We start from the raw sequence: 114,975 nt of genomic DNA, 5'->3' as shown, positions 1-114,975 counted from the left end.
GTCTTTGCGGAAGCATTGAAGATGGCGAAATCCACCACGGACGCCAATCTCGCCCGTTCGGACTATGGTTCGGCGGTGCGCGACGGAGCGGCCGTTCTGACGCTCGCGGCGGAAAGCCGTCCGCAGGCCTCCATCATTCCCGAAATGGCCAGCCTGACGGCGCGCCAATGGGAGGCCCAGACCTGGACCAGCACCCAGGAGCAGAGCTGGATGCTGCTTGCGGCCCGCGCGGTGAAGGAAAGCGACAAGGACCTCTCGCTCGAGGTCAATGGAGAGGCGACCTCCGGCGGCTATTCGTCCCGTATGACGGGCGACGATCTGTCGGCCAACCCGGTCACCATCACCAATCGCTCCGGCGAGAAGGTGACGGCCATGGTTACGACCATTGCGGCGCCGGCAACCCCCTTGCCGGCGGGTGGCGATGGGTTCACCATCGAGCGCTACACCTACAACATGGATGGCGAGGAAATCAGCCTCAACGAAGCCACGCAGAACGAGCGCTATGTCATCGTGCTGCAGGCCACGCCGACCAATGATTGGGCCGCGCGCATCGTCATGACCGACATGCTGCCGGCTGGCTTCGCCATCGACAATCCGAGCCTCGTCTCCAGCGCCCAGCTGACCAACTTCGATTGGCTGGGTGAGGTAACGGCGGCCCATACGGAGTTCCGGAGCGACCGTTTCGTGGCGGCTTTCGACAAGCAGGCCGGTGACGTCAATCCGATCACCGTCGCCTATGTCGTTCGCGCCGTCACGCCGGGTAAATATGACTATCCGGCCGCGGTCGTCGAGGACATGTATCGTCCGCAGTTCCAGGCCCGTACGGCGACGGGTATGCTGGAGGTCACCGAGGCGGAGTAAGCATGGGTCTCGCGCGCAAGATAGGGATCGGCCTTGGCGGGTCGGTCCTTCTGGCCGTCGCAGCGGTGTTTGCGCTGGACTGGGCGGACCGAGCCTATCCGCCGCCCTTGGACGGCCGCATGGCTGTTTCCGTGGAGGTGCGCGACGCGGACGACCGCCTGCTGCGTGCCTTCGCCACCCCGGAGGGGACATGGCGACTGAAAACAACGGCAAAAGACGTCGACCCGCAATTTCTGCGAATGCTGATCGCCTATGAAGATCAACGCTTCTACGATCATGGAGGCGTCGATCCTCTCGCGCTCTTGCGCGCGGCTGGGCAGCTTCTGACCCATGGCCGTATCGTCTCGGGCGGGTCCACCTTGACCATGCAGGTCGCGCGGCTGCTGGAGCCGCGGGGAGAACGCTCCTTGCTTGCCAAGGTTCGCCAGCTTGCCCGCGCAATCCAGATCGAGCGGCGATTGAGCAAGGCGGAAATCGTCGATCTCTATCTCCAGCTGGCGCCCTATGGCGGAAATCTCGAAGGGGTGCGTGCTGCAAGCCTCGCCTATTTCGGCAAGGAACCGCATCATCTGTCCGTCGGCGAAAGTGCGCTTCTCGTCGCATTGCCCCAGCTGCCGGAAGCCCGCCGGCCCGACCGGCATCCGGACAATGCACGGCGCGCCCGTGACCGCGTTCTGAACCGGCTTGCGGTTTCGGAAGTGATTGGCGACGGCGAATTCGATCGCGCCCAGTTGCAATCCATGCCGACGGGACGTCTGCAGCTTCCCGCCTTTGCTGCGCATCTGGCCGAAACGGCGCGGAAAAAGAAGCCGGGCGAGCTGGTCATCAAGACGACCCTGCGCCGCGAGGTGCAGAAGGGGCTCGAGACGGTCGCCGCAGAAGAATCGAAAAAGCTCGGTCCGCGCATTTCCATCGCCATGGTCATGGCGGATGCCCGCACCGGCGAAATTCTCGGCGAGGTCGGCTCAGCCAATTATTTCGAATCCGGCCGATCCGGCTGGATCGACATGACACGTGTGCTGCGTTCGCCGGGCTCCACGCTGAAGCCTTTCATTTACGGCCTTGCCTTCGAGCAGGGAATGGTCGCACAGGAAACGATCGTCGAGGATAGGCCCGCCGATTTTTCCGGCTACAGGCCGCGCAATTTTGACATGAGCTACATGGGTGACGTGAGCGTGCGGCAGGCCTTGCAGATGTCGCTGAACGTTCCCGCCGTTCGCCTCCTGTCGGCGGTGGGGCCATCCCGGCTGATGGTCCGCCTGCGCCGGTCCGAAGTGCGGCTGAAACTCCCGGAGAACGATACGCCGGGGCTGTCCATAGCGCTTGGTGGGGCGGGCATAACCCTGCGGGAACTCGTGCAGCTTTACGCCGGTCTGGCCAATCGCGGCCATCCGGTCCGGCTGGGCGACGGGGTGAATGGCGAACCCGCGCAGATCGAGGGAGACATGTTGCTCGATCCCGTGGCCGCCTGGAATGTGACCGATACGCTCTCTGCGGTGCTTCCCCCGGTCGGTGCCAAGAAGATCGGCATCGCTTACAAGACCGGCACGAGCTACGGCTATCGCGATGCCTGGTCCGTCGGCTATGACGGGCGGCACGTGCTGGGTGTCTGGGTCGGACGCGCCGACAATGGAGCGGTTCCCGGCATTGCAGGCTACAAGACCGCAGCCCCCATCCTGTTCGAAGCTTTCCAGCGCTCCGGCGTCGGTATTGAGGCCTTTCCCCCCGCTCCGGCGGGCGCCGTTCGTCTGGCCGCGGCGGAACTTCCGCCGAGCCTGAAACGGTTCTCGCTGACGGAAACTGGTCTCGTCACCGCGGGAGCACGCGAGGCACCCCCGCAGATCGTCTATCCGCCGGAAGGCGCGCGGGTCGATCTGGGCTTCGGTGGCGACGGTCCATCCTCCCCGCTGGTCCTGAAAATGCAGGGTGGCCGTGCGCCGTTTCGATGGCTTGCCAACGGCAAGCCGCTGCCCGAGCTGACCCGCCGGCGCACCAGCCAATGGATGCCGGACGGGAGCGGATTTTCCACGCTCACCGTCATCGATGCCGCAGGGAAAGCCGCCTCCGTTCGGGTTTTTGTCGATTAAGCCCGGGTTGGAGCTCCATTTTTCTTCATTCGTCCCGTTCGCTGTGCCATAGACACGCGCAACGATGAGGGATTGACCGGGGCAGGTAGGCATGAAGGACGTGGAACAGGCCGCAGAGGCCATGCGGGAACTTTTCCCGGAAACGCCGCTGCAGTACAACGATCACCTGAGCCAGCGCTATGGTGCCGATATCTGGTTGAAGCGCGAGGACCTGTCACCGGTTCGCTCCTACAAGATTCGCGGCGCCTTCAATTTCTTCCGCAAGGTTCTGGCGTCGGGACGAAAGGATCAGACCTTCGTCTGCGCATCGGCCGGCAACCACGCCCAGGGGTTTGCCTATGTCTGCCGGCATTTTGGCGTCCGGGGTACCGTTTTCATGCCGGTCACCACGCCGCAGCAGAAAATCGACAAGACCCGGATGTTCGGTGGCCCGTTCATCACGATCAGGCTGTTCGGCGATTTCTTCGACCAGTGCTATCGTGCCTCCCAGGACTATGCGGTGGAAACGGATGCGGTGATGGTGCCCCCATTCGATCACGCCGACATCATCGAAGGTCAGGCGACCGTTACAGTGGAATTCACGCGCCAGCTGGAAGGCAAAAAGCCGGATCTCGTCATTCTTCCCGTCGGCGGTGGCGGCCTTTCGGCCGGCATTACCTCCTATCTCAAGGATAGTCTGTCACCGGAAAGCTTCCTCTTCACGGAGCCCTCTGGCGCGCCAAGCCTGAAAAGAAGTCTTGAAGCCGGTCATCCCGTCACGCTGCAGAAAGTCGACAATTTCGTGGACGGCGCCGCCGTCGCCCGGGTTGGCGAACTGAACTTCCAGGCGCTCAGGAGCTTCGAACCCGAGCAGGTTCTGTTGATCCGGGAGAACGCCATCTGCGTGACGATGATCGAGATGCTGAACGTGGAAGGCGTGGTTCTGGAGCCCGCCGGCGCCCTGTCGATCGCCGCGCTGGAAGACGTCGGCAAGGCCCGTTTGAAAGGCAAGACCGTTGTCGCCGTGGTTTCCGGCGGCAATTTCGATTTCGAGCGGCTGCCCGATGTCAAGGAAAGAGCCATGCGCCATGCGGGGCTCAAGAAATACTTCATCCTGCGCCTGGCCCAGAGACCGGGCGCATTGAAGGACTTTCTCAATCTCCTCGGACCCGAGGACGATATTGCCCGCTTTGAATATCTGAAAAAATCAGCCCGAAATTTCGGTTCCATCCTGATCGGGATTGAAACCAGATCCCGGGAGAATTTCGATGCGCTCACGGCTCGCTTCGAGGCTGCGGGCATGGGATACGAAGATATTACCGACAACGAAATCATCGCCAACCTGATCATCTGACGGCTGGTGGCCTCGGAGAAATCTCCGTATGGTGGCGTCATTCCCCGCAAGCGAGTACCGGATCATGAGCAATATTCTTTCCCGTCTTTTCTCCTTTCTCGGCGGAAAGCCCGCCGAAGGCAGCCCGGCTGGTTCTGCGGAAACCCGGGAGGCCTATGGGGATGTAACGCTCGTCGCCAAGCCCATGCGGGATGGAAACCAGTTCCGCATCGCTGGCTTTATCGAGAAGCGCGCCGCAGACCAGATCATGCAGCGTCACTTCATCCGGGCGGATGTCTTCAGCGGGGAAAAGGAAGCGGTCGAATTTACCCTGCGCAAGGCAAAGCAGATCGTCGATCAGCATGGGGCATCGCTCTTTGCCGATGGGGCTGCCGAAGGTCGGGTCTGACGGCTTTTCGATCCCTCACAGGCCGACATTCGGCCTGTCGATGATCTCGCGCAGCGCAAAGCTGGAATTGATCTTGACCACGTGGGGCAGGGCGGAAAGCCAGTCCCTGTGAATGCGCTCATAGTCGGCCAGATCCTTCGCCGCGACGCGCAGAATATAATCATACTCGCCCGACATCAGATAGCAGACGAGCACGTTCGGACATTTCTTCACCGCCGCCTCGAATTCTGCAAGCGTCTTGGCAAACTGGCCAGACAGCGAAATATGGACGATCACCATCATCTTGTAGTCGAGCGCGGCATTGGACAGACGCGCGTGATAGCCGCTGATGATGCCGCTTTTTTCCAGATGATCCAGCCGCCTCGAACAGGCCGAGGGGCTTAGCCCGACCTTGGCCGCCAGGTCGGCATTTGACATTCGTCCGTTCTGCTGAAGTGCCCGCAGAATGGAAACATCCATCTTGTCCAAGTCAGACATTCGAATTTCCTTCGAAATATTTCGAAAACTTGCAATATTCTGCGAAAGACATCCCTTATCCGGCGTCTCTTTGCAAGGACATTTCCCGATTCCTTTGCTTGGATAACCGCCATTCGCCGGCTCGCTGGGAGAGCCGCAAGAGGAGAGAGAAAACATCCATGCGCGTAGGTTGCCCCAAGGAAATCAAGAACCATGAATATCGCGTCGGCCTGACGCCCGGTGCCGTCCGCGAATATGTAGCGCATGGCCACTCCGTTCTCGTGGAAACCAATGCCGGTGCCGGCATCGGCGCCGATGATGCGGCCTATGTGGCTGCCGGCGCCAAGATTGCGGCAACCGCAAAGGAAGTCTTCGACAATTCCGACATGATCGTGAAGGTCAAGGAACCGCAGCCCTCCGAATGGGTGCAGCTGCGGGAAGGCCAGATCCTGTACACCTACCTGCATCTCGCTCCGGATCCGGAGCAGACAAAGGGTCTGATCGCGTCCGGCGTCACCGCCGTCGCCTATGAAACCGTCACCGACGAGCGTGGCGGCCTCCCGCTGCTCGCCCCGATGTCCGAAGTGGCCGGGCGTCTGTCCATCCAGGCTGGTGCTTATTCGCTCCAGAAGGCCAATGGCGGCCGTGGCATTCTGCTGGGCGGCGTACCGGGTGTAACCCCGGCCAAGGTCGCCGTTATCGGCGGCGGTGTCGTGGGTCTGCACGCGGCGAAGATGGCGGTTGGCCTTGGCGCCGACGTGACCATTCTCGATCGCTCGCTGCCGCGTCTGCGTCAGCTGGACGACATCTTCAACGGTCGCGTTCACACCCTCTTCTCGACGATCGACGCGCTGGAGCAGGAGGTCTTTGCTGCCGATCTCGTGATCGGCGCGGTGCTCATCCCCGGTGCAGCGGCTCCGAAGCTGGTGACGAAGAAAATGCTCGGCGGCATGAAGAAGGGCGCGGTCATCGTGGACGTCGCCATCGACCAGGGCGGCTGCTTCGAAACCTCGCACGCCACCACCCATTCCGATCCGACCTATGAAGTTGACGGCATCATTCACTATTGCGTTGCCAACATGCCGGGCGCAGTTCCGATCACCTCTGCGCATGCCCTCAACAATGCGACGCTGGCGCATGGTCTGGCGCTCGCCGACCACGGGCTGGAGGCCATCCGCAAGGACAAGCACCTGCAGAACGGTCTGAACGTGCACAAGGGCAAGATCACCAACAAGCCCGTAGCCGACAGCCTCGGCTATGACATGCACGAGCCGGTCTCGGTTCTGTAATTCCATTCGACCAAATCAGGTCCAATCGACAAGGCCCGAACGAAAGTTCGGGCCTTTTTTCGCGTAAGTGATAATGGTGACATAAAGCACGCTTCGTTGACCGGGGTCTACGGACGCGGAGAAAACAATCACATCGGAGGATTCATGCGCAAGCGGATTGGGGCGCTTCTACTTGCGGCGGCGATGCTGGGCCAGCCAGCCAAGGCACAGGAAGATTACGTACCGAAGGAAGTGGCCGGCCTGGACGAGGAAGGGCTGAACAATGCCCTGACATTCATGTCCGGCAATGTCATCTACATTCTCTTTCACGAAGCCGGGCACATGCTCATTTCCGAGCTGAACTTGCCGGTCCTGGGGCGCGAGGAAGATGCCGTCGACACCCTGTCTTCCGTTCTTTTGCTGGAAGCCAAGGACGAGATGCTGGATCAGGCCCTGCGGGACAGCGTCGAAAGCTGGTATACGCTCGGCAACCAGTATGAGGTATCCGAGGAAGATTTCATGGATACGCACGGGCTTTCGAAGCAGCGCGCCTACAACATCGCCTGCATGATGATCGGTCAGGACCAGAAGCGGTTCAAGGATATGGCCGACAGCCTGGAAATACCGCACGAACGGCGCGACGAGTGCGAAGTGGAATACCAGAAAGCCCGCGACAGCTGGTTTTCGGTGCTGGGTCCGCATCTCGCCGACGACAATGACAAGATCAAGTTCAAGATCGCCTACTACAAGACGAAGAACAAGGATCTGAACTTCTATCGCCAGCAGGTGAAGGATTTCGGCGCCCTGGAACTGATCCGGGATACGTTTTCCGGTCTCGTGAAGCTGGATGACGGCATCAAGTTGACGGCCAATGTCTGCGGCGAGGCCAACGCCTACTGGGACGCGGACGCGCGCGAATTGACCTATTGCTACGAGGACGCGCAGAGCTACGTGCAAATGTACGCCGAAAACAACGGGGCTTCGGATGAGCAGAGTTCGGACGAGAGCGCCGACTCGAACGAAAGTTCAGACGAAGAGCAATGAACGAGCCCTGGGCCGCCCCGGTGTCGAGGGCGGACAGGTGAGCGACTTCCCGTTGGGAAGTCTGAACAGGCGGCCGGCGCCGATGAGGAGGGGTTTGAGCCCCTCCTTCTTTTTTGAGGATCAGCGCTTGTTGGGCCAAGTGTCGGAAAGCTTGTAACCGGATGGCCAGGGATCGGATGGATCCAGCATGTCCTGACGGATTCCGGTGATCCAGGCCCTGCCGGAAATCGAGGGGATTATGGCCGGCATGCCACCCACATCCGTCGTGTCCTCTATGCGGCAGAAGAAGCGCGAGCCGATGATCGATTCGCCGACGAAACGGTCGCCGACCCGCAATTGCCCGCGCGCATGCAGCACGGCCATGCGGGCCGAGCATCCTGTACCGGTCGGCGACCGATCGATTTTCCCGGGCTGGATGGCCACCGCATTGGCGCCCGTCATCACCCCGTCCACCTGCCGGACCGGCGCCGCGATCTGGCAGAAGGAGATATGGGCCCAGTCGGGATTTGCAGGGTGATGGAAGCCGAGTTGCTCGTTGGCTGCATTGGTGATGCGAATGCCGGTTTCGGCCAGGTCCCTTGCTTCATCGGGAGCGATCCGGAAGCCCAGCGCCTCGGCGTCCACGATCACGAAACTGTCCCCGCCATAGGCCGTATCGACCGTCAGCGTGCCAAGCCCTTCCACTTCGAGTGGAACGCCGAGCTTGCCCGCAAAGCTCGGCACGTTCCGGACCGTGATTCGCTCCGCCTTGCCGTTGGCACATTCGGCATGGACTTCTACGAGGCCGCCCGGCGCTTCCATATAGAAATGGGTCACCGGCTCCGTCATCGGGACGATTCCGGTATCCAGCACCACGGTGGCCACGCAGATCGAATTCGAGCCCGACATGGGCGGCGTATCTTCAGGCTCCATGATGATCCAGCCGACGGAAGCCTTGGGGTTCTTGGGCGGTACCAGGAGGTTGATGTGCCGGAATACGCCACCCCGGGGTTCGCGCAGCACGAAGTTTCTCAGGCTTTCATCCCGGGCGATAAAGCGGGATTGTTCCCAAAGCGTTTCACCGGGCGGCGGCGCAACACCGCCGACGATCACATCGCCGACTTCGCCTTCCGCATGACAGCCCACGATATGGACGGTTTTCGTCGTACGCATCTCTTCCTCCTCAATGGCTCCCTGACAGATATATCAGCATGCCCTCCGGTTTTTCCTGCGGTTTTTTAGACCTTCCACGCTGGAAACTCCGGTAAAGACGGCTGATGTCCGGCACTCTTTCCGCATCGGCCTGAGGCCGTTAGTTCTGCGAAATTGTTGTTTTCTGAAGCCAAGCGTGCTTGTGTAAACCGAGAAAACCTTTGGGGCGAAGGGAAGTATGATGCTGGAACGCTGGGGGAAGGGATTGCTTGCGGCCGTGGTCGTGCTGGCAGGTATGACACTGACGGCACGGGCAGAGGATCAGCCTGCGGAACTGACCGAAGACGAAGTCAAGGAGGCTGTACAGTTTGTGTATGGCAATGCCTTGTTCGTTCTTCTCCATGAAACGGGACACATGTTCATCTCGGAACTGCAGCTGCCGGTTCTCGGTCGTGAGGAGGATGCTGTCGATGCGCTCTCCTCCGTGCTTCTGCTGGAGGCGAGGGACGAGACGCTCGACACGGCGATCACCGATTCTGCCGACGGCTGGTTTCTTTCCGATGAGCAGCGGCAGAGTGCCGGCGGGGAAGAAGCCTTTTGGGATGCCCATGCACTCGACAAGCAGCGCGCCTACCAGATGGTGTGCATGATGGTCGGGCAGGATCCGGAAGGGTTCAAGCAATTTGCCGATTCGCTGGATTTTCCGGAGAACCGCCGCGAAGAGTGCAAGTATGAATACGAAAAGACCCGGGACAGCTGGAGCAACCTGCTCGCCCCGCATGCCCAGCCGGACGGGGCAAAAAACAACTTCACCATCACCTATGAGGATGCAGGCCCCGAGCTGGAAGCCTATGCAAACATGCTCAAGGAAACCAATCTGCTGGAAACGGTGGCTGGCACCTTTGCCAATCTATACAAACTGCAGGACGGAATTCATTTCGTCGGCACGAGCTGCGGGCAACCGAATGCCTTCTGGATGCCGGGCGAACGCAAGCTGGTTTACTGCTATGAACTTGCGGCCTACCACGACCAACTGATCAGCAAATGGCTGGTCGATAACCGGGATTCCGACAATCAGGAACAGGCCGAAGGGCAGCAGTGATGCTGCCCGCCTGTGACCGCTGACTAGCGCGTCCCTCCCGTCGCCACATCGCGACGGGCGCATTCCAGCAGTTCGGCATCCGAAAGCGGGCGGATCACGTCCTCGCGCGTGGAATAGGGCTGAAAGCCCATCCTCTGGTAAAGGGCCAGTGCCCGTGGGTGGTCCATCGAATTGGTTTCCACGATCACCTTCTGGGGCATGGTCGCCCAGGCCGCCTGAAGCGCCTGTGACAGAAACCACTTGCCGATCCCGAGGCCGAGCGCGTGCTCCATGAGCCCGAAATATTCGAGTTCCACCACGTCGATCTCGCGGCTGTTGAGTTCGAAGAATCCGGCCGGCGCTCCCTGTACATAAAGCACGGTGACATTGGTTTTCGGATCGTGGAGGCGCGCCGCCAGGGCTTCGTCATCCATGCGCATCCGGTCGCCCCATCCCCAGCGATAGCCCACCTGCCGATATATATAGCGGTAGAAGGGAAGGGGAATGTCATGGGCACGCATGAGTGCGGTGGTGATGTTCACCGGCACCGGAAAGAACGTCTTCGAATAGGCTGTCATTTCCAGAGAGGTGATGCGAACGGGTACGCTGGGTACCGCCTTTTCCTTCTTCGCCATTGTGCTCACCGACCCGATGTTTCGACCGGGGTGTCCGCGAGGCCGCCCCATTCAGACCAGGATCCGTCGAAGAGCGAATTTTCCTCGTGGCCGAGCGAATGCAAGGCGAACGTAATCGCGGCGGCCGTTACGCCCGAACCACAGGTGGTGACCACCGGCTTTGCAAGATCGATGCCGGCCTGATCGAAGAGGGCACGCAGGCTCGCAAGATCCTTCAGTCTTCCATTTTCAGACAGCGTCGTGACCGGTACATTCCGCGCGCCGGGCATGTGGCCGCCGCGGAGGCCTGCACGGGGTTCCGGATCGGTGCCTGCGAAGCGGCCAGGGCTGCGGGCATCGGCAATCTGTATACGGCCTTCGGCAACGATGCCGCGCATCCCTTCGATAACGGTAACCCGCTCAGCGGCATAGCGCGGGATGAATGTTGCTGGTGCAGGTTCGGGCAGATCCGTTTCCAGCGGTCTCCCCTCTTTCTTCCAGCCATCGATGCCGCCATCCATCACATAGACCTTTTCTGCGCCCATGACCCGGAAGAGCCACCAGACCCGAGGCGCGGTGAAAAAGCCCGGGCCGTCATAGACGACAATGGTGTCCGTGTCCCGGATACCGAGCTTTCCGACCGCTTCGGCAAAGGCTTCCGGGGAGGGGATGGTGTGAGGCAGGCCCGTCGAATGGTCTGCAATGGCATCCTGATCGAAGAAAACCGCGCCGGGAACATGCCCCTCGCTATATTCGAGGGCACCGTTACGCCCCTGGGCCGGCAGGTACCAGGACGCATCCACGATGCGGAATTCGGGCGCATGAAGTTGCTTCTCGACCCAATCGGGCGTGACAGTGTAACGGCTTCTCTCGGTCATGACTTCATTCCTCGCTCGGCAGGAAACGCCCCTCAGGCCGACGCCGCACCGAAGCGGATCCTCAGCCGGCGATTCTCCTTGCCCTTCTTCTCGATCTTCGAGATGTGGATCATACCCACTTCCTGCGTTTCGGAAACATGCGTTCCGCCGCAGGGCTGGCTGTCGATGCTTGCATTCTCACCGATGGCAACCAGGCTCACCCGTCCAAGGCCCATGGGCGGCCTGACATTCTTGGACTTGACGATGCCGGGATTGGCCTGCAGTTCCTCGTCCGTGATCCACTGCACGTAGATCGGATGGTTCTCCTGCACGAGTGCCATCATCCGCGCGGTCACGTCTTCCTTTTCGACCTGTTCGGGCAGGTCGAAATCCACCCGCGATTCCTCTTCGCCAACGGCTGCTCCCGTAATGGGATAGGGCAGGACCACGGACAGGAGGTGGCAGGCGGTGTGCATGCGCATCAGCCGATAGCGACGGGACCAGTCTATGTGAAGGACCAGTTTCTCGCCCACGTCCGGACTGGCTTCGCCTTCAAGCGGCTTGTGAAGGATAATGTCCTTGGTCGCGCCGTGGCGGGTTTCGCCAAGTGCAATCTTCGAGCCGTCGGCCCGCTCCAGAAAGCCGGTATCGCCCGGCTGCCCGCCGGATGCGGCATAGAAGCATGTCTGGTCAAGCTCGATGCTGCCATCCTCGTGAACGGCAATCACCGTGCCCTCTGCTGTGGAAAGATAAAAATCGTCACGGTAAAGGGCACGGGTGTTCATGGGAAAGGGATCTCAGACAGGTTCGAAAGGTGGGGCGATGGCCGGCTTGTCCAGCAGCCATTCAGGAATCGGCAGGTTCTTCGAGCGCAGGAATTCCGGATTGAACAGCTTGGACTGATAGCGGTTGCCGTAGTCGCACAGGATGGTCACGATCGTATGGCCCGGCCCGAGATCGCGCGCAAGCCGGATGGCGCCCGCAATATTGATGCCTGACGAGCCGCCAAGGCACAAACCCTCTTCACGCACCAGATCGAAGACGATCGGCAGCGCTTCGCTGTCGGGGATCTGGTAGGCGTAGTCCGGCCGGAAACCTTCAAGATTGGCGGTGATGCGCCCCTGGCCGATCCCCTCGGTGATCGAACCGCCGGAGGATTTCAGTTCGCCATGGGCGTAATATTCATAGAGTGCGGCCCCTTCAGGATCGGCCAGACCGATCTTGATCCCGGGGTTCCGGGCCCGCAGGCCTTCCGCTACGCCGGCAAGCGTCCCGCCGGAGCCGACTGCACAGATGAAGCCGTCGACCTTTCCATCCGTGTCGCGCCAGATCTCCGGGGCGGTCGTATCGATATGGGCCTGTCGATTGGCCACATTGTCGAACTGATTGGCCCAGATGGCGCCGTTCGGCTCCTTGCGGGCGAACTCTTCCGCCAGCCGGCCGGAAAGGCGCACGTAGTTGTTGGGGTTCTTGTAGGGAGCCGCAGGCACTTCGACCAGTTCTGCGCCGAGGAGACGCAGTGCGTCTTTCTTTTCCTGGCTCTGGGTTTCCGGGATCACGATCACGGTCCGGTAGCCGAGGGCATTGGCGACAAGCGCGAGACCGATGCCGGTATTGCCGGCAGTCCCTTCCACAATGACGCCGCCCGGCTTCAAGGCTCCGGTCTTTTCCGCATGGCGGATGATCGAGAGAGCGGCGCGGTCCTTCACCGACTGGCCGGGATTGAGAAACTCCGCCTTGCCGAGAATCGTGCATCCCGTGGCCTCCGAGGGCCCTTTCAGGCGGATCAGGGGCGTATTGCCGATGGCATCCAGGACAGACTGACGAACGGACATGGAATCTCTCTTTTGCTGGTCTGAGAATAGGAAACGACTTTTCCGATCACAAGCCGCGCAACACAAGAAAATATCTTCCAACTCCGCCGGGAGGCGTGCAAAATTTAAGCAGTTTCAGCAACTTTTGCCGCCGGGTTCCCGTCCTGCACCGGGAGAAATCAAACCTCTTGCCCTCAAAAAACCCGCTGTTGCCGCCAAGCTCCGCTGTGGAGAGGCCAACCTCGATCGGGAAAAAAGGATGGTCCACATGAAAAAGGGAATGATAGCCCCGGAAGACGGAATCGTCTGGATCACCGGGGCCAGTTCGGGGATCGGACGCGCCCTGGCCTTGCGTTTGGCGGGCTATGGTTATCGGGTCGCCGTGACGGCACGCTCGCATGAGGCGCTCTATGCTCTTCAGAGGGAGGCGGGCGGCCTGTCCGGAAGCATTATTGTCCTTGAGGGAGACGTGAGTTCCGCCGAAGACATGGCGAGAGTGCTGACCTCCATCGAATATGACCACGGGCCGTTGGCCACCGCGATTCTCAATGCGGGGATCTATGTGCCGGTGCGCGGCTTCGATTTGCATCTCAAGGATTTCGAACGAACATTTGCGGTCAATCTGTCCGGCGTGGTCCATTGCCTTTTGCCAGCAATCCGCTCGATGAAGAGCCGCGGCCGCGGCCACATCGCCATTGTCTCCTCCGTGACGGGATATGGCGGATTGCCCACAAGCGCAGCCTACGGGGCAACGAAGGCGGCGCTGATCAACATGGCGGAAAGCCTGAAGTTCGATCTCGACCGGATGAACATCAAGATCCAGATCGTCAACCCTGGTTTCGTCGAAACGGCTGCCACGGCGGGAAACCGGTTTCACATGCCAGCGCTTCAGACCCCGGAGGAAGCCGCAGCCGCCATTCACCGGGGTCTCGCAAGCAGCTCCTTTGAAATCACTTTTCCGAAGCGCTTTACCTGGTTTCTGAAACTGCTGAAGCTCTTGCCTTACAGCCTGTATTTTGCTGTCGTCAGAAAAGTCACCCGATGGTGACTTTGTCGTCCCGGAGAAAACCCGGCTGCGGGGGCAGCCGGTGCAGGGGCCTCTGTCCAAAGCCCTATTTCTTGAGCACGATCTGCCGAACATCGATGTTGCCATCGCGGAAGCCTGCTTCGCAGTAAAAGAAGTAGAATTCCCAGAGGCGCTTGAAGCGTTCATCGAAGCCAAGCGGCTTCACCTTCTCCCAGACCGCCCAGAACCGCACGCGCCACTCTTCCAGGGTGCGGGCATAGTCGCGCCCAAATCCGAAATTGGAGGTCTGCGAGAGGCCTACTGATGCCGCAAGCTCTTTCAGATGCTCCTCCGTGGGCAGCATGCCGCCCGGGAATACGTATTTCTGGATAAAGTCCGGATTGGAGCGGTATTCGAGATAGGATTCCGGCTTGATCGTGATGATCTGCAATCCTGCACTCCCACCCGGCTTGAGGCATTCGGCGAGCTTGCCGAAATACACGGGCCAATATTGTTCGCCAACGGCCTCGAACATTTCGATCGAAACAATCTTGTCGTACTGGCCCTGCTCGTCCCGGTAATCCTGGAACTTGAAGTCGACCTTGTCACTGAGCCCGGCCTTGGCGATCCGGTCCCGGGCAAAGCCAAGCTGTTCCTTGCTGATGGTCAGTCCGGTAACGCGGCAGCCGATCTCCCGGGCGGCAAATTCTGCAAAACCGCCCCAACCGCAGCCAATTTCCAGCACATGATCACCAGGCTTGATGTCAGCGGCCCGGGCCAGAGCCCGATACTTCGCTGTCTGCGCCGCGGCCAGATCCGTAACGCCTTCTTCGTACAGCGCCGAAGAATAGGTCATCGTCGAGTCGAGCCATTCCCGATAGAAGGCGTTCCCCAGGTCGTAATGGGCCGAGATATTGCGCTTCGACCCCTCTTTCGTGTTCCGGTTCAGCCAATGGCGGAACCGTTCGATCAGACGGAAAAGCCCTCGGGCACCGTTCGAAAAGCGATCGCCGATATGACGGTTGGCCAGGAAAAGTTCGAGAAAGGCACCGACATCAGGGCTATCCCAGTCCCCGTCCATGTAGCTCTCGGCCACAGCGATCGTTCCGCCGGTGATGGCGCGCTGGGGAAGGTTCCAGTTATGCAGGGTCACGGCGGCGGCGGGCCCGGCTTCCCGCCCCTTGATGAACAGGCGTCGGCCATCGGGGATGGTCAGTTCCAGCGTGCCCTTGTCCATCTGGACGAGGCTTTTCAGAACCATCTGGGCTTTCGCCGGCAAACCTTTGAGAATACGCGATATGTTTTCGACCGAGACGTGTTCGACGCCCTTGCCAGTCGACCCATTCCAAACATGCGAGTTCGACATAGAACAATTCTCCAGCAATCATCGCTTGAGCTGCAGATGCAGTTCGCTCCCGCCGTCCGATGCCGGTCTGGAACCTGCCACATCCTCCTTAAGTCTAGGATGGAATGCGGCATTCGGCAATTGTGACGAATCGGGGGCAGAGTTGAATTTTCTTGATTCAGGTATGAATTTTGCGCCCTTGATCCAGAGTTTGAGCGCTTCCCAGTGGATTCCGCCAAGAATTGTTATGGGAAGAACCGAAATTTTTCCGCATAGGGCGATCAGCGTAGCTGTGGTCAGGGGTTTCATCCGGCCGCTGAAGGTGGCGGATAAGAGCGGGCCGTCCGGATCGGTTTCGAGAATCCGCCAGCGGATTTCCTTCCCCGGCGGAAGCATGCGGAAATGATATCGCATGTTCATCTCGACGAAGGGAGACACCCGGAAGATCTTTTTGGCCTGCTGGCGCAGACCGGCTTCGCTGATCATGCCATCCTCAACGGGACAGACATAGCGATGCAGACCGCCAAACGTGTTGCGAACCTCGTAGGTGAGGCCAAGCAGCCGGCCGCTGGCATCATAACCGTAGTAGACGGCAAGGGGATTGAACACCTTTCCGAAGATCCGGGGATAGCAGACAAGCAGGATGCGGGCGAGGGGCGCAGCCACCCCTCCCTTGCGGAAACGGGCTCGCGCCACCTCCAGAAGATCGGATTCGCCCGCGTCCAGATGGTCCTTTTCATGGAAGGATACCCAGTTGAAACGATTGACCGAGAACAGGGGTGAGAGCTTCGCGGCCTCCGCCAGACGTCCAAGATCGATCATGACCGACGACACGCCGTAGGAAAAGCGATGGCCGAAAGGCTTCAAGCGTTGATGCATGACGGTGCCGTCAAAGAGGCAAGCGGCGACATCCGGCGGAGCGCCATTGGCCTGGAGATCCGTGCCGCTGGACCGGATTTGCCTCATGCTGCTTCCCCGATCGCCGGCAGGGCGGCGTTCACGGCGGGCATCCAGGGCACGGTACCGCCCAGTGCGAGGGCCGCCTTGAGGCCAGATCGCAGTCCGTCCTCATGGAAACCGTAACCGGTCCATGCGCCCGCGAAATAACAACCCTGCTGACCCTGCAATTGCTCGAGAGCGGCCTGCGCCTTCATCGCTCGCGCATCGAACAGCGGGTGTTCATAGGTAAATTCGGCAAAGACCTTGGCTGGATCGGGCTCCCGGTCCGGATTGAGCGTCACGAAGAGCGGATAGTCCCTGTCGATACCCTGAAGCCTGTTCATCCAGTAGGTAACCGTCGCCGCGCCCGTATCGCTCTTGCTGGAGCGCAGATAGTTCCAGGACGCCCACACCTTGTCTCGCACCGGCATCAGGCTGCTATCGGAATGCAGCACAACCCGGTTGGGCTGATAGGGGATGGCCGAGAGCACATGCCGTTCCTCTTCCGTGGCGTCGGACAGCATGGACAATGTCTGGTCGCTGTGGCTGGCGAAGATCACCTTGTCGAAAACGGTCTCGGTTCCGGCCGTATCGGTGAGATGGACCTGCCCGTTCCGACGGCGGACATTGACGATTCCGCAATCAAGGCGCAGCCGGGACCCCAGTGGCGCGAGAAGCTTGTCGAGGTAGTTACGGCTTCCGCCCGTGACAGTACGCCACTCATGCGGCTTGGAATAGATCAGGCGGTGATTGTCGAAGAAGTTGACGAAATGCTCGGCGGGAAAATCGAGAAGCCGTGCGGCCGGGCTCGACCAGATCGCCGCCGCCATCGGAACGAGGTAATTATTGGTGAAGCCGGGCGAAAAGCCGCGCCAGTTCAGATAATCCCCGATGGAAAGACGGGTCAGGTGCCCCTCCTTCCGGTCGTGCAGGCATTGCCGGTTGAACCGCAGGATCTCCCGGATCATCAGGAGGAACGAGGGGCGAAGCAGATTCCTCTTCTGGGCGAACAGCGTTCCCAGATTGTCGCCGGACCATTCCAGCCGGCCCTGATCGAGCGAAAGCGCGAAACTCATGTTGCTCGCATGGGTCTTCACGTCGAGTTCGGCAAACAGGGCGGTTAGGTGCGGATAGGTGGCCTCGTTATAGACGATGAAGCCGGTATCGACGGAAATGGCCTTGCCGCGGTAATCAATATCCACGGTCGCCGTATGGCCCCCCGCGATCGCGTTCTTTTCGTAAAGGATGACATCGTGATGCGGATGAAGCGCCCAGGCTGCGGAGGCCCCGGATATGCCCGAACCGATCACCGCGATCTTTTGACGATGCGGCGCGGCCGGCTGTCCCCGGGAAAAGCTCTGAAAGCTGGCGTTCATGGTACCCCCTGATAACGTCTCTGCCCAAAGCGGGCTGTCTGATCGTAACCACAGACGGATGCCAATCCAGCGAAGTTTCAGTCCTGCCTCGTTTTTTTTATCGGCGCACCGTTTTCTCCCTTGATCTTCGAGAGAGCGGCGAGCGCCCGGTCCCGCGCCATGCGATGGTCGACAATGGCGTGCGGATAGGTTTTCCCGAGGGAAATTCCAGCTGCCTTCAGCTCGATCAGCGACGCTTCGAAAGGGCGGTGTATGCGGCTGTTCGGCAGACCGGCCAGCTCCGGAACGAAGCGGCGGATGTAAGCGCCGTCCGGATCGAACTTCTCCCCCTGCAGGATCGGGTTGAAGATACGGAAAAACGGAGATGCATCCGCCCCCGACCCAGCCACCCACTGCCAGCTGGCGGCATTGGAGGCAGGATCGGCATCCACGAGGGTATCGCGAAACCAGGCCTCACCGGCACGCCAATCGATCAGGAGGTCCTTGATCAGGAAGGACGCGACGATCATGCGGACGCGGTTGTGCATCCATCCATGCTGCCACAGTTGCCGCATGCCTGCATCGACGATCGGATATCCTGTCTGCCCCTTCTTCCACGCTTCCAGTCCCGCCTTATCCCGCCGCCACTCGAAGGCATCGAAAGCCGCCGTCCAGTTGCGACGGGGCAGCTCCGGGAAATGGTGGAGAAGATGGTAGGAAAACTCCCGCCAGACGATCTCTTTCAAATAACGACTGATATCCTCGCCGTCGGGCCCGTTCCTCTCGCCCTGCTGCCGTTCTTCGACCGCCGCCCAGATGCGCCGCGGCGATATCTCTCCGAGCGCAAGATGGGGAGACAGTCCAGACGTTCCATCCATACCCGGAAGATCTCTATTGACCGCGTAGCCCTTGAGCCCTCCTTCGACGAACCGGTGGATCCGTTCAAGCGCCCCGCTTTCGCCCGGAGTCCACTGGCTGGAGAAGCCGACGGCCCAGTCCGGATGTGTTGGCAGAAGATCGAACGTGGCGAGCGTTTCGCCTTGCGGCCAATGCGCGGGGTGCGTCCAGACATCGGGCGCGGCTCGAGGCGGCGAGGGTGGTGCCTGCTGGTTCAGGGCACGCCAGAAGGGCGTATAGACCCGGAACCCGCCCCCCTGACCGGTGCGCAGGGTCGCCGGGTCATGCAGGAGCGCCCCTGCGAAACGGTGGAGCGCAAGTCCTCTGTCTGAAAGCGTGGCCGCAACCCGGTCGTCCTCTGATTGGCCGGACGGGTCTGGCAGTGCCGTCACGGCCACCACATCCGCTCCGGTTTCGTCCGCAAGGCCGCACAGCACGGCTTCCGGATTGCCCCGCCTCAGAATCAGCCTGCTGCCCTTCTCCTGCAGTGCCTTGTCCAGCGCTTCGAGCGAAAAGTGGAGCCACCACCGTTGCGCGGACCCGAGCGGCGCATAAGGCGAACCCTCTTCTGCGAGAATGAAGAGCGGAATGACAGGCCTGCCGCTCTTCGCAGCCTTGATCAGCGCGATGTGGTCGTCCAGCCGGAGGTCCTTTCGGAACCAGAGAATGAGGGGGGAGGAGGATGCCAAGACAAGGCCCTTTCTGAATGCACTTCATGCGAGCCATCCGCCCGCAAGGCGAACGACGGAACCGGTACGGGGAAAGTTTCAGGCTTGGGGGTCTCGGGAGCGACGGACTAGTCCGTTTAAATATTAGAGTTAACGAATAATTCATTCTACCCTGACGGCCTGCCTAGCCAAGAGAGGTGCCCGTGCATGGATATATTTGTCAACACCGAAAAGCAGCCGGTGGTATCGTCCAATCAGGTTCCGGTGGGAACCGCCGATTACTTCACCGTTCCGCCGGGCAACAAGCTGGTCGTCTCCGCCGCCGCCGGCCTCCTTGCCAACGATACCGACGCCGAAAAGGACAGTCTTGTCGTGACCGACGTGGCGATCAAGTCGGGCCTCGGCACGATTGAGTGGATGCCGGACGGTTCCTTCACTTTCGTCGCGGAGGACGGCTATCGCGGGCCGGTAGAGCTCGAATACACGGTTTCCGACAAGCAGGTGCATGTCGTCGAGGTGGCAACCGACGAGTTTCTCGTCAATACGGAAACCGAGTTGACACAGGGAACGCCTGCCCTGACGGAGCTCGACGACGGCGGATTCCTCGTCGTGTGGACGGACTACAGCGGCAAGGGCGGCGATGCCAGCAACACCAGCATCAAGGGCCAGTATTTCGACGCGACCGGCCAGAAGAATGGCGGCGAGTTCCTGATCAACACGCTGACCAGCGGGAACCAGGTTTTGCCATCCGTCACCCGTCTGGCCAACGGGAACCTGATCGTCGTCTGGACGGATTATAGCGGTCAGAACGGCAGCACCGATATTGCCGGCCAGTTGCTGGACGGGAAGGGAAACAAGATCGGCAGCCAGTTCACGATCAATTCCTATCTCCCGAATTCGCAGTGGGCGCCCAATGTGATCGCGCTCCTCGACGGTGGATATATGGTCACCTGGCACACCCGGAACATTACCGACGCCTGGGGCGACATCAACAGCACCAGCATCAGCGGCCGGGTTTTCGATGCCGCCGGAAAGCCTGTCGGGAACGAGTTCCTGGTCAATACCCAGTGGGCGGGCAATCAGGAATATGCGTCGCTGGGCCGCCTCGCGGACGGCAAACTGGTCGCCGTCTGGATGGATCAGCAAGGAGATGACAGCGGGGAAGGCATCAAGGCGCAGCTGTTCACAGACAAGGGTGTCAAGCTGGGCGGAGAATTCCTCATCAACACCACGACTGCTGGACGGCAAGACGGCGCCGACGTTGCCGGTCTTTCCAATGGCAATTTTGTCGTGACGTGGTCCGATGTCAGCGGAAGCAAAGGGGAAGTGGCGGGGAGCGGTATCCGGGCGCAGATATTCAACGCCAAGGGCGAAAAGGTCGGCGAGGAATTCCTGGTAAACAGTGTGGTGGCCGGAAATCAGTTTTCCGTCTCGGTTGCCGCTCTGAAATTCGGTTACTTCGTTGCCGCCTGGACCAGCGAGATCGGAGACCTGAACTCCGACTACAATACCCTGAGCGTCAAGGCACAGATCTTCGATGCGTCCGGACGAAAGGTGGGCAAGGAGTTCCTCGTCAACACCAACACCACCAAGAACCAGACCGCCCCCGATATCACGGTGCTGAAGAACGGCGATTTCGTCATAACCTGGGACGACCAGAGCGGTACGCTGGGCGATACCAGCTTGAGCAGCGTGAAGGCAAAGACCTTCCACGTCAATTACGAGGCCAAAAGCACCGCGCACATAACCGTGACCAACAGTGCGCCTGCGGTCACGGGAACCCAGTCGCCGCTTCCGCGCGGAACCGAAGACACGGTTCTGATCCTGACAAAGGAAAAACTGCTGGAAGGCATCACCGATGCCGATGGCGACAAGCTTTCGATCAGCTCGCTTACCGTCCAGAACGCAAGCGTGGTGGAGGACTCGAACGGAAACTACCGCATCACCTTCACCGAGAATGTCAACGGAACACTGGCGCTCCGATACTTCGTCAGTGATGGTTTCGCCTTTCTGACCGTCAATCGGAGCATGATGGTAGACGCCGTCAACGATGCACCGATCCTGAAAGGAACGCGAACGCCACTGCCGGAGGCGAACGAGGACAGTGTCTACACAGTGCGCGCCTCGGATCTACTTGCCGGCTTTTCGGATGCCGACGGCGACGCACTCTCGCTCACGAACGTTCGCGCCGATCATGGACTGGTCCAGCAGAACAGGGACGGGAGCTTCACGGTCACGCCGGAGCCGGATTTCACCGGAACGATGACGCTTTCCTTCGTGGTGACGGATGGCCGGGGCGGGCAACTGAATGCGACTGCGACCTACACCGTGACCGGCGTCAACGATGCGCCTGTCGTGACCGGCCAGAGGCCGGGCGTCTATCGACTGGCCAACGGTGAGAGCCTCAAGATACCGCTCGCCGATCTGCTGGCCGGGATCACCGACGCGGACGGCGACGCGCTGGCGATAAAGGACATGCAGGCCGATCACGCCGGGCTCCAGTTCAATAACGATGGCAGCGTGACCGTCACGCCCGATGCCGGTTATGTCGGCAGTCTCAACCTCACCTATACGGTGGCGGACCGTAACGGCGGGCAGATACGCGCATTGCTCACGGCCGATGTTGCTGCCGCCAACCGCGCCCCCGTCGTCACGGGCACGAGGGCGGTTCTGCCGACGCTGGAACCGGGGAAGAGCGTCACCGTTTCGGCGACCGACCTGCTGGCGGGGATAACCGATCCGGACCGGGACCAACTCACCGTCAACGGTTTGAAGGCGGACCACGCGACGGTGACGAAAAACATCAATGGCACCTATAGTCTGACCGCAGATGGTGGATACATCGGCCCTTTGGTGCTCACCTACACGGTCTCCGACGGGAAAGGCGGTGACCTGCCGGCCAGCCTCTCGACCTCCGTGAAAGCGAACCCCAATCCGCCGACCGACATCCGCCTTTCGGCACAGGTCGTTCAGGAGAATGCGAAGCCGGGGACGGTTGTGGCGATGCTGACCGGCATCGATGCGGATGGGGTGGGGGGACTGACCTACAGCCTCGTGAAGGATGCCTCCCGTTCCTTCGAGATCGTGGGCAACAGGCTGCTCTTGAAGACGGGGGCGAGCCTCGATTACGAGCGGGCGGCGGTGGTGCCCATCACGATCCGGGTCACCGATTCCACCGGCCTGAGCTTCGACAAGAATGTGAGCCTGCGGATAACGGATGTCAGCCCCATCATAAGGGGCACGCCGAAGCCGGACACGCTCTCGGGAACGGCGGAAAACGATTCCCTCTTCGGAGGCGGGGGCAACGACCGCCTGAACGGAGGCGCTGGCGCAGACCGGCTGATCGGCGAGGACGGAAACGACATCCTGACGGGCGGGCAGGGGCAGGATGTCTTCCGGTTCTCGGCGCCAAAACAGAATGGCCGCGACACGATCACCGATTTCGCGTCCCGGATCGACAAGCTGGAATTTATCGGCCGCGATTACGGTCTGAAAGCCGGCGCGACTCTCAAGGCAGGCCAGTTTCATCCGGGCAAGGGCGCCGTGGGAAAAGAAGCGCAATTCTTCTTCGATTCCGTAAGCCATACACTCTTCCACGATGCCGACGGCACCGGCAAGGCGGCCGCTTTTGCCATAGCCACGCTTCAGAACGTCAAGTCCCTCTGGGCGGGGGATTTCTTCTTCATCTGAGGGACGACAGAGCGGGAATGAAAAAGGGGTCGCTGCGTTTCCGCGCGACCCCTTCCAAATCTGGCTCCCCGGGCCGGATTCGAACCGGCGACCTATCGATTAACAGTCGAGTGCTCTACCGCTGAGCTACCAGGGAACACCGCTCGTCGCGGCGTGAGCGGGGTAATACAAATGCTTTTCCGATTTGCCAAGCGCTTTTTTCAAAAAAAATCGAAAGGACCTGTTTCATGGTTCATAAGTCCCCATATGAAGAGCAGGAGAGGGCCGCAGAATAGGGAATTTTGCAGGATGCGGTCCGGTCGAAACGAAAAAGAGGTGCCGCCTGTGGATAAGCAGATGAAGCTTGGAAACTGGACGATCCGCCTGCCGCGTGCGCGCTGGGCACGCATCGGCATGGGGGCGGGGCTGGTCTTCGGCGGACTTCTCGGATTCTTGCCCATTCTCGGTTTCTGGATGGTACCGGTCGGTATCGTCGTGCTTTCCAAGGACGTGCCAAGCGTGAGGCGATTCCGCCGCAGGGCAGAACTGTGGTGGCTGCGCCGGCGCAGAGCCAAGATGAACGGCAACAGCTGAAACGCGTCTTTATCGCAGTTTCGACGAAAAAATCCGGTTCAAATCAAAAAACGGACAGGGTTCTGTATGACCCTCTTGCAAAGCTGAATCGATTCCTCTAACACCCCGCTACCACACGCAAATACCTCCCGGATGGCCTCGTGGCGGAGTGGTGACGCAGAGGACTGCAAATCCTTGCACCCGAGTTCGATTCTCGGCGAGGCCTCCATTTTCACCGCAAGCTTTCTTGAATAGACACGCCTGGAAGAAGACTATTCCCTTCTGGCGTTTACGCGCTTTGACCTCGAAGCCGGGCTCTGAAATCCCGAAAGCCTGCTGGGGGCACCGGAAGCGCTGATAGGGAAATCATGCCGCACAAGGACGTGCCGGATTCCGGTCGCGCGGCATTCTTCGGCCATGACCGCGTCGTCAGCGTCGTCGCGCAGCCGTGTTCATACCGCTTCCCGCCTGAAGGCTTTATCCATCGAGTTGCCGGCGACGGCGCGTTGAAAGAATGGTGTCCACGACCTTTGCCATGAAGCGAAGGTTTTTAGAGTGTGGATGGGAGCGCTGGTCTTGGCGTATCGGACAGTTGTGATGTCTATATAGAGAGACAACAGCTGCAAAGGTCGTCGAAACCGGTCACTCTCTCTGGATCGACACGTGCCATTTTTTGCCGCATGGCTGCCAATTGAGATGGTTTCTGTTTACACCCGTCCCGGAACCCTTGAAAGCTGGGTCCGTCACGGTTAATACGTGTCATCGAACTGATGGGTTCAATCTGGATGCGGGCCGCCTTTTGATGCGGAGCGAAGAAATGGGGAAATCGATGGACTATGAAGCCCAACGCGTGAAGATGGTCGATAATCAGGTGCGTACGACCGATGTCACCTCGCATTCGGTGCTGTCTGCCTTCCTGAGCGTTCCGCGCGAAAATTACGTTCCAGAAGCCGTCAAGCCTCTCGCCTATGTGGATAAGGATCTTGAGATCGCTCCCGGACGGTACCTCATGCACGCGTCGCCCGTTGCAAAGCTGCTGCAGCTTGCCGCAATAGCGCAGCAGGACAGTGTTCTCGAGATCGGCTCGGGCACCGGTTATGTCACCGCATTGCTTTCGCTGCTCGCCGGCAAGGTCGTGGGTGTCGAAAGCGATCCGTCTCTGGCGGAAGCGGCGCGCGCCAACCTGGCCGGCGCAACCCATGTCAAGATACTGACCGGCGATATGGAAAAGGGCGCTGCGGGGGATGGTCCCTACGACGTCATTTTCCTCAATGGTGCCGTCGAGGAAGTGCCGGACGCCCTCTTTCAACAATTGAAGGACGGCGGACGCCTGATCGCGGTAATCGGCTATGGCAATGCCTCCCGGGCGCATGTCTTCGTGCGGGAGAAAGGCGTCATTGGCGGAACGGCGGAATTCAATACGGCTGTAAAGCCGCTGCCCGGCTTCCGGAAGGTGGCCGAATTCCAGTTCTGAGCAAGGTTGGTGCCCTATTCATGAGTCACAGCGAATATTGAATTTGTTGCACCTCCGCAACACACTTCAATTCCTGGTTTTTATGTTCGCTGTGATTATTGAAGACAACATTGTGGTGGCTGGCAGAACCTCCCATTTTGGGCGGGAATAAGTCGCAAGCCTGGCTCGCATCGCGGTGCGGGTAAGAAAGCAAATTTCAGTCTGGAGAGTGAACGTGTCTTTTCGTAAAGCATTGCTTGCTGCGGCCGTATTCCCGCTGCTGATTGCTGCCGCCTCGCCGGCGGGTGCTGAGTCGCTCAAAGGCGCACTCGCCAAGGCCTATGCGAACAATCCCGATCTCAATGCCGCCCGAGCGGCTCTCAGGGCAACGGATGAAAATGTCACCATTGCCAAGGCGGGCTACCGGCCTCAGGTCGGTGCCTCCATTTCCGGCTCGGTGACCCATCTGAACGAATTCAGTGTCGATCCCGGGCTTTCCGATACATCCCGGACGGGCCAGATCGGTGTATCCGTAACGCAGGTCATCTTCGACGGATTCCAGACGCTCAGCCGCATCCGTTCGGCCGAAGCCGGCGTCTATGCGGGGCAGGAGAACGTGAGGTCGAATGAGATCCAGATTCTGCTCTCCGCTGTCCAGGCTTATGCCGACATCGCGCGGGATCAGCAGATCGTCTCCATCCGCAAGCAGAACCTGGCCTTCCTCAATGAGCAGCTGAGCGCTTCCAAGACCCGGCTGGATGTGGGTGAGGGCACCCGGACCGACGTCAGCCAGGCAGAGGCGCAGCTCGCAGCCGGGAAAGCCCTGCTTGCCGCAGCCGTAGCGCAGCTCAAGATCAGCCGCGCCACCTACATGCAGATCGTGGGTGAGCAGCCCTCCAACATCAGCCAGCCGGCCCCGGCAACGGCGGGATTGCCCCGGAACCTCGATAGCGCCGTTCAGGTTGCCATTACCGAGCATCCTTCGGTGAAGGCTGCTCTGCACGCCGTCGATGCAGCGGGGTATCAGGTCGATGAAGCGCAAGGTACGCTTCTTCCCGGTGTTTCCCTCAAGGGAACGTTCGGGCGCAGCGGCTCCGACCAGACCGGCTCTTCCGGCTATGATTATAACGCAGCAACCCTCTCTGCCCAGGTGACGATACCGATCTATCAGGGCGGTGCGGAATATGGCCGGATCCGCCAGGCCAAGGAAAACCTTGGTGCGCAGGAGATCCGGGTGGATTCCGCCCGTGCTCAGATCCAGCAGATGGTTGTTGCAGCCTATGCCCAGCTTGAAGCCGCCCAGGCAGCGATCAGCGCCAATCAGCAGCAGCTGAAGGCGGCGAAACTGGCACTGGAAGGTGTCATCGAAGAGCGCAATGTGGGACAGGCCACCACGCTGGATGTGCTGAATGCCCAGCAGCAGGTTCTGAATGCCAAGGAAAGCCTCGCCCAGTCCGGCCGCAATGCCGTGATTTCGAGCTATTCGGCCCTTGCCGCCATGGGGCGCCTGACGGTTGCCGACCAGGGACTTCAGGTGGCGGAGTATCGGGCCAACGATCATTATGAAGCGGTCAAGGACAAGTGGTTCGGGCTGCGTACGGTCGACGGCAAGTAACCCAATTTCCTCGGGGCCGCCGCGGGGCGGCCACAAATCCTGTGCATCATCCTTAATTGTTGATTCACACTGTTTTTTTCCGCCGCTCTTTCACCTATCCTTGATGAAAGGCGAGCGGCGAAACTTGCAGTCGGCTTGCAGCGGGTCGGTATAGGAGAGCGTCTCATCGCCATTCCTGTATATCGATGGCAAAGAGGATTTTAACGGGGATTGATATGGCTCAGCCAAGCGTAGCGCGTGAACCCTCCATGGAAGAGATCCTGGCCTCCATCCGCCGGATCATCGAGAGCAACGAGCCTGAAACGGCCAATGATGAACTGGCGCGTCTGGCCGCAATGGAAATTGCAGAGCCGGAAGTGCCTGGCGCAGACCCGGAAGACATTCACCTCACCATCGAGGATGAGCTCGCCGCCTTTGTCCCGCCGCGCCCCGTCATTCAGGCCGCTCCCCAGCAAAACCAGCCTGTCGAGCGGCCCGCCGTGGTCGCGCAGCCACGCCCTCAGCCGCAGCCGGTCGCCTCTGTGGCTCCGCCTGTCGCCGCCAATGCTGCTGCAGAAAACCCCGTTGCCTCTCGTTTGCCGGAGGAGCCGCGCTCGATTTCGCTAGCCGACGTGGCGGCACGGGTTCGCGCCGCTTCGGAACGGGCCGATACCACCCGCCCGATTCAGCCTGCAGCGGAAGCCCCGCGTCCGGTTGAAATGAAATCCCAGCCGATCATCCGCACCGTGGAGCCCGCGCCGCGCGTCGAGGTCGCTCCCGCGCCGGAGCTGGACGACCATATGGCCGCGCTGGCAGACGTTTCGTTCGACGAACCTTTGCATCAAGAGCCGTCCGAGCCGGAGATGGCCACTTTTGCCGAGCCGGAAATCGATCCGGCGCCGGAGTTTCCGCAGTCGAGAGGCTCTCTGGTTTCGCGCGAAACCGGCGATCATGTTGCTCGCTCGTTCCACGAACTGGCGGAAATGGTGCACATGAGCGCACAGCGTTCGCTGGATGACATCGCCGGAGAAATGCTGCGGCCGATGTTGCAGGAATGGCTCGACGACAATCTGCCGACGCTGGTGGAGCGCTTGGTCCGCGAGGAAATCGAGCGGGTCGCGCGCGGTCCCCGTCGTTGAGATTGCCGCATTCGCAAATAGGATTACAGGGGCCTTGAAGGCCCCTTTTTCGTGGGTGAAAGGGGAACCGAAGCCTTTGCAACGGGTGCAAGTCTGCCCTTCGGGACAGGCTTTCCAGTTGACTTGGACAAAGCCATCCTATTTACCGGAAACCATATTTCCTCCTGATGCATGGTCCGTCAAATGCTCGACAAGACTTACGATTCCGCCGCTGTTGAACCCAGAATTGCCAAGGCCTGGGATGATAATGACGCATTCCGCGCGGGGGCGAATGCCAAGCCCGGCGCCGAAACCTTCTGCGTTGTCATCCCTCCGCCGAATGTCACAGGCTCCCTGCACATGGGGCATGCGCTGAACAATACGCTGCAGGACATCATGGTTCGCTTCGAGCGTATGCGCGGCAAGGACGTTCTCTGGCAGCCGGGAATGGATCATGCCGGCATCGCCACCCAAATGGTGGTCGAACGGAAATTGATGGAACAGCAGCTGCACCGCCGGGATATGGGCCGCGATGCGTTCATCGAGAAGGTCTGGGAATGGAAGGCTGAATCAGGCGGCCTGATCTTCAATCAGCTGAAGCGTCTGGGTGCGTCCTGCGACTGGTCGCGCGAGCGCTTCACCATGGACGAGGGCCTCTCCAAAGCCGTGCTTGATGTCTTCGTTCAGCTCTACAAGGAAGGCCTCATTTACAAGGACAAGCGCCTGGTAAACTGGGATCCGAAGTTGCTGACGGCCATTTCTGACCTGGAAGTCGAGCAGATCGAGATCAACGGACATCTCTGGCACCTGCGTTACCCGCTTGAACCGGGCGTTACCTATGACCATCCGGTTGCCTTCGATGCCGAAGGAAATCCGACCGAATGGGAGACACGCGATTACCTCGTGGTCGCCACCACGCGCCCAGAGACCATGCTGGGAGATACCGGTGTGGCGGTTCATCCGGACGACAAGCGCTACCAGAATATCGTCGGCAAGCATGTGATCCTGCCGCTGACCGGTCGCCGTATCCCCATCGTCGCGGACGACTATCCCGATCCGACGGCCGGGACGGGCGCCGTGAAAATGACGCCGGCCCATGATTTCAATGATTTCGAGGTCGGCAAGCGCTCAGGCCTGCGGCAGATCAACATCCTGAGCATCGATGGCCACATCGCCATTCTCGGCGATGAGGATTTTCTGGAGGGACTTGAGGCCAGCGAGGAACATGCCCGCATCTGGAACGAGCTGGATGGCATGGACCGGTTCGCCGCGCGCAAGCGGATTGTCGAACTTCTGGAAGAACGGGATCTGGTGGACCGGATCGAACCTCACAAGCACATGGTTCCCCATGGAGATCGCGGTGGCGTTCCGATCGAGCCGCGGCTGACCGAGCAGTGGTACGTGGATGCCAAGACGCTGGCACAGCCCGCGATCGCTTCCGTTCGGGAAGGGCGAACCAAGTTCGTCCCGAAGAACTGGGAAAAGACCTATTACGAATGGATGGAAAACATCCAGCCCTGGTGCGTATCGCGGCAGCTCTGGTGGGGCCACCAGATTCCGGCCTGGTATGGCCCCGACGGGCAGGTATTCGTCGAGAAGACGGAAGAGGAAGCGCTGGACGCCGCCGTGCAGCATTATCTTGCCCACGAAGGACCTTGGAAAGCCTGGGTTCAGGAGAAACTCGAGAACTTCCAGCCCGGTGAAATCTTGACGCGCGACGAAGACGTGCTCGACACCTGGTTTTCTTCCGCGCTCTGGCCTTTCTCGACGCTGGGCTGGCCGGACCAGACACCGGAGCTGGACAAATATTACCAGACGGACGTGCTGGTCACGGGGTTCGATATCATCTTCTTCTGGGTCGCCCGTATGATGATGATGGCACTTCATTTCATGAAGGATGAAGACGGCAATCCGATCGAGCCGTTCCATACCGTCTATGTTCATGCGCTCGTGCGGGACAAGAACGGTCAGAAGATGTCGAAATCCAAGGGGAACGTCATCGATCCGCTTGAGCTGATCGACGAATACGGCGCCGATGCCCTTCGCTTCACTCTGGCCATCATGGCGGCGCAGGGGCGCGACGTGAAGCTCGATCCCGCCCGCATCGCCGGATACCGCAATTTCGGTACCAAGCTGTGGAATGCGACGCGCTTTGCCGAAATGAACGGCGTAAAGCGTGACCCGCATTTCAATCCGGAAAGCGCAGTCCTGACGATCAACCGCTGGATCCTCACCGAGCTTGCCCGTACGGAGCGTGACGTAACGGAAGCCATCGAGTCCCATCGCTTCAACGATGCGGCCGGCAGCCTCTACCGCTTCGTCTGGAACCAGTTCTGTGATTGGTATCTGGAGCTTCTGAAGCCGGTCTTCGGCGGGGAAGATGTCGCAGCCAAGGCGGAAGCCCAGGCTTGCGCCGCTTACGTTCTTGAAGAAACCTACAAGCTGCTCCATCCCTTCATGCCCTTCATGACCGAAGAGCTCTGGGCGCATACGGCAGGCGAGGGGGCTATGCGCCCGACGCTGCTGTGCCATGCAGAATGGCCGGCGCCCTCCTTCGCAGACGATGCGGCGGCAGAGGAAATCAACTGGCTGATTGATCTGGTGACCGGCATCCGTTCGGCTCGTGCCGAAATGAACGTACCGCCGTCTGCGATATCGCCGCTCGTCATGGTCGGTGCCCACGGCGTCGTTCGTGAAAGACTGGATCGTCATGAGGCTGCCATCAAGCGGCTTGCCCGTATCGATGGCGTGAGTTTCGCGGATCACGCGCCCAAAGGCTCAGCCCAGATTGTCATCGGCGAGGCCACTGCCTGCCTGCCCCTCGGTGCACTCATCGATGTCGCCGCAGAAAAGGGCCGCCTGGAAAAGGCGCTCGGCAAGGTGGACCAGGAAATGGGCCGCATTGCTGCCAAGCTCTCGAATGAGAAATTCGTAGCCAATGCAAACCCGGACATTGTGGCGGCAGAACGGGAACGGCACGAAGAGCTCTTGACACAGAAGAACAACCTCTTGACGGCGCTTGAGCGGGTAAAGGAAGCCGAATAAATCTAAAGGTTGTGTATTAGTCTTTCGAATCACCCTCCCCAATGGAGGGTGATTTTTTGTTTGGAATCAAATTGTTATAGGACGTGCCTGGTTTAACGAAGCGGGCAGGAATGTGATGCCCGGGGAAAAGACGGCGAAAATGTATTCCAATATGGCAAACGCCGCGCCGCACTGTCAGAAACTGTCGCTGTCACACTGTTGCAACACACTCTGTAATGTGTGGAATATTCATATCGATTTTTGATGTACGGACGGCAGGTATCGGAATTTTTTTCCAACGGCGATTTTTTCGAAAAGGTTTGTCGTTAACTTACGTAAAATTTTCGGGCTCCGCCGGATCTGCGGCACGTATGGGCTGCATTGCGCAAAAAAAACGCCTGCATACACTCTCCGCATGGGTAGATCCTTTTTGGGGGGAATTTGAACGTGTCTCAGGCTGTAACCAAGGGAATTTTGGCAATCGCGATTCTGTCCGGTCTCGCCGGCACCGCATTTGCCGGTGGTTTTTCACGGGGAGATGCGGATACCGACCTGATCTATGAAGATGGTGCCTTCGACATGCGTTTTGGTGCAACCATGGTCGCTCCCAAGCGTGGCTTCGACACGATCAACGGTGCCGCTGCAACGGATGATGTCTATACGAACAACTACATCATCCCCAATTTCGGCGCCAAGCTGAAGATCTCCGACCGCTTCTCCTGCGTCGGCACCTATACACAGCCGTTCGGCGCTTCGTCCGACTACGGCCCGCAGTCGCAGCTCGCTGACATCATGGGTGATATCGCAGCTGGTCGTCCCCGGAACGCGGTAAAGCACGCCGATTTCGAAACCAACGAATATGGCGCGACCTGCGGCGTCAACATGGAAGCCGGCAGCGGCAAGGCTTGGCTGCTCGGCGGCGTCTTCGTCCAGGATTTCGATTACACCGAAGTCAAGACACTGGGCACGCTGAACCTGCGGGACAAGGGCGCGCTTGGCTATCGTTTGGGCGCAGCATACGAGATCACCGAATATGCGCTCCGCGCAGAATTGATGTATCGCTCGCAGATCGACATCGATGCCGATGGCACCTTCCGCAATGCGGTTCCGCTTCCGACGCCCATTCCGGGCGTGACCGTTCCGGTCGGGACACCATTCTCCTCCACCGGCACGGGCTCGTTGCCTCAGTCCGTTGAGTTGAATGTCCAGAGCGGTATCGCGCCCGGCTGGTTGGCCTACGGCTCGGTGAAGTGGACCGACTGGAGCGTTCTGCAGACGCTGAACTACAACATCCGTGGCCTCGGCCCCAACACCAAGGATTTCTTCTGGCAGGACGGCTGGACGGTGCAGGGCGGTATTGCCCATGCCTTTACGGATGATATCTCCGGCACGGTCAACGTCACCTGGGATCGTGGCGTGGGTACGGGCGCCGACATCATGACGGATACCTGGACCTTCGGTGCCGGTACGCAGATCAAGGCTGGCCCGGGTGCGCTTCGTCTCGGTGGCGCCGTGTCTTACCTGACCTCCGGCAGCCAGTCGATTTCCGATGGCGCGTCCTTCAATGCAACGGCAAACGGCGACTGGGCCTACGCGGTCGGCGGTTCTTATACCGTCAAGTTCTGAGCCTGACACAGGTGTATCTTCAAAAGCCCCGGACATTGTTCGGGGCTTTTTGATATTCGGCGTTCATTCGAATGTGACGATTCGGCAACATCTAAAAAACTTGAAACTGCGGCGTGGCGGCGAGGCAAATTGTGTCCATTTCCTGCCACAAACAGGGAGCAGCGTCTCGCTATGGGATGCGGAACCAGAAGGTTTCCCGCATATGAGAAAAGAATGAGCGAACGGGTTTTGGGTTTGATGGCCTTCGAACGGGTTGCCCCTCGGGCAGCGGATCTGCAAGACCGCCTTGGCGGCCTTTTGAGCGGATATTCGAAGGCTCGGTGCCTGCGGGAGAGGCATCTGGAAAAAACACTGCCCTCTAATCGCCATCAACAGAGAATAGAAACAAGGTCTAACGTCCTTGCCGACCTGAGCGCTCGATTTGCGGCTCGGTGGCACAGGTCAGGGAAACCGTGCAAGATGGTAAATGTCGAGTATCTCTCTGTGAAGGCGATCGCGTTGGGTTTCGGCCTGGCCATTTCCGCATGCGGCGCCGCGCAGGCTTTTGACATCAACGCGGGCGTCACGAAAGAATCCGGCCCATTCGACCTCTTCAAGTTTGGCTTCAAGGCCTACAAGAGCGGCCAGAAACAGGACGCGGTGGAAGCCTACCGCTACGCGGCCGAAAAGGGGCACACCGGCTCCCGTTGGGCGCTTGCAAACATGTATGCTTATGGCGACGGCGTGGCGCAAAGCGACTTCGAAGCCTTCAAGATCTATAACGAAATTGCGGGGCAGGGCATCGAGCCCGGTTCGGAAGATACCGGATTTTTCGTCAATGCCCTGATGTCCCTGGCCGAGTATTATCGCCACGGGATCCAGAACAGCCCCGTGAAGGCCGATCTGGGACAGGCGCGTCAGCTATATTTTCAGGCCGCTTCCGCTTTCGGCGTGCCCGAGGCGCAATATCAGCTTGCCCGCATGATGCTGCGCGGCGAGGGCGGTTCGCGCAATGTGGAACAGGCCAAGAAATGGCTGAACCGGGCGCGAAAGAACGGGCATGTCGGCGCCATGGGCATCTTCGGCAGCCTTCTCTTCCAGGAGGGGCAGACCGCGCGCGGGCTCGGCTATATGACTGCTGCGCTGGATCACTGTTCGCCGCAGGACCGTCCCTGGATACAGGATCTCCAGGAGCAGGCCTTCTCGGTCGCGACGGAGGACGATCGTCGGGCTGCCATCCAGATGGCTCAGGAAATTGAAGCAAATCTTCCCGGTGCTGCCCTTTCCGCCGCAGGTTCCGTGCCTGTGCCCCCCGCCGCGGTGGGTGGCGGTGTCAGCGCATCCTTCAGTGGCGAGAGCGATGGACCCGAGGGCGGGAATATCGCAACCGATGTGCCTTCGCCCCCGGAAACCGGCACGCTTGAAGGTCCGGTAGAATAAGGCAAGACGCCGTCAGGCGAAGTCGAATGTTCCTATGACGGGAACATGATCGGATGGCTTCTCCCAAGCCCTGACATGCTTGTCGACGGTGACCGAGTGCAACCTGTCGGTGGCCTCCGCCGAGAGAAGCAGGTGGTCGATGCGTATGCCATTGTTTTTTGGCCAGGCGCCGGCCTGATAATCCCAGAACGTATAGATCTTCGATGCGCCGGATGTTGCGCGCAATGCATCGGTCAGCCCCAGATTCTGGAGCGATCGGAACGCCGAGCGCGTCTCTGGCAGGAAGAGCGCGTCATTTGCCCAAACCGCCGGATCATGGCAATCGATTGCTTCGGGGATCACGTTGTAATCTCCGGCGAGGATCAGGGGCTCTTCGAATGCGAGGCGATCGGCGGCAAAGCGATTCAGGCGGTCCATCCAGCGCAGCTTGTACGGATATTTTTCCGTGTCCACCGGGTTCCCATTCGGCAAATAGAGGGAACAGACGCGAATGGCCCTGGAGCCGACGGTGAAAACGCCCTCGATAAAGCGTGCCTGTTCGTCCGTGTCTTCGCCCGGCAGCCCCCGGTTGACTTCATCCGGCTGCAGCTTCGACAGAAGGGCAACGCCGTTGAAGCCCTTTTGCCCATGGGTTTCCACATGATAGCCCAGGGCTTCGATCTCGGAGCGGGGAAAGGCTTCGTCGACCGACTTTATTTCCTGGAGGCAAGCAATGTCCGGGCTGGAATCCTTGAGCCACTGGCACAGATTTTCGATGCGCGCCTTCACGCCATTGATGTTCCAGGTGGCAATCTGCATCATGTACCGGCCTTTCCTCAACCATGGGCCCGGGTGACCGGGCGTCGGGTAGAAGTGTTAGCGGCTTGCCGGCGGGGACGCCACCGCCAAACGCCCTCTCCCCTAGAAACTTCCTCTCAGATGGAAAAGCTGGTGCCGCAACCGCAGCTCGCCACTGCGTTCGGGTTGTGAATTTGAAAGGACTGCCCGAGGAGATTGTCGACGAAATCGATTTCGGATCCCGCCATGTAAATCAGGGACATCTGGTCGACCAGAACCTTTGCATTGTCTCTGGCGATCACCACATCCTCTGTGGGATTGAGGGCATCCTCACCGACAAGGTCAAACTTGTAGGAAAAACCCGAGCACCCCCCGCCTTCGACGGAGACGCGCATGGCGCTCTTTCCGGGTTCGGTTGCGAGGATTTCCGCGATTCGCTTCGCGGCGCTTTCGGAAAGGCTGACTGTCTGTTCGCTCATTCTTTGCCTCCTGCCGGGTTCAAGGCCCGGAGAGCCGTTTATCACACTCGCCGTTATTCCGGCGCAAGTTTCTGATATTACACGATAGTGTGAGCCGCAGCCCTCCCATGCGCCGATCCGGCGACTTGGAACAGATTGCGGTCCACGGCACTATAGGTATGAACGGGTTTCAACGGCGTCAATGAGGATACGCCCAAAGGAATGCGAATGACGATCGACAGAGTGGCACTTGGTTTCGGCAGCGGGGAGCGGGCAATCTATGCCGCAGACCCTTGGACCAGCCGCGGCCGGTTCTATCCGGAACCCTCAAGTCTCACCCGGTCCGAGTTCCAGCGCGATCGCGATCGCATCGTTCACACGACCGCCTTTCGGCGCCTGAAGCACAAGACACAGGTCTTCATCGGCACGGATAGCGATCATTATCGCACCCGCCTCACACACACGATCGAGGTCGCGCAGATCGCCCGTGCCCTGGCCCGTGCCCTCAAGCTCGATGAGGATCTCGCAGAAGGCGTGGCGCTTGTGCATGATTTCGGGCACACGCCCTTCGGACACACCGGCGAAGACGCCCTGCATGAGATGCTGGCGCCCTTCGGCGGCTTCGATCACAACGCCCAATCGCTGCGTATCGTCACCAAGCTCGAGCGCCGTTATGCCGAATTCGACGGGCTGAACCTGACCTGGGAAACGCTCGAAGGCCTGGTCAAGCACAATGGTCCCTTGATGGACCCGTCCGGGGCGGGAACGCGCGGCCCGGTCCCTCAACCCATTCTCGATTATTGCGAGCTGCACGATCTGGAACTGGCGAGCTTTGCCAGCCTCGAGGCGCAAGTTGCAGCGATTGCCGATGATATCGCCTATAACACGCATGACATCGATGACGGCTTGCGCTCCGGCTATCTGACGTTCGACATGCTGGAGGATATTCCGTTCCTGGCCGGATTGATGGCCGAGGTGCGCGGCAAATATGCCCATCTGGAAGCAGACCGCTTCACCCATGAAATCATGCGGCGGCAGATTACCCGCATGGTCGAGGACGTGATAGCCGTTGCCCAGCAGCGCTTGCAGCGCCTGAAGCCCCAATGTGCTCAGGACATCCGCGATGCACCTGAAGTGACCGCCACCTTCTCCGAAGGCATGGCCGAGACGGATCGGCAGATCAAGGGCATGCTCTTCAAGCGCATCTATCGCCATCCCGATATCATGCGTGTGCGGGCAGGGGCCGCGCAGATCGTTACCGACCTGTTCAAGGCCTACATGAACGACCCCGCCCTGATGGAAAGCCATTACTGGGTCGATCATATCGCCGGGCTGAACGACAATGGCCGAGCGCGCCATGTCGGCGATTTTCTCGCGGGAATGACCGATACCTACGCCATTCGCGCGCACAAGCGCCTGTTTGACCACACTCCCGATTTGCGATAGGCAGCGGCCAGAACCGGCTCTTCACGCTTCGAAGAGCCCTTCCTTTTGCCTGGATGGTAGCGATGAATCTCTTCACGGACTTCGAAGACAGAATTAAGAACGCTTTGGAAAGCCTTGATATCGTTAAGGAAAAGCGATCCGAAATTGACTTCGCCCGCGTCAATGCGGAGCCGCCGCGCGATAGCGCGCATGGCGATGTCGCCACCAATGCTGCCATGGTTCTGGCAAAGCCGCTGGGAACCAATCCCCGTGCGCTTGCCGATCTCTTGTGCGCCAAGCTGAGGGAAGATGCTGATATTGCCGATGTCTCGGTCGCCGGACCGGGCTTCATCAATGTGCGGCTGTCGACGGCTTACTGGCAAAGGCTCCTGGCGAAGATGGTTGTGCAGGGCACCGATTTCGGTCGCTCCGGTCTCGGCGCCGGCCGCAAGGTGAATGTCGAATATGTTTCCGCCAATCCGACGGGGCCCATGCATGTCGGTCATTGCCGCGGCGCCGTGGTGGGCGATGCGCTTGCGAACTTGCTGGCCTTTGCGGGCTATGGCGTGACCAAGGAATATTACATCAACGATGCGGGATCGCAGATCGATGTTCTCGCGCGCTCGGTGTTTCTGCGTTACCGGGAAGCCCTGGGCGAAACGGTCGGAGACATTCCGGCTGGCCTCTATCCGGGCGACTATCTGGTCCCGGTCGGGCAGGCTCTCAAGCAGGAATTCGGAACCAGGCTGCGCGGCATGCCGGAAGATCAGTGGCTTCCGATCGTGAAAGACCGGGCGATCGACGCCATGATGGCGATGATCCGGGAGGATCTTTCCGCACTCAACGTCACGCATGACGTGTTCTATTCGGAGCGTAGCCTGCATGCGGACGGCGCGACGGCGATCCGCACGGCCATCAATGATCTGACCTACAAAGGCCATGTGTACAAGGGCACCTTGCCCCCGCCGAAGGGCCAGCTTCCCGAGGACTGGGAGGATCGCGAACAGGTTCTTTTCCGCTCTACCGAGGTGGGGGACGATATCGACAGGCCGCTGATCAAGTCGGACGGAAGCTATACCTATTTTGCCGCGGACGTCGCCTACTTCAAGGACAAGTATGATCGCGGCTTTAACGAGATGATCTACGTGCTCGGCGCCGATCACGGCGGCTACGTAAAGCGCCTGGAGGCCGTCGCGCGCGCCGTGTCAGGCGGCGAAGCGAAGCTCACCGTGCTGCTCTGCCAGCTGGTAAAGCTGTTCCGGAATGGCGAGCCGGTGAAAATGTCCAAGCGTTCGGGCGATTTCGTCACGCTCCGTGAAGTGGTCGAAGAGGTCGGGCGCGACCCTGTCCGCTTCATGATGCTTTATCGAAAGAATTCCGAGCCGCTGGATTTCGATTTTGCCAAGGTGACGGAACAGTCGAAGGATAATCCCGTTTTCTACGTGCAGTATGCCCATGCCCGCTGCATGTCCGTCTTCCGGCAGGCCAAGGAAGCCTTCCCCGACCTGGTGACTGATTCGGAAATCATGTCCGCAGCGGTGCAGAAATCCATCGACGATCCGAATGAATTGCAGCTCGTAGCAAAGGTTGCAGAATATCCGCGGGTTATCGAGCAGGCAGCGCAGGCGCAGGAGCCCCACAGACTGGCATTTTATCTGTATGATCTGGCCAGCGCCTTCCATGCCCACTGGAATAAGGGTAAGGATCAGCCTGAGTTACGCTTTGTTAACGATAAAAACCGAGAATTGAGCATTGCCAGACTCGGGCTGGTGTACGCTGTCGCTTCGGTGCTGAAGTCCGGTCTCCAGATTGTTGGGGCGGAAGCCAAGGAAGAAATGCGGTAGCGCCACCAATTACCCACATTGCACTGGCAATTTCACGTTGACAGTAGTGAGTGGGAAAGTAATGGCAGAAAAACAGTTCGCCCTTGGCGGTACCCGGAGCGTCGGCTTTCACGAGGATGATGATCCTCTCGCCGAGCTGGCCCGGATCGTGGGTTTCCAGGAACCGTCTGCAAACCGCTCCGAGCGCGTCGAGACGCGTCGCGAGCCCGTCATTACTGAATTTCCGGTTGCGCCTGCTCCGGGCTCAGCCCAATCTCCGTCCGGACCCAATCCGGTTGCAGATCTCGAGGATGAACTTCTGCGCGCGTTCGAGACCTATGATGGTCCCCGGGCGGAAGATGTTGCGCCTGTCGCGCAGTCCCCGAGGATGGAGCCGTCCGCGCTTCCCGTAACGGCGCCCGATGAAGACGATGATCCCTTTGCAGCGCTGGCGGCCGTTGTGGCGCAGTCCGAATCCGTATCGAGGGCTGCACCGGTTCGCGCCGCGCCCGCCCAACCCGTAGAGCCGACATTCGCGGAGGCGCCGGCTTCTGCGCCGGAGCCGCAGGTCGATTTCTCCGTGGATCTGTTGGAAGCCGAGCTTTTGCAGTCGCTGGACGAAGCGGAGCTGGATTGGAAGGGCAGTGGGCAGGTAGAGTCTGCGGCGCCAGCCATGGCGTCGCCCACCGCTCCATCCGCGCCCGCCGTGACCGCCCGCGCCGACTTCAGAATGCCGCTGGCGAACTTCCATGCCGTCGCCCCGGTTGCGCAGGGCAGCGTCGCGCCGAAGACCGACATGCCGCCGCCGCGTATCGAGCCTGTCGCATGGGATCGCCCCGGCACCGAAGAGTCGGCTTTTGCCGACCGCGACGCACACCTGCGTGACATCGCCCCGTCCGTGGTCAGCGTGGAAGCCGACCGCCTCTCTGCACCCGCCGCATCGGTCGATACGCAGAGACCGGCAGCCTATCGCCCTGATCCCGTTTTCGGTGCCTCTCTCGCGGCGATTTCCAATGTCGCCGCCGAGGTGGCTCCCCCGGTTGCCGCCGAACCGGTTTATGATTTTTCCGCAAACGCGTCTCAAGCGGCAGATGAGCCTGACTTCGACGATCTGTTTGTCGCGGGAGAATTCGAGCTCGATCTGGACGATTTCGAGCAGCAGCTTTCGGACATCTCGCGCGATGCCCGTGACTCCGAGTTGCAGTCTCCGACCCTCGACAGCGCGCGCAAGGCCTTTGCCGAATTCGTTCCGGAGAAGGCGGCTGTCGTCGAACAGCCCTTTGTCGCTCGTCCGCGCGATGCGGATTTCTCCGCAGAGCCCTATGGGCAGCCTTCGCAGCCGGTCTCCCGTCCGGTCGAAAGACCTGCACCGGCATCCGTCGTGCCTCAGGCCGTATCCGCACCCATCCCGTCCACGCCCTTCTCGGCGGGAGCGTCCAACGACCGGATGGACTTCGACAACGAACTGTTCGACCCGACCCTTCTTTCGGAATCCGATGATCCGGTAGAAGCGGTTGCCGATTTCGACGTCCCGGAAATCAAGATGCCGGAACCGGAGGAGCCTGCGGTTGTCGTACCGGATTACGATCTTGATATCGACGCCGAGATGGCCAACCTGTTCAGCAGCCTTCCTCCCTTGGGGGCGGCCGCTTCCGAAACCAAAGCCGTCAAAGAAGTGCCGGCTGCTCGTGCCTACAATGCGCCGCTTGGCGCGCCTGCGGCCCAGCCCGCTTCCGTGATCGACAGCTTCGATGATTTCGAGAAGGCGCTGGAAGAGGATTTCCGCTCGATGCTGAGCCAGCCGCTCGGGCAGACGTTCGACCCGGCTCCGCGCTACGAACCGCAGGTCCTGCCGGTTGCCCCTCAGAGATTGAACAATTTCCGATCCATTCTCCTGGCAGCCTGTGCGACCGGCGCCGTCGCCCTGGTCGGTCTCGGTGGTTACTTTATGCTGTCCGGCAAGGCAGGTGTCATGGCCTCCGGCGAGCCGAAGGTCATTCTGGCAGACAAGGGGCCGGTGAAGGTCGTTCCGGAAAACAAGGGCGGGGTCACCGTCCCCAATCAGGACAAGGCCGTCTATGATCGTGTCGCCGGCAATGGCGACGAACCGGTCAAGCAGACCGCACTGATCACGTCGGAAGAAGAGCCGGTCGACGTGGTTCAGAAAACGTTGATGCCCGAAAACATGGACGACACGGCGGGCGATACGCCAGCCGTTGCGACGCCAGTCGAAGACACCAAGGATGCCCGTCTGTTGCCGGCTGCTGAAAAGCCTGACAATTCGGAAGCGGCCAACACGCCGGGCGGCGTTCAGGTGCGGAAGGTTCGCACCATGATCGTAAAGGCCGATGGCACGCTGGTCCCGCGCGAGGAGGAGCCCGCACCGGCTGCCGCTCAGGCGGAGGCTCCGAAGTCGGACGTGGCGGCTCCGGCCGCTGAAACCACCGCTGCCGTACCGCAGGATCGTGTCACGCCTGAAACCGGTGCGGCTCAGGCCTCGCCCGACGCGCTTGCGGCCGTTGCCAACACCGATGTCCCGAATGAGGCGGCTCCGGTTCCGGCCAAGCCCGTCAAGACCAGCAAGCTTGCCGATACGGCGCCGGTTCCGACGTCCCGCCCGGCCGACCAGCCGGTCAACGTCGTCGGTACCGTGACGGAAAATGGCAAGGTCAAGACAGACGCGCCGCAGGAAACGGCGGCACTGGATCCGGCCGCAGCCAAGCCCGCCACAGCCCCGGCGTCCGGCAGCTATGGAATCCAGATTGCCTCTCTCCCCAGCGAAGCGGATGCGAAGGCATCGATCGGCAAGATGTCGGCCAAGTTCGGTTCCGTTCTCGGCGGACGCCCGATCGGCATCCGTCAGGCGAACATTCCCAACAAGGGAACCTATTATCGTCTGCGGGTGGATGTCGGCTCGAAGGATGACGCCATCGCCTTGTGCAGCAAGCTGAAGGCCGCCGGCGGGAGCTGCCTTGTCTCGAAATAACGGGACGCTCGGATCGCAATTCGGAACGGCGGGCTCGGCCCGCCGTTTTGCATTGCGCCGAAAGCTGTGAAAAACCGGTGGGAAAATACCCTTTCGGCGGATTGGTTGTATGATTCTCGAATGACCGAATCAAAAGCACTCATTCTTGGCTGTAGCGGCCTTTCCCTGACCCCCGACGAGAAGGCGTTCTACCGGGAGCATCGCCCCTGGGGGTTCATCCTGTTCGGCCGCAATATCGGTGATGCAGCACAGATCACCGATCTTGTTGCCTCCATGCGCGACAGCGTGGGGTGGCATGCTCCGGTTCTCATCGATCAGGAAGGAGGGCGGGTACAACGCATCAAGCCGCCGATTCTCCAGTCCTATCCTTCGGCCCAGGTGCTGGGCGACATATATCGGCAGGACCGGGAGAGGGGCTTGCGCGCGGCATGGCTGATGTCGCGGCTTCATGCCTTCGACCTGACGCGCTTCGGCTTCACGATGGACTGTCTGCCGGTGCTGGATGTGCCCGTCGAGGGGGCGAGCAACGTGATCGGCAACCGCGCCTATGGCTTCGATCCGGCGATGGTCACCGAAATGGGCATGGCCGCTTCCGAAGGCCTGAAGGCCGGCGGAATGCTTTCCTGTATGAAGCACATGCCCGGACACGGACGCGGTATGGCAGATTCCCATCATGAGCTGCCGGTCGTTCACGCCAGTCGTGAAGAGCTCGAAGCCCATGATTTTGCACCGTTCCGCGCAATGAGGGACGAGCCCTGTGGTATGAGCTGCCACGTGGTGTTTTCCGCCTATGATCGCGACAACCCTGCCACGACCTCGCCTCGCGTGATCGACGAAGTCATCAGGGGCTATATCGGCTTCGACGGTCTTCTGATTTCGGACGACAGTTCCATGAACGCGCTGAAGGGCACTCTGGGGGACCGCGCCCGGGCTATCGCAGCCAGCGGCATCGACATCGTCCTGCATTGCAACGGCGTCATGGACGAAATGAAGCAGGTCGTCGCCGAAGCGAGGCCCCTGGCCGGCAAGTCCGCCGAACGGGCGGCCCGGGCGCTTTCCTCGATCCGGCCGGCCGACGGCGGCTCGGAGGAGGCCCTGCGGGCCGAGTTCAACGCCCTTCTTCCGACTGTCTGATTGGAAAGGGTGAGCCATGGCCACCACGCGGGGGAGGATCGATCCGACATCCACAGGCGCGCCTCTGGAGCGGCTGTGGAGCGAGGTCGAGGATGACCGCGCATCCACCGACCCGGCATTGATCATCGATGTCGCCGGATTTGAAGGTCCGCTGGATCTTTTGCTGCATCTGGCCCGCAGTCAGAAAGTCGATCTTGCCCGGATTTCCGTGCTGGCCCTTGCAGAACAATATCTGACCTTTGTCGAGACAGCACGAAAGGTGCGGATCGAGCTGGCGGCCGACTATCTCGTCATGGCCGCCTGGCTTGCTTTCCTGAAGTCACGCCTTTTGATCCCCCAGCAGGCCAAGGATGAAGGTCCGAGCGGCGAGGAAATGGCGGCAACGCTCGCCTTTCGCCTGAAGCGGCTCGAGGCCATGCGCCTTGCCGCCGAACGTCTGATCAATCGGGATCGCCTGGGCCGCGAGGTGTTCGCCAGAGGCGCTCCGGAGCATATCGCCGAGATACGGCGATCCGCCTATGATGCCTCGCTCTATGATCTGCTGACCGCCTACGCGGCTCTTCGTCAGCGTCAGGCCATCACACAGGTCACGATCGAGAAGCGGCGCGTCTGGTCGCTGGCCGATGCGCGCGGCATCCTGAACCGCCTGATCGGAGAATTGCCGGAATGGACCGCTCTCGACCGGTACCTGCTCAACTATCTGACGGAGCCATCGGATCGGGTGACAGCCTTGGCGAGTGCCTTTGCCGCTTCCCTTGAAATGGTGCGGGAAGGCAGTCTGGAGATCCGGCAGGAAGGGGCATTTCAGCCTATTTTCATGCGGCGCGGACCGGGGCGCGTGACGTCCCGGCCGGAAGGGGGATCCGATGACCAGTGACAATCCATCCCCCCAGGACGATCAGCAGGAGCCACAGGCGTCACCGGAACCCCGCTTGCATCCGGTGCTGGCAGAAGCCAAACGCATCGCTGAAGCCCTGGTCTTCGCTTCTGCCGCGCCCGTGAGTGAAACCTATCTGGAAGCACGGCTGCCGCGCGGCATGTCGCCGCGGGTGGTCATGCAATCGCTCAAGGCCGATTATGCGGGCAGGGGCGTCAATCTGGTGCAGGTCGGCGACAGTTGGGCCTTTCGCACCGCCGGCGACCTTTCGTTCTACATCCGGTCGGATCAGGAGGAGGTCAAGAAACTCTCCCGCGCGGCCTTGGAAGTCCTTGCCATTATCGCATATCACCAGCCGGTGACGCGGGCCGAGATCGAAGAAATACGCGGTGTCGCCACATCGCGCGGCACGCTGGATGTTCTGCTTGAGTCCGGCTGGATCCGCTTCCGGGGCCGGCGGCGAACGCCGGGACGGCCTGTCACGCTGGGCACCACCGTTGAATTTCTCGATCACTTCGGCCTCGAGGAACTGCGCGATCTGCCCGGTCTTGAGGAATTGCGCGGCGCGGGGCTGCTTTCCAGCCGCATTCCCGCAAACTTCCAGGTGCCGCTGCCGCTGATGCAGGAGGAACTGGCAGAGGACGAGGATCCCATCACCCAGCTCGACCTTGAAGAGCTGGGCCTCTTGACACCGGGTGGAGAACCGGACCAATAAAATCATGTTTTCTTTGAGCCGCTTTTTCGAAGAGACAAGCGAGGAGCGGCGCTTGTAAGTGAGTGTTCGGGAATGACCCCAGACGGACTGTCAGCGCAAGGCGCCCATTCGAAGCGCACGGCAGGTGTCACGTTTGCGGCCCGGCTGACCTTCGATAACATACGCCACAGCTATCACGGCAAGGAAACCATCAAGGGCGTGTCGCTGACCGCCGAACCCGGAGAGGTTCTGTGTCTGCTCGGACCGTCCGGCTCCGGAAAGACCACCTTGCTTCGCATCGCCGCAGGCATAGAAGCGCAGACGCATGGACGGCTTTTGCTCAACGAGCAGGAAATTGCCGGTCCCTCCCAGTTCGTGCCTCCGGAAAAGCGGGGCATCGGATTGATGTTCCAGGACTTCGCCCTGTTCCCGCATATGACCATTCTTGACAATGTCCGTTTCGGGCTGACGGCGCTGCCCGGCCGGGAAGCGGCCGCTGAAGCCATGGCGGCACTGGAGCGGGTAGGGCTTTCCCGGTATGCCGACAGCTACCCCCATGTGCTCTCGGGCGGCGAACAGCAGCGCGTTGCCCTGGCCCGCGCTCTTGCGCCGCGCCCGAGCGTTCTTCTGATGGATGAGCCATTCTCCGGTCTCGACTCCCGCCTGAAGGATACGATCCGGGCGGATACGCTCGCCATTTTGCGTGAAACAAGGGCCACCGCCATCGTCGTGACCCATGATGCCGAAGAAGCCATGCGGATGGGTGACCGCATCGCTTTGCTGAAGGATGGACGACTGGTCCAGGCAGGCACCGCAGACGATCTTTATCGCCGTCCGCGCAACCTCTTCACTGCGGCCTTCTTTTCTGAGATCAACGAGTTTGAAACCCGCGTGATCGACGGATTGGCAGAAACCCCCCTCGGGCAGGCGCCCGCTTCGCATCTCAAGGATGGCGCGGCGGTCTCGGTCGCCGTCCGCCTGTCGGGCGTTTCCGTCCTCGCCGAGGGCGGCCCGATACCCGCCCGTATCGTGGCACGGCGTTTTCTCGGTGTCGTGGAGTTGCTGAGCCTTGCCGTGCCGGGCAGCGAGCAGCCTGTCCGGGCCCGCATCCGCGCGGACCAATTGCCGCAGGGCATCCGGGATGTCACGGTTGCGGTTAACCCACAGGCCATTTTGGTGTTTGAAAAAGACACCTAAACATCATACATCAGGTCTACATCAAATCAGGGAGTACGAACCATGGGTTCTTTCAGCATCTGGCATTGGTTGATCGTGCTGGCGATCGTGTTGCTCATGTTCGGCCGTGGCAAGATCCCGGAACTCATGGGTGATGTTGCCAAGGGCATCAAGAGCTTCAAGAAGGGCATGGCCGACGACGACGCGCCTGTCGATACCGCGAAGACGGTCGATCACAAGGCTGACGAGGTCAAGTAAATCTTCTGGCGTTGGGGTGCGCTTTGCCTACCGGGGCGCGCTCGTTGCTTCAGAAATTTCGGTCTAACCTCGCGCCCGGTTTTTGCGCAGGTCGATTGCAGGGGCGTCAGGAGCCTTTTACATGCTTGATGTGGGCTGGTCCGAATTACTCGTGATCGCGGTCGTTCTGATCGTCGTGGTGGGTCCGAAGGACTTGCCGCCGATGTTGCGTGCATTCGCCAAGATGTCGCGGAAGTTCTCCGGGATGGCGAGCGAGTTCCGCAAGCAGTTCGACGATGCGTTGAACGAGGCGGATATGGGAGACCTGCGGCAGACCATCAGCGATGTTCAGAAACTTCATCCGGTCAACTCCCTCCGGGAAGCCATGAACCCGTTGCGCCAGGCGGCGGAAGATATTCGTTCCGATATCAAGAGGACGGTGGAAGCGCCCGCCGCTCCGGTTCCTGCCCCCGTGTTGCCCGAGGCTCCCGTCTCGCTTGATCCGGCGGGTTCGCCCGCCGCCGCAGCGGCCAGCACAACAGTTCCGGGTGAGGCCAAGGCCGTTACGACCACGGAGGCTCTCGCTGCTGCACTGCCGGTGCCGCCAGTAGCTGAAGTGGTGACGCCCAAGCCGAAGGCAAAACGCGCAACCAAGGCGGTGGCTGACACGGTCCCCGTGGCCGAGCCTGCAAAGCCGGTGCGCCGCAAGAAGGCGGATGCCCAGCCATTAACCGCTGAAGAAGCCAAACCCCGCAAGAAAGCAGCCGCGAAAAAGAAGGACGAGGCATGATCGGCGACTATGAAGACAAGCCCCAGCCCTTGCTGGAGCATCTGATCGAGCTGCGCCGCCGTCTGATCTGGTCGCTTGGCGCTTTCTTCCTCGCGTTTCTCGTCAGCTTCTATTTTGCCAAGCAGATCTTCAATCTGCTGGTCTATCCCTACAAGTGGGCGGTCCTTTGGGCCGGGCTGGACATCGCCAAGTCGGAGCTGATCTATACCGCTCCGCAAGAGTTTTTCTTCACGCAGGTGAAGGTGGCGGCGTTTACCGCCATGGTGGTCGCCTTCCCGGTGATCGCATCGCAGATCTACAAATTCGTGGCGCCGGGCCTCTACAAGAACGAGCGGGCCGCATTCCTGCCGTTCCTGATCGCCTCTCCGCTCCTGTTTCTGATGGGCGGGGCTCTGGTCTATTTCTTCTTCACGCCCATGGTCATGTGGTTCTTCCTCGCCATGCAGCAGGCCCCGGAAAAAGGCCAGGTCGCCATTTCGCTCATGCCGAAGGTGTCTGAATATCTCAGCCTCATCATGACGCTGGTATTCTCCTTCGGGCTCGTTTTCCAGCTTCCGGTCATCACCTCGCTTCTGGCGCGTGTCGGGCTTGTGACCGCGAAGTCCCTCGCTGAAAAGCGCAAATATGCGGTCGTGATTGCTTTCGTGGTGGCTGCGGTCCTCACCCCGCCCGATCCCATGTCCCAGATCGGCCTTGCACTGCCGACGATCCTTCTCTACGAAATCTCCATCTATACCGCCCGACTCATCGAGCGGGGCAGGGACAAGGAAGCACTTGCCCGGGCCGCGGCTGACGCGGAATGATCCGTCCGCTGCGGTCAGGCCGCGGCGGTCTCGATAGCCCTCTCCGAAGAAATGTTCGAGGCGGTGTCCGATACCGGCGCCGCCTTTGCCGTGTCCGGTCCACTGAAACGACTTGGAACGACGATGCTTGATATTAAATGGATACGCGAAAATGCCGCCGAGCTGGATGCAGCGCTTGCCAAGCGCGGTGCAGAGCCGTTGGCTGCCGAACTGATTGCTCTGGACGAAAAGCGCCGCGCGGCGGTGCAGTCGCTTCAGGACATGCAGTCCCGGCGGAATGCCGCATCCAAGGAAATCGGCGTCGCCATGGCGCAGAAGGATGGGGCACGCGCGGACGCGCTGAAGGCTGAGGTCGCCGAATTCAAGACCTCCATGCCGGCCATGGAAGAGGAAGAGCGCAATCTCACGGCCGCGCTGAATGACGCCTTGTCGCGTATTCCCAACATCCCTCTGGACGATGTGCCGGTCGGCAAGGACGAACACGACAACGTCGTGGCACGCATGCATGGGGAAAAGCCCGCATTTGCCTACAAGCCGCTCGAACATTTCGAGATCGGCGAAGGCTTGGGCTACATGAACTTCGAGGGGGCGGCCAAGCTCTCCGGCGCCCGCTTTACCGTTCTGTCCGGTCCGCTCGCGCGGCTTGAGCGCGCGCTCGGCCAGTTCATGATGGACACGCATACGACGGAGCACGGCTATACGGAAGTCAATCCGCCGCTTCTCGTCCGTGACGATGCGATGTACGGCACGGGCCAGCTGCCGAAATTCTCGGAGGATCTGTTTCAGACGACGGATGGTCGCTGGTTGATCCCCACCGCCGAAGTTCCGCTGACCAATCTGGTCTCCGGCGATATCATCGAGCAGGACAAGCTGCCACTGCGCTTTACCGCCTTGACCCCTTGCTTCCGCTCGGAAGCTGGATCGGCAGGGCGCGATACGCGCGGAATGCTGCGCCAGCACCAGTTCATGAAATGCGAGCTTGTCTCGATCACCGATGCGGAAACCGCTGTTGCCGAACATGAACGGATGACGGCGTCTGCCGAAACAATCCTGAAGCGCCTCGGCCTGCATTTCCGCACCATGACGCTGTGCACGGGCGATATGGGCTTCGGATCGCGCAAGACTTACGATATCGAAGTCTGGCTCCCCGGTCAGGACGCCTATCGCGAGATCTCCTCCTGCTCGGTTTGCGGCGATTTCCAGGGGCGGCGCATGAACGCCCGCTACCGCGCCAAGGACGACAAGGCGACCCGTTTCGTGCATACCCTGAACGGCTCTGGCGTGGCGGTCGGCCGCGCTCTGATCGCAGTCCTCGAGAATTACCAGAACCCGGACGGTTCCGTGACCGTACCCGACGTGCTGGTGCCCTATATGGGTGGAACGAAGGTGATCACCAGAGCTGCCTGAGCGGTTCCGGATAGCAAAGGGCGGGCCTGATGAGAATTCTTCTGACCAACGACGACGGCATTCATGCCGAAGGCCTGGCAGTTCTGGAGCGTGTGGCCCGCCAGTTTTCCGATGATGTCTGGATCGTTGCACCGGAAACGGACCAGAGCGGTCTTGCGCATTCGCTCACGCTGTCGGAGCCGCTGCGTCTCCGGCGGATCGGGCCCACGCGCTTCGCCCTGAAGGGCACGCCGACCGACTGCGTGATCATGGGCGTGAGAGAGGTGCTCGACACGCCTCCGGACCTCATCTTGTCCGGTGTGAATTCAGGGTCGAATATCGCGGATGACGTGACCTATTCCGGCACGGTTGCAGGCGCCATCGAGGGCACGTTGCTGGGTATACCGTCCATCGCTCTCTCACAGGCCTATATTCCGAATTCGGGGCGGACGATTTCCTGGAAAAATACCGAGAAATTCGCCCCCGGCATAATCCAGCAGCTGCTCGATGGCAAACCGGGCCGAGGTACCCTGGTCAATATCAATTTCCCGCACTGCCTGCCCGAAGAGGTGAGGGGTGTCTCCGTCACCCGGCAGGGCAAGCTGGATCACGGGCTGGTCATCGACGAACGCGCCGACGGTCGCGGCTTTCCCTATTACTGGTTACGCTTCGGTGAGCGGAAAGGCGCTTTCGAAGAGGGGACGGATATTCATGCTCTACGCAACAACCGCATTTCGGTCACGCCCCTGAAGCTCGATCTGACCGATTACGACGCGATCGGCCAGCTGGGTGCCCAGTTCGGTGCGGGGGGAACAGAATGAACGCCCGTGTGGCCGAGAAGGAAGGATTTGCCGCGCTTGTCCTTCGTTTGCGCGCCGAAGGCGTCAACGATATCGATCTGCTGACTGCGGTAGAGCAGACACCCCGGACCCAGTTTGTTCCTTCCGCCTTTACCTCGTCCGCCTATTCCAGCCGGACGATCCCCATCGAATGTGGATCGTTCATGGAAGGTGCGGACCTCGCGGTTCGCATCGTTGACCGCTTGAAGCTCAAGGCAGGACACCGGGTTCTGGAAATCGGGACCGGAAGCGGTTTCACTGCGGCGGTCATGGCGCGGCTTGTCGAGCGCGTGCTGACGGTTGACCGCTATCGAACCCTGACAGCCGAGGCGCAGAAAAGGTTCGATGACCTCGGGCTCAGGAATATCATCGTACGCCACGCCGATGGCAGTGCAGGCCTTCAGGGCGATGGCACCTTCGACCGTATTCTCGTGACCTGCGCCTTTCCCTCCATGCCTCGCTTCTATGCCGAGCAACTCGTTTCTGGCGGTTCCATGATTGCGCCTCTTCTCGTCGGGGAAGATCGGTGCCAGATGGCTCGTCTGACAAAGGTCGGCAGTCGGTTCGAAACGGAAATCCTTTTCGACGCGCCCTATCTTCCGATCGTGTCCAAGCTTTCTTCCCACCTCTGAACGCATCGGTTGCAGCGGATGCGAGGTGTGACCCTGCGGGTCCCTCGCTCTCCGCAACGGCCTTCAAGGCGCCTGCAAACACGTTTTCTTAACCGAGCCGGGCTGTGTTTGCGTGGGAATTCAGCAGGTTGAGATTAGATTATAATCAAAAAATCCACGCATGCCCTTCATGCAGGTACAGACCCTTAACCGCATAGTAACACTAACGCGCTTTAATCATATCCAAGAGTTCGCGTAATTGGTGGGTGCGAGTCATGCGTGTTTGGGTTTCGGGAAGGGTAGGCAAGTCCACGGCAAAGGCCATGGTTGCCATGCTGCTCGCCGGTTCTGCGGCGGGGTGCAGCTCGGATGTCAGCCGGTTCGGCGGACTGTTTTCATCGTCGTCTTCCAATCCGGATACGATCACGACCAGTGCGATTCCGCAGCGCCATATAACGGGCCTGAACGGCGAAGCGCCCATTCCGCGGCAGGACATCGGCTCCTACACCGGCCAGGCGGCCCAGGGGCAAGTCTACCAGCAGCAGCCGGTCTACACCGCCAGCGCCCGCAATGATGCGCTCAGCCAGCCCATGCCGGGCAAGGTCTATGACAACGTAACCACCGGCACGACCTCGGTATCCCAGGCCCGCCTTGCCTCGACACCCGTGACCGTGGAGAGAGCGACGCTGGCCGCACCTGGAGAAAAGGTGGCGCTTGCGCAGCCGCTGCCGTCCAAGCTGTCGGACAAGCCCAAGCTTGCAGACGTCCCGTCAAAGTCAGGCTGGAGCGCGAACGGCGCCCCGACCGTCACCTTGAGGCCGGGTGAAACCATCGGCGGCCTGTCCCGTCGTTATGGCGTTCCTGAAAAGGAGATCCTGCGGGTCAATGGTCTTGCCTCTGCCGGTCAGGTCTCCGTCGGACAGCAGATCATCATCCCCACATTCGGCAAGGCGCCGAATGCCGCCAAGGGATCGGCCCAGGTCGCGGATCTGCCCGCCGGCAAGCTTCCGCTGCCCGGCAAGGAGCCGACCAACGACGTGGCGACCCTGCCGGCAGGAAATACGCTTCGCGTCAAGCAGACGGCCGAGGGTGCCAAACTGCCCCAGCCTGCCGCAGGTGGCGGCGATGAAGGCTCCTACACCGTCAAGCCCGGTGACTCTCTGGCGAAAATCGCCAAGGCCACCGGTACGCCGATCGATGCCCTCAAGGCTGCCAATGGTCTTTCTGCCTCCACCATTCGCGTGGGGCAGGTGCTGAAGCTGCCGGGCAAGGGTGGCGTTCCTGCAACCGCCGATGCGGCAGATGCTGTGAAGACTGCCTCCATTCCCGCGAAAGCGGCGCCGGCTGCGGTCGCCCAGCCCAAGCCCGCGGCGGAGCCCGCGTCCTACAAGCCTCCGGTCGCCAAGGAAACGGTCAGCGAAGCCGCCGCCAAGGGCGACGATGCGGAAGCCCCCGATCAGACGGGTATCGGCAAGTATCGCTGGCCGGTCCGTGGCGCCGTCATTGCCGGTTACGGCAGCAATGTCGAAGGCAGCCGCAACGATGGGATCGACATCTCTGTTCCGGAAGGCACGCCGATCAAGGCTGCCGAAAACGGCGTGGTCATCTATGCCGGGAATGGTCTGAAAGAACTCGGAAATACGGTTCTCGTCCGCCACGACGACGGCACGGTAACGGTCTATGGCAATGCAAACAGCCTGAACGTCAGCCGCGGCCAGAAGGTCCAGCGCGGTCAGACTCTTGCGGCCTCCGGCATGAGCGGAAACGCCAAACGGCCCCAGGTTCACTTCGAAGTCCGCAAGGATGCGACCCCGGTCAACCCGATGACCTTCCTGAACTGAGCGATCCTTCAGCCAAGATGAAGAGCCCGGCCTTGCGGTCGGGCCTTCTTGCTTTCAGTCCCTTTGCAGAACCTTGCGCTGCCGGCCGGCGAGATCCTGTATGTACTGCCAGGCAACGCGCCCGGAGCGTCCGCCCCGGGTAGTGGCCCATTCAAGCGCCTCCCGATGCATCTCGTCCCGAGTGAGTTCGAGCGCGTAATGGGCGGCATAACCGTCGATCATCGCGAGATAATCATCCTGGCTGCATTTGTGGAATCCAAGCCACAGGCCAAACCGATCCGACAGCGATACCTTCTCCTCAACCGCTTCCGATGGATTGATGGCGGTGGATTGCTCGTTCTCGATCATGTGGCGAGGCAGCAGGTGGCGGCGATTGGACGTTGCGTAGAACACTACATTGTCCGGACGCCCCTCCACGCCCCCGTCCAGGGCCGCCTTCAGCGATTTGTAGGACGAGTCGTCATGGTCGAAGGACAGGTCGTCGCAGAACAGGATGAAACGCTCGGGCCGTTCGCGGATGATCTCGAGCAAACCCGGCAATGTGGAAACGTCCTCCCGGTGAATTTCCACCAGCTTGAGGTCGGGGGATATGCTCTTGCGCACATCCGCATGGACGGACTTCACCAGCGAAGACTTGCCCATGCCGCGCGCGCCCCAGAGAAGGACATTGTTGGCGGCAAAGCCTTGGGCAAACCGTATCGTGTTCTCGTGAAGAATATCACGAACGCGGTCTACACCCCGGATGAGCGAAAGCGAAATGCGGTTCGGTTGGGGCACCGGCTGCAACCAGTGTCGCGCGGGCGACCACACGAAGCAGTCCGCCTTTGAAACGTCATTCTCGGCCGGACGGGGACCGGCCAGACGCTCCGTGGCATCGGCCAGGCGAGCGATCTCCTTCAGCAAGAGGTCCAGTTTGGCTTCATCCATGGTCCTGCTCCGATATTCGATGAGGGAAAAGCCGAATAATTTCCGTCGTGCCGATCCGCTACCATGGCCTTTCGGAACCGAAAAGGCTAAGAGCGCTGGAAACGGTACGGCTGCGCGCCCCGCCCAGTTGTAATCATGGCGTTCGTCGTTATATTCCGCCGGTCCGTGCGGAAGCGCGGCCACGCCTATTCTTTCAGATTCAGGAGCTCCTTGATGTTTTTCACCGAAGCCTACGCGCAGACTGCAACCGGCGAGGCCGCTGGCGGCATTTTCGGTTCGGGCATGGAAATGTTCGTTCTGTTCGTCCCGCTCATGGTCGTCTGGTACTTCCTGCTGATCCGTCCGCAGACCCAGCAGCGCAAGCGCCGTGAAGAAACGCTGAAGAACATCCGTCGCGGCGACCAGGTTGTGACCGGTGGCGGCGTTGTGGGCAAAGTCACCAAGGTGATTGACGACAATGAGCTTGAAGTGGAAATCGCCGATGGCGTGCGCGTTCGCATCGTTCGCACGTTCGTTGCCGATGTCCGCGTGAAGGGCGAACCGGTCAAGTCGGAATAATCGTCCGGACACAGGTCCGGCCGAACCTCAAGATATCGAGATACCCATGCTGTATTTTTCCCGGTGGAAAACCATCCTGATCTGGCTCGTCGTTGCGGTGTCAGCCGTCATATCGCTGCCCAATGCTCTCAGCAGCGACCTGCTGGCGACGTTCCCGAGCTTCATGCCGCAGAAGAAGGTAACGCTGGGTCTCGATCTGCAGGGTGGCTCGCACATCATGCTCAAGCTCGAGCGGGCCGATATCGTCAAGGAACGGCTTGAGACAACGGTGGGCGACGTCCGCCAGAAACTGCGTGAAGCAAATATTCGCTACACCGGTCTGGCAGGTGTCGGCCAGTCCGTTCAGGTCCGCATCAGTGATGTGAACCAGGTCGAAGCCGCCAAGGAAGCTTTGAAACCGCTGACGGCCCTCGTCAGCACGGGAAATCTGGGTGGAAGCATCCAGGAAGCAACCCTCGAAGACGGCACGGACGGGCTGCTGAAGCTCAATATTACCGATGACGGGATCGATTACCGTATTTCGGCGGCGGTTACGCAATCCATCGAAGTGGTTCGCCGGCGTGTCGACGAACTCGGCAATACGGAGCCGTTGATCCAACGGCAAGGCAAGGACCGCATCATCGTGCAGGTTCCGGGTCTGCAGGATCCGCAGCGCCTCAAGGCGCTGCTGAACCAGACGGCCAAGCTGACCTTCCGCATGGTGGACCTGTCGGTCCCGGTCCAGGAAGCCATCAATGGCCGTCCGCCGGCCGGAACCGAAGTTCTCTATTCGCCGGATGATCCGCCCGTGCCCTATGTGGTCGAGAAGCGGGTGCTGGTGTCTGGCGAAGACCTTGTCGACGCGCAGGCGAACATCAATCAGCAGAACAGTGAGCCGGTCGTCTCGTTCCGCTTCAACTCCAAGGGCTCGCTTCGCTTTGCCGAGGCCACCCAGCAGAATGTCGGCAAGCCCTTCGCCATCATTCTGGACAATCAGGTCATTTCCGCGCCGCGCATCAACGAGCCGATCATCGGCGGTTCCGGTCAGATCTCCGGCAATTTCACGGTCGAGACGGCCAATGATCTGGCCGTGCTTCTGCGCGCCGGCGCTTTGCCGGCGACGCTGACGGTGGTCGAGGAACGGACCGTCGGACCGAGCCTCGGTGCCGACTCCATCCATGCCGGTCTGGTTGCCGGTGCGATCGGGGCGGTCGCCGTCGTCGCCTTCATGCTAATTTTCTACGGTTTCCTCGGAATGATCGCAAACGTGGCCCTCGCGGCCAACGTGATCATGATGCTCGCCGTTCTGACGACGCTTGGATCGACGCTCACCCTTCCCGGTATTGCCGGTATCGTGCTGACCATGGGGATGGCCGTCGACTCGAACGTTCTCATTTACGAGCGCGTGCGCGAGGAAGTGCGCAACGGTCGCAGCTTCATTCAGGCTCTCGATCTCGGGTTCGAAAAGGCGCTGGCAACCATCGTGGATGCCAACCTGACGACGCTGATTGCCGCGGTCGTCCTGTTCTTCATGGGCTCCGGCCCCGTCCGCGGTTTCGCGGTTACATTGTCGGTCGGTATCGTAACCACCGTGTTCACCGCCTACACGCTCACCCGCTGGCTCGTTGCCGTATGGGTCAAGACGCGCCGTCCCAAGCACCTGCCGAACGGCGTTCGTTCCGGCATTCTCGATGGCACCAATATCGGCTTCATGTCTTTCCGCCGGTATACCTTCATCGTGTCGGCAGCGCTCTCCATTGCTTCGGTGGTCGGTTTCGCCACCATCGGCATGAACCTGGGGATCGACTTCAAGGGGGGCTCCATCATCGAGCTCAAGGCGAAGCAGGGCAATGCCGATCTGGGTGACATTCGCGAACGGTTGAGCGAGCTGAACCTCGGTGAAATCCAGGCGCAGGGTTTTGGCGATCCCGCCAGTGCCCTCGTGCGTGTTCAGGCGCAGGAAGGCGGCGAGAATGCAGAGCAATCCGCTGTCAATCTGATCCGCAGCGAGCTGGAAGAACAGTATGAATTCCGTCGTGTGGAAGTGGTCGGGCCCGCCGTCTCCGGCGAGCTGACAACCATGGCGACCCTCGGCGTGCTGGCGTCGCTCGGCGCGATTCTCATCTACATCTGGTTCCGGTTCGAATGGCAGTTCGCCCTCGGTGCGATCATCGCCACGCTCCATGACGTCATGCTCACGCTTGGACTCTTCGTCTTCACCGGCGTGGAATTCAACCTGACCAGCATCGCAGCGGTTCTGACCATCGTTGGCTATTCGCTGAACGACACCGTCGTCGTTTATGACCGCATGCGTGAAAATCTCCGCCGGTTCAAGAAGATGCCCTTGCCGTTGCTGATTGATACGTCGATCAATACGACGCTTTCGCGAACCATCCTCACGTCAGCAACCACGCTGATTGCGCTTCTGTCTCTCTGGCTGTTCGGCGGGGAAGTCATTCGCTCCTTCACCTTCGCCATGCTGTTCGGTGTGGCTGTCGGTACTTTCTCCTCGATCTATATTGCTGCACCGGTGCTGATCGCGTTCAAGTTGCGCACCGATGCCTTCGAGAAGAACGATGACGAAAAGGCGCCTGAGGTCGGCGAAGCGGCGGTCTGATGGCGCGGGGCATAGAAATCCGCGATGCCCATTTCCCGGGGCGCGCGCCCATCGATGCCTATGGCAACGGTGGATTTCGTTTCGCGGATATGTCCCATCGCGGGTCCATCCTCTGCCTTCCATCGGGGATTTACGGATGGGAGGCGGAAGAGGGCGGCGCGCTCACGGCTGATTTGTTCGCCAGGGTCCTCGCGGAGGCGGAAGGCATCGAAGTGCTGCTGGTCGGGACCGGCAAGGAACTGCGCCCCTTGCCTGCGCCCTTGAAGGCGGCGTTGCGGGAAAAGGGCATTGGCAGCGATCCGATGAGTACGGGGGCCGCCGTGCGCACCTTCAATATCATGCTGTCCGAGTCCCGCGCCGTGGCCGCGGCATTGATTGCGGTCTGACGCGATGAGCGACCCCGCGGACAATGCGGCACTCTGCCTGGCGTCTCTGCGCGAGCTGGATATCGATCGGTATCTTGCTGTCCTGTTGTCGCCGGAAGACAAACGCCGGGCATTGACCGCGCTCTACCTTTTCAATGCTGAACTGGCCCGTGTTCGCGATGTGGTGCATGAGCCTTTGCCGGGGGAAATTCGCCTTCAGTATTGGCGCGACCTGCTTGAGGGGCAGGCACATGGCGCAACCGCCGCCAATCCGGTTGCCGCCGAACTGCTGGAGGCCATTGACCGCCACCGGTTGCCGGTCCCTCCATTGGCGGCGATGACCGAGGCGCGGATCTTCGATCTGTATGACGATCCGATGGAAACCCTTGCCGCCTTCGAAGGCTATGCAGGCGAAACGGCGTCTTCCCTCCTGCAATTGGCCAGTCTGGTCGTGGATCCGGAGACGGCACCGTCCTGCGCGGAGATCGCAGGCCATGCCGGCGTTGCCCAGGCGGTCGCCGGCGCCTTGCTTCTTCTCCCGAACCACAGGGCGAGGGGACAGGTCTACTTTCCCCAACCGGTCCTGGCGTCGACCGGCCTCGACCGGGAGAGCTTTCTGGCCGGTGAAGAGACCGCCAAGGTCAAAGCTGCGATCCAGGCTTTCGCCGGTTATGGTCTGGATCACCTCGCCAAGGCGTCGTCGCCCGGACAGAGGCTGCCGGACAGCCTTGCCGCAGCTTACCTCCCGCTGGCACCCGTGCGGACGATGCTCGCCGCAGCCGCCAAGGATGGCGGGCAGGTGCTTGCCGGTCGGTTGAGGCCCGCCCAATGGCGGCGCCAGCTGTCCATGGCGATGTTTTTGTGGCGCCATCGCTTCTGACGCCGGACCGCTGGCCGCACCGGTTTCCCGACGGTTCAGGCGGCCTATATCCAACAGTTACAATCAAGCTTGGACTGCTAACGCAATCTCCAGATGAGCGGGTATGCTGATCGCCGCAGAGGAGTGCATTCGATGAGTTTTGGCATGCTGGTCTGGTCCATTTTGCTGGGGGGCATCTTCTGGGTGGCCTACCGGGCGAACCGGCTTGGTGAAAAATCGGAGGAGACGGGTTTTCACGATACGGGACTGGCCATCGTGGAATTTGGACGCGCTTTTCCCCACGAAGCAATCCGGCAGCTCCATGCGACAGCCAACGGCGAAGTGGTGTTCGTGCGCCTGCACGATAACAAGGCCGGCTTTATGCGCAGCATGCGCGGCCATTATTCCTGCCATTTGATTCACCCGGGCACCGTCCAGGTTTCCGGAACCCCGGATGGCCGCGGACTGCGCATCGATTTTGCCGATGCTCCCCACCACAGTGGCACATTCACGTTCGCGAATCCGGAAGATACGGCCGAAGTCTCGCTTTGGCTTCTCGGCAATTTCGTGCCGGAAAGCAGCAGGGCGCCCCTGCCGCACGGGCAGGGCTACCCCGTCTAGCGCGACCTTTACTGATCGCGGGACCATGCGCCTTTCATCAAGGCGCACGAAGGTCGAAATGGGTATCAGGCCTGCAAAAGGCCTTTCCCGAGCCATTCGCCACAGTGGTCCAGCGCCCGGCGCGCCAGTAGCTGGCGCTTGAAGACGGTCTTTTCTTTTCCGCGAAGACGCTTCGACCCGTCCGGACGCTGCATCGCCCCGGCCTCCAGTTCTGGAAAAAGACCGAAATTGATGTTCATCGGCTGAAAGGATCGCTTGCCCGGCTCGTCGTCCGAGATGATGTGACCGCCGGTAATGTGATTGAGCAGCGCGCCGAGTGCCGTGGTAGCAGGCGGCACCGATGGCTTGCCGCCCAGCCGTTCCGCCGCAGCGAAGCGTCCGGCAAGCAAGCCGATGCTGGCGCTTTCCACATAGCCTTCGCAACCGGTGATCTGACCGGCAAAGCGCAGACCTGGCCGCGTTTTCAGCGTCAGGGTGGAATCGAGCAAGCGGGGCGACTGTAAATAGGTGTTGCGATGCAGGCCGCCCAGTCGTGCAAACTCGGCATTCTCCAATCCCGGGATCATGCGGAAAATGTCGGCCTGAGCCCCATATTTCAGTTTGGTCTGGAAACCGACCATATTGTACAGCGTGCCGAGCGCATTGTCCTGCCGGAGCTGGACGACCGCGTACGGCTTCACGGTGGGATTATGCGCGTTCGTAAGGCCCATGGGCTTCATGGGGCCATGGCGCAAGGTTTCGCGGCCTCTTTCGGCCATCACTTCGATCGGCAGGCAGCCGTCGAAATACGGCGTGCCCTCCCATTCCTTGAAGCCCACCGCGTCGCCGGCAATCAGGGCATCGATGAAGGCAGCATACTGCGCCTCGTCCATCGGGCAGTTGATGTAATCCTTGCCGTTGCCCCCCGGTCCGACCTTGTCGTAGCGGGACTGATACCAGCATATGTCCATATTGATGCTGTCGCGATGGACGATGGGTGCAATCGCATCGAAGAAGGCGAGCGCCTCTTCGCCGGTTTCCTGCCGGATGGCCTCCGCCAGCGAGGGCGCGGTGAGCGGCCCCGTCGCAATGATCGCGCTGTCCCACTCGGCGGGCGGCAGCCCCGAAATCTCTTCGCGCACAAGCGTGATGAGGGGATGATCGGCAATCGCCGCCGTTACCGCATCGGAGAAACCGTCCCGGTCGACAGCAAGCGCACCGCCGGCCGGCACCTGATGGGAATCTGCGGCGCGCATGATCAGTGAGCCTGCCAGGCGCATCTCCGCATGGATGACGCCCACCGCATTGCTGGTTGCGTCATCGGAGCGGAAGGAGTTGGAGCAGACGAGTTCGGCCAGTCCGTCGGTTTTATGCGCATCGGTTCCACGAACCCCGCGCATTTCGTGCAGGATAACGGGAATACCCGCTTGGGCGATTTGCCAGGCCGCTTCCGATCCGGCCAGTCCGCCGCCGATCACATGGATGGGTTTTGAGTTCTGAGCGTGTGTCATGGGCGGCTGCTTATCACGGCAAAGAGTTGCTTCCAATCGCCCGGAATCAAAAACGGCGCCTCAGGGGCGCCGTCTTGAAGGGAAGTCGCTACGCAACACCCAAGCGATTAGCGGAAATTGCGAGCCGCGATGGAACGGATATCGTGGCGGGTGATGCCGATATCGTTCAGGGTCTGGTTGGAGAGCGAGCCCAGCTCGTTCAGCGTGCGGCGGTAGTTGATCCAGTTCTTGGCGGCGCGAATCGGGTTCATGGCGGTCATCCTTCGTTCAATCTCGGTGATGAAGTCTCGCTTCATCGTTTCGTTGCGTTTCTTATACACTCGTACAGGAGTGATGTGCACTGCAATATTCGCCGGGCTGATATGCATTTTCCGGATGCCCGGTTAATGCGGCTTGGGAGGATTGGGATCACTCCGGCGATCTGCGTATTGTCTAATCCGGAACCCGGGTCAAAAGCAGGCGCGTTTGCGTCTTTTTGGTGGATCCACAAGTCGCAATCAGAGCAAAACGACAATGTCGTATTGTTTCCCCTGCGCCATGTATCAGGTTTCTCTCATTTGCAGCCGTTTGCTGCATTTCAAACAAAAAAGAAGCGCCCCGGAGGAGGGGCGCTTCAGATGCGTATTTTTTATACCGATTTTGTGCCGTCAAAGACGGAAATCGGTGAAATCAGATGCCGACGGCTTCCTTGGCGACGCGGCGGATTTCCGAGCGGTGGATGCCCAGATCGTGCAGTTCGCGGTTGGACATGCGGCCGAGTTCGTTGATGGTCTGACGGTACTTGCGCCAGTTGCTGAAGCTACGTGCGATGTTCATGGTCGTCTTCCTTTTTCACATTGTAGGGCGGCGGTCTTGGGAGGCGCCTGCCGAATTCGTTGAACCCTATGTATGTTGCGACGCACAAAATGAACAGCGCTCTTCTGGCAGGTCACCTATGCACTAAATGCATGACCCCGTGAATTTCACGCCATACAGCCGTCACAAACCCTGAAATTCCCCGCCAGCCGGCCATGATTTGGGCCAAATGGTAAAATCAAGCGGCGTTTCCCAGGGTTTTCCCGTATTTGAAGACAAAAAAAGACCCTTCGACGCATGGTCGAAGGGTCTCTAGTCTGGGCCGGTCCCCGGGAGGAGAGGAAAAACCGGCCGTCGATGAAACCAGCCCGGGAGGAGGTAGGACGGTTTCAGAACGCTTGCATCCAGCGCGTGGATGCGAAAAATCGATAAGGAAGACTGACAAGACAGACAATTTTGCGCGAACACATTGGGAAGCGTCCACAAAATGCGCCGCGCACAAGGCAACCGGACTGGACGATTGCCATCCCCTGAACACTGGGGGCAGACATGCTACACATGCATATCTAAGCTTCGTATATGAGCCTGATTTGATTATTGCGTACATTCCTTGCCGAAAGCTTAACAAATCCTGTCCTGGAGGAGGTCCTTGCCCATTTTTTGTGCGCTCAGGGTTCATTTTTGAACATAGGCTCGACTGGTCTTCCGCAACCTCCGGCGATGCGTTAGCTTTTGCCTCAGCATCAGGAGGGGCGGAAGAGATGTATCGGGGCAGATTGAAACGGGATCTCGACCTTTGGGTCAGTCAGGGAATCATGCCGGCGGATGCGGCACAGGCGGCGCTCCGGGAATTCGATTCCCGTCCTCAGAGCTTTACCGTCGGTCGTGTCCTTGTCATGCTGGCTGCGGTGCTTCTCTCCGCTGCCATTCTGCTTTTCATTGCATCGAACTGGGAAGGGCTGGATCGCTGGCTTCGCGTCGGGCTCTTGCTCACGGCCGTCTGGGGCTTTCACGGGCTGGCGTCGTTTACGGCAGATCGCGGATCTTCCTACCTTCCGGGTCTGTTCCTGGTGTTGGGCACCGCTAGCTTCGGTGCGTCGATAGCGTTGATCGGACAGATGTTTAATCTCTCGGGAGACGGCATGTCTGCCGCCTTCCTCTGGTTCTCCATGGCCGCCGCGTCGACGCTGCTCTATCGCTCGGGCGCGCTTACCTATGTGACGGGTCTGCTTGCCCTCTTCCAGTTTGGCGTGATGGTTTCGGAGGCGAGGGGCGGACCGTCCAATCCCTGGTTCTATGTACCGCTCATTCAGGCTGTCCTGGTGATTGCCTTTGCCTATTACACCGGCGCTATGCGGGCGCGTCATCTGGCCTATGTCCTGCTCTTTTCCTGGATCGGTTGGATTTATATCGATCATCAACTGCCTGTAACCGGACCGGAAATTGCCCTTCTTGGCCTTGTTCTTTTCCTGGCAGCGGCCCTTCCTGTCTCTCCGCTTCACCGCCTGGCGCGCAATGCCGGCCCGGCGCCGGGCTTTTATGCCTTTGCCCTCACGCTTATGGGATTGTTGCTCTATCAGATCGACCGGGGCGATTTCTTCGGTTCGGGAGCGAGCACATTGGCGAATTCCTGGCCTGCCATCGCCAGTGCCGGTTTTGCCGTGCTGGCGATCGCGCTCGAGGGGCGCGACAATGGCGCCATCCGCTATTGCGGCTATGCCGTCTTCGCATTGGAGATTCTGTATCTCTCCATGGAAGTGGTCGGTTCTATCCTCGGCACTTCCGGCCTGTTCCTGGGAGCGGGGCTCATTTTGGCCGCGGTGGGCTGGCTGGTGATCAGACTTGAACGACGGTTCGCCGCAATCCATGCAGAAAGGGGAGCATGAGGATGGTTTACCCGACTGGGCTCTCGCGTCGGCGGCTCGTGATTGCCGCCATACTGGCCGCCACCATGCAGACCGGCATACTGGCTTCGATGATCCGGGAGGGCACTGCCATACTGGCAGACGGCGTTCCGGTGACGCTCAGGACCGTGCCCGTTGATCCACGCGACCTTTTTCGCGGGGAATATGTTGTCTTGAGCTACGACATTTCCCGGATTGAAAGCGGCCAAATCGTCGGCGATTGGCCACAGGCCACCGGAGACGCCATGCTTTACGTGGAACTGGCCCCCGAGGCGGATGGCGTCTGGCATCCGCTGATCGCATCCTTCTCCCCACTGGAGCCGGCAAAGGGCAATGTGGTCATCCGGTCCCATCCATTTTCCTACCTGCCGTCCTCGCCGCCGCCGTCTTCCTTCTCTCTCGAATACGGGCTGGAGCGATATTACGTGCCGGAAGGGCAGGGGAAGGAACTGGAGAAGGCGAGGAATGACAGCCGAATTCTGGTAGATGCGCGCATCATGCCGGATGGCACGGCTCGCATCGCATCGCTTCGCGTCGAACCGGAGCCTCCGAAGCCCGCGTCATGAGCGGGGTATAGGCTTCACCGAAGCGTCATTTTCCCTTTGCGCGCGTCAAAACGGGTGATATAGAGACGCCGCGCTCCGGAAGGCCTTTGCGCAGGCATCGGATTCATGGGCGCGGGTATGGTGAAATTGGTAGACACGCCAGATTTAGGTTCTGGTGCCGCAAGGCGTGGGAGTTCAAGTCTCTCTACCCGCACCAGAATAGCCGCTGGCCGCGACGGGGTGAAAGCCCGGTTCGCGGCAAAACCGTTCCGGCGCCATCTTGCTCGGGGCAAGATGTAAGGAATTTCTTCAAGAGGCCGCGCGGGAAAACCCGACGACGTGCCCACCGAACAACCGGCTGGCTGGGCACGGCCGCCATGAAATAAAGGTACGAACATGCAGGTAATCGAAACGCTCTCGGAAGGCCTGAAGCGCGAGTTGAAGGTCGTGATTCCGGCCAAGGACATGGAAGCCCAGATGAACGAACGTCTGGCTGACGTGAAGGACCGCGTGAAGATCAACGGTTTCCGTCCCGGCAAGGTGCCGGTCGGTCATCTGAAGAAGATGTACGGCAAGTCGATCATGGCCGAGCTGGTCAACGATATCGTCCGCGAACGTCCGACCGCGATCCTTTCCGAGCGTGGCGAAAAGTCTGCCACCCAGCCGGAAGTGTCGATGACGGAAGACCAGGGCGAAGCCGAGAAGATCCTCAGCGCCCAGGCAGATTTCGAATTCACCCTGTCCTACGAAATCATCCCGTCCTTCGAGCTGAAGTCTGTAGAAGGCCTCAAGGTCACCCGTGAAGTCGTGGAGATCGCGGAAGACGAAGTAACCGAGCAGATCAAGCGCATTGCCGAAAGCGCCCGTTCCTTCGAGCCGAAGAAGGGCAAGGCCGCCGATGGCGACCGCGTGACCATGGATTACCTCGGCAAGGTCGACGGCGAGCCCTTCGACGGCGGCAAGGATGAGGACGCACAGCTCGTTCTCGGCTCCGGCCGTTTCATCACCGGCTTCGAAGAGCAGCTGGTCGGCCTGAAGGCTGGCGATGAGAAGGTCATCACCGTAACCTTCCCCGCCGACTACCCGGCAACCAACCTGGCCGGCAAGGAAGCCACCTTTGACATCACCGTCAAGGAAGTCGCCGCTGCCGGCGAAGTCGAGATCAATGATGAACTCGCTTCGAAGCTGGGTGTCGAATCCGCCGACAAGCTGAAGGAAATCGTCCGCGGCCAGATCGAAGGCCAGTACAGCTCGGTTACCCGCCAGAAGGTCAAGCGTCAGATCCTCGACCAGCTCGATGGGCTGTACCAGTTCGAAACGCCTTCCCGCCTGGTTGACGCCGAGTTCGAAAACATCTGGCGCCAGATCAACACCGATCTCGCCCAGTCCGGCAAGACCTTCGACGATGAAGACACGACCGAGGAAAAGGCTCGCGAAGAATATCGCAAGCTCGCCGAGCGTCGCGTTCGTCTCGGCCTCGTCCTCTCCGAAATCGGCGAGAAGGCCGGCATCGAAGTTTCCGAGGACGAAATGCAGCGCGCTCTCTACGATCAGCTGCGCCAGTTCCCCGGTCAGGAAAAGGAGATCATCGAATTCTTCCGCAAGACCCCGGGTGCCGCCGCTTCGCTGCGCGCTCCGATCTTCGAAGAAAAGGTTGTCGATCACCTGCTGTCGCAGGTTGAAGTGACCGACAAGGTCGTTTCCAAGGAAGCCCTGATGGCTGACGACGAAGACGAGGCTTCTGAAGCCAAGTCCGAGAAGAAGGCTGCTCCGAAGAAGAAGGCTGCAAAGGCCGAAGCCGCTGCTGAAGGCGAAGAAGCCGCAGCACCGAAGAAGAAGGCTGCGCCGAAGAAGAAGGCTGCAGAAGACAGCGCCGAGTAATCGGCGCTTCCCTTCCGGGACATCGAAAAACCCGCTGGAGCGATCCGGCGGGTTTTTCATGCGATGAAGTGGGGGAAGGCGAAGCTGTTACGCGCTCTTCGCCGTGGTCTGTTGCTGCGGGCGCTCGATTTCGCCCATGCGGTTCCACGCATCGAGACCAGCGATCTTGTAGGCTTCGGCAAGCGTCGGGTAATTGAAGGTGTTTTCGACGAAATACTCGACGGTGCCCTTCAGGTTCAGAACAGCTTGTCCGATGTGAACGAGTTCGGTCGCACCTTCACCGACGATGTGGACGCCAAGCAACCGGCGGGTTTTCAGCGAGAAGATCATCTTCAGCATGCCATTGTCGAGACCCATGATATGGCCACGGGAGGTCTCGCGGAAGCGGGCAATACCGCATTCATAGGGAATGCCCCGCTGCTTGACTTCCTCTTCGGTCAGTCCGCAGGTGGATATCTCCGGGACGGCATAAATGCCGTAAGGGAAGTATTGCGGCGGATCCTGATACGGGGCGCCGACCGCATGTCGCGAGGCGATGCGCCCCTGTTCCATGGATGTCGACGCAAGGCTCGGGAAGCCGACCACGTCGCCGGCGGCGTAGATATGCGGCACATCCGTCTGGAAGGTTTCCGGGTTGACCTTCAGGCGACCGCGATTGTCGGCTTCCAGCCCGGCGGCTTCTAGATTGAGTGTATCGGTTGCGCCGACGCGACCGGCGGCAAACAGCACCATATCGGCATTCAGCGTGCGACCGTTCTGAAGCGTGACGCGGCATTTGCCATTGTCCAGCTTTTCCACCTGATCGGCAGTTTGCCCGAACAGGAGCTTCATGTTCCGGTCGCGCAGCTGGTAGGAAAAATCCTCCACGATCTCCTTGTCAATGAAGTCGAGCATGGTGTTGCGCGGTTCCACGACCGTCACAGCCGTATCGAGCGCCGAAAAGATCGTGGCATATTCGATGCCGATCACGCCGGCGCCGATCACCACCATCGAACGGGGCAGCTCCTGGATATCGAGAAGCTCGTCGCTGTCGAGCACGGATTTTCCATCAAAGGGAATGTTTGTGGGACGGTGAGGGCGGGTGCCGACGGCCAGCAGGATCGCAGCCCCATGCACGCGAACGACCTCGCCATCCGCCTTCTCCACCTCCAGCGTATGGCTGTCGATAAAGACGGCCTTGCCACGCATATGCTGCACCCGATTGCGGGCAAACTGGTGTTCGAGCACCTCGACTTCATGATCCAGCGTGATCAGCAGGCGACGGCGAAGATCCTCCGCGCTGATCTCCTGCTTGACGCGATAGCTGCGGCCGTAAAAGCCGCGCTCCCGCCAGCCGGTCAGATTGAGCGCCGTCTCGCGCAGTGTTTTCGAAGGAATGGTGCCGGTGTGAACCGATACACCGCCCACACGGGTGCCCTTTTCGATCACCAGCACCCGTTTGCCGAGCTTGGCAGCCTGAATGGCGCCGCGGCGACCTGCCGGACCACTTCCGACGACGATGAAATCGTAATGTATCATGAAGCTACCGAACCTTTTGACAGGAAGAGCAAGGACAAGGGGAAACCTCGTTGACTCTATGATTAATAGATCAAGATAACTGTTTCGTTAGCGACGCCTGCCTGAGCCTTGCGCCAACCCGCTTGACGTCTGTCATGTCCGGCCGTTCCAGGCCTGATTGGCCCGGCGAGAGCAGCGCGGATGATCACCAGCCGGTCAGATCATCCTGAGCCCGCGCAGGCTCGCATGGCCATCCCGGCCGATGATGACGTGATCGTGCACGGTGATGCCGAGCGGCATCGCAACTTCGATGATCGTCTTTGTCATATCCACATCCGCACGGGAGGGCGTCGGGTCACCGGAAGGGTGATTATGAACCAGAATGATTGCCGTGGCGGAAAGTTCCAGCGCCCGTTTGACGACCTCGCGGGGATAGACGGGCGTATGATCCACCGTACCGCGGCCCTGGATCTCGTCCGCAATCACCGCGTTCCGCTTGTCGAGGAAGATGATGCGGAAATGCTCGACAGGCTCATGGGCCATGATCGCATGGCAGTAATCGATCAAGGCAGACCAGGAGCTTAAGACTTGTTTGCCCCGTATTTCCCGCTTCAGCGTCCGGCTGGAAAGTGCCGCGAAGAGCTTGAGCTCCAGGGCGACCGTCTCGCCGATACCGTCAACTTCCTGCAGCAGCACCGGCGACGCGCCAAAGACGCCACCCAGTGTCCCGAAGCGGTCGATCAGCGCTTTCGCAATCGGTTTGGTGTCGCGGCGGGGAAGGAGACGAAAGAGGAAAAGCTCGAGCAACTCGTAATCGGCAAGCGCCGCTTCGCCTTGCTCACGGAACCGCTCGCGCAATCGTTCCCGATGTCCGTGATAATGGGCCGGGGCCGGACGATCACCACTTTCGTTCTTTCCGATGGGCGACTTCTGTCGATTGACGGATTCGAGGAAAAATCCCCTCTCGTCTCCTTCGCCGCCAGGGGGCAGGGGAAAGAGTTCGTCACCGGGCATCAGCGGCGGTCGGCGGCTCATGCTGGGGCCTCAACTCTTTCGCCCTGCCGGGCTGCAAGGGGAAAGTTCGAGGCCATGGCAGTCAGCCCTTGAGCGGAGGAAGGCCGGGCCGGTCGAGCCCCGCAGGCGAAAGAGTAAACACCTCGCAACCCGTTGCCGTCACCCCGACCGCGTGCTCATATTGCGCCGACAGCGATCTGTCGCGCGAAACCGCCGTCCAGCCATCCGACAGAACCTTCACATGCGGTCGACCGAGGTTGATCATCGGTTCGATCGTGAAGATCATGCCTTCGCGCAGTTCGGGACCTTCATCCGAGCGGCCATAGTGCAGGATATTGGGCGCATCATGAAACAGGCGACCGACGCCGTGCCCGCAAAAATCCCGCACCACCGAGCATCTTTCGGCTTCCGCATAGGTCTGAATGGCTTCGCCGATTGCCCCGGTCCGCGCACCGGGTCTGACGGCCGCGATGCCCCGGAGCAGGCATTCATAGGTGACTTCCAGCAGCCGCTCGGCGGCGCGTTTGATTTCACCCACCGGATACATCCGGCTGGAATCGCCATGCCAGCCATCCAGCACATAGGTCACATCGATGTTGACGATGTCGCCTTCGCGCAACGGCTTGTCATCGGGAATGCCATGACAGATGACGTGATTGATCGAGGTACAGCTGGATTTCGTATATCCCCGATAATTGAGCGTGGCCGGAAGTGCGCCGTGGTCCATGCCGAACTCGAACACGAAGCGATCGATGGCATTGGTCGTCACGCCGGGCTTCACCATCGGCACCAGGGCATCAAGGCAACGGGCCGTCAATTGGCAGGCTTTGCGCATTCCGTCGAACGCATCCGGCCCATATAGCCGTATGGCGCCCGTGTTGCGCATCGGCGCGGAAAATGCCTCGATGTAATTCACCATCACTCAATAACCCGGATCAAATCGCTGTTTCTTGTCTTTTCATAATGCAGGCATGGTGTCGTCGTCTATCGGGATTGCCTGAAGAGGCACAATTTCCAGCGCGTTGATACGGCATTTCACGGCATAGGCCTCCACGCCGCGTGCCTTTGCCCGTCTGAATGCCCGCCCGTAGACCGGGTCCAGATCTTCCGACAGCGCAAATCGCAGGCAATCTTCCCGCTGGATCAGGTAAAGCATCACCGCGCGGTGACCAGCCTCGGCCATGTCCCCCAGCTCTTCCAGATGCTTCGCGCCGCGCGCGGTGACCGTATCGGGAAATTCGGCCAGACCCGGCTTCCGGATAAAATGCACATTCTTGACTTCCACATAGGCCAGCGGCAGGCCGGCGCCGGACAGCAGAAGGTCGATCCGTGAATTTCTACCGTATTTCCGCTCCCGTTCCGTCCGTTCGTAGGTCGCAAGGGAAGGAATGAGCCCGGCACGGATGGCCTCTTCCGCCAGCCGGTTCGGCAAACCGGTATTGATGCCGACCAGCGTGCCATCCGCTTCGACGATCTCCAGCATGTGCCGGTATTTCCGGGTGGGACTGTCGTGTTCCGACATGAAAATGCGGGAGCCCGGCGCCGTGAGCCCCTGCATGGAACCGGTATTGGGGCAAGAGCCGGTAATGACCGAGCCATCGTCCAGTTCCGCATCGAAAAGAAAGCGCTTGTAACGCTGGATCAGGCGGCCGGAAACCAGAGGACGTTCAAACTGCACCGGAAGGGCCTGCGGTTTTCACGCTCATACGCGCGCCATGACATAGGAGCCCGGCGCTTCCTCGATGGCGTTCAGATGGCCGCCACCCGGCTGCCGCGCCTTGACCCGCCGGCCATCCTCCTTCTCGATCCAGGCATGCCAATGCGGCCACCAGGAGCCGGGCATTTCCTCAGCCTCTTCCAGCCAGTCTTCGTAAGCGCCTTGCACCGGGCCGCCGGTCCAGTACTGGTATTTGCCCTTGTCGGGCGGATTGACCACGCCGGCAATGTGCCCGGAACCGGTCAGGACAAAATCGACGCGCCCACCGAATTTCTGGGAGCCCAGAAACACCGAATTCGCTGGCGCGATGTGATCCTCGCGGGTCGCGAGATTGTAGATCGGTATCTTGATGTCTTTGAGGGAGACGGTCTTGCCCGCAAGCTTCATCTCGCCCTTCGACAGCGTGTTGTTGAGATAGCAATTCCGGAGATAGAAGGAATGATTTGCTGCCGGCATTCGCGTCGAGTCGGAATTCCAGTAGAGAAGATCGAAGGGCATGGGTTCCTGACCCTTCAGGTAATTGTTCACGAAATAGGGCCAGATCAGTTCGGACGAGCGCAGCATGTTGAAGGCTGCGGCCATCTTGGAGCCGTCGAGGTAGCCATGTTCCGCCATCCGGTCTTCGAGGGCCGAAAGCTGGTCCTCGTCGACGAAGACTTTCAAATCGCCCGCATGGGTGAAATCGACCTGCGTCGTAAAGAGCGTCGCCGAACGGATGCGACGGTTCTTTTCTTTCGCGTGTAGCGCAAGCGCCGCGGTCAGCAAGGTTCCCCCGACACAATAGCCGATGGCATTCACGTCCTTTTCGCCCGTCGATTTCTCGACGGTGGAAAGTGCAAAATCCACGCCTTCCCGAATATAGCTTTCCCAATCCTTGTCCCGATGCCGCTCATCAGGGTTCACCCAGGAAATCACGAACACCGTGTGCCCCTGGTCCACGCACCATTTGATGAAGGATTTCTGCGGGTTGAGGTCGAGAATATAGAATTTGTTGATCCAGGGCGGGCAAATCAGCAGCGGGCGCTTCAGAACGGTTTCGGTCGTCGGATAATACTGGATGACCTGACAGACATCACTCTGGGCGATGACCTGACCGGGGGTCATCGCAAGGTTCTTGCCCACCGCGAACTTGGTGGTATCGGTCTGCCGGATCCGGAGCTCTCCGCCGCCTGCCTTGATATCTTCCGCAAGCATCTGCATGCCCTTCACCAGGTTCGAGCCGGATGAGGAGACGGTTTGCCGGTAGAGTTCCGGGTTTGTTGCGATGAAATTGGCAGGCGACAGCGCCGCGGTCACCTGCTTCATGTAAAACTGCGCCTTGTGGCGGGTATGCTCGTCAAGCCCCTGCGTATCGGCAACCATGCGCTCCGCCCAATCCGCGGTGGCCATGTAGACCTGACGGATGACGTCGAAGAAAGGGTTCTTGACCCAATCCGCATCGGAAAAGCGCTTGTCCTTCAGAGGCGGCGAGGGGACGGCGGACGAAGGATCTTCCGAAAGCCTCTGGACGCTGCGGGACCATATCTGGAAATAGCTGCCGAGCAGATGGGTCTGGGCTTCGAGAACCCGGCGCGGGTCGGACATCCAGTATTCCGAGACCCGGGACAGGGTCTTCACCATGTCGGCCATGGGTTCCGAAACCGAATCGGCAACCTCGCCCTTTTCACGGGGCTCGATCCAGGCGGATGCGGCCTTGCCCAGATTTTCCACCATGCGCGCCACATTGATGGCCATCGCCTCTGGATCCTTGACGATATAGGGTTCTATCGCCTTGGGATCGATGGTGCCGAAGGTGGGCCCGCTGCCGGTGGCCTGTTCCGTCTTTTCGGTCACGCATTGTCCTCCCGGTGCATGATCCATCCATTTCCGTTTGTACATTCTGACCGAATTTGAATACAAGTACCAGCACGCGAGGTTTCAACTCTTGTCTAGGGTGCCAGGCGAACTGTTAAAGCGCAGGCTGTAAAGCGTCTGCGTTGGCAAGATCGAAACACGCAAAAGTTTCAACAAATACAGGCGCAGATCATGTTCAGGACAGCCGTTAAGACTCTTCTTCTCGCCGGTGCCGGATGTGCGGCCGTGGCGTGCAGCACGGCCACGCCGCGGACGGCCGCCCAGTATGCTCCGAAGGTCGTCGTTACCGGCACGCAGCCCGTATCCGCCGTCAAGCCAGCCATTGCCAATTCTGGCAACTATCCCACTTTCGGACCGCCGATCACGGCCGCCAACAGTCAGATGGACGATTCGGAGGCAACCCGTATCCAGGCCCAGATGGCCGGCCTGACCGCCTCTCGGCAGGCGGGCAAGATGACCGAAGCGGAATACCAGAAGCAGCTTGCCGATCTCCGGCTGCTCGCTGCCACTCATGGTGCCGCAATGCAGGCGAAGATCGCGAATTAAGGCTTGCCTTTCCGCGCCTTTCGCCGCAAACGTGCCCCCCAACGATTTGTGGCAAATCGTGGCGCCATGCTGCTGATTTCTGGGAAATATTCGAGGCTTGAAACAGTTTTTCCTCGCTGCCTCCGGATCTGCGGATGTCGCCTTTTGGATCGGTGAGAGCTTGGCCTTCCAGGCTCGACAGAAGAGAGGGTCATGCACATGGAAGAGTTCCACAAGGTCAAGAGGCTGCCGCCTTACGTCTTCGAACAGGTAAACCGGCTGAAGGCCAGCGCCCGTGCGAACGGCGCGGACATCATTGACCTCGGCATGGGCAACCCCGATCTTCCGACACCGCAGGCCATCGTCGACAAGCTGTGCGAAGTGGTGAAAGATCCGCGTACCCACCGCTATTCTTCCTCCAAGGGCATTCCGGGTCTGCGCCGTGCGCAGGCCGGCTATTATGGTCGCCGCTTCGGCGTCAAGCTCAATCCCGATACCCAGGTCATTGCCACACTCGGGTCCAAGGAAGGTTTCGCCAACATGGCCCAGGCGATCACCGCGCCGGGCGATGTTATCCTGTGCCCCAACCCGACCTATCCCATCCATGCCTTCGGCTTCCTGATGGCTGGTGGCGTGATCCGCTCGCTGCCGGTCGAGCCGGATGAGAGCTTCTTCGGCCCCCTCGAGCGCGCGGTTCGCCACTCGATCCCGAAGCCCCTGGCGCTGATCGTCAACTATCCCTCGAACCCGACGGCGCATGTCGCCTCGCTGGATTTCTACAAGGATGTCATTGCCTTCGCCCGCAAGCATGACCTGATCGTGCTGTCGGACCTCGCCTATTCGGAAATCTATTTCGACGAAAGCAACCCGCCCCCTTCCGTGCTGGAAGTGCCGGGCGCCATGGATTGCACGGTTGAATTCACCTCCATGTCGAAGACCTTTTCCATGCCCGGCTGGCGCATGGGCTTTGCCGTCGGCAACGAGCGTCTCATTGCCGCTCTTGCCCGCGTGAAGTCCTATCTGGATTACGGGGCCTTCACGCCGATCCAGGTTGCTGCCACCCATGCGTTGAACGGCGACGGCACGGATATTGCCGAAGTCCGCGCGGTTTATCGCCGCCGCCGCGACACGCTGGTCGATGCCTTCGGAAAGGCGGGCTTCGATGTGCCTCCGCCGGCGGCCACCATGTTCGCCTGGGCAAAGATCCCCGAGAAATTTCGCCATCTCGGCTCTCTGGACTTTTCGAAGCTCCTCGTGGAAAAAGCGGACATCGCAGTTGCCCCGGGGATCGGCTTCGGTGAGCAGGGGGACGATTATGTCCGCATCGCGCTCGTGGAAAACGAGCATCGCATCCGCCAGGCGGCCCGGAACCTGAAGAAGTTCCTGTCCACGGCAGATGAGACGATGCACAACGTCATCTCGCTCAACCTGCACCGCTAAGACGGGGCATGCATTACAAGCCCGCCCGCCGGCCAATGCTGCGGGCAGGCATCAACTTGGCTTCCCCCACAGGGCAGCCACAATCGGGAAGATCACATGGCAGATGCCCTTAAAATTGGCATAGCGGGTCTCGGCACGGTCGGTGCCTCGCTTGTCCGGATCCTTCAGCAACGCCGCAATGAACTGGCCGTTTCCTGCGGTCGCTCCATCGATGTCGTTGCCGTCAGCGCACGTGATCGTTCGCGTGATCGCGGCTTCGACATGTCCGGCATGATGTGGTTCGACAATCCGGTCGCCATGGCCGAAACGGCGGATATCGATGTCTTTGTCGAGTTGATGGGCGGAGCCGAGGGCGCGGCCAGCGATGCGGTACGGGCAGCGCTCACACGGGGTCTGCATGTGGTGACAGCCAACAAGGCCCTGCTGGCGCGCGATGGCGTCAAGCTCGCTGCTCTGGCGGAAGAGAAGGGTGTGCTCCTCAATTATGAGGCGGCGGTGGCCGGTGGCATTCCCGTTATCAAGGCGCTGCGCGAGTCTCTGACCGGGAATACCGTTTCCCGGGTCTATGGCATCATGAACGGCACCTGCAATTACATCCTGACGAAGATGGAAAAGGAGGGGTTGTCCTTCGAGGCATGCCTCAAGGAAGCCCAGCGTCTCGGCTATGCCGAAGCCGATCCCGCTTTCGACATCGAGGGCAACGATACCGCCCACAAGCTGTCCATTCTGACGACGCTTGCCTTCGGTTCGGAAATCGCTGCCGACGATATCTATCTTGAGGGCATCACCAATATTTCCATCGAGGATATCCACGCTGCCGCCGAACTCGGCTACCGCATCAAGCTTCTGGGCGTGGCCCAGCGGACGGAAACCGGTATCGAACAGCGCGTGCATCCCACCATGGTGCCGATGGAATCGGTCATCGCCCAGGTGGATGGGGTAACCAATGCGGTTGCGATCGAGTCCGACATTCTGGGCGAGTTGCTGATGGTGGGGCCGGGCGCAGGCGGCAATGCAACGGCTTCTGCGGTTCTCGGCGATATCGCCGACATCGCCAAGAGCCGTCCGGGCGCGCAACTGGTTCCGGTATTGGGTCGTCCGGCCAAATCGCTCGAAGCCTATCGGCGCGCTCAGATCCAGAGCCACGAAGGTGGCTATTTCATCCGTTTGACGGTCGAAGATCGAACCGGCGTCTTCGCATCGATTGCCACCCGCATGGCGGAAAACCGTATTTCGCTGGAATCGATCGTGCAGCATTCGAAGCAGCCGGAACCGGGCAAACCGCAGACGATTATTCTCGTCACCCATGCAACGCGGGAAGACAGCGTCCGCAAGGCGATCGATGCGATCAAGACCGAAGGCTATCTGGTCGGCGAGCCGCAGGTGATCCGCATCGAGCGACCGAAGGACGCCTGATCCTTCCTGACCACAGACCCGAACGAGGCGCGGCCCTTCAGCCGCGCCTTTTTCTTTGCAACGGCAGGCGCGTTGCGCCTCTTCGGCGTTCCCATTCTTCGTGGCCCACCTTATATACGGTTGCCGAGAGAAAAGAGTGATGCAACGCATGCCCGAACAGCCCGCAGATCCCGTCAGCCGCGCCTTCCTGACCGTCGAGAGCTCCGTCTCGGGTCAGCGCTGGGTCTCGCGCCTCGATCAGGCTGGGCTAAATCGGGCCATGGCCATCAGCCAGCTGCATGGACTGCCTGATGTGGTCGCCCGGGTTCTGGCAGGGCGCGACGTGCCGGTCGATGCAGCCCCAGCCTTTCTCGACCCGACCATTCGTGCACTGATGCCCGATCCCGCGACCCTGACCGATTGCCTGAAGGCCGCTGAACGGCTGGCTGGCGCGATCCGGCGCCGCGAGAAGGTGGCGATTTTCGGCGACTATGATGTGGATGGCGCAGCATCTTCAGCCCTCATGTTCCGCTTTCTCGCCCATTTTGGCATCACGGCCCCCATCTACATTCCGGACCGCATCTTCGAAGGCTATGGCCCTAACCCTGCGGCCATCAATCAGCTGATCGATCAGGGCGCTGACTTGATCGTCACGGTAGATTGCGGCTCGACGAGCCATGAATCTCTGGCGGCCGCGGCTGCGCGGGGAATCGATGTGGTCGTCATCGATCATCATCAGATCGCCCAACCCTATCCGCAGGCTGTCGCTATCGTGAATCCGAACCGGGATGACGACCTGTCAGGGCAGGGACACCTTTGCGCGGCGGGTGTGGTCTATCTCGTTCTGGTCGCAACAGCCCGCCTCCTTCGCGAGACGAAGGACACGCGCGCCTTCACGCTCGATCTGCTTGCCTGGCTCGATCTTGTCGCGCTGGCGACCGTCTGCGATGTGGTGCCGCTCAAGGGGCTCAACCGTGCCTATGTGGTCAAGGGCCTGCTCGCGGCTCGAAACATGGGCAATGCCGGGCTGGCGGCCCTGTTTCGCAAGGCGGGCCTCGGCGGCCCGGTGACCACCTATCATCTCGGTTTTCTCATCGGCCCCCGCATCAATGCCGGCGGCCGCATCGGCGATGCGGCGCTGGGTAGCCGTCTTCTCACGGTCGATGATCCGAACATCGCTGCCGAAATTGCCGAACGCCTGGACGACCTCAATCGCGAGCGCCAGGCCATGGAGGCTGTCATGCTCCAGGAGGCCGAAGCGGAAGTCATGGCCGAGTATGGTGATGGCGAAGGGGCGGCGGTCATCGTCACCGCGCGGGAAAACTGGCATCCCGGTATTGCCGGCCTGCTGGCTTCCCGTCTGAAGGAGCGTTATCGCCGTCCCGCCTTTGCCATTGCCTTCGATCCGAACGGCAAGGGCACGGGGTCCGGCAGATCCATCTCCGGTTTCGATATGGGCAAGATGGTCCGTGCCGCCGTCGAGGAAGGCCTGTTGGTCAAGGGTGGTGGTCATGCCATGGCGGCCGGACTGACGGTGGAGCGGGCCCAGCTCGGGCGCCTGCGCCATTTCTTCGAGGAAAGGGCCTCAAGGGTTGTTCCCGGTCTGGTGGCCTCCCATACCCTGAAAATAGATGGTGCTGTGGGTGCAAGCGGAGCGACGCTGACGCTGATCGATCAGCTTGAGTCCGCCGGGCCCTATGGCGCAGGCCATCCTCAGCCTGTATTGGCTCTTCCTGCCCATCGGCTGGCAGATGCGCGCATGGTGGGCGCTAATCATGTGAAAATCACCGTCGAATCCATGGATGGCAACCGTCTGGATGGCATCGCCTTCCGGGCGGTCGAAACGCCCCTCGGACAATTTCTGCTGAACGGGCGGGGACGAAGCATTCATGTCGCTGGAAGTTTGAGTGCCGATTTCTGGCAAGGCACAAGGCGGGTCCAGTTGCGCGTGCTGGACGCAGCGCCCGCCCCCTGACCTTCAGAAGGGAAGGTGCGCCGCAGCTTTGACCTCACTGATCACCACGCTCGTCTCGATTCCGAAAACACCGGGTAACTCCGCCAGGACCCCGCGCAGATAGTCGTTATAGGCTGTCATATCGGCCACCCGGAGCGTCAGCAGATAGTCCGCCGAGCCGGTAATGAGCGTGCATGTCAGCACCTCCTTAAGGCTTCGTATCCGCGATTCGAACTGGGCGATGGTGGCGCGGTCCCGGCTCTGCAGCTTTACGAAGACAAGAAGCGTGAGAGGCAGCCCGCATTCCGTCAGGTCCACGTCTGCCCGATACCCTCGGATGATGCCTGTATCTTCCATCTGCCGGATTCGTCGTCGCACCGGCGTGGGAGAGAGATCGACCCGGGCGGCCACCGTTTCGACGCTGGCGCGTCCATCTTCATAAAGGCATTGGAGGATTTTTCGGTCGATTTGATCCATGATGAGCGGATTTCCTCCATGATGAGCGGATTTCCCCATTGAATTAGCGTGGAACCGACTGACCTAAAAGCGGAAAGATCAGGGCTGGCAACGAACCGGGAGAAGGAAATGGCCAGAAACTATCGACGCACCACGCTGGATGGCAAGCCGCTGCACCCCAGCACGCAAATGATGTCCTACGGATATGATGCCGCTCTTTCGGAAGGCTCCGTCAAACCACCGGTCTTTCTCACCTCGACCTTTGCCTTTTCCAGCGCGGAGGAGGGGGCCGCCTTCTTCGATGTGGTTGCAGGGCGCAAACCCGCACCGGAAGGCATGGGAGCAGGGGGACTGGTTTACAGCCGCTTCAACCATCCGAACACGGAAATCGTAGAGGATCGCCTCGCCCTGCTGGATAGCGCCGAGACAGCGCTGGTCACCTCGTCAGGCATGGCGGCGATCAGCGCGGTTGCCTTGAGCTTTCTCCGCCCCGGCGATGCAGTGGTGCAGTATACGCCCCTCTATGGCGGCACGGAAACCTTGTTCGGCAAGGTGTTGACCCAGTGGGGCATCAAGCCGATCCCCTTTACAGACGGACAATCGGAATCCCTCCTCCTTTACGCGCTGGAAAAGGCGGCCCGTCACGGGCCGGTCAAGATGGTGTATCTGGAGACACCCGCTAATCCTACCAATGCGATGACGGATATTCGCATGGTCAGGCGGGTGGTCGACCACTGGGCCGAGCGCACGGGCGCCCGCCCGTTGATCGTCTGCGACAACACCATGCTGGGCCCGGTTTTCCAGCGTCCCCTGGAGATAGGGGCGGATATCTGCGTCTATTCCCTGACCAAATATGTGGGAGGGCATTCGGATCTGGTAGCGGGCGGCGTGACCGGGCGAAAGGATCTGATGAAGGCTGTCCGCCAGACCCGCAGTGCGTTCGGCTTCCAGCTGGATCCGCATTCCTGCTGGATGCTCTCCCGATCCATGGAAACGCTCTCGCTCCGGATGGAGCGTGCAGCAGAGAGCGGGCGGGCCGTGGCGCGGTGGCTGCACGAAAATCCGCTGATTCCCTGCCGCGTGCTTCACCCAGAAATCGAACCCGATGAGGCGAATCGTCGTCTATACGAGACCCAGTGCACGGGGCCGGGCAGTACCTTCTCATTCGTGGTGGAAGACGATCGCGCTCTCGCTTTCCGTATCTTGAACGGATTGCAGCTATTCAAGCTGGCCGTCAGCCTCGGTGGAACAGAATCACTGGTCTGCCACCCGGCATCCACCACCCATTCGGGCGTTCCGAAGGAAGCGCGAGATTCCGCCGGCGTTCATGACGGGCTGATCCGTCTCTCCGTCGGTCTTGAGCATCCGGAAGATTTGATCCGGGATCTCGAGCAATCCTTCCGGCAGGCCGCGCAGGCTGAAGATAAAGCCGCCTGATCGCACGGCTATGACACCAAAAAGCGGGCGCTGCCGAAGCGCCCGCTCTGTAGAGGTCAGCAGGATGGGAAAACCTGCGCAACAAAACCGCTTGCGGGCATTTCCTGGAGTAAATTGTGAGGGGAAGGGGTGGCACGCCCTAGGGGAATCGAACCCCTCTCTGCACCGTGAAAGGGTGCCGTCCTAACCGATAGACGAAGGGCGCGTGCCGTGGCGCCCTTATAGGCGGGGTCGCCGAAGCGCGCAAGCGGGAAATTGCATTTTTATGTCAAAAAAATCGTCTTGCATCGTCGCCGGGCCGCAAGCCCTGGAAACACGATATAGGCCAAGCAATTCCACGACTTAGCGTGAATGGCGCAGCCTCTGGAAATCGACATGACGTAAGGGGAGGAGGTGGCACGCCCTAGGGGAATCGAACCCCTCTCTGCACCGTGAAAGGGTGCCGTCCTAACCGATAGACGAAGGGCGCGTGCCGTGGCGCCCTTATAGGCGGGGACCTGATTTGCCGCAAGCGGGTTTTTGAAAAAAATCGAGAAAAAATCGACGCTGTGGAAAAACGCGTGGCGCAATGCAATCAAGCACTTGTGCCCGCAACGGGCTTGAACCCGCGAGCATCAGAGCTCGGTATCAGGCCTGCATTTCCAGTTCCAGTCACGCCGCGGGCCGATATCCACATGGATCGAATTGGTGCTGCAATAGGTGCCGACCCCGCCGATATCCGCGCGGCTGCGGAAATAGCGCGCCAGGTCCCACTTGCTCACGCCCACCATCTGTATGTCCGCCGCATTGCACGACAGGTGCTGCGAATGCTTTGCCCCGCCGACGCGCTGATTGTGCTCGGGATCGCGGAAGCCGGATGTGACCACGATCTTTTTGCCGAAATGCGTTTCCGCCTCGCGCAACATGGTTACGAGCTGCGGTTTGAAGCAGGATGTCTGGACACTGGGATTTTGCACCAGAAGGCCGGTGAGGGATTGGCGAGTCATGCTGGGCAGGGCCGCCATGGTGACCATGTCACTCGCCGTATCGTTCGGATCAGGCCCGAGATCGTTGGAGGAATAGAGCTTGCCCCTTAGGATCAGCGGCACATCGTCGGCTTCCATGTCATCGTCCGAGGCAGATTGCGTCCCTGCTGTGGATGCAAGGAGCGGGTTCTTGCCGGAAGCCGAGAAGAAACTTGCATTGGTGGCATTGAAACCGCTTGGCGTGACGCCGGCGCCGGAAGCGCCCTCCGGCGTAGTATTCTGGCTCGCCAGGGCAAAAATGCTGTTGCGATTCGCGTTGATTCCCGTGCCCTGCATCACGGCTGCGCCCATGCCCGCCGCTTCCGTTGCTCCCGTCGAAGGCTTTGCCGGTGCGTCCGGGGCATCTGCGGTCGATGCGTATTCTGCGGTCGGGCTGGCCGGATCCGCCGGGACGCCACCGCTCTGATCTTTTGCGGCGGCAACGGAATCGCTATCGGGCGTCAGCAGATCGGAAACCGGATCGCCCTTTGACGAGACGCAGCCGGATAGCGTGAGGTTCGCCGCAAGAAGCAGCGCGAGCGGGGATAATCCGGCAGGTCGCATTCGCACGCGGCGAAGCGGAGCAAAATGAGGCATGTCGCATCCTATGGCCTGGTGGGACTGACCTCGAATGCAGCACTGGATAAGCTGCATGGAACGACATCATGTCCCTCGATGCGCATGCATGACATGCAAGCCTTGCCCGAAGCCGGTTTCGGGCAAGGCGAGGGCGACTTACCAGGCGCCGGTATTGGGCATCGAGGCCCAGGGCTCGGCCGGCGCCTTGCTTTCCCCCTTCTGGAGTAGCTCGATGGAAATGCCGTCGGGCGAGCGGACGAACGCCATATGACCGTCCCGCGGCGGACGGTTGATGGTGACGCCGTTATCCATCAGCTTTTGGCACAGGGCATAGATATCGTCGACTTCATAGGCCAGATGACCGAAATTGCGGCCGCCCTGATAATCCTCGGAATCCCAGTTGTAGGTCAGCTCGACGCAGGGGGCGAGGTTTTGGCGGGCCTGTCCCAGATCGTCCGCAGCAGCGAGGAAGATCAGCGTGAAGCGACCCTTTTCATTGTCCATACGGCGAACTTCGGTCATGCCGAGGAGGTTGCAATAGAAATTCAGGGACTGGTCGACGTCTTTCACTCGGACCATCGTGTGGAGATAGCGCATGGATTTTTCCTGTTTCGGTAAGGGATGGCGCAAAGATAGGCCGCATCAAGCTTCAAGCAAGCCAGAATGGTTAAAAATCCGTATGTGTAAATGGTCCTTGGGTCTTGCGCGCATCCGATCTCCGGATGTTAATCTGATGGGCAAGAATCAGTTAACGGTAATCATGTGAAGCGTAATCGAGAGGCTGGCGGGAAAAATGGCGGATAGGGTTTCATCGAAAGGGCTTGCATATTTCGAGGAGCTTCAGGGCGAGCCGGTTGAGCTGATCGAGATTACCGGGGTCGTGAAGTGGTTCGACGTGGCCAAAGGCTTTGGTTTCATCGTGCCCGACAATGGCATGCAGGACGTGCTGCTGCATGTCACCTGCCTTCGCCGTGACGGTTACCAGACAATTCTTGAGGGAACGCGCATCGTTGCCCTGATCCACAAGCGGGAGCGCGGATACCAGGCGTTCCGTATTCTCTCCATGGACCAGTCTACGGCGGTTCATCCCTCTCAGCTTCCGCCGGTGCGAACCCATGTGCAGGTGGTGCCCACGAGCGGGCTGGAGCGTGCGATCGTGAAGTGGTTCAACCGCACCAAGGGTTTCGGGTTCCTGACCCGGGGCGAGGGGACCGAAGACATCTTCATCCACATGGAAACGCTCCGGCGCTTCGGCCTGACGGAGCTTCGTCCGGGGCAGGTCGTGCTGGTTCGCTTTGGCGATGGCGACAAGGGTCTGATGGCCGCCGAAATTCATCCTGATATGCCGACTGGCGTATCCCGGGCCCATTGACGCCCGTCCGTGCCATGATCGTTATCGGAAGAAGCGCCCTAGCGGGGCTCTTTCTGTTTCTGTCACTCACTGGCGCTGCGGTTATGGCGGCGGAATTTTTCGCTCGCGAACCCCTGACGCTGGAACGCAAGTCGGGGGCACCGGAGACCTTCAATGTCGAATTGGCCCTGACCGCAGAACAGCGCGAGCAAGGCCTGATGAAACGGCACGCGATCGGCGAAAATGAAGGGATGCTGTTCGATTTTGGGGAAAGCCGAATCGTCTACATGTGGATGAAGAATACGATTCTTCCGCTCGACATGATCTTTCTCGACGAGACGGGCACTGTGGTCCATATCCACGAAAACGCTGTCCCCTATTCCGAAGCCATCATTCCTTCGGTCGAGCCCGTACGATTTGTTCTTGAGGTCAGCGCCGGTACGGTCAGGCGCCTTCAGATCTGGAAGGGTGATCGCCTGCGCTCCGAACAAATCGCACGGGCCACGTCCGGTCGCTAACCGTTCGTCAGCCCCTCCGAAAGGGGCCAAAATCCCTCTCGAATGCAACGGAAACTGCCGGAGCGAAAGAGAACGCCGGCGGTTGGGGGCATGGGATACGGCTCCTCGCCTTCAGGCCGGAAAATATAGGCTAGCGGGTCAGGATCCCAATACCCCGCAATCGTACGGAATTTCTCCGCACCTCAAAAAAGAAATGAAATCAAAGGCTTACTGAAAAATGGCGACCCCTGCAGGATTCGAACCTGCGACAACCTGCTTAGAAGGCAGGTGCTCTATCCAGCTGAGCTAAGGGGCCGTCCGGAAACTCGATGGCCAGGAGCGCCGATGCGTCCTGTTTCAGTGAGTCCAAGGCTGGAGGCGATTGAAGCGGAAATTGTCGGTGTAGGAAACCTGCTTGCGCGTGGCTTCCTTGGGTTCGATCACCCGGTATTCGATCCCGTTGCGCTGGGCATACGCCTCGGCCAGTTCCTGGGTTTCGAAACTCAGTTTCACCTGCTGCTGGGTGTCGGCGCTGCTGGTATAGCCCATCATCGGATCGATTTTCCGGGGCTTCTCCTGATCGAATTCCAGAATCCAGCGGTGCGTCTTGGCCTTGCCGGATTGCATTGGGGTTTTTGCCGGGCGGTAAATCTTGGCAGACATGCTTTCACATCGCTCCCTTGGCAGCGGGATTAGTCCCGCATTCACGTCCTAACATCCCCGCATGCGCGTGGCGATATCGACGGTGGTCGGAGTGGAGAGATTCGAACTCCCGACCCTCTGGTCCCAAACCAGATGCGCTACCAGACTGCGCTACACTCCGAGACGCCGATGGGGCGGAGATACACGGTATAACCTGTTCCCGCAACTCCTAAAATTGCGTTTCCAGCGAGAACCAACAGGGCAGCTGCCATACCGGCATCGAGCGCGGATCGGCCCAATAATGATCCTCGCAATCATCGACTGTCGCCACGAATCGGACTTTGCGATTATTTACAGCAAATTGTTATTCGCGGCATAAAGTCGCCACGACATCATCCGCCATGCGGTCTGGACCGTGCGGCTTGCAATTTGGATGCGGGGGCATCATGAAAAACAATGTTCGGCTGCGGGATAAGCTCCGCTACGAGTTTGACAAGACAATGGCCGCCGGTACGGGCGCTCTCATCGGCTGGCTGGGCGTCATCTCCCTTGCCATTATCCTTTTCTTTGGAGCCTTCGTCGCTTTGGCGGGAATCGCGCCGGAAGGGGCAGGACCCATGGGCTTTGGCGAAGCCGTGTGGGAATCCATGATGCGCGCCATGGACGCCGGAACCATCGGCGGAGACAATGGCTGGGGCTTCCGCTTCACCATGATCTTCGTGACGTTCGGCGGCATCTTCATCGTCTCGGCCCTTATCGGTGTTCTGAATTCCGGCCTGGAAGCCAAGCTGGATATTCTGCGGAAGGGCCGTTCCAAGGTTCTGGAACAGGATCACACCATTATCCTGAACTGGTCATCCTCCATCTTCGATATCATCTCGGAGCTGGTGATCGCCAATGAGAGCCGCAAGAAACCGCGGATCGTCATCATGTCCAACCGTGACAAGGTGGAAATGGAAGACGAGATTGCCGACAAGATCGGCGACTTGAAGAATACGAGGATCATTTGCCGGAGCGGGGATCCAACCGACCTCTACGATCTCGGCATCGTCAACCCGCAGACGTCCAGGTCCATCATCGTGCTCTCGCCCGACGCCGAGGACCCTGATTCTTGCGTGATCAAATCGGTACTCGCCCTGACCAACGATCCAGGCCGCCGCAAGGAGCGCTATCGCATCGTGGCCGAACTGCGCGACATGGAGAGCCGTGAGCTGGGCCATGCCGTTGGTGGCGACGAAGTTCAGCTCGTGCTGGCAGATGACCTCATTGCCCGGATCATGGTCCAGTCGTGCCGGCAGTCGGGCCTCAGCGCCGTCTATTCGGAACTTCTCGATTTCGATGGCTGCGAGATCTACACGATCGAGCAGAAAGAACTGGTCGGTCGCCCGTTTGGCAGTGCCATCATGGGGTATGACAGCTCCACGCTGATCGGCATCGTCACCCTCGCGGGCGAAGTTATTCTCAATCCGCCCATGGAAACCGTTATTGAAGACGGCATGAAGCTCATCATCATCGCCGAAGACGACGATGCGATCAAGCTTGCCCAGGTCAAGCGCGAGTTCAACCGCTCGCTTCTGTCGTCGCCGGCGCCGGTCGAGAAGAAGCCGGAACAGACGCTCATTCTCGGCTGGAACCGTCGCGGACCGCTGATCGTCCGTGAGCTGGCCCGTTACGTTGAACCCGGCTCCCATCTGACGATTTGCGCCAGCACACCCGGCCTGGCGGAACGGCTGATGCCGACCGAATTTCCGGAAAGCCGGATGAGGGTTGAGGTCGTCACAGAAGACAGTTCCAATCGCGGCGTGCTGAACGGCCTCGATATTCACCGCTTCGATCATGTGCTGGTTCTGGGTTACAATGACGACATGGCCGCACAGGCGGCGGATACACGCACGCTCGTGACCCTTCTGCATCTGCGCAAGATCGCTGAAAACTCGGGCCGCCATATCAGTGTGGTCAGCGAAATGATCGACGTGCGTAACCGGGAGCTGGCCGAAGTTTCAAAGGCCGATGACTTCGTCGTCAGCAACAAGCTTGTCAGCTTGATGCTGTCCCAGGCTTCGGAGAACGAGTTCATGTCCTCGATCTTTGGCAGCCTGCTCGATGAAAATGGTTCCGAAATATATCTGCGTCCGGTGGAAGACTATATCGTGACCGGAAAGCCGGTCGATTTTGCAACCGTTGTGCTGTCCGCACGGGCCCGTGGCGAGGTTGCCATCGGCTATCGCCGCCAACGCGCTGGCGAGAAGGACGACCGCAATCTGGGCGGCGTCGTGATCAATCCGACCAAGTCGGAAAAGCTGGTCTACGAGCCCGAAGACCGAATCGTGGTCCTGGCCTCGAGCTGAGCCTGCCGGCGCCCGATGGCGCTGCGGGCTTGCGAGCGCACATGAAAAAAGCCTCCCGGACTGTTCCGGGAGGCCTTTCTCATAGGGAGAGCTTTATGCTCAGTGCAGGATCTGGCTGAGGAACAGCTTCGTGCGCTCGTGCTGGGGATTATCGAAGAATTCTGCAGGAGAATTCTGTTCGACGATCTGGCCCTGGTCCATGAAGATCACACGGTTGGCCACCTGGCGCGCAAAGCCCATTTCGTGGGTCACGCACAGCATGGTCATGCCTTCTTCGGCAAGGCCTACCATCGTGTCGAGCACTTCCTTGATCATTTCGGGGTCGAGCGCAGAAGTGGGCTCATCGAACAGCATGATCTTCGGATTCATGCAGAGCGAGCGGGCAATCGCCACGCGCTGCTGCTGACCGCCCGAAAGCTGGCCCGGATATTTGTGCGCCTGCTCGGGGATCTTGACCCGCTTCAGGAAGTGCATCGCCACTTCCTCTGCCTGCTTCTTCGGCATCTTGCGTACCCAGATCGGCGCAAGCGTGCAGTTTTCCAGAATCGTCAGGTGAGGGAACAGATTGAAGTGCTGGAACACCATGCCCACTTCGCGGCGCACTTCGTCGATCTTCTTCAGATCGTTGGTCAGCTCGGTGCCATCCACGATGATCTTGCCCTGCTGGTGCTCCTCCAGGCGGTTGATGCAGCGGATCATCGTCGATTTGCCGGATCCGGAGGGACCGGCAATGACGATTCGCTCGCCCTTCATCACGCGAAGGTTGATATCGCGAAGAACGTGGAACTCACCGTACCACTTGTTCATGCCGATGATGTCAACGGCCACTTCGGTGTCCGAAACTTTGAGTTCCTTGGTCTGTGCTTGCGCCATGGGTAGTTGCCCCCTTTTTATCGTTTATGACCCGTGTCGAGATGACGTTCGATGAAGTTCGAGTAGCGCGACATGCTAAAGCAAAATAGCCAAAAGACAAATCCCGCAAAGATCAGGCCGGTCAGCGGCGTGACCGCTGTGACCCATGTGGCATCGGCAAAGCTCGCCCGCACAATACCCAACAAGTCATACATGCTGATGATCGAGACGAGCGACGTGTCCTTGAACATGCCGATGAATGTGTTGACGATGCCGGGTATGACGAGCTTGATCGCCTGCGGCATGATGATGAGGCCCATCTTCTGCCAGTAGGAAAGGCCGAGCGAATCGGCACCTTCGAACTGCCCCTTCGGAATGGCCTGCAGGCCACCGCGGATCACCTCTGCCATATAGGCGGAAGCGAACATGGAAACGCCGATCACCGCCCGCAGGAACTTGTCGATCGACGTGCCCGGCGGCAGGAAGAGCGGCAGCATGAAGCTGGCCAGGAACAGAACCGTGATCAGCGGCACGCCGCGGATGAGTTCGATGAAGGCAACGCACAGGATGCGGATGACGCCCATCTGCGACCGTCGGCCGAGAGCCAGCAGAATCCCGACCGGAAGCGACACAGCGATGCCGACATAGGAGATGATCAGCGTCACAAGCAGGCCGCCCCAGAGCGCCGTCTCGACGACCGGCAGCCCAAACACCCCGCCGTGGAGAAGGAAGAACGAAATCACCGGCATGACAATCAGGGCCGCCAGGGCATTCGCCACCTTGTAGGGCATTTTCGGCATCAGCAAAGGCGCCAATGTCAGCGCGAAGATCACGAAGACCAGCGTCGGGCGCCAGCGCTCGTCGACGGGATAGCTACCGAAGAGGAAGAACTGGATCTTGTCGCCGACAAAGGCCCAGCAAGCGCCGCTCCAGCCCTCCGGCTGAATACCGCCCTGCGCTACGGTTGCACAGAAGGTGCGATCCGTGCCGGACCAGATGGCATCGATGAAAAGCCAGTTGAGCAGATCCGGAAGGATCCAGACGAGCGCCAGAAGGGCAATAATCGTCAGGATCGAATCGAACGCACTGCCGAACAGATTGCGGCGCGCCCAGGCCCAAGGGCCGATTTCCTGCGAGGGCGGCTTCTGCGGTGCCGCGAGCTCCTGTCGGACGAAATGAAGGCTGTTGTTTTCTGCCATGATCAGCGCTCCACCAGGGCCATCTTGCGATTGAACCAGTTCATGAACAGCGACGTGGCCAAGCTGATCGACACGTAGACCAGCAGCCAGATCGCGACAACCTCGATGGCGCGTCCGGTCTGGTTGAGGATGGTTCCGCCGACAGCCACCAGATCCGCATAGCCGATGGCCACTGCCAGCGACGAGTTCTTCGTCAGGTTGAGATACTGACTGGTCATGGGCGGAATGATGATCCGCAAGGCCTGCGGCAGGATGACCAGCCGCATGGTTCTGCCAGGCTGTATGCCCAGCGCATAGGCGGCTTCCGTCTGTCCCTTTGGCACGCCGCGGATACCCGCCCGGACGATCTCGGCAATGAAGGCCGCGGTATAGAAGGACAGGGCAAGGTAGAGCGACATGAATTCCGGCCCGACAAAGCTGCCGCCGGAAATGTTGAACTTGCCAGCCACCGGCTCGTCAAAGGTCAGAGGTGCCCCAAGTGCGAGAAAGGCCAGAAGAGGCAGGCCGAGCACAAGGCCCACATTGACCCAGAACACCGGAGGGCGCCGCCCGGTGGAGATCTGCGCAGCCTTGGCACGGCGCGACCAGATGACGGCCGCAACAATACCGGCAACGAAAGCCGACAGAATGATCCCCGCCCCGTCGCCGAGAATCGGCGCGGGAAAATAGAAACCGCGATTGTTGAGGATCATGCCAAAAGGCATGACAATCGATTCCCGCACGTTGGGAAGTGCGTTGAGCACGCCCTTGTACCAGAAGAAGATGATGACCAGCAGCGGGATGTTGCGGAAACCTTCGACATAGATGGTCGCCAGCTTGCGTACCAGCCAGTTGCTGGAGAGCCTTCCGATACCGACCAGCAATCCGAGGACGGTTGTCGTCAGGATACCGAGCGCGGCGACCGCCAGCGTGTTCAGCAGACCGACCTGAAGGGCGCGGAAGTAGCTGGAATCGCTTGTGTAGGGAATGAGTGTCTGGGCAAGATCGAAACCGGCACGACTCTGTAGAAACCCGAAACCGGAGGCCAGATTGGCCCGCTTGAGGTTTTCCAGCGTATTCAGCCACATCCAGATGACGGCGCCGGCAAGGATGGCAAGCGTTACGGCCTGATAGGCAAGGCTGCGCCAGAAGGGATCATTGTAAAAGGCCGCCTTTTCTGGGCGGCGCGCAGCGGAAAGCTCCGCTTCTTCCATGGTCATGCTTTTTCCCCCGTTTGCCTCTTGTTGAAGGCCCCCTTTGAACCCTTGAGCGGGTTGTTCTTTTTCAGGGTTGGTATCCGGCGGCGGGCGCCGGATACCGTCTATCGGTCTGCTGACGGGATCAGCGGATCGGCGGCGCGTACTGCAGGCCGCCCTTGCTCCAGAGTGCGTTCAGGCCGCGTGCGATCTTCAGCGGGCTGCCTTCGCCGACATTGCGCTCGAAGGATTCGCCGTAGTTACCGACGGACTTCACGATGTTGTAGGCCCACTTGTTGTCGACGCCGAGATCCTTGCCGATAGTGGATTCGGCTTCTTCGCCCAGGAAGCGCTTGATGTCGGGATTTTCCGACTTCAGCATCTCGTCCACATTGGCCTGCGTAATGCCGAATTCCTCAGCGGTTACCATGGCATAATGGGCGTAGGTCACGATGTCGAACCACTTGTCGTCGCCCTGGCGAACGGCCGGACCGAGCGGCTCCTTGGAGATGATTTCCGGAAGGATCACATGCTCGTCGGGCTGCTTCAGGTGCGTACGAATGGCATAGAGGCCGGACTGGTCGGTCGTATAGGCATCGCAACGGCCAGCGTCATAGGCCGCGTCGACTTCTTCCTGCTTCTCGAACACGACCGGCTTGTATTCCATCTTGTTGGACTTGAAGTAGTCGGCCAGGTTGAGTTCCGTCGTGGTGCCGGTCTGAACGCAGATCGCTGCTCCAGAAAGCTCAAGCGCCGACTTCACACCCAGGCTCTTTTTGGCCATGAAACCCTGACCGTCGTAATAGTTGACGGCGCGGAAGTTGAAGCCCAGCTGGGTGTCGCGGCTGATGGTCCAGGTCGTGTTGCGGGCGAGAAGGTCGATTTCACCCGACTGCAGGGCCGGGAAGCGGTCCTTGGCGGAGAGGGGGGTATACTTCACCTTGGACGCATCGCCGAAAACGGCAGCGGCCACGGCCTTGCAGAGATCGATATCCAGACCCGACCAGGCGCCGGCGCTATCCTGAGAGGCAAAGCCCTGCAGGCCCGCGCCGTTGACACCGCACTGCACGAAGCCCTTCTGCTTTACGTTGTCCAGCGTGTCGGCCGATGCCTCGGTGGCCGCAAAACCGGCGGCTGCGCTCACGATGGCAGCTGTAAGGAGTGTTTTTTTCATGTTCCATCCCTCTGATATTGTTGTTGTGGACATGGGTAGGCCCGGAGAGGCCCAAAATTCGGCGCCGAGTGATTTGTACGCGGCGTGAACGGCTATCACAGTCAGAAATGCAGTCTGGGTCAAGCCTCGTCTCACGCGCCATTATCGGAACAATTCCATGCATTTGCATGGTTTTCCCGGGAGTTCCTCACCAGCACATTGTATTAATTGTACTTTTTTTGGCGAAGCCTTGGCGGAGCGTGCCTTAACGAAAGATCAAAGATAGCGCTCCATCCATCACAATTTTTGGGGAAACAGCCTGTGCATGCGGGGTTGACCGACTGCGGGCCGGCTTGCCACAAAGTTTGCTTTAAATTGAAAGGGGTGCAGGACATGGCAAGCAAGGCGGATACGACGGGCGATATCGGCATCAACACCAAGCTGGCCCATATCGGACCGCCGCCGGGAGAACGGCATGGATTCGTCAATCCGGGAATTCAGCGCGGCTCGACCGTCCTGTTTCCCACGGCCCAGTCCATGCGCAGCGAATCGCAGAAATACACCTACGGGACGCATGGCACACCGACCACGGACGCGCTTTGCGATGCCTTGAACGAGCTGGAAGGCTCGGCCGGGACGCTGCTGCTCCCCTCCGGCCTTGCTGCCGTCACTCTGCCACTGATGGCCTGCCTCTCTGCAGGCGACCACATGCTGATGGTCGATTCGGTCTATGCGCCGGCCCGCCGCTTCTGCGAAAATGTGCTGAAAAGACTGGGCATTGAGACCGATTACTACGATCCGGCCATCGGAACCGGGATCGAGGCAATGATCAAGTCGAACACCAAGCTGGTGCACATGGAAGCGCCTGCGTCCAATACGTTCGAGATGCAGGATATCGGTGCGATGGCAGCGGTCGCCAAGCGGCACGGCTGCATCGTCACCATGGACAATACCTGGGCAACCCCTCTCTATTTCAAGCCCCTCGATCATGGCGTGGATATTTCCATGCATGCCGCCACGAAATATCCATCCGGCCATTCGGACATCCTGATGGGCACGGTCTCCGCGAATGCCGAAACCTGGGAACGGCTCAATGCCGCGAACCGCGATTTCGGCCTCTGCGTCACCTCCGACGACGCCTATCAGATCCTGCGCGGCTTGCGCACCATGGGCGTGCGCCTCGCCCATCACATGGACAGCGCCCTGGATGTGGCGAACTGGCTCGAGGGTCGTGACGACGTGGCAGAGGTTCTGCATCCGGGTTTGCCGAGCTTTCCGGGGCACGCGCTCTGGAAGCGGGATTTCAAGGGCGCGAGCGGCGTGTTTTCCTTCGTCCTCAAGGTCGAACGGCCGGAGGATTGGACGCGAAAGGCGCAAGCCTTTCTGGACGCCCTGAGCTATTTCGGGCTCGGCTATTCCTGGGGCGGATATGAAAGTCTTGCGGTGCACGTGTTCCTGGGCGATCGCCGCATCCGGAAGGGTCCGACGACAGGTCCGCTCATCCGCCTGCAAATCGGTCTGGAAGATGTAAAGGATCTGAAAGCCGATCTCGAGCGCGCATTCGCCGCAGCCCGCCTCGCATAAAGGAAAGGGCGGAAGCGCCGCCCGTTCAGAGGGCGGCGCGGTAGCCGTAGATCCAGTCGAAGTCCCGGGTGAAGGCCGATGTGGGACGAAGCGCGAGCGCCAGATCGCGGCCAAGGCGAAGCGGGCCGGAAGCGTGGTAGATCTTGCGGTTGAATTCTGCCCGGTCCCTGAGCCGGCTGGCCCTTGGCTTTCGGCGTGCCTCATAGGCGGCCAGCGCCCGCGGCAGGGGCAGGGAGCTCAGCGCCTCCGCCAGAACATACGCATCCTCCAGCGCGGCTGCTGCGCCCTGGGCCATGAACGGCATCATCGCATGCGCGGAATCGCCGAGAAGCACAACCCCGCGTCCATCATGCCAGGCGCCGTCGGTCGCCTGACAAAGCGGCCAGTAGAGCAGGTCGTCCCCGCGTCCGATCAGGCTCTTCAGAACCGGATGCCAGCGTCCGAAGTGATCGCGCAGAGCCACGGTTCGGCCTCGCTCCACCCTCGCATCCCAGGTTTCGCCCGGATCGAACCCGCCCGTGATCGCCACAAGATTGAACCCGCCTGCATCGCTTAACGGATAGCAGACAAGATGCGCGCCCGGTCCTAGAAAGGCGGAGACCCGATCCCGTGGCAGTTCGGGTGGCGCTTCCGAGAAGGGCACGACAATGCGCCACGCCACATTTCCGGAAAAGACGCTCTTCGGTGCGCCCGGAACGAGACGCCTGACCTGCGACCAGACGCCGTCGGCCCCGGCGATCAGATCCGGCTCGCGGTTGCAGCGCAGGGCGATTTCGGAAGCGGCCCGGGCGCCGATCTGCTGGCCGAGATGCATTGTGCAAAGCGGCGAAGCGCGCACGGCGTCGAGCAGCGTCGATTGAAGCGTGGCCCGATGAACGACCGCGTAAGGTGCGCCCCAACGGGCGACGGCTGCCTTTCCAAGGGGAATGCTTATCCGGTTTGCAAGGGTCAGGCCGGAATTCAGATCAATGGAAGCCGGCTCCGTCCATCGGGAGCGGAGCGCGTCAAGCACTCCCAGATCGGCCAGGACGCGGGTGGCGTTCGGCGAAAGCTGCAGGCCGGCCCCCACTTCACGCAGCGCGTCGGCCTGCTCGATGATTTCCGAAGCGATTCCCTTGCGGGAAAGGGCCAGCGCAAGGGCGAGACCGGCAATGCCGGCGCCCACGATGGCAACAGATTTTACAGGCATGGGAGCCTCGATCGCACCATCAGGTGCGTTAAGCGGCCTTGACGTGGAACACGCATCCGGCCGGATTGGTCTGGTTGGGCTTCAGATCCGGGTTATGGCGATAATGCGTCGAGCAATAGGGACAGATCTTTTCCTGCTCGTCACCCATGTCGATGTAAATGTGCGGATGATCGTAGGGCGCCGATGCACCGGTGCACATGAATTCCTTCACGCCCACCTCGATCTGGCGATGCCCGCCGTCATTCTGAAAGTGAGGGATGTGATGGCCCGCCATGAGACTCTCCGCAATCGATAGTGTGTCTTAGCCTCTCTTTAAATCGCTTTTGTGCGAATGGGTAGGGCCAAGACGCCGCATGTCGCGTCTTTTCGACAGGCGACACGGGCCGGTTTTCCTGACGCACGCTTTGCTCTAAGGAGACATCGGATACCGAACGCCAACGGAACCTGACATGCATCTCAACGCTCCACATTTCATGGATTTTTCGCATCAAGGACTGAAGTTCGCCTATTTCGACGAAGGTGACCCCTCCGGTGAGCCCGTGCTGCTGATTCATGGCTTTGCCTCCAGCGCCCTGGTGAACTGGGTGCATCCCGGCTGGCTCAAAACGCTCGGGGATGCAGGCTATCGTGTCATCGCCATCGACAACCGCGGTCACGGCAGAAGCGACAAGCCGCACGATCCCGCCGCCTATCATCCCTCGCTCATGGCCGGGGATGCGGTTGCACTCCTCGATCATCTCGGTCTTTCGACGGCGCATGTCATGGGCTATTCCATGGGCGCGCGCATCTCCGCCTTTATCGGACTGGAGCATCCCGAGCGGGTACGCACGCTGGTTTTCGGTGGTCTCGGCATTGGAATGGTCGAGGGCGTCGGCGACTGGGATCCGATAGCAGACGCCTTGAGGGCCGCCTCGCTGGACGATGTCACCCATGAACGGGGCCGCATGTTCCGGGCATTTGCCGAGCAGACGCGCAGCGATCGACTGGCATTGGCGGCCTGTATCGAAACATCCCGCGAACTCGTGACTGTCGAGCAGGCCGCGCGCCTGGATATGCCCACGCTGATCGCCGTCGGCACCCGCGACGACATTGCCGGTTCGCCGCAGGCGTTGGCGAGCCTGATGCCGCATGCCACGGCCATCGACATCCCGGGGAGGGACCATATGCTTGCGGTGGGGGACAAGGTGTTCAAGCAGGCCGTCCTGCATTTTTACGAGCACCGGTGACATCGATTCCGAAGGTCACCGGCCGGTGAATAACGGTTTCCGCCTTTCGGCAAAGGCGCGGCGGCCTTCCGCATAGTCCTCGCTTTCGAACGTGGCCGCGCCAAGGGCCGCCGCATCGGCGGTGGCCACCGGGTCGTTCTCGCTTGCCCCCCGCACCGCCAGCTTCGATGCCCGGATCGACAGCGGCGCGTTCCGCGCGATCGTCGATGCCATGGCATCCGCCGCCTCGTCCAGCCGCTCCGGGGGCAGGCACTCCAGCAGAAATCCGCTCATGGCAAGCCGTTCGGGAAGCATGACCTCGCCCGTATAGAGGGCGAAGCGGGCAATCTGATCCCCGAGCGACAGAACGATGTCATGCACCGCATCCGCCGGATAGGCGAGGCCAAGCCGTGCCGGCGGCACGCAAAAACGGGCGGTGGGATCGGCAAGCCGCAGATCGGCCGCCGCCGCCAGTCCGAAGCCGCCGCCATAGCAGATCCCGCGGATCACCGCGATGACCGGCACCGGCGCCTGCCGGATGGCGGCAAAGGCCGCCGAATTCTCCGTCTCGTAAAGGCGGGCTGTGGTGGCATCGCGCCGCACCTCGGCAAATTCGGATATGTCCGCTCCCGCCGAAAAATCCGTTTCGCCGGCCCCTTTCAACAGGATGACGCGCGCCTGCGCTTCGTTGCAGAGCCAGCGAATGGCCAAGGGAAGCTCGCGCCACATCGAAAGGGTCACCGCATTCTTGCGGCGCGGATTGTCGATCAGAAGTGTGCCTACTCCCTCGGAAACCGAGGCCTTGAGCATGTCTGAGGCAAAGCTGCGTTCCATCTTCTGCCATTCCCCATTTAAGTCAGCTGCAATCTGTCCTATACTAACGGAAGTTATGCATTCGGGCCGACCGTTTGAAGAGGAGACCCAGCATGGGCTTCGTAAGTGATATTCGCCAGAAGGACCAGGTAAAGATCGTCGATCCGATATGGGATACGATGCTCCACGAGGCCCGTGCCGCCGCGGAGAAAGATCCGATTCTGGCCGCTTTCCTCTATTCCACGGTCCTCAATCACCGGTCGCTGGAAGACAGCGTTATCTATCGGATCTGCGAGCGGTTGGATCATCCGGACATGCAGGCCGTTCTGCTGCGCCAGACCTTTGAGGAAATGTTGGCGGACTGGCCGGAATGGGGTGCAGTCCTGCGCGTCGATATTCAGGCGGTCTACGATCGCGACCCCGCCTGCACGCGCTTTATCGAACCCGTGCTCTACTTCAAGGGTTTCCATGCCATCCAGACCCATCGTCTGGCCCACTGGCTATGGAAGCGGGGCCGGCAGGACTTCGCCCTTTATCTGCAGAGTCGAGCTTCCAGCGTCTTCCAGACGGACATCAATCCTGCCGCCCGTATCGGTCGCGGCCTTTTCCTGGACCATGCCACGGGTCTCGTCGTCGGCAGCACGGCCGTCATTGGCGACAATGTTTCCATTCTCCAGGGCGTGACCCTGGGGGGGACCGGCAAGGAAACGGGCGACCGGCATCCGAAGATCGCAGACGGCGTGTTGATCGGCGCCGGAGCGAAGATTCTCGGCAATATCGAAATTGGCCATTGCTCGCGAGTCGCCGCCGGCTCGGTCGTCTTGAAGCCCGTTCCGCCGAAATCGACGGTCGCGGGCGTGCCGGCAAAGGTGGTCGGGGAGGCCGGATGCTCGGAACCCGCACGCTCCATGGACCAGGTCATCAACGCAGCCGATTGAACCCCGGACCGTGTTCCGTGCCCGCATGGGGCGCGGCGGTCTTTTGCTGCGGATGAGGAGCGATGGCGGGTTTACAGCCGCCTCCGCTCCTGCCAAAAGCGCTGCCTCACGACAAAACACGAACGGAGAATCCGGTGAAGCCCGACGAAATCAAGAAACTCGACGCCTATATGAAGCGCACGCTCAACCCCAACCTGGTGGTCAAGGCTCGCCCGCGCAAAAACGACAGCGGCGAAGTATATCTGGGCGACGAATTCCTCGGCGTTCTCTACCGCGATGACGAAGACGGCGACGTTTCCTACAATTTCTCGATGGCCATTCTGGACGTCGATCTCTGACAGGCCGCGGCGCCGGGTTTCTTGTGCGCCGCACAAAATTATTGACCTGCCTTGTGCATCGCATTAGAGTCGGGCTTCCATCGTGTAGAAGGAGGCTCCGGCATGTTCAATTTCGATGAAGCCAACCAAAAGGGCAGGGAAGTCATGGACGGCATGCTGAAAAGCTATGCGGACGTGAGCAAGGTCTTTCAGGCAATTGCCGAAGAAGCGGCTGAATACAGCAAGAAATCCTATATGGATGGCGTCGCCCATCTGGAAGCTCTCAGCTCGGCCAAGTCCCCGGACGTCGCCTTCGAGCTGCAGGCAACCTATCTGCGCACCGCCTACGAAGGCGCGATTGCCGGCATGTCCCGCATCGGTGACATGTATGTGGACCTGGCGCGTAACGCCTACAAACCGTTCGAGGCACCCGTGGTGAAGAAGACGGGCGCAAAGGCTCCCGCAGCCGCGGCCACCGTTCCCGCAACGGTGGAAACGCCTGCCGTCAGCGCTGCCTGATATCAGGGCTCTTTCGTCCGGTCATCCGATCAAGGCCGCGTCCTCCCGGGGGGCGCGGCTTTTTGTTTGTGCCGGCCCATCCCCTGTTACGCCAACTTCACACAGGGTTGATGCTGCATTTCTGATGCAGCAGGATGAATAGTCGTTGCAGTGTGGAACGGGGGGCTTAAAATCACTCCCGCGAATACTAAGTATAGGTGGCTGAGGATTACGAGCAGCCTCGAATTGGGAATGGAAGACGATGACGGTGAAGAGGGTCCTGATGCAGGGCGATTCCGAAGGTGACGGGGGCGTTCCCGGCCGCGGCACTTCGGTGATTACGCGTACCAAGCCAAAGACCAAGAAACCGAACCTTTATCGCGTTCTGCTCCTGAATGACGACTACACGCCGATGGAATTCGTGATCCATATCCTGGAGCGATTTTTCCAGAAGGATCGTGAAGCCGCCACGCGCATCATGCTTCTCGTGCACAATCACGGCGTTGGCGAATGCGGGGTCTACACCTACGAAGTGGCCGAAACCAAGGTCAGTCAGGTGATGGACTTCGCCCGCCAGCACCAACATCCTTTGCAGTGTGTCATGGAAAAGAAGTGAGGATCTGAACGTGCCAACATTTTCTCCTAGTCTGGAAAAGGCGCTGCACCAGGCCCTGACCTATGCGAATGAGCGGCACCACGAATATGCCACGCTCGAGCATCTGCTTCTGGCGCTGATGGACGATCCGGATGCGGCCGCCGTCATGGGGGCCTGCAATGTCGATTTCGACGCGCTGCGGAAAACGCTGACGTCCTACGTGGACAATGAGCTCTCCAATCTGGTGACCGGATACGACGAGGACTCCAAGCCGACCTCGGGTTTCCAGCGGGTCATCCAGCGCGCCGTCATCCACGTCCAGTCGTCGGGCCGCGAAGAAGTGACCGGCGCAAACGTGCTGGTCGCAATTTTCGCCGAGCGCGAGAGCCATGCGGCCTATTTCCTGCAAGAACAGGAAATGACCCGCTACGATGCGGTGAACTTCATTTCGCACGGCATCGGCAAGCGTCCGGGCGCGTCGCAGGTGCGCTCTCCACGCGGAGCGGAAGAACCCGAGAGCGAGGCCAAACCCGGCCGCGATCAGGAAGAAGGCGCCGCCGCCAAGAAGACCACCGAGGCGCTCAAGGCCTATTGTGTCAATCTCAACGAGAAGGCCAAGAACGGCAAGATCGACCCGCTCATCGGCCGGCATGACGAGGTGAACCGGACGATCCAGGTTCTGTGCCGTCGCTCGAAGAACAACCCTCTCTATGTGGGTGATCCGGGCGTGGGCAAGACCGCGATTGCCGAAGGTCTTGCCAAGCGCATCATCGAGAAGAAGGTACCCGAGGCGCTTCAGGATGCCACGATTTTCTCGCTCGACATGGGGACGCTGCTGGCAGGCACCCGCTACCGCGGCGACTTTGAGGAGCGTCTGAAACAGGTCGTCAAGGAGCTCGAGGAATATCCGGGTGCCGTGTTGTTCATCGATGAAATTCATACGGTGATCGGTGCGGGCGCGACCTCCGGCGGGGCGATGGATGCATCGAACCTGCTGAAGCCGGCGCTGTCCTCCGGCGCGATCCGCTGCATCGGTTCGACGACCTACAAGGAATACCGCCAGTTCTTCGAGAAGGACCGAGCGCTGGTGCGGCGCTTCCAGAAGATCGACGTCAATGAACCGTCGATCCCCGATGCCATCGAGATCATGAAGGGCCTCAAGCCCTATTTCGAGGAATATCACAAGCTGCGTTACTCCAACGAGGCGATCAAGTCGGCGGTGGAGCTCTCGGCCCGCTATATCTCTGACCGCAAGCTGCCGGACAAGGCGATCGACGTGATCGACGAGACCGGTGCGGCTCAGATGTTGCTGCCGGTTTCCAAGCGGCGCAAGCTGATCACCGAAAAGGAGATCGAGGTAACGATCGCCACCATGGCCCGCATTCCGCCGAAGACGGTGTCCAAGGATGACGAGATGGTCCTCGCCAACCTGGAAAAGGATCTCCGCTCGGTCGTCTATGGTCAGGACAAGGCCATCGAAGCGCTTGCGACGTCGATCAAGCTGGCTCGCGCCGGCCTGCGGGAACCGAACAAGCCGATTGGCTGCTATGTCTTCTCCGGCCCCACGGGCGTCGGCAAGACGGAAGTGGCCAAGCAGCTGGCAAGCTCGCTCGGGGTGGAACTGCTCCGCTTCGACATGTCGGAATATATGGAGCGCCATACGGTTTCGCGCCTGCTCGGTGCACCTCCCGGCTATGTCGGCTTCGATCAGGGCGGCCTGCTGACCGATGGCGTCGATCAGCATCCGCATAGCGTCGTGCTGCTGGACGAAATCGAGAAAGCGCATCCCGACATCTTCAACATCCTGCTGCAGGTCATGGATCATGGCTCGCTGACGGACCACAATGGCAAGAAGATCGACTTCCGCAACGTGATACTCATCATGACCACGAATGCGGGCGCATCGGAAATGCAGAAGGCCGCCATCGGCTTTGGTTCGTCCAAGCGGACGGGCGAAGATACGGAAGCGCTGAACCGGCTGTTCACGCCGGAATTCCGCAACCGTCTCGATGCCACCATCGCCTTCGCGCCGCTGCCGACGGAAGTGATCCACAAGGTGGTGCACAAGTTCGTCATGCAGCTGGAAACCCAGCTCTCCGAGCGCAGCGTCACCTTTGACGTCAAGCCGGATGCCGTGGAATGGCTGGCCACCCGCGGCTATGACGAGAAGATGGGCGCCAGGCCATTGGCCCGCGTCATCCAGGAGCACATCAAGAAGCCGCTCGCCGAAGAAATCCTTTTCGGCAAGCTCAAGAAGGGCGGCGTCGTGCATGTCTCCACCGGCAAGGATGCGGAAGGCAAGGATGGCCTCGTGCTGACCTGCGAACCGGAATCCGCGCCGGTCAAGCCCAAGCCTGAAGCCGAAGTGGAAGCGCCGAAGGCGAAGCGGGGCGAGAAAGCGGTGGAGCTCGTCGCTGCAGAAGAGCCCGCAGTCGCGGAAAAACCTGCCGCGAAACCCAAGCGTGCTTCGGTTCCCAAAGTGCCCAAGAAGAAGTGAACGTCTTCCGCGGCAATCATTGAGGCGGCCTTCGGGCCGCCTTTCCCATTCCAAGAGTGACGTCCTTGATCGATACCGAAATCTACAGGCCCGCAGAGGCCCGGCGCTGGTTCCTGACCGGCGTTGCGCAGGTGGCGACCATTCCCTCAGTCATCCTGATGTTCGCGTTCATCGGCTTTGCAGGTCTCTGCCGAGACGCGGGCTTCACCATGGCGGAAACGGTCTTCATGGCCGCGACCATCTGGGCGCTTCCGGCGAATGTGGTCCTGGTCGGCGCGATTCTCTCGAAAGCGTCGCTGATCACCGCCGTGGTCTCGGTTGCGCTCTCGTCGATCCGCCTTCTTCCCATGGCGGTCGCCATTCTTCCGGAAATGCGCACGCCGAAGACCCGGAAGATCACGCTTTACCTTCTCTCCCATTTCGTCGCGATCACCGCCTGGGTCATGGCGCTGGAGCGATTCCGCGTGATTCCCAAACCCTATCGCACGGCCTTTTTCGGCGGAATGGGTGGAACCTTTCTCGTGGTGAATGTCGCTCTGGTCGCCGTGACGTTCGAGCTGGCGGACAAGCTGCCGCCGCTCCTTGCAGCGGCGCTGATCTTCATCACGCCCCTCTATTTTCTCTTTTCGCTCTGGGGCTCGGCCCGCGAGAAGGAGAGCCATCTCGCCATGGGCATCGGCCTTGGCCTCACGCCGTTTTTCCACTGGCTGGCCCCGCAGATGGATATTCTGCTGACGGGCATTGTCGGCGGTTCCGTCGCCTATGCTGCCGGCTGGCTTCTCCGGAGGCGGCGGACATGAGCTTTACCGCCTATGACTATCCGTGGTGGCCCTTCGCCTTCATCCTGCTTGCCGGTTGGCTTCCGACGGATATCTGGCGCTTCATGGGTGTCTATCTCGCCGGGCATGTCCGCGAAGAAAGTCCGCTGCTCGTCTTTGCCCGGACCATTGCAACGGCGCTCGTCGCTGCGGTCATTGCTAAGCTGGTTCTTTACCCGGAGGGTGCGCTTGCCGCATCGCCGCTCGCCTTGCGGCTTTCCGCCATGGCGCTCGGCTTTCTGGTCTACACGGTCTTCGGGCGAAAGGTCTATCGCGGGGTGATCGCGGGGGAAGCATTGCTGATCGGCTACATGTGGCTCAGCCAGACCTTCCCCCACTGAGCGATCGGTCAGGCGTCGGCAAGCGCCGCGCGGATCTTTTCCGCGTGGGCGGCAAGAACGGCGCCATCTTCCATTTTGCCGGTGTGAGGCTTCAAGCCGACGCCTTCATGGCGCGGTATGACGTGGAAATGCAGGTGGAACACCGTCTGGCCGGCTGCCGGTTCGTTGAATTGCGCAATGAACACGCCATCCGCCTCGAAGGCCTCCCGGACCGCATTCGCCATCTTCTGGACCACGGGAATGGTCTGGGCGAGAACAGCCGGATCGGCATCGAGAAGATTACGCGAGCCTGCGCGGGGGATGACCAGCACATGGCCGGGGGCCTGCGGCATCACATCCATGAAGGCAATCGTATGCTCGTCCTCGTAGACCCGCACCGAGGGGATTTCTCCGCGCAGGATTTTGGCGAAGATATTGTTGTTGTCGTAGCCGGACGTTGTCATGCCTGTTTCTCCTGTATTTCTCGTGTCCCCTTGCGGTGACATCAGTCGTCCTGTTGCCGCTCTCCCTTTCGGAATGGGCTGTGCTCGCTGAGAATGTCCGACATTTCCGCCACATCCGCCCGTTCCCGCTCGAGATAGTCGGCAACGGCCCGCCGCAGGCCCGGATGGGTAAGGTCATGCACGGAATGGGTCGTGACGGGCAGATAGCCGCGGGCAAGCTTGTGCTCGCCCTGCGCGCCCGCTTCCACGCGCTTCAGCCCCCGGGACAGGGCAAAATCGATGGCCTGATGATAGCAGACCTCGAAATGGAGGAAGGGGTGGTCTTCGATACAGCCCCAATGCCGGCCGTAAAGCGCGTCCGAACCGATGAAATTGATGGCTCCGGCCACGTAGCGTCCCGCTCTCTTGGCCATGACGAGCAGGATGTCCTCGGGCATGCGCTCGCCAATCAGCGAGTAGAACGCGCGTGTCAGGTAGGGCCGGCCCCATTTTCGGCTGCCCGTATCCATATAAAATGTGAAGAACTGATCCCAGATGTCCTCGGTCAGATCCTTGCCGGTCAGCCATTCAATGCTGATGCCATTTTCCAGTCCGCTTCTCCGCTCTTTTTTCAGGGCCTTGCGCTTGCGCGAGGCGAGCGTTTCCAGAAAAGCATCGTGGTTTTCATAGCCTTCGTTGAGAAAGTGGAATTGTTGGTCCGTGCGGTGCAGGAACCCTTCCTCCAGGAAGACATCGAGATCGGCTTCCGTCACGAAGGTCGCATGGGCAGAGGAAACGCCGAGTTTGCGGGCAATCTGCTTGAAGCCTGAGGCCAGTGCATGGCGACTGGGCTCCGCCGTCTCTCCGGCGCGCACCAGCAGCCTTGGCCCGGTGGCCGGCGTGAAGGGAACGGAGGCCTGAAGCTTCGGGTAATACTGCCCACCGGCACGCTCGAAGGCATCGGCCCAGCCGTGGTCGAAGACATATTCGCCCTGGCTATGGCTTTTCAGATAGCAGGGCAGGGCACCGAGCAGCCTTCCTTTTCCGTCCTCCATCAGAAGATGATGGGGCATCCAGCCTGCTTTCGCCGTTGCCGATCCCGATTCCTCCAGAGCGGAGAGGAAGGCATGGGAAACGAAGGGATTGTACAGGCCGCCCGCGCCACGCGCCGTTCCCTCGAGAGCGCTCCATTGAGCGGAGTCGATCTCCTGAAAACTGCGGACGGCGCGGATGGTGACGTCTTCGCTCATGCGGTCGCAGTTGCCCGTGGGTCGAATGCTTCGAAGGTTATCTGGTCCGCATGGGCATAGCTATGGCTGGCGCCTTGATCGTTTCTTACGGTCCAGGTGATGACGGGAATGCCTCTTTGTCTCTGGGCGGTGACGAAGCTGTTCGGCAGGTGCTCGTAGCAATAGGAGATGAAATCGAGCCCCAGATGCATCGCCTCGTCATGGGCGAAGAACTCCTCCGGCTTGGTGCCTTCCGCCGTCAGGCCGACCGGGTAGGGCGCGCCGAGCTCCTTCAGGTCCTTGAGCAACCACACGTCGAAGCTCATCAGGGCAACCGGGCCCTTGTAACCTTCGAGCACTTCGAGAACCGATGCGGCAAAACCTTCGTCGTCGTCCTTTCGGCCCTTGAGTTCCAGCACGAGCGGGACTTTTCCGGCGGTCAGGTCGAGCAGCTGCTTCAGTGTCGGCACCCGGTCAGCCGTACCGCCGACGGAGAGAAGACCGAGCTCGGCCGACGTGCGTTCCCGCACATCGCCCTTCAGCTTGCAGAGCCGCTCCAGCCCGTCATCGTGAAACACGACCGGTACGCCATCGGAGGCATATTGCAGGTCGCATTCGATGGCATATCCGGCCTCGATTGCCTTGCGAAAGGCCGACAGCGTGTTTTCCCAAACGCTCCGGTTGGAATCGTGGAGGCCGCGATGGGCAATGGGCGTGGCAGTGAGAAAGGAGACATCCATGGTCATGCGATTTCGATGACCGCATCGATTTCAACAGCCGCATTCAGCGGAAGTGAAGCCATGCCGACCGCAGCGCGTGCGTGCTTGCCGGGTTCACCGAGAACTGCGGCAATCAGGTTTGATGCACCGTTCATGACCAGATGCTGCTCGACAAAGGTGGGCATCGAGGCCACGAAGCCGTTCAGTTTCACCACGCGCTTGATCCGGGAGAGATCGCCAAGAGCGGCCTGCGCCTGAGCCAGAATGTTGATGGCGCACAGTTCGGCCGCGCGCTGCCCCCGAGCGACATCCACATCACGACCCAGAAGGCCAGTAACGGCAACCGCGCCATTTTCGATGGGAAGCTGGCCGGAGAGGTACAGATGATGTCCGGAAATGACATAGGGCACATAATTGGCGGCCGGTGCAGCGGCGGGCGGCAGGGTGATGCCAAGCTGAGCAAGGCGATCCTGGATGGAATCGGACATTTTTGTTCTCCCGTCGGTTTTTCCCGCGCCGAGGCCCCTCCGGGACCGTCGGCGCGCATAAGTCTTGCAATTTGGATTCGATTTAAAGAAGAGATTAGGACGCGCATCAAGCCTTGCTGTGGTCAGGATGCGTCATAAATTGCAGATTGTCCTCCGAGCTGGCGGATGAACGGATAAGTGCAGGGCGGTTAGTCCGCCGAACTGGGGAGTTTAGAATGGTCCGTTTGCGTCTAGCAGCGATCCTGCTTGCTTTTGCCGGAACCGGCCCGGCTGTGGCGCTGCCGGCTGCCGATGCGCTCGCTCCACACCGTGCCGTTTACGACCTCACGCTGAGGGAGGCCAATGAGAGAGCCGGGATTGCCGGCATTTCCGGACGAATGGTCTATGAATTCAAGGGCTCGTCCTGCGCGGGCTACACCACCAATTTTCGCTTTGTCACCGAAATCGACACGGGCGAGGAAAAGCGGATTTCCGACCAGCGCACCACCACCTTCGAGGACTTGAACCAGCGGACCTTCCGGTTTTCCACGAAATCCTTCACAGACCAGCAACTGGACAAGGAAGTAACGGGTGACGCCGCCGAACGGGCAGGGCGGATCAAGGTTGCTCTGGAGGCGCCGCAGAAACGGGATGTCGATCTGGACATGGGCCGTTTTCCCACCGAACACCTGATCGATGTTCTGGAAAGCGCCCGGGCGGGAAAGCCCTTGTTCGAGTCCCGCATTTTCGACGGCAGTGACAATGCCGACCAGACGCTTCTTGCCACAACGGTGATTGGGAAGAGCGCTGTTTCCGATGCCACCGATCCCGAGCTGGCCGCAGCAAAACCGCTCGGCAACAGTGCCTTCTGGCCGGTGACGATCGCCTATTTCAATGACGACAAGGCGGCCGATGCTCCTCCGGTCTACCGTATGGCGTTCAAGCTTTACGACAATGGCATCATTCGGGATCTGACGATGGATTACAGCGATTACGTATTGTCGGGAAAGCTGACGAAGCTGGAAATGCTTCCCCTCGAGACGTGCAAATAGGAAAAGAAAGCCATTTTTTCCCGGGGAACGCTTGCATTCGCAGGCTTTCGGGGATAAGGGCTCACCCATTCCACACGTGGGGCTGGGGATGTCGGGGAGAAATCCCGATATTTCCGACCGGTGGCCCGGACCGCAAGGACAAGGGCTGTTCACCCCACGGAGGTTCAACCGGAAAAGGAGAAACACGGCATGGCATTGCCTGACTTCACCATGCGCCAGCTTCTGGAAGCCGGCGTTCACTTTGGTCACCAGACCCACCGCTGGAACCCGAAGATGAAGCCCTACATCTTTGGTGACCGCAACAACATCCACATCATCGACCTCGCACAGACGGTTCCGATGCTGTCGAGCGCCCTGAAGGTCGTTTCCGACACCGTCGCCCGTGGCGGCCGCGTTCTGTTCGTCGGCACCAAGCGCCAGGCTTCGGACATCATCTCCGACGCCGCCAAGCGTTCGGCCCAGTACTACGTCAACTCCCGCTGGCTCGGCGGCATGATGACCAACTGGAAGACGATCTCCAACTCGATCCAGCGCCTGCGCAAGCTCGACGAAATCCTGTCCTCGGAAGGCTCCGGCTATTCCAAGAAGGAGCGTCTGAACCTGGAGCGCGAGCGTGAGAAGCTGGAAAAGGCTCTCGGCGGTATCCGCGACATGGGCGGCACGCCGGACCTGATGTTCATCATCGACACCAACAAGGAAAAGATCGCGATCGACGAAGCCAAGCGCCTCGGCATCCCGGTTGTTGCCATCATCGACTCCAACTGCGATCCGGATGCGATTGACTACCCGATCCCGGGTAACGACGACGCCTCCCGTGCGATCTCGCTCTATTGCGACCTGATTGCCCGCGCTGCGATCGACGGCATTGCCCGTCAGCAGGGTGCAGCAGGCCGTGACATCGGCGCTTCTGCCGAAGCTCCGGTCGAGCCCGTGCTCGAAGACACCGGCGCCTGATAAAGGGCCGTGGGCCGGGCGGCAGCGCCGCCCGGAACAGACGGAATGGAATTGAGGCCGTTGTGACACCTGGCGTTCAGCGGCCTTATCCATTTCCAGCGCGGGGTGCATGACCCCGGCGCGACGGGAGCCCCGGGCTCCGATATCCGTGATGTTTCATCACGTTGTTACAATTTCGGGGGATAGCGTTCCCCACCTTCAGGTACCGTGCCCAGCGCCGGTACCGATCGAACCCGTAAAGAGGCAGACAATGAGCAACGTAACTGCAGCAATGGTGAAGGACCTGCGCGAAAAGACCGGCGCAGGCATGATGGACTGCAAGAAGGCGCTGGCCGAGACCAATGGCGACATGGAAGCCGCCATCGACTGGCTGCGCGCCAAGGGCATCGCGAAGGCCGACAAGAAGTCGGGCCGCACCGCTGCCGAAGGCCTGATCGGGATCGCTTCCGCCGGCAACAAGGCCGTTGTCGTCGAAGTCAACTCCGAAACCGACTTCGTTGCCCGTAACGATGCCTTCCAGGATCTGGTCCGTGGCGTGGCTTCTGTTGCCCTCGGCACCGATGGTACCGTTGACGCCATTTCGGCTGCTTCCTACCCGGCTTCCGGCAAGTCCGTTGCTGACACCATCAAGGACGCAATCGCCCATATCGGCGAAAACATGAACCTGCGCCGTTCGGCTGCGCTTTCCGTCGATGATGGCGTCGTCGCCACCTACATCCACAACGGTGTTGCCGATGGCCTCGGCAAGCTCGGCGTTCTCGTTGCCCTGAAGTCCACCGGCGACAAGGAAGCCCTGAATGCCATCGGCCGTCAGGTCGCCATGCATGTTGCCGCCACCAGCCCGCTCGCTCTCCGTCCGGAAGACGTCGATGCAGCTGTTGCCGAGCGTGAGCGCAACGTGTTCATCGAGCAGTCCCGCGCCTCGGGCAAGCCGGACAACATCATCGAAAAGATGGTTGAAGGCCGCATGCGCAAGTTCTTCGAGGAAGTTGCCCTTCTCTCGCAGTCCTTCGTCATGAACCCCGACCTGACCGTTGCCGCTGCCGTCAAGGAAGCTGAAAAGTCTGTCGGCGCCCCGATCGAAGTGGTCGGCATGGCACGTCTGCTGCTCGGCGACGGCATCGAGAAGGAAGAAACCGATTTCGCAGCCGAAGTGGCTGCCGCTGCCAAGGGTTGATCCCCAAACAGCGGGATTTGCGCGTTTCGCTCAAATCTACCCGGTGAAAAACAAAGGGCATCGCGTGACAACGCGGTGCCCTTCGTGTATCGGGCATTCGATGAACGATAAGGAGAAACCATGACGTCCCAGCCTGTTTACAAGCGTGTTCTTCTGAAGGCTTCCGGCGAAGCCCTGATGGGCAGCCAGGGTTTCGGGATCGACGTGGCGGTGGCCGACCGGATCGCCTCCGATATCGCTCGCGCGCGGGCGCTGGGCGTTGAAGTGGGCGTCGTCGTGGGCGGCGGCAATATCTTCCGTGGCGTCGCCGTGGCCTCCAAGGGTGGCGACCGGGTTACCGGTGACCACATGGGCATGCTCGCAACGGTGATCAATGCGCTGGCGCTGGCGACGTCGCTGCGCAAGCTGAATATCGATACAGTGGTTCTTTCGGCCATCGCCATGCCGGAAATCTGCGAAAGCTTCTCCCAGCGTGCGACCCTCTATCACCTGTCGCTCGGCCGCGTGGTGATCTTTGCCGGCGGCACCGGCAATCCTTTCTTCACGACCGATTCCGCCGCTGCCCTGCGCGCTGCCGAAATGGGCGCCGAGGCGATCTTCAAGGGCACCCAGGTGGACGGCATCTATTCCGCGGACCCGAAAAAGGTGCCTGATGCGGCCCGCTTCGACCGGTTGACCCATTCCGAGGTTCTCGAAAAGGGGCTCGCCGTCATGGACGTGGCCGCCGTCGCTCTCGCGCGCGAAAACGCGATCCCGATCATCGTCTTCTCGATTCACGAGGAGGGCGGTTTCGTCGATATCCTGCAGGGCGGTGGCCGCAAGACCATCGTGACCGACAACTGAGTTCTGCATATTTCCGCCATAGCGGGCGATAGGGCTTGCACCTGATCGCCGCCAAAGCCCTTATGGGCGTCAGACTGATCTAGCACGGAGTTGACCAATGAGTGATGGTGTTGACCTCAAGGAACTGAAGCGCCGTATGGATGGCGGGGTTTCCGCCTTCAAGAGCGATATCGCGTCGCTGCGGACCGGCCGCGCATCCGCAAACATTCTCGATCCGATTACGGTCGAGGCCTACGGTTCGCGCGTCCCGCTGAACCAGGTGTCGAATATCAGCGTGCCGGAAGCCCGCATGCTCTCGGTGTCCATTTGGGACAAGTCGATGGTGTCCGCCGTCGAACGCGCCATTCGCGAATCCCATCTCGGCCTCAACCCGATCGTCGACGGCCAGAACCTGCGCATTCCGCTGCCCGAGTTGAACGAGGAACGCCGCAAGTCGCTGGTCAAGGTCGCCCATGAATATTCCGAAAAGGCCAAGGTCGCGATCCGCCACGTCCGCCGTGACGGAATGGACAACCTGAAAAAAGCCGAAAAGGACGGTGTAATCAGTCAGGACGACAGCCGTTCGCTCTCCGAAAAAGTGCAGAAGATGACGGACGAGTGCATTGCTGACATCGACCGCTTGCTTGCGGACAAGGAAAAGGAAATCATGCAGGTCTGATTTCGGCGACCGGAATCGATTTCTGCCAATTCTGACGGATACCCTATGGCCGATCCTACACATCCCAACATGCCCCGGCATGTTGCAATCATCATGGACGGCAACGGCCGATGGGCCCGTGCGCGGGGTCTTCCGCGCACCATGGGGCACAAGAAGGGCGTAGAGGCGGTCCGCGAAGTGGTGCGGACTGCAGGCGATATCGGCATTTCCTATCTGACGCTGTTTGCCTTTTCTTCCGAAAACTGGCGCCGGCCCGAGGCCGAAGTGACCGACCTCATGGGGTTGCTCAAGGCTTTCATCCGGCGCGACCTCGCCGATCTGCACAGCCAGAATGTCCGTATCCGGATTATCGGCGAGCGGGAGCATCTCAGGAGCGATATTCTGCCCCTGCTGCTGGAGGCTGAGGAAACGACCCGCAACAATACCGCCCTCAATCTTGTGATCGCCTTCAATTACGGCTCGCGGGACGAAATGGTGCGCGCCATGCAAAAGATCGGCGAGAAAATCCGCGAAGGCTATCTGACCCCGGACATGATCACGCCGGATCTCGTCGATGCCCATCTGGATACGGCCGGCATTCCCGACCCCGATCTGATCATCCGCACCAGCGGCGAAGAGCGCCTGTCCAATTTCCTTCTATGGCAGGCTGCCTATTCGGAGCTGGTCTTCGTCCCGGAATTCTGGCCCGACTTCAATCGAGAGCTTTTCCTCGCGACACTCGACAAATATGCCGGTCGCGAGCGGCGTTTCGGAGGTCTGGCAGAGGCCTCGTCGGTTCTGGCAGGTGAATGATGAGTGAGGAACTGCGTCTCCGGATCCAGTCCGGCATTGTCATGGCCCTTGGCGTGCTCGTGGCGACCTGGCTGGGTGGGCTGGCTTTCCGTGTTCTTGCCGTGGCGATTGGTCTGCTCGTCTTCTACGAGTGGTCGACCATGACCCGGATGAAGGACGTCGACCGGACCGGCTTCGCCCTTGCCTGGGCATCCCAGGCGCTCCTTGCCCTTGCCATCCTTTTCGGCTTTCTGTCCTTTGCCGGCGCCATGCTGCTTGCCTTCACGCTTCTGGCGATTGGCTATGCGGTTATGAGGCAGAGCGGTGGCTGGTTGCCCGGCGGCGTTGTTTACGCAGGCCTCAGCGCTCTCTCGCTTGCCTCTATCCGTGGCCAGGACGATACGGGCCTGAAAGCCATGCTGATGCTCTTCGCCATCGTCTGGGCGACGGACATCCTCGCCTATTTCGTGGGCCGCGCGATCGGCGGTCCCAAGCTGGCGCCGCGGATCTCGCCCGGCAAGACCTGGTCCGGCGCTGTGGGCGGGACGGTTGCCGCTCTCGTATTCGGGCTGCTGGCCGTGGCCGCGGCCGGCGGGACGCCATCGCTTCGCATGGCCGTCCTGATCGTCATTCTCTCGGTTTTCAGCCAGATAGGCGATCTTTTTGAGAGCTTCATCAAACGCCGCTTCGGGGTCAAGGATTCGAGCAAGCTCATCCCGGGCCATGGGGGTGTTATGGATCGCGTTGACGGGCTTGTTTTTGCCTGTTTTGCAGCGTTTCTTCTGGCAAGCGCGGCTCATGGCTTCGCAAGCTGCGCGCAATGTTCGGTTGGGACATTCCTCCTGGATGTGAAGTCGCTCTAATTTAGGGATTTTTCTGAATGGGATTGCTGGGATCCATCGCGGGTGAAGTCATACCCTTTGTCTTGATCCTGTCGCTGCTCGTATTCGTTCACGAGATGGGTCACTATCTGGTCGGTCGCTGGTCAGGGATCGGCATCTCGGTCTTTTCCGTCGGCTTCGGCCCGGAACTGGTCGGGCGGACGGACAGGCATGGCACCCGGTGGAAGATTTCCATGATCCCGCTTGGCGGTTATGTGAAGTTCTATGGCGACGAGGATGCTTCGAGCCGGCAGGATTTTGAACGTCTGGCCGAACTGACGCCGGAGGAGCGGGCGCGGACTTTCGCCGGCGCCTCTCTCGGGCGGCGCGCGGCAACGGTGGCAGCCGGCCCGATTGCGAATTTCCTGCTGGCGATTCTGATCTTTGCCGCGCTGTTTTCCATTTACGGGCGGCCGGTGTCCGATCCCGTCGTATCCGAGGTGGCCTCTCCGAGCGCAGCCGAGCGGGCAGGGGTGAAGCCTGGCGATCTGCTGGTCTCCATCGACGGCATCACGGTGACCACCTTCGAGGATGTGCGCCGTTATGTCAGCGCTCGCCCGGAAATCCCCATGAAGATGACCGTCAAGCGCGATGGCGCGCTGGTCGAGCTTCCCATCACGCCTGAACGCAAGATGGTGGACGAGTTCGGCTCGAAGATGGAAATGGGCCAGATCGGTATCCGTACGGATGACAAGGCGGGCAAGTTCCGCATGGTCCATTATTCCATTCCGGGTGCCGTGGCCGAAGGTGCAAAAGAATGCTGGTACATCGTCACCAGCACCTTTGAATACCTGGGCAATGTCATCACCGGGCACATGAAGCCGGATAAGCTCGGCGGTCCCATTCGGGTGGCGCAGGCCTCGGGACAGATGGCTTCCATCGGCTTCTGGGCCCTGCTCCAGCTGGCCGCGGTTCTCTCCGTTTCGATCGGTTTGCTTAACCTTATGCCCATCCCCGTTCTGGACGGCGGGCATCTCTTCTTCTATGCGGTGGAAGCGGTGCTGGGGCGTCCCCTTCCGGCACGCGCGCAGGAAATTGCCTTCCGCATCGGGTTCGCTATCGTGTTGACACTCATGGTCTTTACGACCTGGAACGATATCTCGGCGCGCTTTGGATAAAGTATGAGAATGATTGCTTCGCTTTAACCGTTCATTTACGATAAAGCGAAGCTGGCGTGGCGTATCGGTCACGCTTTTTGATGAAGTAAACAGAAATTAACGCCCGCCCTTGCTTGTATGGGAAAAGCGGGTAAAACGGCACACGTGACCGGAGTCGGGTGACGGGCTCAGGGGCAACGTAAAAAAGGTAAGAAGTGAAATGAAGGCTGGTTCAAGGTTTTTGAACGCGGTATCGGCGGTTGCGCTGTCTGCAAGTGTTGTTGCTTCCGGTGCAGCTGTGTTGACCGTGGCTTCCGCAACCTCTGCCGAGGCGGCCGTGGTAAAGCGAATCAATGTTAAGGGCGCAACCCGCGCCGGCGCAGACACGGTCCGCGCGAACATCGACATCGTTCCCGGCAAGAGCTTCTCGAGCGCCGATATCGACTCCTCCGTTCGCCGTCTTTATGCGACCGGCTTCTTCTCCGATGTGAAGATGAGCGTGTCCGGCGGTGCTCTCAACGTTACCGTGAGCGAGAACGGCCAGCTGAACGAAGTTGTCTTCAACGGCAACCGCAAGATCAAGGACGAGAAGCTGCAGGCGATCGTTCAGACCCATTCCATGGGTCCGATGAACGACACCACGATCCAGTCCGATATCCAGACCATCAAGGATGCCTACGCATCCATCGGTCGCTCCGACGTGACCGTAACCACGCAGACCTACCCCGTCGGCGATGGCCGCGTGAACCTGGCTTTCGTGATCAACGAAGGCGAGCGCACCAAGATCAACGCGATCAATTTCGAAGGCAACAACGCCTATAGCGACGGCCGTCTGCATTCGGTCATCAACACGAAGGAATCCAACTTCCTCTCGTGGCTGACCCGCCGTGACGTCTATGGCGAAGACAAGCTCCGCGCCGACGAAGACGCGCTGCGTCAGTTCTACTTCAATCATGGTTATGCGGACTTCAAGGTCGTTTCCTCCGATGCGACCCTCGATCCTGCTACCAATGAATACACCATCAATTTCGTGGTCGATGAAGGCCCGCGCTATACGTTCGGCAATATCAACGTCGAATCGACGGTCGATGGCGTGAACGGCGATGACCTGAAGGGTCTCGTGGAGACCCGCGAAGGCGCGAACTACTCGGCCAAGGACGTGCAGAAGACCATGGAGGCCATCTCCAAGCGTGTTGCTTCTGCCGGCTATCCTTTTGCGCGCGTCACGCCGCGCGGCAACCGCGACTTCCAGAACAACACGATCGGCGTCGACTATCTGGTCGATCAGGGCGAGCGCGCCTATGTGGAGCGCATCGAAATCCGCGGCAACACCCGCAGCCGCGATTACGTCATCCGCCGCGAATTCGATCTGTCGGAAGGCGATGCATTCAACCAGGAAATGATCGCACGCGCCAAGCGTCGCCTTGAGGCCCTGGGTTACTTCTCGTCCGTCAATGTTTCGACCCAGCAGGGCAGCTCGCCTGATCGCGTGGTGATCGTTGTCGACGTCGCCGATCAGCCGACCGGCTCCTTCGGGATCGGCGCCGGCTATACGACCGGTGACGATGGCGGCTTTACGGTTGAAGCCTCGGTCGAAGAAAAGAACTTCCTGGGCCGTGGTCAGTATATTCGTGTCGCGGCAGGTGGCGGTGGCGACAACGCCCGTAGCTACAGCCTGAACTTCACCGAGCCCTATTTCCTCGGTTACCGTCTGGCTGCCGGCTTCGATCTGTTCAAGAACAACACCTCGCGCAACACCTACTACGATTATTCGGAACAGGGTGTGACGCTGCGGGTGACCGCTCCGATCACCGAAGAGTTGGCCACGACCTTCAAGTACAACTACAAAGAGTTCGAATATAACGGTCGTGACGGCTGGAACAACGACAAGAATCTTGCTCCGGCCTACCAGGACCTGATCGCTGGCAGCCCCTGGACCCAGTCCTCGGTCTCTCAGACGCTGACCTACAACACGCTGGACGATCAGAACCTTCCGCATGAAGGCATCTACGCCCAGTTCACCCACGAATATGCCGGTCTCGGTGGGGACTCCGATTTCTACCGCCTGTACGGCAAGTTCCGTTATTATCAGACGCTGTCTGATGAAATGGATCTCGTCGGCTCGCTCACGGTTGCGGGCGGCCATGTGATGGCCACGGGTGACACGCTGAACGTGTTCGACCAGTTCCGCATCGGTGGTCGTGAAATCCGCGGCTTCGAATCGGCTGGTATCGGCCCGCGCGATGCCGTCACGGGCGACTCGCTGGGTGGTACGACCTACTTCACGGCGTCGGCCGAAGCATCCTTCCCGCTTCCGGGCATCCCGCAGGATCTCGGCCTGCGCGGCGCGCTCTTTGCCGATGCCGGTACGCTTTACGGCAACGAGGTCGACAATGGCTCCAATGCTGTCGTCGGTACCGACTCCGCGTTCCGTGCGTCCGTCGGCGCCAGCATCGTCTGGGCTTCGCCGTTTGGTCCGCTGCGCGTGGATTACGGTGTTCCGGTCGTGAAGGAAGAATTCGACAAGGAACAGCGTTTCCGCTTTGGCATTTCGAACCAGTTCTGATATCGGCATTCCAGACCTGCGGGCACCATTGCCGTACTGGAGCATTTGCTGATGGAACTGTCGCCATTTTTTCCGCCCCATACGGGGGTCACTCTTTCAGAGTTGGCCTCCCGGATTGGGGCGGAATTGGTTGATCCCTCCAACGGGGATCGTCTTATTCGAAGCGTATCGCCTGTAAGTCGCGGCCGGGAAGGGGATATCTGTTATCTGCTTTCGCGCCGCCACAAGGAAGAGCTGGAGACCTGTCAGGCTTCCGCTATTCTATGCGACAAAGCGCTTCAGCCCTTGATCCCGTCCCACATTCCCGTGCTTCTCTCGGGTCGACCGCAAACCGCGTTTGCCGTCGCCGGATCCCTGCTTCACCCGAATGCCATGCGTCCGGACCCGATTCTGTCGGGAACAGGAATTTCGGATCGCGCCGTGATCGATCCCACAGCGAAGCTCGAAGCCGATGTGAACGTCGAGGCACTGGCCGTGATCGGCGCAGGCGCGGAAATCGGTGCCGGCACACGAATCGGCGCCGGAGCCATTATTGGCGCCGGTGTGAAGATAGGGCGGGATTGCACCATTGCTGCAGGCGCCAGCATCCTGTGTGCCTATATCGGCAATCACGTTATCATTCATAACGGGGCCCGTATCGGCCAGGACGGGTTCGGATATGCACCGGGCCCGCGTGGAATGATCAAGATCGTGCAGATCGGGCGTGTCATCATCCAGGATCACGTCGAAATCGGCGCCAATACCACCGTCGACCGTGGCACGATGGATGACACGGTGATCGGCGAGGGGACGAAGATCGATAATCAGGTGCAGATCGGCCACAATGTTCGCATCGGCAGACATTGCGGCATCGTCAGCCAGGTGGGAATTGCCGGCAGCGCGCGTATCGGCGATGGGGTCATGATCGGCGGCGCTGTAGGCGTGAACGGTCATATCACGATTGGCGATGGCGCACAGATTGCCGCCATGAGCGGTGTTGCCGCCGATGTGCCGCCTGGCGAACGCTATGGCGGCCTCCCGGCGCGCCCCATGAAGGACTTCCTCCGTGATGTGGCTGAAATGACAGCCCGCTCGGCGAACCGAAACAAAAAGACCACGGGAGAAAAGAATGACTGAAACGAAGGCGGAATTGGGCACTGCCGACATTCTGGAGATCATGACGCTCCTCCCGCACCGCTATCCTTTCCTGCTGGTGGACCGCATCGTGGAGATCGACGGCGATGAGTCGGCGATCGGGATCAAGAATGTCACGGCAAACGAGCCGCATTTCACCGGACACTTCCCGACGTCGCCGATCATGCCGGGCGTTCTTCTCGTGGAAGGCATGGCGCAGACGGCCGGTGCCATTTGCGCCCGAAAGGCTGGCCAAACCGGCAATCTCGTTTACTTCATGACCATAGACAATGCGCGCTTCCGCAAGCCCGTCGTGCCCGGTGACCGTGTCGAATATCATGTGACCAAGCAGAAGCAGCGCGGCAACATCTGGAAGTTCCATTGCGATGCCAAGGTGGACGGCGCTCTTGTGGCTGAAGCCGATATTGGCGCGATGATCGTCAAGCAGGACAAGGAACAGGCATGAGCTCCATTGCTGCCAGCGCCCGTATTCATCCCCTGTCCGTGGTCGAACCCGGCGCGCAGATCGGTGAAGACTGTGTGATCGGTCCTTTCTGCCATGTCGGTCCGGAGGTCGTGCTGAAGGATCGGGTCCAGTTGATGACCCATGCCGTCGTTACCGGCAAGACGGTCATCGGCGCGGGGTGCCGGATGTTCCCCAATTCGGTGATCGGAGGGGATCCGCAGAGCGTTCATCATGAAGGTGAGAAAACGACGTTGACCGTCGGGGATCATTGCACGTTCCGCGAAGGCGTGACGGTCAATACCGGGACGGTTGGCGGCGGCGGCAAGACGGTGATCGGTAGCCACAACCTCTTTCTGGCAAACTCCCATGTCGCGCATGATTGCATCCTCGGGGATCACATCATCATGTCGAACAATGTGATGCTGGCTGGCCATGTGGTGGTGGAAGACCGCGTGATCCTGGGTGGCGGTTCTGCAGTGCACCAGTTCACCCGCATCGGCAAGCAGGCCTTTATCGGCGGCCTGTCTGCGGTAAGCTATGATGTCATCCCCTATGGCATGCTGAATGGCAATCCGGGTATCCTCAGCGGACTCAACGTGGTTGGCATGACGCGCGCAGGCATTGACCGTGCGGTCATCCATACGGTGCGCCGGGCCTATAAGGCCATTTTCGAAGGGCCGCAGTCCATTCGCGCCAATGCCGCCGCAGCGCGCGACGACTATCTCGATTGCCCGCAGGCGCTGGAGATTTTCGATTTCATTGCCGCCGAGAGCGATCGCGCATTGTCATCGCCGAACCGGGGCAAGGCCTGAGGTCATGTCAGCCTCACCGAATGAGAAGAAGGGCCGCCTTGGCATCATTGCCGGGAGCGGCCTTTTGCCTGTTTATGTGGCGGATGCCGCACGCCGCGCTGGCGAGGACCCATTGATCATCGCGCTGAGACACGAAAGCGACAGCCGGTTTGACGGCTATGAACGCGTGGAGATCGGCGTTGGCGACATGGCCGGTCTGAAGGCTGCGCTTTCGCGCGGTCCTATCCAGCGCGTCGTGCTTTCCGGGGGCGTCGCGCGCCGGCCCGAGCTTCGGGAAATCAGGCCCACTCTGGCCACGCTCGCTCGTGTTCCGTCTATCGTCAGGACGCTGCTGTCCGGCGGGGATGATACGGTTCTGCAGATGGTGATACGGCTGATCGAAGCCCATGGCGCGACCGTCATCGGTGCCCATGAGGTTGCTCCGGACCTGATTGCCGAGATCGGTCCTGCCGGGTCGGTTATGCCGGACGAGGAATCCCGGCGGGATATCGCCCGTGCCGCCGCTGCGGCCATCGCGCTGGGCGCTCTGGATGTCGGGCAGGGCGCCGTGTCTGTAGGCGGACGTATTGTGGCGCTCGAGGGCGTGGAAGGCACCGACCGTATGCTCGGCCGCGTCGCGGAGCTGCGTCAGGAGGGCCGTATTTCGAGCAAGCGACGGGGTGTGCTTGTGAAGATGTGCAAGCCGACCCAAGACATTCGGGCCGATCTTCCGACAATCGGACGGTCCACCGTGGTCAATGCCGGTCGCGCCGGTCTCGCGGGCATCGCGGTCGAGGCGGGCAGGGCTCTGGTTCTCGAACGACACGAAATGATTGCCGCTGCCAACGAGCTCGGTCTGTTTGTCTG

103 protein-coding genes, 7 tRNA genes and 1 pseudogene (2 of these 111 only partly in view) are annotated in these 114,975 nt (G+C 60.2%); 70 read left to right on the top strand and 41 right to left on the bottom strand.

The window, feature by feature from the left end; all coding sequences use genetic code 11:
- The 4 genes from ACT54B_RS12650 to ACT54B_RS12635 all read left to right on the top strand — a co-directional run.
- A protein-coding gene (locus ACT54B_RS12650) for an alpha-2-macroglobulin family protein (protein WP_476045299.1) crosses the window boundary here: on the top strand, positions 1-861 show its final stretch. 4,602 nt of this gene lie to the left of the window's left edge; 861 of the gene's 5,463 nt are visible here — the last part of the coding sequence; the start codon falls outside the window, past its left edge; it ends in the stop codon at positions 859-861.
- A gap of 2 nt (positions 862-863) precedes the next feature.
- Complete coding sequence (gene pbpC / locus ACT54B_RS12645) at positions 864-2,948, top strand: penicillin-binding protein 1C (RefSeq protein ID WP_476045297.1); 2,085 nt, start codon at positions 864-866, stop codon at positions 2,946-2,948.
- Positions 2,949-3,039: 91 nt separating this feature from the next.
- Positions 3,040-4,281 (top strand): threonine ammonia-lyase, encoded by a 1,242-nt coding sequence (ilvA, locus tag ACT54B_RS12640; protein WP_476045296.1) that lies wholly within the window; start codon positions 3,040-3,042, stop codon positions 4,279-4,281.
- A 64-nt stretch (positions 4,282-4,345) separates the two neighbouring features.
- The gene (locus tag ACT54B_RS12635) at positions 4,346-4,669 is read left to right on the top strand and encodes an HlyU family transcriptional regulator (RefSeq protein ID WP_476045295.1); all 324 of its coding nucleotides are present in this window, start codon (positions 4,346-4,348) and stop codon (positions 4,667-4,669) included.
- Positions 4,670-4,684: 15 nt separating this feature from the next.
- Here the strand turns inward: ACT54B_RS12635 and ACT54B_RS12630 are convergent, their stop codons facing one another.
- Positions 4,685-5,146 (bottom strand): Lrp/AsnC family transcriptional regulator, encoded by a 462-nt coding sequence (locus ACT54B_RS12630; RefSeq protein ID WP_476045294.1) that lies wholly within the window; start codon positions 5,144-5,146, stop codon positions 4,685-4,687.
- A gap of 158 nt (positions 5,147-5,304) precedes the next feature.
- On the opposite strand from ACT54B_RS12630, the gene ald reads away from it, so the two are divergent.
- Both ald and ACT54B_RS12620 read left to right on the top strand, forming a co-directional pair.
- Positions 5,305-6,414: an alanine dehydrogenase gene (gene ald / locus ACT54B_RS12625; RefSeq protein WP_476045293.1), complete on the top strand. Its 1,110-nt coding sequence runs from the start codon at positions 5,305-5,307 to the stop codon at positions 6,412-6,414.
- Between the two features lie 144 nt (positions 6,415-6,558).
- On the top strand, positions 6,559-7,437 hold the full coding sequence (locus ACT54B_RS12620; protein WP_476045292.1) for a DUF4344 domain-containing metallopeptidase: 879 nt from the start codon (positions 6,559-6,561) through the stop codon (positions 7,435-7,437).
- 120 nt (positions 7,438-7,557) lie between these two features.
- On the opposite strand, the gene ACT54B_RS12615 is transcribed toward ACT54B_RS12620, so the two are convergent.
- A complete protein-coding gene (locus ACT54B_RS12615) occupies positions 7,558-8,589 on the bottom strand; it encodes a trans-3-hydroxy-L-proline dehydratase (RefSeq protein WP_476045291.1) in 1,032 nt (343 codons plus the stop codon).
- Positions 8,590-8,806: 217 nt separating this feature from the next.
- Between ACT54B_RS12615 and ACT54B_RS12610 the strand changes: the two genes are divergently transcribed.
- A complete protein-coding gene (locus ACT54B_RS12610; protein WP_476045290.1) occupies positions 8,807-9,670 on the top strand; it encodes a DUF4344 domain-containing metallopeptidase in 864 nt (287 codons plus the stop codon).
- Positions 9,671-9,693: 23 nt separating this feature from the next.
- On the opposite strand, the gene ACT54B_RS12605 is transcribed toward ACT54B_RS12610, so the two are convergent.
- From ACT54B_RS12605 to ACT54B_RS12590, 4 genes are read right to left on the bottom strand one after another with little or no spacing between them, the layout of a single operon-like run.
- The gene (locus tag ACT54B_RS12605) at positions 9,694-10,284 is read right to left on the bottom strand and encodes a GNAT family N-acetyltransferase (protein ID WP_476045289.1); all 591 of its coding nucleotides are present in this window, start codon (positions 10,282-10,284) and stop codon (positions 9,694-9,696) included.
- A 5-nt stretch (positions 10,285-10,289) separates the two neighbouring features.
- Positions 10,290-11,141 (bottom strand): 3-mercaptopyruvate sulfurtransferase, encoded by an 852-nt coding sequence (gene sseA, locus ACT54B_RS12600; protein WP_476045288.1) that lies wholly within the window; start codon positions 11,139-11,141, stop codon positions 10,290-10,292.
- 32 nt (positions 11,142-11,173) lie between these two features.
- A complete protein-coding gene (locus tag ACT54B_RS12595) occupies positions 11,174-11,905 on the bottom strand; it encodes an alanyl-tRNA editing protein (RefSeq protein ID WP_476045287.1) in 732 nt (243 codons plus the stop codon).
- 12 nt (positions 11,906-11,917) lie between these two features.
- Positions 11,918-12,955, bottom strand: coding sequence for a cysteine synthase A (locus ACT54B_RS12590; protein ID WP_476045285.1), 1,038 nt, complete (start codon positions 12,953-12,955; stop codon positions 11,918-11,920).
- A gap of 247 nt (positions 12,956-13,202) precedes the next feature.
- Between ACT54B_RS12590 and ACT54B_RS12585 the strand changes: the two genes are divergently transcribed.
- Positions 13,203-13,982 carry an SDR family NAD(P)-dependent oxidoreductase gene (locus ACT54B_RS12585; RefSeq protein WP_476045607.1) on the top strand — a complete coding sequence of 260 codons (780 nt, stop codon included), beginning with the start codon at positions 13,203-13,205 and terminating at the stop codon, positions 13,980-13,982.
- Between the two features lie 64 nt (positions 13,983-14,046).
- On the opposite strand, the gene ACT54B_RS12580 is transcribed toward ACT54B_RS12585, so the two are convergent.
- The 4 genes from ACT54B_RS12580 to ACT54B_RS12565 form a co-directional block, all read right to left on the bottom strand.
- Positions 14,047-15,306 carry a class I SAM-dependent methyltransferase gene (locus tag ACT54B_RS12580; protein WP_476045284.1) on the bottom strand — a complete coding sequence of 420 codons (1,260 nt, stop codon included), beginning with the start codon at positions 15,304-15,306 and terminating at the stop codon, positions 14,047-14,049.
- Positions 15,307-15,324: 18 nt separating this feature from the next.
- Entirely contained in the window at positions 15,325-16,251 is a 927-nt protein-coding gene (locus ACT54B_RS12575; RefSeq protein WP_476045283.1) for a DUF1365 domain-containing protein, read from the bottom strand.
- Positions 16,248-17,600 (bottom strand): NAD(P)/FAD-dependent oxidoreductase, encoded by a 1,353-nt coding sequence (locus ACT54B_RS12570; RefSeq protein WP_476045282.1) that lies wholly within the window; start codon positions 17,598-17,600, stop codon positions 16,248-16,250. Before ACT54B_RS12570 ends, ACT54B_RS12575 begins: the two co-directional genes overlap by 4 nt.
- A 77-nt stretch (positions 17,601-17,677) precedes the next feature.
- Entirely contained in the window at positions 17,678-19,165 is a 1,488-nt protein-coding gene (locus ACT54B_RS12565) for a cryptochrome/photolyase family protein (protein WP_476045281.1), read from the bottom strand.
- Positions 19,166-19,351: 186 nt separating this feature from the next.
- Between ACT54B_RS12565 and ACT54B_RS12560 the strand changes: the two genes are divergently transcribed.
- A complete protein-coding gene (locus tag ACT54B_RS12560; protein WP_476045280.1) occupies positions 19,352-22,834 on the top strand; it encodes a cadherin-like domain-containing protein in 3,483 nt (1,160 codons plus the stop codon).
- A 61-nt stretch (positions 22,835-22,895) separates the two neighbouring features.
- Here the strand turns inward: ACT54B_RS12560 and ACT54B_RS12555 are convergent.
- A tRNA-Asn gene (locus ACT54B_RS12555) sits at positions 22,896-22,970 on the bottom strand.
- A gap of 200 nt (positions 22,971-23,170) precedes the next feature.
- On the opposite strand from ACT54B_RS12555, the gene ACT54B_RS12550 reads away from it, so the two are divergent.
- The 8 genes and pseudogenes from ACT54B_RS12550 to exoR all read left to right on the top strand — a co-directional run.
- On the top strand, positions 23,171-23,407 hold the full coding sequence (locus tag ACT54B_RS12550) for a hypothetical protein (RefSeq protein WP_476045279.1): 237 nt from the start codon (positions 23,171-23,173) through the stop codon (positions 23,405-23,407).
- A 134-nt stretch (positions 23,408-23,541) separates the two neighbouring features.
- Positions 23,542-23,615, top strand: a tRNA-Cys gene (locus ACT54B_RS12545).
- Between the two features lie 600 nt (positions 23,616-24,215).
- Complete coding sequence (locus ACT54B_RS12540; protein WP_476045606.1) at positions 24,216-24,860, top strand: protein-L-isoaspartate O-methyltransferase family protein; 645 nt, start codon at positions 24,216-24,218, stop codon at positions 24,858-24,860.
- A gap of 214 nt (positions 24,861-25,074) precedes the next feature.
- Positions 25,075-26,454, top strand: coding sequence for a TolC family outer membrane protein (locus ACT54B_RS12535; protein ID WP_476045277.1), 1,380 nt, complete (start codon positions 25,075-25,077; stop codon positions 26,452-26,454).
- 215 nt (positions 26,455-26,669) lie between these two features.
- A complete protein-coding gene (locus ACT54B_RS12530) occupies positions 26,670-27,572 on the top strand; it encodes a DUF2497 domain-containing protein (RefSeq protein WP_476045276.1) in 903 nt (300 codons plus the stop codon).
- A 183-nt stretch (positions 27,573-27,755) separates the two neighbouring features.
- Complete coding sequence (locus tag ACT54B_RS12525) at positions 27,756-30,596, top strand: valine--tRNA ligase (RefSeq protein WP_476045275.1); 2,841 nt, start codon at positions 27,756-27,758, stop codon at positions 30,594-30,596.
- A gap of 426 nt (positions 30,597-31,022) precedes the next feature.
- Complete coding sequence (locus ACT54B_RS12520; RefSeq protein ID WP_476045274.1) at positions 31,023-32,201, top strand: OmpP1/FadL family transporter; 1,179 nt, start codon at positions 31,023-31,025, stop codon at positions 32,199-32,201.
- Positions 32,202-32,660: 459 nt separating this feature from the next.
- Positions 32,661-33,437: pseudogene (gene exoR, locus ACT54B_RS12515) on the top strand (exopolysaccharide production regulator ExoR); the annotation flags it as partial.
- A 195-nt stretch (positions 33,438-33,632) separates the two neighbouring features.
- Here exoR and xth read toward each other — a convergent pair.
- Together xth and ACT54B_RS12505 are read right to left on the bottom strand one after the other, a co-directional pair.
- The gene (xth, locus tag ACT54B_RS12510; protein ID WP_476045605.1) at positions 33,633-34,418 is read right to left on the bottom strand and encodes an exodeoxyribonuclease III; all 786 of its coding nucleotides are present in this window, start codon (positions 34,416-34,418) and stop codon (positions 33,633-33,635) included.
- 116 nt (positions 34,419-34,534) lie between these two features.
- Positions 34,535-34,876 (bottom strand): HesB/IscA family protein, encoded by a 342-nt coding sequence (locus ACT54B_RS12505; RefSeq protein ID WP_476045273.1) that lies wholly within the window; start codon positions 34,874-34,876, stop codon positions 34,535-34,537.
- Positions 34,877-35,083: 207 nt separating this feature from the next.
- Between ACT54B_RS12505 and ACT54B_RS12500 the strand changes: the two genes are divergently transcribed.
- The 14 genes from ACT54B_RS12500 (at position 35,084) to ACT54B_RS12435 (ending at position 51,477) form a co-directional block, all read left to right on the top strand.
- A complete protein-coding gene (locus ACT54B_RS12500) occupies positions 35,084-36,301 on the top strand; it encodes a deoxyguanosinetriphosphate triphosphohydrolase (RefSeq protein WP_476045272.1) in 1,218 nt (405 codons plus the stop codon).
- A 62-nt stretch (positions 36,302-36,363) separates the two neighbouring features.
- Complete coding sequence (gene argS, locus ACT54B_RS12495; RefSeq protein WP_476045271.1) at positions 36,364-38,124, top strand: arginine--tRNA ligase; 1,761 nt, start codon at positions 36,364-36,366, stop codon at positions 38,122-38,124.
- Positions 38,125-38,185: 61 nt separating this feature from the next.
- Entirely contained in the window at positions 38,186-41,089 is a 2,904-nt protein-coding gene (locus ACT54B_RS12490) for an SPOR domain-containing protein (protein WP_476045270.1), read from the top strand.
- A gap of 120 nt (positions 41,090-41,209) precedes the next feature.
- The gene (gene nagZ / locus ACT54B_RS12485; RefSeq protein WP_476045269.1) at positions 41,210-42,223 is read left to right on the top strand and encodes a beta-N-acetylhexosaminidase; all 1,014 of its coding nucleotides are present in this window, start codon (positions 41,210-41,212) and stop codon (positions 42,221-42,223) included.
- A gap of 16 nt (positions 42,224-42,239) precedes the next feature.
- Positions 42,240-43,100 (top strand): segregation and condensation protein A, encoded by an 861-nt coding sequence (locus ACT54B_RS12480; protein ID WP_476045267.1) that lies wholly within the window; start codon positions 42,240-42,242, stop codon positions 43,098-43,100.
- Positions 43,090-43,815 carry an SMC-Scp complex subunit ScpB gene (gene scpB / locus ACT54B_RS12475; RefSeq protein WP_476045266.1) on the top strand — a complete coding sequence of 242 codons (726 nt, stop codon included), beginning with the start codon at positions 43,090-43,092 and terminating at the stop codon, positions 43,813-43,815. Before ACT54B_RS12480 ends, scpB begins: the two co-directional genes overlap by 11 nt.
- Before the next feature lie 72 nt (positions 43,816-43,887).
- Positions 43,888-44,991, top strand: coding sequence for an ABC transporter ATP-binding protein (locus ACT54B_RS12470; RefSeq protein ID WP_476045265.1), 1,104 nt, complete (start codon positions 43,888-43,890; stop codon positions 44,989-44,991).
- Positions 44,992-45,033: 42 nt separating this feature from the next.
- Positions 45,034-45,228: a twin-arginine translocase TatA/TatE family subunit gene (locus tag ACT54B_RS12465; RefSeq protein WP_476045263.1), complete on the top strand. Its 195-nt coding sequence runs from the start codon at positions 45,034-45,036 to the stop codon at positions 45,226-45,228.
- Between the two features lie 121 nt (positions 45,229-45,349).
- The gene (tatB, locus tag ACT54B_RS12460; RefSeq protein WP_476045261.1) at positions 45,350-45,997 is read left to right on the top strand and encodes a Sec-independent protein translocase protein TatB; all 648 of its coding nucleotides are present in this window, start codon (positions 45,350-45,352) and stop codon (positions 45,995-45,997) included.
- Complete coding sequence (tatC, locus tag ACT54B_RS12455; protein WP_476045259.1) at positions 45,994-46,800, top strand: twin-arginine translocase subunit TatC; 807 nt, start codon at positions 45,994-45,996, stop codon at positions 46,798-46,800. The genes tatB and tatC overlap by 4 nt, the downstream gene beginning before the upstream one ends.
- A gap of 123 nt (positions 46,801-46,923) precedes the next feature.
- Positions 46,924-48,207 (top strand): serine--tRNA ligase, encoded by a 1,284-nt coding sequence (gene serS, locus ACT54B_RS12450; protein ID WP_476045258.1) that lies wholly within the window; start codon positions 46,924-46,926, stop codon positions 48,205-48,207.
- Positions 48,208-48,236: 29 nt separating this feature from the next.
- Positions 48,237-49,007 carry a 5'/3'-nucleotidase SurE gene (surE, locus tag ACT54B_RS12445; RefSeq protein ID WP_476045256.1) on the top strand — a complete coding sequence of 257 codons (771 nt, stop codon included), beginning with the start codon at positions 48,237-48,239 and terminating at the stop codon, positions 49,005-49,007.
- Complete coding sequence (locus ACT54B_RS12440; RefSeq protein WP_476045254.1) at positions 49,004-49,657, top strand: protein-L-isoaspartate(D-aspartate) O-methyltransferase; 654 nt, start codon at positions 49,004-49,006, stop codon at positions 49,655-49,657. The genes surE and ACT54B_RS12440 overlap by 4 nt, the downstream gene beginning before the upstream one ends.
- A 254-nt stretch (positions 49,658-49,911) precedes the next feature.
- Complete coding sequence (locus ACT54B_RS12435; RefSeq protein WP_476045252.1) at positions 49,912-51,477, top strand: peptidoglycan DD-metalloendopeptidase family protein; 1,566 nt, start codon at positions 49,912-49,914, stop codon at positions 51,475-51,477.
- A 54-nt stretch (positions 51,478-51,531) separates the two neighbouring features.
- Here the strand turns inward: ACT54B_RS12435 and ACT54B_RS12430 are convergent, their stop codons facing one another.
- Entirely contained in the window at positions 51,532-52,404 is an 873-nt protein-coding gene (locus ACT54B_RS12430) for an ATP-binding protein (RefSeq protein WP_476045251.1), read from the bottom strand.
- 213 nt (positions 52,405-52,617) lie between these two features.
- Here ACT54B_RS12430 and yajC point away from each other — a divergent pair, with 213 nt between their 5' ends.
- From yajC to ACT54B_RS12405, 5 genes are all read left to right on the top strand, one after another.
- Positions 52,618-52,962, top strand: coding sequence for a preprotein translocase subunit YajC (gene yajC / locus ACT54B_RS12425; RefSeq protein WP_476045250.1), 345 nt, complete (start codon positions 52,618-52,620; stop codon positions 52,960-52,962).
- A 46-nt stretch (positions 52,963-53,008) separates the two neighbouring features.
- Positions 53,009-55,558: a protein translocase subunit SecDF gene (secDF, locus tag ACT54B_RS12420; protein WP_476045248.1), complete on the top strand. Its 2,550-nt coding sequence runs from the start codon at positions 53,009-53,011 to the stop codon at positions 55,556-55,558.
- Positions 55,558-55,944, top strand: a complete 387-nt coding sequence (locus ACT54B_RS12415) for an Mth938-like domain-containing protein (RefSeq protein ID WP_476045247.1) — start codon at positions 55,558-55,560, stop codon at positions 55,942-55,944. Before secDF ends, ACT54B_RS12415 begins: the two co-directional genes overlap by 1 nt.
- A gap of 4 nt (positions 55,945-55,948) precedes the next feature.
- Positions 55,949-56,803, top strand: a complete 855-nt coding sequence (locus ACT54B_RS12410; protein ID WP_476045246.1) for a phytoene/squalene synthase family protein — start codon at positions 55,949-55,951, stop codon at positions 56,801-56,803.
- A gap of 132 nt (positions 56,804-56,935) precedes the next feature.
- A complete protein-coding gene (locus ACT54B_RS12405; protein ID WP_476045245.1) occupies positions 56,936-57,403 on the top strand; it encodes a hypothetical protein in 468 nt (155 codons plus the stop codon).
- Positions 57,404-57,468: 65 nt separating this feature from the next.
- On the opposite strand, the gene trmFO is transcribed toward ACT54B_RS12405, so the two are convergent.
- The 3 genes from trmFO to ACT54B_RS12390 form a co-directional block, all read right to left on the bottom strand.
- Positions 57,469-58,893 (bottom strand): methylenetetrahydrofolate--tRNA-(uracil(54)-C(5))-methyltransferase (FADH(2)-oxidizing) TrmFO, encoded by a 1,425-nt coding sequence (gene trmFO / locus ACT54B_RS12400; RefSeq protein WP_476045244.1) that lies wholly within the window; start codon positions 58,891-58,893, stop codon positions 57,469-57,471.
- A gap of 107 nt (positions 58,894-59,000) precedes the next feature.
- Entirely contained in the window at positions 59,001-59,144 is a 144-nt protein-coding gene (locus ACT54B_RS12395) for a DUF1127 domain-containing protein (protein ID WP_183366257.1), read from the bottom strand.
- A gap of 418 nt (positions 59,145-59,562) precedes the next feature.
- Positions 59,563-59,709, bottom strand: a complete 147-nt coding sequence (locus tag ACT54B_RS12390) for a DUF1127 domain-containing protein (RefSeq protein ID WP_476045243.1) — start codon at positions 59,707-59,709, stop codon at positions 59,563-59,565.
- Positions 59,710-60,449: 740 nt separating this feature from the next.
- Here ACT54B_RS12390 and ACT54B_RS12385 point away from each other — a divergent pair.
- From ACT54B_RS12385 to tig, 4 genes are all read left to right on the top strand, one after another.
- Positions 60,450-61,574, top strand: coding sequence for a DUF2157 domain-containing protein (locus ACT54B_RS12385; RefSeq protein ID WP_476045242.1), 1,125 nt, complete (start codon positions 60,450-60,452; stop codon positions 61,572-61,574).
- Between the two features lie 2 nt (positions 61,575-61,576).
- Positions 61,577-62,158 (top strand): GDYXXLXY domain-containing protein, encoded by a 582-nt coding sequence (locus tag ACT54B_RS12380; RefSeq protein ID WP_476045240.1) that lies wholly within the window; start codon positions 61,577-61,579, stop codon positions 62,156-62,158.
- Between the two features lie 111 nt (positions 62,159-62,269).
- Positions 62,270-62,354, top strand: a tRNA-Leu gene (locus ACT54B_RS12375).
- Positions 62,355-62,533: 179 nt separating this feature from the next.
- Complete coding sequence (gene tig / locus ACT54B_RS12370) at positions 62,534-64,018, top strand: trigger factor (protein WP_476045239.1); 1,485 nt, start codon at positions 62,534-62,536, stop codon at positions 64,016-64,018.
- An 87-nt stretch (positions 64,019-64,105) separates the two neighbouring features.
- Here tig and sthA read toward each other — a convergent pair whose 3' ends face one another.
- The 5 genes from sthA to ACT54B_RS12345 form a co-directional block, all read right to left on the bottom strand.
- Positions 64,106-65,536: a Si-specific NAD(P)(+) transhydrogenase gene (gene sthA / locus ACT54B_RS12365; protein WP_476045238.1), complete on the bottom strand. Its 1,431-nt coding sequence runs from the start codon at positions 65,534-65,536 to the stop codon at positions 64,106-64,108.
- 195 nt (positions 65,537-65,731) lie between these two features.
- Positions 65,732-66,550, bottom strand: coding sequence for a RadC family protein (gene radC, locus ACT54B_RS12360; RefSeq protein WP_476045237.1), 819 nt, complete (start codon positions 66,548-66,550; stop codon positions 65,732-65,734).
- A gap of 61 nt (positions 66,551-66,611) precedes the next feature.
- Positions 66,612-67,448, bottom strand: a complete 837-nt coding sequence (map, locus tag ACT54B_RS12355) for a type I methionyl aminopeptidase (protein ID WP_476045603.1) — start codon at positions 67,446-67,448, stop codon at positions 66,612-66,614.
- Positions 67,449-67,487: 39 nt separating this feature from the next.
- Complete coding sequence (gene sfsA, locus ACT54B_RS12350) at positions 67,488-68,207, bottom strand: DNA/RNA nuclease SfsA (RefSeq protein WP_476045236.1); 720 nt, start codon at positions 68,205-68,207, stop codon at positions 67,488-67,490.
- A gap of 24 nt (positions 68,208-68,231) precedes the next feature.
- On the bottom strand, positions 68,232-70,079 hold the full coding sequence (locus ACT54B_RS12345; RefSeq protein WP_476045235.1) for a PHA/PHB synthase family protein: 1,848 nt from the start codon (positions 70,077-70,079) through the stop codon (positions 68,232-68,234).
- Between the two features lie 246 nt (positions 70,080-70,325).
- On the opposite strand from ACT54B_RS12345, the gene ACT54B_RS12340 reads away from it, so the two are divergent.
- The 4 genes from ACT54B_RS12340 to recJ all read left to right on the top strand — a co-directional run bounded on the left by ACT54B_RS12340 (position 70,326) and on the right by recJ (position 75,435).
- Positions 70,326-70,646 (top strand): SHOCT domain-containing protein, encoded by a 321-nt coding sequence (locus tag ACT54B_RS12340; protein WP_476045234.1) that lies wholly within the window; start codon positions 70,326-70,328, stop codon positions 70,644-70,646.
- Between the two features lie 198 nt (positions 70,647-70,844).
- On the top strand, positions 70,845-72,065 hold the full coding sequence (locus ACT54B_RS12335) for an LL-diaminopimelate aminotransferase (RefSeq protein ID WP_476045602.1): 1,221 nt from the start codon (positions 70,845-70,847) through the stop codon (positions 72,063-72,065).
- Positions 72,066-72,161: 96 nt separating this feature from the next.
- A complete protein-coding gene (locus ACT54B_RS12330; protein WP_476045233.1) occupies positions 72,162-73,481 on the top strand; it encodes a homoserine dehydrogenase in 1,320 nt (439 codons plus the stop codon).
- Between the two features lie 148 nt (positions 73,482-73,629).
- Entirely contained in the window at positions 73,630-75,435 is a 1,806-nt protein-coding gene (gene recJ / locus ACT54B_RS12325) for a single-stranded-DNA-specific exonuclease RecJ (RefSeq protein ID WP_476045601.1), read from the top strand.
- Positions 75,436-75,438: 3 nt separating this feature from the next.
- Here recJ and ACT54B_RS12320 read toward each other — a convergent pair whose 3' ends face one another.
- Entirely contained in the window at positions 75,439-75,891 is a 453-nt protein-coding gene (locus ACT54B_RS12320; protein ID WP_476045232.1) for an Lrp/AsnC family transcriptional regulator, read from the bottom strand.
- 108 nt (positions 75,892-75,999) lie between these two features.
- Here ACT54B_RS12320 and ACT54B_RS12315 point away from each other — a divergent pair, with 108 nt between their 5' ends.
- Positions 76,000-77,307 (top strand): cystathionine gamma-synthase family protein, encoded by a 1,308-nt coding sequence (locus ACT54B_RS12315; protein WP_476045231.1) that lies wholly within the window; start codon positions 76,000-76,002, stop codon positions 77,305-77,307.
- A gap of 130 nt (positions 77,308-77,437) precedes the next feature.
- On the opposite strand, the gene ACT54B_RS12310 is transcribed toward ACT54B_RS12315, so the two are convergent.
- The 4 genes from ACT54B_RS12310 to gloA form a co-directional block, all read right to left on the bottom strand.
- Positions 77,438-77,512: transfer RNA gene (locus tag ACT54B_RS12310), tRNA-Glu, on the bottom strand.
- A 189-nt stretch (positions 77,513-77,701) separates the two neighbouring features.
- Positions 77,702-77,776: transfer RNA gene (locus ACT54B_RS12305), tRNA-Glu, on the bottom strand.
- Positions 77,777-77,921: 145 nt separating this feature from the next.
- Positions 77,922-78,908, bottom strand: a complete 987-nt coding sequence (locus ACT54B_RS12300; RefSeq protein ID WP_476045230.1) for a YcbK family protein — start codon at positions 78,906-78,908, stop codon at positions 77,922-77,924.
- Between the two features lie 138 nt (positions 78,909-79,046).
- Entirely contained in the window at positions 79,047-79,487 is a 441-nt protein-coding gene (gene gloA / locus ACT54B_RS12295) for a lactoylglutathione lyase (RefSeq protein WP_476045229.1), read from the bottom strand.
- Positions 79,488-79,683: 196 nt separating this feature from the next.
- Between gloA and ACT54B_RS12290 the strand changes: the two genes are divergently transcribed.
- Positions 79,684-80,262, top strand: coding sequence for a cold-shock protein (locus ACT54B_RS12290; RefSeq protein WP_476045228.1), 579 nt, complete (start codon positions 79,684-79,686; stop codon positions 80,260-80,262).
- A 14-nt stretch (positions 80,263-80,276) separates the two neighbouring features.
- The gene (locus tag ACT54B_RS12285; protein WP_476045227.1) at positions 80,277-80,759 is read left to right on the top strand and encodes a DUF192 domain-containing protein; all 483 of its coding nucleotides are present in this window, start codon (positions 80,277-80,279) and stop codon (positions 80,757-80,759) included.
- A gap of 218 nt (positions 80,760-80,977) precedes the next feature.
- Here the strand turns inward: ACT54B_RS12285 and ACT54B_RS12280 are convergent.
- The 3 genes from ACT54B_RS12280 to ACT54B_RS12270 all read right to left on the bottom strand — a co-directional run bounded on the left by ACT54B_RS12280 (position 80,978) and on the right by ACT54B_RS12270 (position 81,561).
- A tRNA-Arg gene (locus ACT54B_RS12280) sits at positions 80,978-81,054 on the bottom strand.
- A gap of 41 nt (positions 81,055-81,095) precedes the next feature.
- The gene (locus ACT54B_RS12275; protein WP_476045226.1) at positions 81,096-81,401 is read right to left on the bottom strand and encodes an ETC complex I subunit; all 306 of its coding nucleotides are present in this window, start codon (positions 81,399-81,401) and stop codon (positions 81,096-81,098) included.
- An 83-nt stretch (positions 81,402-81,484) separates the two neighbouring features.
- Positions 81,485-81,561, bottom strand: a tRNA-Pro gene (locus tag ACT54B_RS12270).
- A 265-nt stretch (positions 81,562-81,826) separates the two neighbouring features.
- Here ACT54B_RS12270 and ACT54B_RS12265 point away from each other — a divergent pair.
- Entirely contained in the window at positions 81,827-83,728 is a 1,902-nt protein-coding gene (locus tag ACT54B_RS12265; RefSeq protein ID WP_476045225.1) for a CASTOR/POLLUX-related putative ion channel, read from the top strand.
- A 99-nt stretch (positions 83,729-83,827) separates the two neighbouring features.
- Here the strand turns inward: ACT54B_RS12265 and ACT54B_RS12260 are convergent, their stop codons facing one another.
- The 4 genes from ACT54B_RS12260 to ACT54B_RS12245 all read right to left on the bottom strand — a co-directional run bounded on the left by ACT54B_RS12260 (position 83,828) and on the right by ACT54B_RS12245 (position 88,128).
- Positions 83,828-84,601, bottom strand: coding sequence for an amino acid ABC transporter ATP-binding protein (locus ACT54B_RS12260; protein WP_476045224.1), 774 nt, complete (start codon positions 84,599-84,601; stop codon positions 83,828-83,830).
- Positions 84,602-84,618: 17 nt separating this feature from the next.
- Positions 84,619-85,779 (bottom strand): amino acid ABC transporter permease, encoded by a 1,161-nt coding sequence (locus tag ACT54B_RS12255; protein WP_476045223.1) that lies wholly within the window; start codon positions 85,777-85,779, stop codon positions 84,619-84,621.
- A gap of 2 nt (positions 85,780-85,781) precedes the next feature.
- Positions 85,782-86,978, bottom strand: coding sequence for an amino acid ABC transporter permease (locus tag ACT54B_RS12250; protein WP_476045222.1), 1,197 nt, complete (start codon positions 86,976-86,978; stop codon positions 85,782-85,784).
- Positions 86,979-87,099: 121 nt separating this feature from the next.
- Positions 87,100-88,128 (bottom strand): amino acid ABC transporter substrate-binding protein, encoded by a 1,029-nt coding sequence (locus ACT54B_RS12245; protein ID WP_476045221.1) that lies wholly within the window; start codon positions 88,126-88,128, stop codon positions 87,100-87,102.
- A gap of 372 nt (positions 88,129-88,500) precedes the next feature.
- Here ACT54B_RS12245 and ACT54B_RS12240 point away from each other — a divergent pair, with 372 nt between their 5' ends.
- Positions 88,501-89,691, top strand: coding sequence for a cystathionine beta-lyase (locus tag ACT54B_RS12240; protein WP_476045220.1), 1,191 nt, complete (start codon positions 88,501-88,503; stop codon positions 89,689-89,691).
- A gap of 25 nt (positions 89,692-89,716) precedes the next feature.
- Here ACT54B_RS12240 and ACT54B_RS12235 read toward each other — a convergent pair whose 3' ends face one another.
- Positions 89,717-90,880: an FAD-dependent monooxygenase gene (locus tag ACT54B_RS12235; protein ID WP_476045219.1), complete on the bottom strand. Its 1,164-nt coding sequence runs from the start codon at positions 90,878-90,880 to the stop codon at positions 89,717-89,719.
- Between the two features lie 28 nt (positions 90,881-90,908).
- On the bottom strand, positions 90,909-91,154 hold the full coding sequence (locus tag ACT54B_RS12230; protein WP_476045218.1) for a zinc-finger domain-containing protein: 246 nt from the start codon (positions 91,152-91,154) through the stop codon (positions 90,909-90,911).
- 175 nt (positions 91,155-91,329) lie between these two features.
- Between ACT54B_RS12230 and ACT54B_RS12225 the strand changes: the two genes are divergently transcribed.
- On the top strand, positions 91,330-92,106 hold the full coding sequence (locus ACT54B_RS12225) for an alpha/beta fold hydrolase (RefSeq protein ID WP_476045217.1): 777 nt from the start codon (positions 91,330-91,332) through the stop codon (positions 92,104-92,106).
- Between the two features lie 15 nt (positions 92,107-92,121).
- Here ACT54B_RS12225 and ACT54B_RS12220 read toward each other — a convergent pair whose 3' ends face one another.
- On the bottom strand, positions 92,122-92,919 hold the full coding sequence (locus ACT54B_RS12220) for an enoyl-CoA hydratase-related protein (protein ID WP_476045215.1): 798 nt from the start codon (positions 92,917-92,919) through the stop codon (positions 92,122-92,124).
- A gap of 92 nt (positions 92,920-93,011) precedes the next feature.
- Between ACT54B_RS12220 and cysE the strand changes: the two genes are divergently transcribed.
- The 7 genes from cysE to ACT54B_RS12185 all read left to right on the top strand — a co-directional run bounded on the left by cysE (position 93,012) and on the right by ACT54B_RS12185 (position 98,902).
- Positions 93,012-93,836 carry a serine O-acetyltransferase gene (gene cysE / locus ACT54B_RS12215; protein ID WP_476045214.1) on the top strand — a complete coding sequence of 275 codons (825 nt, stop codon included), beginning with the start codon at positions 93,012-93,014 and terminating at the stop codon, positions 93,834-93,836.
- 134 nt (positions 93,837-93,970) lie between these two features.
- On the top strand, positions 93,971-94,174 hold the full coding sequence (locus ACT54B_RS12210; RefSeq protein WP_476045213.1) for a DUF3126 family protein: 204 nt from the start codon (positions 93,971-93,973) through the stop codon (positions 94,172-94,174).
- Positions 94,175-94,276: 102 nt separating this feature from the next.
- Complete coding sequence (locus ACT54B_RS12205) at positions 94,277-94,672, top strand: phasin family protein (protein WP_476045211.1); 396 nt, start codon at positions 94,277-94,279, stop codon at positions 94,670-94,672.
- 241 nt (positions 94,673-94,913) lie between these two features.
- On the top strand, positions 94,914-95,267 hold the full coding sequence (clpS, locus tag ACT54B_RS12200) for an ATP-dependent Clp protease adapter ClpS (RefSeq protein ID WP_476045210.1): 354 nt from the start codon (positions 94,914-94,916) through the stop codon (positions 95,265-95,267).
- 10 nt (positions 95,268-95,277) lie between these two features.
- Entirely contained in the window at positions 95,278-97,743 is a 2,466-nt protein-coding gene (clpA, locus tag ACT54B_RS12195) for an ATP-dependent Clp protease ATP-binding subunit ClpA (RefSeq protein ID WP_476045209.1), read from the top strand.
- 65 nt (positions 97,744-97,808) lie between these two features.
- Positions 97,809-98,543, top strand: coding sequence for an AzlC family ABC transporter permease (locus tag ACT54B_RS12190; protein WP_476045207.1), 735 nt, complete (start codon positions 97,809-97,811; stop codon positions 98,541-98,543).
- A complete protein-coding gene (locus ACT54B_RS12185; RefSeq protein WP_476045206.1) occupies positions 98,540-98,902 on the top strand; it encodes an AzlD domain-containing protein in 363 nt (120 codons plus the stop codon). The genes ACT54B_RS12190 and ACT54B_RS12185 overlap by 4 nt, the downstream gene beginning before the upstream one ends.
- A gap of 8 nt (positions 98,903-98,910) precedes the next feature.
- On the opposite strand, the gene ACT54B_RS12180 is transcribed toward ACT54B_RS12185, so the two are convergent.
- Genes ACT54B_RS12180 through ACT54B_RS12165 form a run of 4 tightly spaced genes read right to left on the bottom strand, consistent with a single transcriptional unit; the run spans position 98,911 to position 101,760 of the window.
- Complete coding sequence (locus tag ACT54B_RS12180; protein WP_476045204.1) at positions 98,911-99,345, bottom strand: HIT family protein; 435 nt, start codon at positions 99,343-99,345, stop codon at positions 98,911-98,913.
- 41 nt (positions 99,346-99,386) lie between these two features.
- Positions 99,387-100,574, bottom strand: a complete 1,188-nt coding sequence (locus tag ACT54B_RS12175; RefSeq protein WP_476045202.1) for a GNAT family N-acetyltransferase — start codon at positions 100,572-100,574, stop codon at positions 99,387-99,389.
- Positions 100,571-101,293: a glycerophosphodiester phosphodiesterase gene (locus tag ACT54B_RS12170; RefSeq protein ID WP_476045600.1), complete on the bottom strand. Its 723-nt coding sequence runs from the start codon at positions 101,291-101,293 to the stop codon at positions 100,571-100,573. The genes ACT54B_RS12175 and ACT54B_RS12170 overlap by 4 nt, the downstream gene beginning before the upstream one ends.
- A gap of 2 nt (positions 101,294-101,295) precedes the next feature.
- Entirely contained in the window at positions 101,296-101,760 is a 465-nt protein-coding gene (locus ACT54B_RS12165; RefSeq protein ID WP_476045200.1) for a RidA family protein, read from the bottom strand.
- Between the two features lie 215 nt (positions 101,761-101,975).
- On the opposite strand from ACT54B_RS12165, the gene ACT54B_RS12160 reads away from it, so the two are divergent.
- From ACT54B_RS12160 to ACT54B_RS12100, 13 genes are all read left to right on the top strand, one after another.
- A complete protein-coding gene (locus ACT54B_RS12160) occupies positions 101,976-102,791 on the top strand; it encodes a cell envelope integrity EipB family protein (protein ID WP_476045198.1) in 816 nt (271 codons plus the stop codon).
- 189 nt (positions 102,792-102,980) lie between these two features.
- Positions 102,981-103,745 carry a 30S ribosomal protein S2 gene (rpsB, locus tag ACT54B_RS12155; protein ID WP_476045196.1) on the top strand — a complete coding sequence of 255 codons (765 nt, stop codon included), beginning with the start codon at positions 102,981-102,983 and terminating at the stop codon, positions 103,743-103,745.
- A gap of 250 nt (positions 103,746-103,995) precedes the next feature.
- Complete coding sequence (gene tsf / locus ACT54B_RS12150) at positions 103,996-104,922, top strand: translation elongation factor Ts (RefSeq protein WP_476045195.1); 927 nt, start codon at positions 103,996-103,998, stop codon at positions 104,920-104,922.
- A 120-nt stretch (positions 104,923-105,042) separates the two neighbouring features.
- Positions 105,043-105,765, top strand: coding sequence for a UMP kinase (gene pyrH / locus ACT54B_RS12145; RefSeq protein ID WP_476045193.1), 723 nt, complete (start codon positions 105,043-105,045; stop codon positions 105,763-105,765).
- Positions 105,766-105,862: 97 nt separating this feature from the next.
- Positions 105,863-106,423 carry a ribosome recycling factor gene (frr, locus tag ACT54B_RS12140; protein WP_476045191.1) on the top strand — a complete coding sequence of 187 codons (561 nt, stop codon included), beginning with the start codon at positions 105,863-105,865 and terminating at the stop codon, positions 106,421-106,423.
- A gap of 45 nt (positions 106,424-106,468) precedes the next feature.
- Entirely contained in the window at positions 106,469-107,215 is a 747-nt protein-coding gene (locus tag ACT54B_RS12135; RefSeq protein ID WP_476045189.1) for an isoprenyl transferase, read from the top strand.
- Positions 107,215-108,057 (top strand): phosphatidate cytidylyltransferase, encoded by an 843-nt coding sequence (locus ACT54B_RS12130; RefSeq protein WP_476045188.1) that lies wholly within the window; start codon positions 107,215-107,217, stop codon positions 108,055-108,057. The genes ACT54B_RS12135 and ACT54B_RS12130 overlap by 1 nt, the downstream gene beginning before the upstream one ends.
- Positions 108,058-108,074: 17 nt before the next feature.
- Positions 108,075-109,193, top strand: coding sequence for an RIP metalloprotease RseP (gene rseP / locus ACT54B_RS12125; protein WP_476045186.1), 1,119 nt, complete (start codon positions 108,075-108,077; stop codon positions 109,191-109,193).
- 199 nt (positions 109,194-109,392) lie between these two features.
- Positions 109,393-111,738, top strand: coding sequence for an outer membrane protein assembly factor BamA (bamA, locus tag ACT54B_RS12120; protein WP_476045184.1), 2,346 nt, complete (start codon positions 109,393-109,395; stop codon positions 111,736-111,738).
- Positions 111,739-111,789: 51 nt separating this feature from the next.
- Positions 111,790-112,854: a UDP-3-O-(3-hydroxymyristoyl)glucosamine N-acyltransferase gene (gene lpxD / locus ACT54B_RS12115; protein ID WP_476045599.1), complete on the top strand. Its 1,065-nt coding sequence runs from the start codon at positions 111,790-111,792 to the stop codon at positions 112,852-112,854.
- Complete coding sequence (gene fabZ / locus ACT54B_RS12110; RefSeq protein WP_476045183.1) at positions 112,847-113,317, top strand: 3-hydroxyacyl-ACP dehydratase FabZ; 471 nt, start codon at positions 112,847-112,849, stop codon at positions 113,315-113,317. The genes lpxD and fabZ overlap by 8 nt, the downstream gene beginning before the upstream one ends.
- Positions 113,314-114,129 carry an acyl-ACP--UDP-N-acetylglucosamine O-acyltransferase gene (gene lpxA, locus ACT54B_RS12105; protein WP_476045181.1) on the top strand — a complete coding sequence of 272 codons (816 nt, stop codon included), beginning with the start codon at positions 113,314-113,316 and terminating at the stop codon, positions 114,127-114,129. Before fabZ ends, lpxA begins: the two co-directional genes overlap by 4 nt.
- A gap of 4 nt (positions 114,130-114,133) precedes the next feature.
- A protein-coding gene (locus tag ACT54B_RS12100; protein ID WP_476045179.1) for an LpxI family protein crosses the window boundary here: on the top strand, positions 114,134-114,975 show its 5' portion. It continues 37 nt past the right edge of the window; the window shows 842 of its 879 coding nt (coding positions 1-842); it begins with the start codon at positions 114,134-114,136; its stop codon lies off the right edge, out of view.

The sequence above is a fragment of the Gellertiella sp. DMC107 genome, assembly GCF_056313605.1.
The sequence above is the reverse complement of the archived record's forward strand: the minus strand, read 5'-3'. Positions and strand labels throughout refer to the sequence as shown.

Coding starts and splice junctions, on each gene's coding strand:
- pbpC (WP_476045297.1), top strand. CDS start 864: ATGGGTCTCGCGCGCAAGATAGGGATCGGCCTTGGCGGGTCGGTCCTT.
- ilvA (WP_476045296.1), top strand. CDS start 3,040: ATGAAGGACGTGGAACAGGCCGCAGAGGCCATGCGGGAACTTTTCCCG.
- ACT54B_RS12635 (WP_476045295.1), top strand. CDS start 4,346: ATGAGCAATATTCTTTCCCGTCTTTTCTCCTTTCTCGGCGGAAAGCCC.
- ACT54B_RS12630 (WP_476045294.1), bottom strand. CDS start 5,146: ATGTCTGACTTGGACAAGATGGATGTTTCCATTCTGCGGGCACTTCAG.
- ald (WP_476045293.1), top strand. CDS start 5,305: ATGCGCGTAGGTTGCCCCAAGGAAATCAAGAACCATGAATATCGCGTC.
- ACT54B_RS12620 (WP_476045292.1), top strand. CDS start 6,559: ATGCGCAAGCGGATTGGGGCGCTTCTACTTGCGGCGGCGATGCTGGGC.
- ACT54B_RS12615 (WP_476045291.1), bottom strand. CDS start 8,589: ATGCGTACGACGAAAACCGTCCATATCGTGGGCTGTCATGCGGAAGGC.
- ACT54B_RS12610 (WP_476045290.1), top strand. CDS start 8,807: ATGATGCTGGAACGCTGGGGGAAGGGATTGCTTGCGGCCGTGGTCGTG.
- ACT54B_RS12605 (WP_476045289.1), bottom strand. CDS start 10,284: ATGGCGAAGAAGGAAAAGGCGGTACCCAGCGTACCCGTTCGCATCACC.
- sseA (WP_476045288.1), bottom strand. CDS start 11,141: ATGACCGAGAGAAGCCGTTACACTGTCACGCCCGATTGGGTCGAGAAG.
- ACT54B_RS12595 (WP_476045287.1), bottom strand. CDS start 11,905: ATGAACACCCGTGCCCTTTACCGTGACGATTTTTATCTTTCCACAGCA.
- ACT54B_RS12590 (WP_476045285.1), bottom strand. CDS start 12,955: ATGTCCGTTCGTCAGTCTGTCCTGGATGCCATCGGCAATACGCCCCTG.
- ACT54B_RS12585 (WP_476045607.1), top strand. CDS start 13,203: ATGAAAAAGGGAATGATAGCCCCGGAAGACGGAATCGTCTGGATCACC.
- ACT54B_RS12580 (WP_476045284.1), bottom strand. CDS start 15,306: ATGTCGAACTCGCATGTTTGGAATGGGTCGACTGGCAAGGGCGTCGAA.
- ACT54B_RS12575 (WP_476045283.1), bottom strand. CDS start 16,251: ATGAGGCAAATCCGGTCCAGCGGCACGGATCTCCAGGCCAATGGCGCT.
- ACT54B_RS12570 (WP_476045282.1), bottom strand. CDS start 17,600: ATGAACGCCAGCTTTCAGAGCTTTTCCCGGGGACAGCCGGCCGCGCCG.
- ACT54B_RS12560 (WP_476045280.1), top strand. CDS start 19,352: ATGGATATATTTGTCAACACCGAAAAGCAGCCGGTGGTATCGTCCAAT.
- ACT54B_RS12550 (WP_476045279.1), top strand. CDS start 23,171: ATGAAGCTTGGAAACTGGACGATCCGCCTGCCGCGTGCGCGCTGGGCA.
- ACT54B_RS12540 (WP_476045606.1), top strand. CDS start 24,216: ATGGACTATGAAGCCCAACGCGTGAAGATGGTCGATAATCAGGTGCGT.
- ACT54B_RS12530 (WP_476045276.1), top strand. CDS start 26,670: ATGGCTCAGCCAAGCGTAGCGCGTGAACCCTCCATGGAAGAGATCCTG.
- ACT54B_RS12525 (WP_476045275.1), top strand. CDS start 27,756: ATGCTCGACAAGACTTACGATTCCGCCGCTGTTGAACCCAGAATTGCC.
- xth (WP_476045605.1), bottom strand. CDS start 34,418: ATGCAGATTGCCACCTGGAACATCAATGGCGTGAAGGCGCGCATCGAA.
- ACT54B_RS12505 (WP_476045273.1), bottom strand. CDS start 34,876: ATGAGCGAACAGACAGTCAGCCTTTCCGAAAGCGCCGCGAAGCGAATC.
- ACT54B_RS12500 (WP_476045272.1), top strand. CDS start 35,084: ATGACGATCGACAGAGTGGCACTTGGTTTCGGCAGCGGGGAGCGGGCA.
- argS (WP_476045271.1), top strand. CDS start 36,364: ATGAATCTCTTCACGGACTTCGAAGACAGAATTAAGAACGCTTTGGAA.
- ACT54B_RS12490 (WP_476045270.1), top strand. CDS start 38,186: ATGGCAGAAAAACAGTTCGCCCTTGGCGGTACCCGGAGCGTCGGCTTT.
- nagZ (WP_476045269.1), top strand. CDS start 41,210: ATGACCGAATCAAAAGCACTCATTCTTGGCTGTAGCGGCCTTTCCCTG.
- ACT54B_RS12480 (WP_476045267.1), top strand. CDS start 42,240: ATGGCCACCACGCGGGGGAGGATCGATCCGACATCCACAGGCGCGCCT.
- scpB (WP_476045266.1), top strand. CDS start 43,090: ATGACCAGTGACAATCCATCCCCCCAGGACGATCAGCAGGAGCCACAG.
- ACT54B_RS12470 (WP_476045265.1), top strand. CDS start 43,888: ATGACCCCAGACGGACTGTCAGCGCAAGGCGCCCATTCGAAGCGCACG.
- ACT54B_RS12465 (WP_476045263.1), top strand. CDS start 45,034: ATGGGTTCTTTCAGCATCTGGCATTGGTTGATCGTGCTGGCGATCGTG.
- tatB (WP_476045261.1), top strand. CDS start 45,350: ATGCTTGATGTGGGCTGGTCCGAATTACTCGTGATCGCGGTCGTTCTG.
- tatC (WP_476045259.1), top strand. CDS start 45,994: ATGATCGGCGACTATGAAGACAAGCCCCAGCCCTTGCTGGAGCATCTG.
- serS (WP_476045258.1), top strand. CDS start 46,924: ATGCTTGATATTAAATGGATACGCGAAAATGCCGCCGAGCTGGATGCA.
- surE (WP_476045256.1), top strand. CDS start 48,237: ATGAGAATTCTTCTGACCAACGACGACGGCATTCATGCCGAAGGCCTG.
- ACT54B_RS12440 (WP_476045254.1), top strand. CDS start 49,004: ATGAACGCCCGTGTGGCCGAGAAGGAAGGATTTGCCGCGCTTGTCCTT.
- ACT54B_RS12435 (WP_476045252.1), top strand. CDS start 49,912: ATGCGTGTTTGGGTTTCGGGAAGGGTAGGCAAGTCCACGGCAAAGGCC.
- ACT54B_RS12430 (WP_476045251.1), bottom strand. CDS start 52,404: ATGGATGAAGCCAAACTGGACCTCTTGCTGAAGGAGATCGCTCGCCTG.
- yajC (WP_476045250.1), top strand. CDS start 52,618: ATGTTTTTCACCGAAGCCTACGCGCAGACTGCAACCGGCGAGGCCGCT.
- secDF (WP_476045248.1), top strand. CDS start 53,009: ATGCTGTATTTTTCCCGGTGGAAAACCATCCTGATCTGGCTCGTCGTT.
- ACT54B_RS12415 (WP_476045247.1), top strand. CDS start 55,558: ATGGCGCGGGGCATAGAAATCCGCGATGCCCATTTCCCGGGGCGCGCG.
- ACT54B_RS12410 (WP_476045246.1), top strand. CDS start 55,949: ATGAGCGACCCCGCGGACAATGCGGCACTCTGCCTGGCGTCTCTGCGC.
- ACT54B_RS12405 (WP_476045245.1), top strand. CDS start 56,936: ATGAGTTTTGGCATGCTGGTCTGGTCCATTTTGCTGGGGGGCATCTTC.
- trmFO (WP_476045244.1), bottom strand. CDS start 58,893: ATGACACACGCTCAGAACTCAAAACCCATCCATGTGATCGGCGGCGGA.
- ACT54B_RS12395 (WP_183366257.1), bottom strand. CDS start 59,144: ATGAACCCGATTCGCGCCGCCAAGAACTGGATCAACTACCGCCGCACG.
- ACT54B_RS12390 (WP_476045243.1), bottom strand. CDS start 59,709: ATGAACATCGCACGTAGCTTCAGCAACTGGCGCAAGTACCGTCAGACC.
- ACT54B_RS12385 (WP_476045242.1), top strand. CDS start 60,450: ATGTATCGGGGCAGATTGAAACGGGATCTCGACCTTTGGGTCAGTCAG.
- ACT54B_RS12380 (WP_476045240.1), top strand. CDS start 61,577: ATGGTTTACCCGACTGGGCTCTCGCGTCGGCGGCTCGTGATTGCCGCC.
- tig (WP_476045239.1), top strand. CDS start 62,534: ATGCAGGTAATCGAAACGCTCTCGGAAGGCCTGAAGCGCGAGTTGAAG.
- sthA (WP_476045238.1), bottom strand. CDS start 65,536: ATGATACATTACGATTTCATCGTCGTCGGAAGTGGTCCGGCAGGTCGC.
- radC (WP_476045237.1), bottom strand. CDS start 66,550: ATGAGCCGCCGACCGCCGCTGATGCCCGGTGACGAACTCTTTCCCCTG.
- map (WP_476045603.1), bottom strand. CDS start 67,448: ATGGTGAATTACATCGAGGCATTTTCCGCGCCGATGCGCAACACGGGC.
- ACT54B_RS12335 (WP_476045602.1), top strand. CDS start 70,845: ATGGAAGAGTTCCACAAGGTCAAGAGGCTGCCGCCTTACGTCTTCGAA.
- ACT54B_RS12330 (WP_476045233.1), top strand. CDS start 72,162: ATGGCAGATGCCCTTAAAATTGGCATAGCGGGTCTCGGCACGGTCGGT.
- recJ (WP_476045601.1), top strand. CDS start 73,630: ATGCCCGAACAGCCCGCAGATCCCGTCAGCCGCGCCTTCCTGACCGTC.
- ACT54B_RS12320 (WP_476045232.1), bottom strand. CDS start 75,891: ATGGATCAAATCGACCGAAAAATCCTCCAATGCCTTTATGAAGATGGA.
- ACT54B_RS12315 (WP_476045231.1), top strand. CDS start 76,000: ATGGCCAGAAACTATCGACGCACCACGCTGGATGGCAAGCCGCTGCAC.
- ACT54B_RS12300 (WP_476045230.1), bottom strand. CDS start 78,908: ATGCCTCATTTTGCTCCGCTTCGCCGCGTGCGAATGCGACCTGCCGGA.
- gloA (WP_476045229.1), bottom strand. CDS start 79,487: ATGCGCTATCTCCACACGATGGTCCGAGTGAAAGACGTCGACCAGTCC.
- ACT54B_RS12290 (WP_476045228.1), top strand. CDS start 79,684: ATGGCGGATAGGGTTTCATCGAAAGGGCTTGCATATTTCGAGGAGCTT.
- ACT54B_RS12285 (WP_476045227.1), top strand. CDS start 80,277: ATGATCGTTATCGGAAGAAGCGCCCTAGCGGGGCTCTTTCTGTTTCTG.
- ACT54B_RS12275 (WP_476045226.1), bottom strand. CDS start 81,401: ATGTCTGCCAAGATTTACCGCCCGGCAAAAACCCCAATGCAATCCGGC.
- ACT54B_RS12265 (WP_476045225.1), top strand. CDS start 81,827: ATGAAAAACAATGTTCGGCTGCGGGATAAGCTCCGCTACGAGTTTGAC.
- ACT54B_RS12260 (WP_476045224.1), bottom strand. CDS start 84,601: ATGGCGCAAGCACAGACCAAGGAACTCAAAGTTTCGGACACCGAAGTG.
- ACT54B_RS12255 (WP_476045223.1), bottom strand. CDS start 85,779: ATGGCAGAAAACAACAGCCTTCATTTCGTCCGACAGGAGCTCGCGGCA.
- ACT54B_RS12250 (WP_476045222.1), bottom strand. CDS start 86,978: ATGACCATGGAAGAAGCGGAGCTTTCCGCTGCGCGCCGCCCAGAAAAG.
- ACT54B_RS12245 (WP_476045221.1), bottom strand. CDS start 88,128: ATGAAAAAAACACTCCTTACAGCTGCCATCGTGAGCGCAGCCGCCGGT.
- ACT54B_RS12240 (WP_476045220.1), top strand. CDS start 88,501: ATGGCAAGCAAGGCGGATACGACGGGCGATATCGGCATCAACACCAAG.
- ACT54B_RS12235 (WP_476045219.1), bottom strand. CDS start 90,880: ATGCCTGTAAAATCTGTTGCCATCGTGGGCGCCGGCATTGCCGGTCTC.
- ACT54B_RS12230 (WP_476045218.1), bottom strand. CDS start 91,154: ATGGCGGGCCATCACATCCCTCACTTTCAGAATGACGGCGGGCATCGC.
- ACT54B_RS12225 (WP_476045217.1), top strand. CDS start 91,330: ATGCATCTCAACGCTCCACATTTCATGGATTTTTCGCATCAAGGACTG.
- ACT54B_RS12220 (WP_476045215.1), bottom strand. CDS start 92,919: ATGGAACGCAGCTTTGCCTCAGACATGCTCAAGGCCTCGGTTTCCGAG.
- cysE (WP_476045214.1), top strand. CDS start 93,012: ATGGGCTTCGTAAGTGATATTCGCCAGAAGGACCAGGTAAAGATCGTC.
- ACT54B_RS12205 (WP_476045211.1), top strand. CDS start 94,277: ATGTTCAATTTCGATGAAGCCAACCAAAAGGGCAGGGAAGTCATGGAC.
- clpS (WP_476045210.1), top strand. CDS start 94,914: ATGACGGTGAAGAGGGTCCTGATGCAGGGCGATTCCGAAGGTGACGGG.
- ACT54B_RS12185 (WP_476045206.1), top strand. CDS start 98,540: ATGAGCTTTACCGCCTATGACTATCCGTGGTGGCCCTTCGCCTTCATC.
- ACT54B_RS12180 (WP_476045204.1), bottom strand. CDS start 99,345: ATGACAACGTCCGGCTACGACAACAACAATATCTTCGCCAAAATCCTG.
- ACT54B_RS12175 (WP_476045202.1), bottom strand. CDS start 100,574: ATGAGCGAAGACGTCACCATCCGCGCCGTCCGCAGTTTTCAGGAGATC.
- ACT54B_RS12170 (WP_476045600.1), bottom strand. CDS start 101,293: ATGGATGTCTCCTTTCTCACTGCCACGCCCATTGCCCATCGCGGCCTC.
- ACT54B_RS12165 (WP_476045200.1), bottom strand. CDS start 101,760: ATGTCCGATTCCATCCAGGATCGCCTTGCTCAGCTTGGCATCACCCTG.
- ACT54B_RS12160 (WP_476045198.1), top strand. CDS start 101,976: ATGGTCCGTTTGCGTCTAGCAGCGATCCTGCTTGCTTTTGCCGGAACC.
- rpsB (WP_476045196.1), top strand. CDS start 102,981: ATGGCATTGCCTGACTTCACCATGCGCCAGCTTCTGGAAGCCGGCGTT.
- tsf (WP_476045195.1), top strand. CDS start 103,996: ATGAGCAACGTAACTGCAGCAATGGTGAAGGACCTGCGCGAAAAGACC.
- pyrH (WP_476045193.1), top strand. CDS start 105,043: ATGACGTCCCAGCCTGTTTACAAGCGTGTTCTTCTGAAGGCTTCCGGC.
- frr (WP_476045191.1), top strand. CDS start 105,863: ATGAGTGATGGTGTTGACCTCAAGGAACTGAAGCGCCGTATGGATGGC.
- ACT54B_RS12135 (WP_476045189.1), top strand. CDS start 106,469: ATGGCCGATCCTACACATCCCAACATGCCCCGGCATGTTGCAATCATC.
- ACT54B_RS12130 (WP_476045188.1), top strand. CDS start 107,215: ATGAGTGAGGAACTGCGTCTCCGGATCCAGTCCGGCATTGTCATGGCC.
- rseP (WP_476045186.1), top strand. CDS start 108,075: ATGGGATTGCTGGGATCCATCGCGGGTGAAGTCATACCCTTTGTCTTG.
- bamA (WP_476045184.1), top strand. CDS start 109,393: ATGAAGGCTGGTTCAAGGTTTTTGAACGCGGTATCGGCGGTTGCGCTG.
- lpxD (WP_476045599.1), top strand. CDS start 111,790: ATGGAACTGTCGCCATTTTTTCCGCCCCATACGGGGGTCACTCTTTCA.
- fabZ (WP_476045183.1), top strand. CDS start 112,847: ATGACTGAAACGAAGGCGGAATTGGGCACTGCCGACATTCTGGAGATC.
- lpxA (WP_476045181.1), top strand. CDS start 113,314: ATGAGCTCCATTGCTGCCAGCGCCCGTATTCATCCCCTGTCCGTGGTC.